This is a genomic window from Dyadobacter jiangsuensis (assembly GCF_003014695.1).
GTDB lineage: Bacteria > Bacteroidota > Bacteroidia > Cytophagales > Spirosomataceae > Dyadobacter > Dyadobacter jiangsuensis.
Genome location: NZ_PYAS01000005.1, coordinates 288358 through 403700, shown reverse-complemented (window position 1 = coordinate 403700; position 115343 = coordinate 288358). Strand labels below are relative to the sequence as shown.

At 50.1% G+C, this 115343-nt stretch carries 108 protein-coding genes (2 of these 108 only partly in view); 50 read left to right on the top strand and 58 right to left on the bottom strand.

Going from position 1 to position 115343, the window contains the following annotated elements; genetic code table 11:
* The 6 genes from leuC to CLV60_RS12890 all read left to right on the top strand — a co-directional run.
* Nucleotides 1-878: the 3' portion of a 3-isopropylmalate dehydratase large subunit gene (leuC, locus tag CLV60_RS12915; protein ID WP_106595780.1), read on the top strand. Its footprint begins 526 nt before the window's first position; 878 of the gene's 1404 nt are visible here — the last part of the coding sequence; its start codon lies off the left edge, out of view; it ends in the stop codon at nt 876-878.
* Between the two features lie 49 nt (nt 879-927).
* Nucleotides 928-1287: a four helix bundle protein gene (locus CLV60_RS12910; protein WP_106595779.1), complete on the top strand. Its 360-nt coding sequence runs from the start codon at nt 928-930 to the stop codon at nt 1285-1287.
* A 33-nt stretch (nt 1288-1320) separates the two neighbouring features.
* A complete protein-coding gene (leuD, locus tag CLV60_RS12905) occupies nt 1321-1917 on the top strand; it encodes a 3-isopropylmalate dehydratase small subunit (protein WP_106595778.1) in 597 nt (198 codons plus the stop codon).
* A 75-nt stretch (nt 1918-1992) separates the two neighbouring features.
* Nucleotides 1993-3555 carry a hydroxymethylglutaryl-CoA lyase-like TIM-barrel protein gene (locus CLV60_RS12900; protein ID WP_106595777.1) on the top strand — a complete coding sequence of 521 codons (1563 nt, stop codon included), beginning with the start codon at nt 1993-1995 and terminating at the stop codon, nt 3553-3555.
* A 26-nt stretch (nt 3556-3581) separates the two neighbouring features.
* Complete coding sequence (gene leuB / locus CLV60_RS12895) at nt 3582-4652, top strand: 3-isopropylmalate dehydrogenase (protein WP_106595776.1); 1071 nt, start codon at nt 3582-3584, stop codon at nt 4650-4652.
* A 262-nt stretch (nt 4653-4914) separates the two neighbouring features.
* Complete coding sequence (locus tag CLV60_RS12890; protein ID WP_106595775.1) at nt 4915-6069, top strand: 2-isopropylmalate synthase; 1155 nt, start codon at nt 4915-4917, stop codon at nt 6067-6069.
* 141 nt (nt 6070-6210) lie between these two features.
* Here CLV60_RS12890 and purU read toward each other — a convergent pair whose 3' ends face one another.
* Nucleotides 6211-7044 carry a formyltetrahydrofolate deformylase gene (purU, locus tag CLV60_RS12885; protein ID WP_106595774.1) on the bottom strand — a complete coding sequence of 278 codons (834 nt, stop codon included), beginning with the start codon at nt 7042-7044 and terminating at the stop codon, nt 6211-6213.
* Nucleotides 7045-7192: 148 nt separating this feature from the next.
* Here purU and msrC point away from each other — a divergent pair, with 148 nt between their 5' ends.
* Nucleotides 7193-7678, top strand: coding sequence for a free L-methionine (R)-S-oxide reductase MsrC (gene msrC, locus CLV60_RS12880; protein ID WP_106595773.1), 486 nt, complete (start codon nt 7193-7195; stop codon nt 7676-7678).
* 72 nt (nt 7679-7750) lie between these two features.
* On the opposite strand, the gene CLV60_RS12875 is transcribed toward msrC, so the two are convergent.
* Nucleotides 7751-8047, bottom strand: a complete 297-nt coding sequence (locus CLV60_RS12875; protein ID WP_090149248.1) for a muconolactone Delta-isomerase family protein — start codon at nt 8045-8047, stop codon at nt 7751-7753.
* Nucleotides 8048-8294: 247 nt separating this feature from the next.
* Between CLV60_RS12875 and CLV60_RS12870 the strand changes: the two genes are divergently transcribed.
* From CLV60_RS12870 to CLV60_RS12845, 6 genes are all read left to right on the top strand, one after another.
* Nucleotides 8295-8864, top strand: coding sequence for an RNA polymerase sigma factor (locus CLV60_RS12870; protein ID WP_090385172.1), 570 nt, complete (start codon nt 8295-8297; stop codon nt 8862-8864).
* Nucleotides 8833-10371, top strand: a complete 1539-nt coding sequence (locus tag CLV60_RS12865; RefSeq protein ID WP_229210950.1) for an outer membrane beta-barrel protein — start codon at nt 8833-8835, stop codon at nt 10369-10371. Before CLV60_RS12870 ends, CLV60_RS12865 begins: the two co-directional genes overlap by 32 nt.
* Before the next feature lie 98 nt (nt 10372-10469).
* Nucleotides 10470-11702: a serpin family protein gene (locus CLV60_RS12860; RefSeq protein ID WP_229210949.1), complete on the top strand. Its 1233-nt coding sequence runs from the start codon at nt 10470-10472 to the stop codon at nt 11700-11702.
* A gap of 192 nt (nt 11703-11894) precedes the next feature.
* Nucleotides 11895-13181 carry an LVIVD repeat-containing protein gene (locus CLV60_RS12855; RefSeq protein ID WP_170118769.1) on the top strand — a complete coding sequence of 429 codons (1287 nt, stop codon included), beginning with the start codon at nt 11895-11897 and terminating at the stop codon, nt 13179-13181.
* A gap of 1 nt (nt 13182) precedes the next feature.
* The gene (locus CLV60_RS12850; RefSeq protein WP_106595770.1) at nt 13183-13761 is read left to right on the top strand and encodes a hypothetical protein; all 579 of its coding nucleotides are present in this window, start codon (nt 13183-13185) and stop codon (nt 13759-13761) included.
* A gap of 12 nt (nt 13762-13773) precedes the next feature.
* Nucleotides 13774-14247 (top strand): META domain-containing protein, encoded by a 474-nt coding sequence (locus tag CLV60_RS12845; RefSeq protein WP_229210948.1) that lies wholly within the window; start codon nt 13774-13776, stop codon nt 14245-14247.
* 21 nt (nt 14248-14268) lie between these two features.
* Here the strand turns inward: CLV60_RS12845 and CLV60_RS12840 are convergent, their stop codons facing one another.
* Both CLV60_RS12840 and CLV60_RS12835 read right to left on the bottom strand, forming a co-directional pair.
* Nucleotides 14269-15390, bottom strand: a complete 1122-nt coding sequence (locus CLV60_RS12840; RefSeq protein ID WP_106595768.1) for a glycosyltransferase family protein — start codon at nt 15388-15390, stop codon at nt 14269-14271.
* A 2-nt stretch (nt 15391-15392) separates the two neighbouring features.
* A complete protein-coding gene (locus CLV60_RS12835) occupies nt 15393-16259 on the bottom strand; it encodes a UDP-2,3-diacylglucosamine diphosphatase (protein WP_106595767.1) in 867 nt (288 codons plus the stop codon).
* Between the two features lie 173 nt (nt 16260-16432).
* Between CLV60_RS12835 and CLV60_RS12830 the strand changes: the two genes are divergently transcribed.
* The 4 genes from CLV60_RS12830 (at nt 16433) to CLV60_RS12815 (ending at nt 21308) form a co-directional block, all read left to right on the top strand.
* Nucleotides 16433-17896 (top strand): energy transducer TonB, encoded by a 1464-nt coding sequence (locus CLV60_RS12830; protein WP_106595766.1) that lies wholly within the window; start codon nt 16433-16435, stop codon nt 17894-17896.
* A gap of 128 nt (nt 17897-18024) precedes the next feature.
* Entirely contained in the window at nt 18025-18888 is an 864-nt protein-coding gene (locus CLV60_RS12825; protein ID WP_106595765.1) for an SPFH domain-containing protein, read from the top strand.
* Between the two features lies 1 nt (nt 18889).
* Nucleotides 18890-19072, top strand: a complete 183-nt coding sequence (locus tag CLV60_RS12820) for a type II toxin-antitoxin system antitoxin (RefSeq protein ID WP_106595764.1) — start codon at nt 18890-18892, stop codon at nt 19070-19072.
* Between the two features lie 55 nt (nt 19073-19127).
* Nucleotides 19128-21308, top strand: coding sequence for a S9 family peptidase (locus CLV60_RS12815; RefSeq protein WP_106595763.1), 2181 nt, complete (start codon nt 19128-19130; stop codon nt 21306-21308).
* Nucleotides 21309-21378: 70 nt separating this feature from the next.
* Here the strand turns inward: CLV60_RS12815 and CLV60_RS12810 are convergent, their stop codons facing one another.
* From CLV60_RS12810 to CLV60_RS12800, 3 genes are all read right to left on the bottom strand, one after another.
* A complete protein-coding gene (locus tag CLV60_RS12810) occupies nt 21379-22899 on the bottom strand; it encodes a M28 family peptidase (protein ID WP_106595762.1) in 1521 nt (506 codons plus the stop codon).
* 89 nt (nt 22900-22988) lie between these two features.
* A complete protein-coding gene (gene hemB / locus CLV60_RS12805; protein ID WP_211302236.1) occupies nt 22989-23972 on the bottom strand; it encodes a porphobilinogen synthase in 984 nt (327 codons plus the stop codon).
* Nucleotides 23973-24133: 161 nt separating this feature from the next.
* Nucleotides 24134-24820: a response regulator transcription factor gene (locus CLV60_RS12800; RefSeq protein ID WP_106595761.1), complete on the bottom strand. Its 687-nt coding sequence runs from the start codon at nt 24818-24820 to the stop codon at nt 24134-24136.
* Nucleotides 24821-24994: 174 nt separating this feature from the next.
* Here CLV60_RS12800 and CLV60_RS12795 point away from each other — a divergent pair, with 174 nt between their 5' ends.
* From CLV60_RS12795 to CLV60_RS12785, 3 genes are all read left to right on the top strand, one after another.
* Nucleotides 24995-26014 carry an alpha/beta hydrolase gene (locus CLV60_RS12795; protein WP_106595760.1) on the top strand — a complete coding sequence of 340 codons (1020 nt, stop codon included), beginning with the start codon at nt 24995-24997 and terminating at the stop codon, nt 26012-26014.
* 111 nt (nt 26015-26125) lie between these two features.
* Complete coding sequence (locus CLV60_RS12790; protein WP_106595759.1) at nt 26126-26956, top strand: enoyl-ACP reductase FabI; 831 nt, start codon at nt 26126-26128, stop codon at nt 26954-26956.
* A gap of 144 nt (nt 26957-27100) precedes the next feature.
* On the top strand, nt 27101-27919 hold the full coding sequence (locus CLV60_RS12785; RefSeq protein ID WP_106595758.1) for a hypothetical protein: 819 nt from the start codon (nt 27101-27103) through the stop codon (nt 27917-27919).
* Nucleotides 27920-27927: 8 nt separating this feature from the next.
* Here CLV60_RS12785 and CLV60_RS12780 read toward each other — a convergent pair whose 3' ends face one another.
* Together CLV60_RS12780 and CLV60_RS12775 are read right to left on the bottom strand one after the other, a co-directional pair.
* Entirely contained in the window at nt 27928-28575 is a 648-nt protein-coding gene (locus CLV60_RS12780; protein WP_106595757.1) for a Uma2 family endonuclease, read from the bottom strand.
* 69 nt (nt 28576-28644) lie between these two features.
* Nucleotides 28645-30186, bottom strand: a complete 1542-nt coding sequence (locus tag CLV60_RS12775) for a YifB family Mg chelatase-like AAA ATPase (protein WP_106595756.1) — start codon at nt 30184-30186, stop codon at nt 28645-28647.
* Nucleotides 30187-30319: 133 nt separating this feature from the next.
* Here CLV60_RS12775 and CLV60_RS12770 point away from each other — a divergent pair, with 133 nt between their 5' ends.
* The 4 genes from CLV60_RS12770 to CLV60_RS34660 all read left to right on the top strand — a co-directional run bounded on the left by CLV60_RS12770 (nt 30320) and on the right by CLV60_RS34660 (nt 34440).
* Entirely contained in the window at nt 30320-31330 is a 1011-nt protein-coding gene (locus tag CLV60_RS12770; protein WP_106595755.1) for an N-acetylmuramoyl-L-alanine amidase family protein, read from the top strand.
* Nucleotides 31331-31452: 122 nt separating this feature from the next.
* Nucleotides 31453-31788: a PadR family transcriptional regulator gene (locus CLV60_RS12765; RefSeq protein WP_106595754.1), complete on the top strand. Its 336-nt coding sequence runs from the start codon at nt 31453-31455 to the stop codon at nt 31786-31788.
* On the top strand, nt 31785-33437 hold the full coding sequence (locus CLV60_RS34665) for an ABC transporter permease (protein ID WP_229210947.1): 1653 nt from the start codon (nt 31785-31787) through the stop codon (nt 33435-33437). Before CLV60_RS12765 ends, CLV60_RS34665 begins: the two co-directional genes overlap by 4 nt.
* A complete protein-coding gene (locus CLV60_RS34660; RefSeq protein ID WP_229210946.1) occupies nt 33391-34440 on the top strand; it encodes an ABC transporter permease in 1050 nt (349 codons plus the stop codon). The genes CLV60_RS34665 and CLV60_RS34660 overlap by 47 nt, the downstream gene beginning before the upstream one ends.
* Nucleotides 34441-34442: 2 nt before the next feature.
* Here CLV60_RS34660 and CLV60_RS12755 read toward each other — a convergent pair whose 3' ends face one another.
* Both CLV60_RS12755 and CLV60_RS12750 read right to left on the bottom strand, forming a co-directional pair.
* Nucleotides 34443-35291 (bottom strand): TIGR01459 family HAD-type hydrolase, encoded by an 849-nt coding sequence (locus CLV60_RS12755; protein WP_106595753.1) that lies wholly within the window; start codon nt 35289-35291, stop codon nt 34443-34445.
* A gap of 42 nt (nt 35292-35333) precedes the next feature.
* The gene (locus CLV60_RS12750; RefSeq protein ID WP_106595752.1) at nt 35334-36374 is read right to left on the bottom strand and encodes an aminoglycoside phosphotransferase/kinase family protein; all 1041 of its coding nucleotides are present in this window, start codon (nt 36372-36374) and stop codon (nt 35334-35336) included.
* Between the two features lie 127 nt (nt 36375-36501).
* Between CLV60_RS12750 and CLV60_RS12745 the strand changes: the two genes are divergently transcribed.
* Nucleotides 36502-37482: a 1-acyl-sn-glycerol-3-phosphate acyltransferase gene (locus CLV60_RS12745; protein WP_106595751.1), complete on the top strand. Its 981-nt coding sequence runs from the start codon at nt 36502-36504 to the stop codon at nt 37480-37482.
* A gap of 107 nt (nt 37483-37589) precedes the next feature.
* On the opposite strand, the gene CLV60_RS12740 is transcribed toward CLV60_RS12745, so the two are convergent.
* The gene (locus tag CLV60_RS12740) at nt 37590-38648 is read right to left on the bottom strand and encodes a VOC family protein (protein WP_106595750.1); all 1059 of its coding nucleotides are present in this window, start codon (nt 38646-38648) and stop codon (nt 37590-37592) included.
* Between the two features lie 280 nt (nt 38649-38928).
* Between CLV60_RS12740 and aroB the strand changes: the two genes are divergently transcribed.
* The gene (gene aroB / locus CLV60_RS12730; RefSeq protein WP_106595748.1) at nt 38929-39963 is read left to right on the top strand and encodes a 3-dehydroquinate synthase; all 1035 of its coding nucleotides are present in this window, start codon (nt 38929-38931) and stop codon (nt 39961-39963) included.
* Between the two features lie 91 nt (nt 39964-40054).
* Nucleotides 40055-40630: a DUF4136 domain-containing protein gene (locus tag CLV60_RS12725; RefSeq protein WP_106595747.1), complete on the top strand. Its 576-nt coding sequence runs from the start codon at nt 40055-40057 to the stop codon at nt 40628-40630.
* 127 nt (nt 40631-40757) lie between these two features.
* Here the strand turns inward: CLV60_RS12725 and CLV60_RS12720 are convergent, their stop codons facing one another.
* From CLV60_RS12720 to CLV60_RS12705, 4 genes are all read right to left on the bottom strand, one after another.
* Nucleotides 40758-41642, bottom strand: coding sequence for an NAD(P)-dependent oxidoreductase (locus CLV60_RS12720; RefSeq protein ID WP_106595746.1), 885 nt, complete (start codon nt 41640-41642; stop codon nt 40758-40760).
* Nucleotides 41643-41663: 21 nt separating this feature from the next.
* Nucleotides 41664-43277 carry an acyl-CoA carboxylase subunit beta gene (locus CLV60_RS12715; RefSeq protein WP_106595863.1) on the bottom strand — a complete coding sequence of 538 codons (1614 nt, stop codon included), beginning with the start codon at nt 43275-43277 and terminating at the stop codon, nt 41664-41666.
* Nucleotides 43278-43381: 104 nt separating this feature from the next.
* A complete protein-coding gene (locus CLV60_RS12710; RefSeq protein WP_106595745.1) occupies nt 43382-44347 on the bottom strand; it encodes an MlaD family protein in 966 nt (321 codons plus the stop codon).
* Between the two features lie 104 nt (nt 44348-44451).
* On the bottom strand, nt 44452-45249 hold the full coding sequence (locus tag CLV60_RS12705) for an N-acetylmuramoyl-L-alanine amidase family protein (protein ID WP_106595744.1): 798 nt from the start codon (nt 45247-45249) through the stop codon (nt 44452-44454).
* 243 nt (nt 45250-45492) lie between these two features.
* On the opposite strand from CLV60_RS12705, the gene CLV60_RS12700 reads away from it, so the two are divergent.
* Nucleotides 45493-48243, top strand: a complete 2751-nt coding sequence (locus CLV60_RS12700) for a putative LPS assembly protein LptD (RefSeq protein ID WP_229210945.1) — start codon at nt 45493-45495, stop codon at nt 48241-48243.
* A gap of 72 nt (nt 48244-48315) precedes the next feature.
* Here CLV60_RS12700 and CLV60_RS12695 read toward each other — a convergent pair whose 3' ends face one another.
* Nucleotides 48316-48711: a DUF1573 domain-containing protein gene (locus CLV60_RS12695; protein ID WP_106595742.1), complete on the bottom strand. Its 396-nt coding sequence runs from the start codon at nt 48709-48711 to the stop codon at nt 48316-48318.
* A 208-nt stretch (nt 48712-48919) separates the two neighbouring features.
* On the opposite strand from CLV60_RS12695, the gene CLV60_RS12690 reads away from it, so the two are divergent.
* From CLV60_RS12690 to CLV60_RS12675, 4 genes are read left to right on the top strand one after another with little or no spacing between them, the layout of a single operon-like run.
* Nucleotides 48920-51334 carry a thiamine pyrophosphate-dependent enzyme gene (locus CLV60_RS12690; protein WP_106595741.1) on the top strand — a complete coding sequence of 805 codons (2415 nt, stop codon included), beginning with the start codon at nt 48920-48922 and terminating at the stop codon, nt 51332-51334.
* A gap of 3 nt (nt 51335-51337) precedes the next feature.
* Nucleotides 51338-51916: a sugar transferase gene (locus tag CLV60_RS12685; protein WP_106595740.1), complete on the top strand. Its 579-nt coding sequence runs from the start codon at nt 51338-51340 to the stop codon at nt 51914-51916.
* A complete protein-coding gene (locus tag CLV60_RS12680; protein WP_106595739.1) occupies nt 51910-52500 on the top strand; it encodes an acetyltransferase in 591 nt (196 codons plus the stop codon). The genes CLV60_RS12685 and CLV60_RS12680 overlap by 7 nt, the downstream gene beginning before the upstream one ends.
* Nucleotides 52501-52512: 12 nt before the next feature.
* Nucleotides 52513-53631: a DegT/DnrJ/EryC1/StrS family aminotransferase gene (locus tag CLV60_RS12675; RefSeq protein WP_106595738.1), complete on the top strand. Its 1119-nt coding sequence runs from the start codon at nt 52513-52515 to the stop codon at nt 53629-53631.
* Here CLV60_RS12675 and CLV60_RS12670 read toward each other — a convergent pair.
* The 3 genes from CLV60_RS12670 to CLV60_RS12655 all read right to left on the bottom strand — a co-directional run bounded on the left by CLV60_RS12670 (nt 53628) and on the right by CLV60_RS12655 (nt 56200).
* Nucleotides 53628-54488: an FKBP-type peptidyl-prolyl cis-trans isomerase gene (locus CLV60_RS12670; protein WP_106595737.1), complete on the bottom strand. Its 861-nt coding sequence runs from the start codon at nt 54486-54488 to the stop codon at nt 53628-53630. The two genes, CLV60_RS12675 and CLV60_RS12670, sit on opposite strands and share 4 nt — an antisense overlap.
* 71 nt (nt 54489-54559) lie before the next feature.
* A complete protein-coding gene (gene nth / locus CLV60_RS12665; protein ID WP_106595736.1) occupies nt 54560-55222 on the bottom strand; it encodes an endonuclease III in 663 nt (220 codons plus the stop codon).
* A gap of 378 nt (nt 55223-55600) precedes the next feature.
* Nucleotides 55601-56200 (bottom strand): RNA polymerase sigma factor, encoded by a 600-nt coding sequence (locus tag CLV60_RS12655; RefSeq protein ID WP_015813074.1) that lies wholly within the window; start codon nt 56198-56200, stop codon nt 55601-55603.
* 383 nt (nt 56201-56583) lie between these two features.
* Here CLV60_RS12655 and CLV60_RS12650 point away from each other — a divergent pair, with 383 nt between their 5' ends.
* Nucleotides 56584-57279: a YjjG family noncanonical pyrimidine nucleotidase gene (locus tag CLV60_RS12650; RefSeq protein ID WP_106595735.1), complete on the top strand. Its 696-nt coding sequence runs from the start codon at nt 56584-56586 to the stop codon at nt 57277-57279.
* 12 nt (nt 57280-57291) lie between these two features.
* Here CLV60_RS12650 and CLV60_RS12645 read toward each other — a convergent pair whose 3' ends face one another.
* From CLV60_RS12645 to CLV60_RS12630, 4 genes are read right to left on the bottom strand one after another with little or no spacing between them, the layout of a single operon-like run.
* Complete coding sequence (locus CLV60_RS12645) at nt 57292-58185, bottom strand: trypsin-like peptidase domain-containing protein (protein ID WP_106595734.1); 894 nt, start codon at nt 58183-58185, stop codon at nt 57292-57294.
* A gap of 26 nt (nt 58186-58211) precedes the next feature.
* Nucleotides 58212-58754 (bottom strand): DUF2911 domain-containing protein, encoded by a 543-nt coding sequence (locus tag CLV60_RS12640; RefSeq protein ID WP_106595733.1) that lies wholly within the window; start codon nt 58752-58754, stop codon nt 58212-58214.
* A 3-nt stretch (nt 58755-58757) separates the two neighbouring features.
* Nucleotides 58758-59471, bottom strand: a complete 714-nt coding sequence (porG, locus tag CLV60_RS12635) for a type IX secretion system protein PorG (protein ID WP_229210944.1) — start codon at nt 59469-59471, stop codon at nt 58758-58760.
* A 13-nt stretch (nt 59472-59484) separates the two neighbouring features.
* A complete protein-coding gene (locus tag CLV60_RS12630; RefSeq protein ID WP_229210943.1) occupies nt 59485-60504 on the bottom strand; it encodes a hypothetical protein in 1020 nt (339 codons plus the stop codon).
* Nucleotides 60505-60618: 114 nt separating this feature from the next.
* Here CLV60_RS12630 and CLV60_RS12625 point away from each other — a divergent pair, with 114 nt between their 5' ends.
* The 3 genes from CLV60_RS12625 to CLV60_RS12615 are packed head-to-tail and all read left to right on the top strand — an operon-like array spanning nt 60619 to nt 63011.
* Entirely contained in the window at nt 60619-61245 is a 627-nt protein-coding gene (locus CLV60_RS12625; RefSeq protein ID WP_106595731.1) for an ABC transporter ATP-binding protein, read from the top strand.
* Nucleotides 61246-61255: 10 nt separating this feature from the next.
* Nucleotides 61256-62500, top strand: a complete 1245-nt coding sequence (locus CLV60_RS12620) for an ABC transporter permease (protein ID WP_106595730.1) — start codon at nt 61256-61258, stop codon at nt 62498-62500.
* Nucleotides 62501-62558: 58 nt separating this feature from the next.
* Entirely contained in the window at nt 62559-63011 is a 453-nt protein-coding gene (locus tag CLV60_RS12615) for a DUF3299 domain-containing protein (protein WP_106595729.1), read from the top strand.
* Here CLV60_RS12615 and CLV60_RS12610 read toward each other — a convergent pair whose 3' ends face one another.
* Together CLV60_RS12610 and CLV60_RS12605 are read right to left on the bottom strand one after the other, a co-directional pair.
* The gene (locus CLV60_RS12610; RefSeq protein WP_106595728.1) at nt 63012-64097 is read right to left on the bottom strand and encodes a complex I subunit 1/NuoH family protein; all 1086 of its coding nucleotides are present in this window, start codon (nt 64095-64097) and stop codon (nt 63012-63014) included.
* Between the two features lie 46 nt (nt 64098-64143).
* Nucleotides 64144-65154 (bottom strand): gliding motility protein GldB-related protein, encoded by a 1011-nt coding sequence (locus tag CLV60_RS12605; protein WP_106595727.1) that lies wholly within the window; start codon nt 65152-65154, stop codon nt 64144-64146.
* A gap of 16 nt (nt 65155-65170) precedes the next feature.
* On the opposite strand from CLV60_RS12605, the gene CLV60_RS12600 reads away from it, so the two are divergent.
* Nucleotides 65171-66040 (top strand): NAD(P)H-binding protein, encoded by an 870-nt coding sequence (locus tag CLV60_RS12600; RefSeq protein WP_106595726.1) that lies wholly within the window; start codon nt 65171-65173, stop codon nt 66038-66040.
* 150 nt (nt 66041-66190) lie between these two features.
* On the opposite strand, the gene CLV60_RS12595 is transcribed toward CLV60_RS12600, so the two are convergent.
* From CLV60_RS12595 to CLV60_RS12585, 3 genes are all read right to left on the bottom strand, one after another.
* The gene (locus CLV60_RS12595) at nt 66191-67342 is read right to left on the bottom strand and encodes a TlpA disulfide reductase family protein (protein ID WP_229210942.1); all 1152 of its coding nucleotides are present in this window, start codon (nt 67340-67342) and stop codon (nt 66191-66193) included.
* A gap of 32 nt (nt 67343-67374) precedes the next feature.
* The gene (gatB, locus tag CLV60_RS12590; protein WP_106595860.1) at nt 67375-68865 is read right to left on the bottom strand and encodes an Asp-tRNA(Asn)/Glu-tRNA(Gln) amidotransferase subunit GatB; all 1491 of its coding nucleotides are present in this window, start codon (nt 68863-68865) and stop codon (nt 67375-67377) included.
* Nucleotides 68866-68959: 94 nt separating this feature from the next.
* Nucleotides 68960-69508 (bottom strand): c-type cytochrome, encoded by a 549-nt coding sequence (locus CLV60_RS12585; RefSeq protein ID WP_106595725.1) that lies wholly within the window; start codon nt 69506-69508, stop codon nt 68960-68962.
* A gap of 274 nt (nt 69509-69782) precedes the next feature.
* Between CLV60_RS12585 and rpmG the strand changes: the two genes are divergently transcribed.
* The 6 genes from rpmG to CLV60_RS12555 all read left to right on the top strand — a co-directional run bounded on the left by rpmG (nt 69783) and on the right by CLV60_RS12555 (nt 74052).
* On the top strand, nt 69783-69965 hold the full coding sequence (rpmG, locus tag CLV60_RS12580; RefSeq protein ID WP_019944752.1) for a 50S ribosomal protein L33: 183 nt from the start codon (nt 69783-69785) through the stop codon (nt 69963-69965).
* 102 nt (nt 69966-70067) lie between these two features.
* A complete protein-coding gene (locus CLV60_RS12575; protein WP_015813059.1) occupies nt 70068-70220 on the top strand; it encodes a DUF4295 domain-containing protein in 153 nt (50 codons plus the stop codon).
* Nucleotides 70221-70384: 164 nt separating this feature from the next.
* Nucleotides 70385-71347, top strand: a complete 963-nt coding sequence (gene ftsY / locus CLV60_RS12570) for a signal recognition particle-docking protein FtsY (RefSeq protein ID WP_106595724.1) — start codon at nt 70385-70387, stop codon at nt 71345-71347.
* A 101-nt stretch (nt 71348-71448) separates the two neighbouring features.
* Complete coding sequence (locus CLV60_RS12565; protein WP_106595723.1) at nt 71449-72063, top strand: hypothetical protein; 615 nt, start codon at nt 71449-71451, stop codon at nt 72061-72063.
* Nucleotides 72064-72193: 130 nt separating this feature from the next.
* Nucleotides 72194-73504, top strand: coding sequence for a 30S ribosomal protein S12 methylthiotransferase RimO (rimO, locus tag CLV60_RS12560; protein ID WP_106595722.1), 1311 nt, complete (start codon nt 72194-72196; stop codon nt 73502-73504).
* 71 nt (nt 73505-73575) lie between these two features.
* Nucleotides 73576-74052, top strand: a complete 477-nt coding sequence (locus CLV60_RS12555) for a DUF4293 domain-containing protein (protein ID WP_106595721.1) — start codon at nt 73576-73578, stop codon at nt 74050-74052.
* 140 nt (nt 74053-74192) lie between these two features.
* Here CLV60_RS12555 and CLV60_RS12550 read toward each other — a convergent pair whose 3' ends face one another.
* The gene (locus tag CLV60_RS12550; protein WP_106595720.1) at nt 74193-75167 is read right to left on the bottom strand and encodes a KpsF/GutQ family sugar-phosphate isomerase; all 975 of its coding nucleotides are present in this window, start codon (nt 75165-75167) and stop codon (nt 74193-74195) included.
* 93 nt (nt 75168-75260) lie between these two features.
* Here CLV60_RS12550 and recQ point away from each other — a divergent pair, with 93 nt between their 5' ends.
* The 5 genes from recQ (at nt 75261) to lhgD (ending at nt 83002) form a co-directional block, all read left to right on the top strand.
* Nucleotides 75261-77474, top strand: coding sequence for a DNA helicase RecQ (gene recQ, locus CLV60_RS12545; RefSeq protein WP_106595719.1), 2214 nt, complete (start codon nt 75261-75263; stop codon nt 77472-77474).
* A gap of 54 nt (nt 77475-77528) precedes the next feature.
* Nucleotides 77529-78818, top strand: a complete 1290-nt coding sequence (purD, locus tag CLV60_RS12540) for a phosphoribosylamine--glycine ligase (protein ID WP_106595718.1) — start codon at nt 77529-77531, stop codon at nt 78816-78818.
* Between the two features lie 117 nt (nt 78819-78935).
* Complete coding sequence (locus CLV60_RS12535; RefSeq protein WP_106595717.1) at nt 78936-80516, top strand: PSP1 domain-containing protein; 1581 nt, start codon at nt 78936-78938, stop codon at nt 80514-80516.
* A gap of 69 nt (nt 80517-80585) precedes the next feature.
* Nucleotides 80586-81779: an anhydro-N-acetylmuramic acid kinase gene (locus tag CLV60_RS12530; RefSeq protein ID WP_106595716.1), complete on the top strand. Its 1194-nt coding sequence runs from the start codon at nt 80586-80588 to the stop codon at nt 81777-81779.
* 23 nt (nt 81780-81802) lie between these two features.
* Nucleotides 81803-83002: an L-2-hydroxyglutarate dehydrogenase gene (lhgD, locus tag CLV60_RS12525; RefSeq protein WP_106595715.1), complete on the top strand. Its 1200-nt coding sequence runs from the start codon at nt 81803-81805 to the stop codon at nt 83000-83002.
* A 108-nt stretch (nt 83003-83110) separates the two neighbouring features.
* On the opposite strand, the gene CLV60_RS12520 is transcribed toward lhgD, so the two are convergent.
* From CLV60_RS12520 to CLV60_RS12510, 3 genes are all read right to left on the bottom strand, one after another.
* Nucleotides 83111-84760, bottom strand: coding sequence for an amino acid permease (locus CLV60_RS12520; RefSeq protein WP_106595714.1), 1650 nt, complete (start codon nt 84758-84760; stop codon nt 83111-83113).
* A 126-nt stretch (nt 84761-84886) separates the two neighbouring features.
* A complete protein-coding gene (gene secDF / locus CLV60_RS12515) occupies nt 84887-87871 on the bottom strand; it encodes a protein translocase subunit SecDF (RefSeq protein WP_106595713.1) in 2985 nt (994 codons plus the stop codon).
* A 121-nt stretch (nt 87872-87992) separates the two neighbouring features.
* Complete coding sequence (locus CLV60_RS12510) at nt 87993-88385, bottom strand: hypothetical protein (protein WP_229210941.1); 393 nt, start codon at nt 88383-88385, stop codon at nt 87993-87995.
* 301 nt (nt 88386-88686) lie between these two features.
* Here CLV60_RS12510 and CLV60_RS12505 point away from each other — a divergent pair, with 301 nt between their 5' ends.
* Nucleotides 88687-89952, top strand: a complete 1266-nt coding sequence (locus CLV60_RS12505; protein WP_106595712.1) for a porin family protein — start codon at nt 88687-88689, stop codon at nt 89950-89952.
* On the opposite strand, the gene CLV60_RS12500 is transcribed toward CLV60_RS12505, so the two are convergent.
* From CLV60_RS12500 to CLV60_RS12490, 3 genes are all read right to left on the bottom strand, one after another.
* Complete coding sequence (locus tag CLV60_RS12500) at nt 89906-90874, bottom strand: hypothetical protein (RefSeq protein ID WP_229210940.1); 969 nt, start codon at nt 90872-90874, stop codon at nt 89906-89908. The genes CLV60_RS12505 and CLV60_RS12500 overlap by 47 nt on opposite strands.
* A gap of 149 nt (nt 90875-91023) precedes the next feature.
* A complete protein-coding gene (locus CLV60_RS12495; RefSeq protein ID WP_106595711.1) occupies nt 91024-92865 on the bottom strand; it encodes a type VI secretion system baseplate subunit TssF in 1842 nt (613 codons plus the stop codon).
* 1 nt (nt 92866) lies between these two features.
* Nucleotides 92867-93295, bottom strand: a complete 429-nt coding sequence (locus CLV60_RS12490) for a GPW/gp25 family protein (protein ID WP_106595710.1) — start codon at nt 93293-93295, stop codon at nt 92867-92869.
* A gap of 78 nt (nt 93296-93373) precedes the next feature.
* On the opposite strand from CLV60_RS12490, the gene CLV60_RS12485 reads away from it, so the two are divergent.
* Nucleotides 93374-94141 (top strand): TssN family type VI secretion system protein, encoded by a 768-nt coding sequence (locus tag CLV60_RS12485; RefSeq protein ID WP_106595709.1) that lies wholly within the window; start codon nt 93374-93376, stop codon nt 94139-94141.
* Nucleotides 94142-94232: 91 nt separating this feature from the next.
* Here CLV60_RS12485 and tssD (CLV60_RS12480) read toward each other — a convergent pair whose 3' ends face one another.
* From tssD (CLV60_RS12480) to CLV60_RS12370, 22 genes are all read right to left on the bottom strand, one after another.
* Complete coding sequence (gene tssD / locus CLV60_RS12480; protein WP_106595708.1) at nt 94233-94649, bottom strand: type VI secretion system tube protein TssD; 417 nt, start codon at nt 94647-94649, stop codon at nt 94233-94235.
* 47 nt (nt 94650-94696) lie between these two features.
* Nucleotides 94697-96535: a type VI secretion system Vgr family protein gene (locus tag CLV60_RS12475; protein WP_106595707.1), complete on the bottom strand. Its 1839-nt coding sequence runs from the start codon at nt 96533-96535 to the stop codon at nt 94697-94699.
* Nucleotides 96536-97036 (bottom strand): type VI secretion system tube protein TssD, encoded by a 501-nt coding sequence (tssD, locus tag CLV60_RS12470; protein WP_106595706.1) that lies wholly within the window; start codon nt 97034-97036, stop codon nt 96536-96538.
* A 2-nt stretch (nt 97037-97038) separates the two neighbouring features.
* The gene (tssD, locus tag CLV60_RS12465; RefSeq protein ID WP_106595705.1) at nt 97039-97446 is read right to left on the bottom strand and encodes a type VI secretion system tube protein TssD; all 408 of its coding nucleotides are present in this window, start codon (nt 97444-97446) and stop codon (nt 97039-97041) included.
* 16 nt (nt 97447-97462) lie between these two features.
* Nucleotides 97463-98830: a DUF5458 family protein gene (locus tag CLV60_RS12460; protein ID WP_106595704.1), complete on the bottom strand. Its 1368-nt coding sequence runs from the start codon at nt 98828-98830 to the stop codon at nt 97463-97465.
* A 154-nt stretch (nt 98831-98984) separates the two neighbouring features.
* Complete coding sequence (locus CLV60_RS12455; protein ID WP_106595703.1) at nt 98985-99434, bottom strand: hypothetical protein; 450 nt, start codon at nt 99432-99434, stop codon at nt 98985-98987.
* 33 nt (nt 99435-99467) lie between these two features.
* Nucleotides 99468-99767 carry a PAAR domain-containing contractile injection system baseplate protein gene (locus CLV60_RS12450; RefSeq protein ID WP_106595702.1) on the bottom strand — a complete coding sequence of 100 codons (300 nt, stop codon included), beginning with the start codon at nt 99765-99767 and terminating at the stop codon, nt 99468-99470.
* 103 nt (nt 99768-99870) lie between these two features.
* The gene (locus tag CLV60_RS12445) at nt 99871-100872 is read right to left on the bottom strand and encodes a hypothetical protein (protein WP_229210939.1); all 1002 of its coding nucleotides are present in this window, start codon (nt 100870-100872) and stop codon (nt 99871-99873) included.
* A gap of 16 nt (nt 100873-100888) precedes the next feature.
* Nucleotides 100889-102208 carry an OmpA family protein gene (locus CLV60_RS34655; RefSeq protein ID WP_229210938.1) on the bottom strand — a complete coding sequence of 440 codons (1320 nt, stop codon included), beginning with the start codon at nt 102206-102208 and terminating at the stop codon, nt 100889-100891.
* Nucleotides 102205-103326 (bottom strand): hypothetical protein, encoded by a 1122-nt coding sequence (locus CLV60_RS12430; protein WP_106595700.1) that lies wholly within the window; start codon nt 103324-103326, stop codon nt 102205-102207. Before CLV60_RS12430 ends, CLV60_RS34655 begins: the two co-directional genes overlap by 4 nt.
* Before the next feature lie 4 nt (nt 103327-103330).
* Complete coding sequence (locus tag CLV60_RS12425) at nt 103331-104161, bottom strand: fibronectin type III domain-containing protein (protein WP_106595699.1); 831 nt, start codon at nt 104159-104161, stop codon at nt 103331-103333.
* A 44-nt stretch (nt 104162-104205) separates the two neighbouring features.
* Complete coding sequence (locus CLV60_RS12420) at nt 104206-105354, bottom strand: hypothetical protein (RefSeq protein ID WP_106595698.1); 1149 nt, start codon at nt 105352-105354, stop codon at nt 104206-104208.
* 42 nt (nt 105355-105396) lie between these two features.
* Nucleotides 105397-106236 carry a hypothetical protein gene (locus CLV60_RS12415; protein WP_106595697.1) on the bottom strand — a complete coding sequence of 280 codons (840 nt, stop codon included), beginning with the start codon at nt 106234-106236 and terminating at the stop codon, nt 105397-105399.
* Between the two features lie 43 nt (nt 106237-106279).
* Complete coding sequence (locus CLV60_RS12410) at nt 106280-106747, bottom strand: hypothetical protein (protein ID WP_106595696.1); 468 nt, start codon at nt 106745-106747, stop codon at nt 106280-106282.
* A gap of 42 nt (nt 106748-106789) precedes the next feature.
* A complete protein-coding gene (locus CLV60_RS12405; RefSeq protein WP_106595695.1) occupies nt 106790-109258 on the bottom strand; it encodes an ATP-dependent Clp protease ATP-binding subunit in 2469 nt (822 codons plus the stop codon).
* 32 nt (nt 109259-109290) lie between these two features.
* Entirely contained in the window at nt 109291-110232 is a 942-nt protein-coding gene (locus tag CLV60_RS12400) for a hypothetical protein (protein ID WP_106595694.1), read from the bottom strand.
* A gap of 245 nt (nt 110233-110477) precedes the next feature.
* Nucleotides 110478-111641 carry a hypothetical protein gene (locus CLV60_RS12395; RefSeq protein WP_106595693.1) on the bottom strand — a complete coding sequence of 388 codons (1164 nt, stop codon included), beginning with the start codon at nt 111639-111641 and terminating at the stop codon, nt 110478-110480.
* A gap of 21 nt (nt 111642-111662) precedes the next feature.
* The gene (locus CLV60_RS12390; protein ID WP_262510557.1) at nt 111663-111887 is read right to left on the bottom strand and encodes a response regulator transcription factor; all 225 of its coding nucleotides are present in this window, start codon (nt 111885-111887) and stop codon (nt 111663-111665) included.
* 104 nt (nt 111888-111991) lie between these two features.
* The gene (locus CLV60_RS12385; protein ID WP_106595692.1) at nt 111992-112642 is read right to left on the bottom strand and encodes a response regulator transcription factor; all 651 of its coding nucleotides are present in this window, start codon (nt 112640-112642) and stop codon (nt 111992-111994) included.
* Between the two features lie 236 nt (nt 112643-112878).
* Entirely contained in the window at nt 112879-113997 is a 1119-nt protein-coding gene (locus tag CLV60_RS12380) for a DmpA family aminopeptidase (protein ID WP_106595691.1), read from the bottom strand.
* Nucleotides 113998-114087: 90 nt separating this feature from the next.
* The gene (locus CLV60_RS12375) at nt 114088-115011 is read right to left on the bottom strand and encodes a DUF4249 domain-containing protein (RefSeq protein WP_106595690.1); all 924 of its coding nucleotides are present in this window, start codon (nt 115009-115011) and stop codon (nt 114088-114090) included.
* A gap of 35 nt (nt 115012-115046) precedes the next feature.
* Nucleotides 115047-115343, bottom strand: partial view of a TonB-dependent receptor gene (locus CLV60_RS12370; RefSeq protein WP_106595858.1) — the 3' end only. 2067 nt of this gene lie beyond the right edge of the window; 297 of the gene's 2364 nt are visible here — the last part of the coding sequence; the start codon falls outside the window, past its right edge — the gene reads right to left on this strand; it ends in the stop codon at nt 115047-115049.

The following is a 115343-nucleotide window of genomic DNA, read 5'->3' as shown; positions in this document are numbered from 1 at the left end:
AGCTTGGTAAGGGGGTTACTCCGAAAGACGTGACGCTTTACATTATCTCGAAACTGACAACTGCCGGTGCAACGGGTTATTTCGTTGAATATGCGGGCGATGTGTTCGAAAATATGTCGATGGAAGGCCGTATGACCGTCTGCAACATGAGCATCGAAATGGGTGCCCGTGGCGGTATGATCGCTCCTGACGAAACGACTTTTGCCTACATCAACGGCCGCGAGCAAGCTCCGAAAGGTGAGAAGTGGGACAAAGCATTGGCCTACTGGAAAACGCTGAAAACAGACGAAGGTGCTGTTTTTGATAAAGAATATAACTTCGACGCGGCCGACATCGAACCGATGATCACTTACGGTACCAACCCGGGAATGGGCCAAGGCATCACCCGCGCGATCCCTACTTCGGATCAGGTGGAAGGTGGCAAGGCTACTTACGATAAGTCGCTGAACTACATGGGCTTCCATGAGAACGAGAATATGCTGGGCAAGAAAATCGACTACGTTTTCATCGGTAGCTGTACCAATGGTCGTATCGAGGACTTCCGTGCATTCGCGTCGATCGTGAAGGGCCGTAAGAAGGCTGATAATGTGACTGCGTGGATCGTTCCAGGCTCGCATATTGTAGAGGCGCAAATCAAAGAAGAAGGTATTCTGGATATTCTGACCGAAGCTGGTTTCGAGCTCCGTCAACCAGGCTGCTCGGCTTGCCTCGCGATGAACGACGACAAGATCCCAGCCGGCAAATATGCGGTAAGTACCTCTAACCGTAACTTCGAGGGTCGTCAGGGGCCTGGTGCTCGTACCTTGCTCGCGAGCCCGCTCGTGGCCGCAGCAGCAGCAGTTACCGGCGTAGTTACCGATCCAAGAACGCTTCTTTGAGGCTTTAGGCGATAGGCCTTAAGCAATAAGCAGGTTACATTAGCACACTATGAGAGATTTCAGGAAGTATGAAGTATGGCGGATTAGCCATGAATTTGTTCTTGATGTTTATACCAAAACGCGAAGATTCCCGCCAAATGAAACATATGGCGTCACTTCGCAGATCAGGCGAGCTTCTGTCTCGATTCCAACAAATTTGGCGGAAGGCTGCGGCAGGACAACAGATTCAGAATTTGCGAGATTCATACATATCTCACTGGGCTCGGCCCATGAAGTTGAGTATCTCTTACAGCTCTCAAAAGATTTGCAATATCTTTCGGATACAGATTATATTCCATTAAATGAAAGAGTTAATCTCATAAAGAGAATGCTGTACCATTTAGAAAAAAGCATTACAAAAAAAGCCTAAGGCTTAGAGCCTAGGGCATAAAGCATTTAAAAAATGGCTTACGATAAATTCACCATACTGAAAAGCTCGGCAGTTCCTTTGCCGATCGAAAACGTCGATACCGACCAGATCATCCCCGCCCGCTTCCTGAAAGCAACCAAACGCGAGGGATTTGGCGACAACCTTTTCCGCGACTGGCGCTTCAATGGCGACGATACGCCGAAGCAGGACTTCGTATTGAACAACCCAATTTACTCGGGCAAAATCCTCGTAGGAGGCCACAACTTCGGTAGCGGTTCGAGCCGCGAGCACGCAGCGTGGGCGATCTACGATTACGGTTTCCGTTGCGTGGTTTCCAGCTTCTTTGCGGATATTTTCAAAGGTAACTCATTGAATATCGGTATTTTGCCGGTGCAAGTGAGCCCCGAGTTTCTGAACAAAATCTTCGAAGCGATTGAGGCTGATCCTAATGCAGAACTGGAAGTGAACCTGCCAGAGCAGAAAATCACGATCGTTGCGACCGGCGAAAGCGAGTCTTTCGACATTAATGGTTATAAAAAACATAACCTTACAAACGGCTTCGATGATATCGATTATCTGCAAGCTATGAAGGGGGAGATCAAGGAATTTGAAGCAGAGAGAATATTTTAATGGGCTGTCGGCGATCGGCAGTCGGCTGTCGATTTTCCTGACCGCCGACTGCTGACCGTCGACGGCTGACTACCTATGAACAGCCGCTACATAGAAATTATGGATACGACACTCCGCGATGGTGAACAAACCAGCGGGGTGTCGTTTTCCGCATCCGAAAAACTGACTATCGCCCAGATCCTGTTGCAGGAAGTGAAGGTCGACCGCATTGAAGTAGCCTCGGCACGTGTGTCGGAGGGTGAATTTCAGGCGGTTAAGAAAATCACAGACTGGGCTGGTAAGAATGGTTTTCTGGATAAAATAGAAGTACTCACGTTCGTCGATGGCGATGCTTCCATTAACTGGATGGTGCAGGCCGGCGCGAAAGTGATGAACCTCCTCACCAAAGGGTCGCTCAACCATTTGACCCACCAGCTCAAAAAATCGCCGGAAGCGCATTTCGAGGACATTCGTAATGTGATCGAGCTGGCGGAAGCGAAAGGCATTCAATGCAATGTGTACCTGGAAGATTGGAGCAATGGCATGCGTAATTCGAAAGAATATGTATTCCAATCGCTTGATTTTCTGACTACATTGCCTGTAAAGCGCATTTTGCTTCCTGATACGCTCGGCATTCTGACGCCTTCAGAGTCGTACACATTCGTGAAGGAAATTGTGGACCGCTATCCGAACCACCATTTCGAGTTTCACGCGCATAACGATTACGATCTGAGCGTGGCTAACGTGATGGAAGCGCTTCGTGCGGGCGCGCACGGGCTACACTTGACCGTGAACGGCATGGGCGAGCGTACAGGTAATGCACCGCTCGCGAGCACGATCGCGGTGATCAACGACCTTATGCCGGAATGCACGACAGCGGTGAACGAGAAGTCGCTATACTCGATCAGCAAGCTGGTGGAGACGTTCTCGGGTATCCGCATTCCGGCCAACAAGCCGATTGTGGGAGAGAGTGTTTTTACGCAAACTGCGGGCATTCATGCGGATGGTGATAAAAAGAACAACCTCTATTTCAGCAAGCTGATGCCGGAGCGTTTCGGTCGTCAGCGTTTGTATGCATTGGGTAAAACTTCCGGGAAGGCCAACATCGAGAACAACCTGCGAGACCTGGGCATTTCGCTTTCGGATGCGGACCTCAAAAAGGTAACGCAACGGATTATCGAGCTTGGCGATCGTAAAGAAGTGGTAACCCCGGAGGATTTGCCTTACATCATCTCCGACATTCTCGATAGCGATGCGATTGAGGAAAAGGTGGTCATCACCAATTACGTGCTCACGCATTCCAAAAACCTGAAACCTTCTGCCACATTGCAGATATCTTTTGGCGAAGAGGTTTTTGAAGAAAATGCACAAGGCGACGGTCAGTACGACGCATTTATGAATGCACTGAAGAGGATTTACGCGAAGAAGGGAATCGACTTGCCAATGCTGAGCGATTATACCGTGCGGATTCCGCCGGGTGGAAAGACAGACGCATTGTGCGAAACGATCATTACCTGGGAAATTAACGGCAAAGAGGTCAAAACGCGTGGCCTGGATTCGGACCAGACGTTTGCGGCGATCAAGGCTACCCAGAAAATGCTGAACTTGATCGGTATTCCCGAAAACAAGATCACCCCCGAACCAATCATTACTCTATAATTTATTGATTATCAATTAAAATCTTAATGAAAAAGCATATCCTTATCGTTCCGGGCGACGGAATCGGACAAGAAGTTACAGAGGTAGGAAAGGCAGTGTTGGTAAAAATCGCCGAGAAATTCGGTCATGAATTCTCTTACGACGAGGCATTAATGGGCCACGTAGCGATCGAGGCGACAGGTAACCCGCTTCCTGACGAGACCCTCGAAAAAATGCGTAACTCCGACGCGATCCTTTTCGGTGCCGTTGGCCATCCGAAATATGACAACGACCCTACTGCCAAAGTTCGCCCTGAGCAAGGCTTGCTGAAAATGCGTAAAGAACTTGGTTTGTACGCTAACCTTCGTCCGATCAAGTTGTTCGATGAGCTGCTGGGCGCATCTTCTATCCGTCCTGAAATCCTGAAAGGTTCGGATATCCTTTTCTTCCGCGAGTTGACAGGCGACATTTATTTCGGCGAAAAGGGCCGTAAAAACGATAACAATACCGCTTACGACATCGCTGAATACAGCCGTTACGAAGTGGAGCGCATTGCTCGCAAGGCATTCGAAGCTGCTCGCACGCGTGGAAAACGTCTTTGCTCAGTGGATAAAGCGAACGTACTTGAAACCAGCCGTCTGTGGCGTGAAGTGGTTCAGGCTTTGGCTCCTGAATATCCGGACATTACCGTTGAGCACCAGTTTGTGGATGCGGCTGCGATGATGCTGATCAAAGATCCAAAGCGTTTCGACGTTGTTGTGACCGCGAACTTGTTCGGAGATATTCTCACTGACGAGGCTAGCCAGATCGCCGGATCCATGGGAATGCTCGCTTCGGCGTCTGTGGGCGACAGCACCGGTGTTTACGAACCGATCCACGGCTCGGCGCACGACATTACCGGTAAAGGTGTTGCAAACCCCTTGGCATCAGTGCTTTCTGCCGCTTTGCTCCTCGATATTTCATTTGGTTTGAAAGAGGAATCGGAAGCGATTATTTCGGCGGTTGACAAGTTGTTGAAAGATGGTTTCAGAACTCGCGACATTGCCGATGCAACCACTCCGGCGGATAAGATTCTGAATACACAACAAGCTGGCGAAGAGCTTTTGAAAAGAATCTAAAAAATTTTAAAGTTTTGCCAAACAATATTTGTTGCATTCAAAACTTGTGCTTTCTTTGCAGAAGAAAATCGCGGTGAGCGAAATTTCGCAACATGAATATGAGCCAGCAAGATAACCTCATTCTCAATCTCCAACAGCTACCGTGAGGCGGGAAAGGTTATGTTTTGATAAGTTACAGACCCTTTCCCGTGACAAGGAAAGGGTTTTATATTGCCTGAAATATTGTTAAATTCGTGTCCCATAAAAAAATTAATACCCACCAATGAGTAATCGAGTTCAGATCTTCGACACTACTTTACGAGACGGCGAGCAAGTGCCGGGCAGCCAATTGACCACAGAGGAAAAGATTGTTGTTGCCACACAACTCGAAAAGCTGGGGGTAGATATCATCGAAGCCGGCTTCCCGGTTTCAAGTCCCGGAGACTTTCGTTCTGTGGTAGAAATCTCCAAGGCTGTACGTGAGCCCATCATTTGTGCGCTTTCACGTGCGGTACAAGGCGATATCGATGCAGCCGCAGATGCGTTGCAGTATGCGAAGCGGGCACGGATCCATACAGGTATCGGTTCTTCGGACATTCATATCCAGCATAAGTTCAACACTACCCGCGAGAAAATCATCGAAAGAGCGATCGCGGCTACGAAATATGCTAAAACCAAAGTGGAGGATGTGGAGTTCTACTGCGAAGACGCAGGCCGTGCAGACCTCGTTTTCCTTTCACAACTGGTAGAGGCGGTGATTGGCGCAGGTGCGACAGTGGTTAATATCCCTGACACAACCGGCTACTGCCTGCCCGACGAGTACGGAAACAAAATCAAATACATATTCGAGCACGTTTCGAATATTCATAAAGCCACTATTTCGATCCACTGCCACAATGACCTCGGCTTGGCTACCGCGAACTCCATCGCGGGTATCAACCAGGGCGCTCGTCAGGTAGAGGTGACGATCAATGGTATTGGCGAACGCGCCGGTAACACTTCGCTGGAAGAAGTGGTAATGGCATTGAAAGTGCATCAGGAGTTGGGTCTTGAAACGGGCATTAACACGCAGCACATTTACCCGACGAGCCAGTTGGTGTCGAAAATGATGCGTATGCCGGTGCAGGCGAACAAGGCGATCGTGGGCCGTAATGCATTTGCGCATTCATCGGGTATCCACCAGGACGGCTTCCTGAAAAACAATTTGAACTACGAAATTATGAACCCGCAGGACGTGGGTGTTGATAAGTCTGACATCGTACTGACTGCCCGCAGCGGACGCCACGCATTGAAGCACCGCCTGGAGCTGCTAGGGTTCTCCTTCGAGAAAGCTGCGCTGGATGAGCTGTACACACGGTTCCTCGAAGTAGCGGATATCAAGAAAGAAGTAAACGACGGAGATCTGGTTGAACTGGTGCGTACAGCAGAAGCGGTTTAATTAGAATATCCTTAGAATTAGTTAACAGCTTGAATCTGAATTTGATGTTTTAAAGAATTTTTTGTAAGATTACATATTCAATAACATCCATCAGATTGCAAAAAGCCCTCGGTGATTCTGACTAAGGGCTTTTTCTTTGTTTTATAGGATAATGGTGCGGTTGTGGTGGATGAAAACGCGGTCGTTGAACACGAGCTTCAAAGCCTTTGAAAGCACCGCTTTTTCCGTATCTTTTCCCAAAGTAGCCATATCCGAAGCGGTCAGTTTGTGATCCACTTCTTTTACGTCCTGTGCGATAATCGGACCTTCGTCAAGGTCGTTATTCACGAAATGCGCGGTTGCTCCAATGATTTTCACACCACGTTCGTATGCTTGCCGGTAAGGATTTGCCCCGATGAATGCGGGCAAAAACGAATGATGAATATTGACGATCCGGTTTGGAAAGCGCTCAACAAATTGCGGCGTGATAATGCGCATATATTTGGCCAGTACTACGTAATCGGGACGGTAAATATCCAATGTCCTCAATATCGCCTCTTCATGCTCCTCACGGCTCTTATTTTCATGCGAAATAAAATGAAAAGGTATCCCGAATTTGCTCACAAGCGGCTGTAACGTATTATAATTGCTTATCACCGCCAGAATGGTTGCATCCAGCTCATTGAATGCATAGCGGATCAGTAGTTCTCCCAGGCAGTGGTGCTCCTTGGTGACCATCAGCACAATATCCTTATTTTTTTTAGGGTTAATGCGCAGGTTCAGCCCGGCCGGTAATTCGGACTGAAGTGCTTTTAATAGTTCGGGAATATCGGTATCTCCTTCGAATTCGGTACGCATAAAGAAATAGCGCGAAGGGCTTACGTACTCGTCATTACTGATGATGTTCTGATTGTGGGCAAAAAGAATGCGGGTAACATGGTAGATCAGCCCCTTGTGATCGGGGCCATCCATTAATAAGATATGTCTTTGACTCATGAGAGGGCTTGCTGATAGCACTTAATCGAACTTCAAATATACAACACAAGACGTGCTATTAACGGCTCAATCAGAGCGCATTTTCATATTATTTGTAACTATTCAAAAGGCATCTGTGTTAACCAGAAATCGAATAGTATTTAAGATTATGGCAGAAACATTATTTATACCAACTGATACAAATAGAGCGGAGGTTTATGAAGCTCTTTTTCCGCAAATCGAAGCACTGATTGCCGATGAAAGTGACCTTACGGCTAACCTGGCCAATATAACTGCGGTTTTAAAGGAAGCGCTCGGTTTTTTTTGGGTGGGATTTTATGTCGTTAAGGAAGGGCAGCTTGTATTGGGGCCGTTTCAAGGACCGATTGCCTGTACGCGTATTCCGTTTCACAAGGGCGTATGCGGTGCTAGCTATACACGTGCGGAAACCATTTTAGTGCCGGATGTAGAGCTGTTTCCCGGACATATCGCGTGCAGCTCCGCGTCGCGTTCGGAGATAGTAGTGCCGGTTTTTCACCGAAATGGAATCGTTGCAATGGTGCTGGATGTGGATAGTGACCAGCTCAACGATTTTAGCGAAACGGATCGAGCAGCCTTGGAAAAAATTGCTTCCCTGATTACCGGAAAGCTCTGACTATAAGCCAAAAAAGCCTCGCCGGATATCCCGACGAGGCTTTTACAGGCAACAAAATACCTTCAAATGGTGTCAGTTCAATGAGAACATGGGCAAGCGAAGTGCTACCACATTATTGAACATAAGCTTGGTTATTTTGGGATCCATATAATCGATCAGCGGAAATTCCGAGACGAGCGACATAACTTCAAATTCAGTTTCTGCGCGAACCACACACCAGAGTCTGGAATAATCATCAGACAAAGCATAAGACATCAGCCTTCCTTGCTCCATCAGTTCATTAATCTTTTTTCTCTGAGCAGGTATTTTCGCTGTGAAATCTTCCGACATGACAGCCGGTAGCTGGATTTCAACCATATATTGGCTCATGGGGCGATAGATTTTAGGTTGTACTTATTAAATGATATGCGCCTCTGAATAGTTCCTTGGCGTAAAGTACCCAACGTTTGGCAATAGTTTTTCCAAGTGTTCCAACCATTTTGATAATGAGGGTGTCAGACAATTTACGACGGACGCGAGAGCGCGGGTCGGATCATAACGCAACAGTAATCGGCTATCTTATGGATAGAGGTGCTGAATTTAATTACAAACCGAACGAAGCACCCCTAACCTTCGGATGACGTTTAACGAACAGGAACTGGTGAAAGGCTGCAAGCAGCGCAACCGTATCGCCCAGAAACAGCTATATGATGTTTTTGGGGGTAAGTTGTTTGCTATTTGCCTGCGCTACACGAAAAACCGCGCTGATGCGGAGGATGTGTTGCAGGATGCATTCATCAAAATTTACGAAAACATAGATTCTTTCAGGGCCGACAGTCCGCTGGAATATTGGCTCAGATCGGTAGTGGTAAACACGGCACTGAACCATTTGCGGCAGCAGAAATACCTGAAAGAACTGGATGATATAGATGTACATCACAATGGCTTGTCGGACAGGGAATTCACGCTGGGGAATTTCCAGATGCAGCAACTCATGGAGATGATCCGCGAATTGCCGCCCGGTTGCCAGACGATCTTCAATTTGTACGCGATTGAAGGTTACCAGCACAATGAGATCGCCCAGATGTTGGGTATCTCCGAAGGAACGTCCAAGTCGCAATACTCGCGTGCCAGGACATTACTTCAACAGAAGTTGAACAAAGAAAAAAGATTTGATGATGGATCCGTCCAACATAAACAATTTTGAGGACCAGTGGAGAAAGGCCTTGAAGGAGGCTTCCGAAGCTCCCCCGCCGTCTGTGTGGGAGGGTATCGAGGCGCGCCTGAACAAGGAGCAGGAGAAGATTGTTCCGATGTGGTGGCAGTCACCCAAAGTATGGTACGCTGCCGCGTCGATCGTTGCATTGCTGGTGGTAGGCGGCGGACTTTGGTTGTCAGGACTTAATACCGATGATAAACCACAAGTGGCTGTGAGTACGAAACCGGCCGGAGTGCCAGAGAGTAGCGAAGCAACTGAAAAGGCCCCTTCTGCAAGCGAAAATTTGAATGCGGAGAAACTGGCCTCTGCAAGCGAACCACAAGTTGCATCGGTAAAGCCTGGTGCCCAGCAGCCTTTTGAATCGAAGGTCGGGATTGCGGCAACAGATCATGCGAGTACCGCTGCAAAAAGGGGAAATGCATTTGCCAAAGCAAAAAATGCCACGATTGAGCAGCAGGGTCTAGCAGTTGCTGCCCGTGTTCAGAAACCGGTTGCAGGCAATGGCTCAGTGAATGAGGTAATCAACACGCTCTCTACGCCTGTTGAGAACGTGCAGCCCGTGGAAATTGCGGTGACGAAAGTGGGCGGAAACAGCTATGCGGCTGAATTTGCGGATCAAAGCCAGGCGATTTCTGCACAATTGCTGGCGTCTTTGCCATACAGCGACCTGGATGTTTACGTACAAAAACGGCACGTTTTCTTCCGTCCTCAGATCGAGATCGAAGAGCCTGTAAAAGCGAAAAAGCCGAAAGAATATTATGCGGGCCTGGGTGTTATGCCGGCATCGTTTAACCCGGATGTGCAGTTGAAAGAGGCGCCTATGGCGTTTTCAGCGCAGTCGGTGAGCCAGAGGCGGGCAACTACCGGATCCAGCCAAGCACGGGCATCTTATGCAGTGCAGACTCAGGGAGGCGTAAGAATATCGAAACACTGGTCTGTGGAGACAGGCATCAGCTACCTCCGCGGCAATTCGGCCTATGAAGGAGGCGGCTATGTGTTGAATGCGTACAACAACCTGTCTTCGAATGTGTTGGAAAATGCACTGGCCGGGTTGACATCCGCGGCCAATAGCCCCGCTGCCGATAAAGCTGCCGGCTTTAATAATGGAGCACTATATATCGATGTCGCCAAAAAAGTAAGTAACAACTATCAATATCTCCAATTACCGGTTCAGGCGGGCTTTACATTAAATCCGGACAAGAAATTCAGCTATTCGGTACTCGGAGGGATGATGGCGAATTTCTTTTTAGTGAATGAATTGGAATCGGCTTCAGGGGAGATTATTAAGACAACTGCCAGCGACGACATTTACCGTGGCACGAACTGGGCTGCGACAACGGGGCTGAGATTGAATTACAAGCTTTCTTCGAATTGGGCTGCCAACCTGACGGGCTCTTATCAAAAGGCCGTTACATCTGGTTTTAAATCTAATCAGAGCCTCGATTCGCATCCTTATTTGTACGGCGTATCGTGGTCCGTTCGCTATTCTTTTTGATATAATTCAAAAAAGATTCCAACCATTACCAGTTGGTTTGAATCTATCGATTTGTGGGTTGATTGTGGAGAAGAAAAATGCTCTTGCATCTATTAGCCATGAAAATTTCAAAGAAGTCGATCACCGTTCCGATGCTGGCAGCAGCGATGCTGTTTGGCTGCACAAACGACAACGTTGCGCCGGGGAATGATGTAAATCCGGTAGAGATACCGGCCTCGGTTTCGAACGGGACTACTTCTTTTGCATTCGATTTCATTCATGCCTTACAGAAGTCGCAAGGAGCAGAGGAGAATTTCTTTGTATCACCACTCAGCCTGCACATGGCTTTGGGAATGCTTTTGAACGGGGCGGAAAATGAAACTGCGGACGAGATTCAAAAAGCATTGAAAATGGATGCCGTTGCATTGGCAGATTTGAATGCGGCATATAACACATTGATCAACGATTTGCCGGTTGCCGATTCAAAAGTGAGTTTAGGATTGGCGAATTCGGTTTGGTATAGAAATGATTTTTCAGTTGAAAATGATTTTCAATCTGTTTTGAAAAACGCATTTGAGTCGGAAGTAACAGGACTGCCATTTGACGATGCCGCGAAAGACCGGATCAATAAGTGGGCAAGCGATAAGACAAACGGAAAGATACCGATGGTCCTGGATAAGATCCAGCCGCAGCACGTCATGTTTTTGTTGAATGCATTGTATTTCACAGGAGACTGGCGAACGAAGTTTGATGCTGCCAGGACGCAGGATACGCCATTCACGCTTGAAAACGGGCAGAGCAAAAATGTAAAAATGATGTTTGCTGAATCCGATTTCGAAGTGGGTTCCGAAAGCAATTACGACGCAGTACGCCTTCCCTATGCCAATGGGCAGTTTAACATGACGCTGCTCATTCCAAAAGGCCTGAATTCAGTGGATGCGGTATTGAATGACATCACGGGAGAAGGATGGGCGAAGCTGAATAGCGGGATGACACAAGTAGGTATTACCGTGGGATTACCAAGGTTTACTTTCAAATATTCGGCTCAATTGAAGGGTACATTGCAAGGAATGGGCATCAAGCGAGCATTTGTGGAAGGAAATGCGCAATTCGGCAAAATCAATAGATTGGCGAATTTATATGTTGATTTTATTAAGCAGGACGCATACCTGGGGATCGATGAGAAGGGAACTGAAGCAGCGGCGGTGACCACGATCGGTGTCGGAACTACATCCGCCGGACCGGTGAAGCCTAGGCTTATTTGTGACCGGCCGTTTGGCTTAATCATAAGCGAAAATACTTCCAATACCATTCTTTTTATGGGTAGGATTAAAAATCCGGAATCGAAATAAGTATGCGGCAAAGCATCTAAAAATATTAAAGATAAAAAATACCGGTTCGCCGGTATTTTCGGGGTGCGTTATCGTCCGAAGGCCTTGCTTTCGGACGATTTTGTTTTGTGTTCCAACCAATTACGGAAAAAGGTTGTCCTGCATTTACCCAAGTTGAAATATTATTTTTACTAGCCTCTAAAACCTAACCGTATGAAACCTAAACTTTTACTGTTATGTGTCATAGCATGGCTTTGCTGGTCGTGTAATGACCAATGTAAGGAAACTCGCGTCGTGCGCCGTTTCACGAACGTTACGTATTCCCTGATGGAGCTCAGGACGCAGGTTAAGGCTGAATCACCTCGTGCTTTGGAGCAACCAGGGAAGATGTATGTGAAGGGAAAATATTTATATGTTAATGAAATAAAAAAGGGGATTCATATTATCGACAATGGTAATCCTGCCAGTCCACAATTTGTAACATTCATCAATGTCCCGGGTAATGGCGACATTGCGGTACGTGATAACATTCTTTATGCGGATAGCTACTCGGACCTCGTTTCGATCGACATTATCGACCCTACCGCGCCCAAAGAAGTAGGCCGGGTGAAAAATGTTTTTAAGACAGGAACATTCGATGGCGGCGGCTGGGGGCTTAATGAAAGCATAGGCGCTATTTCCGACCAGAATGTAGAATGGGTAGAGGAAACCGTGACTGTGAATTGCGAAGACAATATCTCGCCCACGTCGTGGTGGGATGGTTGGTTTTTTGCCGACAGGGCGTCTTTCAGCAGTGCATCGTCGGCTTCGCCGCAATCTTCGGGCAGTACCAGCGGGCAGGGCGGCTCCATGGCCCGTTTCGCGCTCGATCGTAACTTTCTCTACGCCGTCGGCCAGAGCCAAATGCATTTGTTCAAGATCGACAAACCCTCCCAACCAGTTGATTTTAAGACAATAGATCTCGGTTGGGGTATAGAAACTATTTTCCCTTACGATAATAAGCTATTTATCGGCTCGTCGACGGGCATGTTTATCTATGATAATATCGATCCTGCGGAGCCTAAGCGGCTTTCGATGTTCCAGCACGGTCGCGCGTGTGACCCCGTGGTGGTGCACGAGGGCGTCGCTTATGTGACGTTACGTACGGGCACCGCGTGCGGGGGAGGCCAGAACCAACTCGACCTCGTGGATGTGAGCAATCCTGCCGCGCCGCAACTCATCAAAAGCTACCAAATGGAAAATCCGCACGGCCTGAGTGTTAATTTTCCGACGCTCTTCCTCTGCGAGGGCGAGCACGGTCTTAAAGTATTTGATGTGAGCGAGCGCTTCTCAGTGGATAAAAACCAACTGGCGCATTTCAAGAATATGCACGCATATGACGTGATTTCGCTCGGAAAAACTTTGCTGCTGATCGGGGAGGACGGTTTTTACCAATATGATGCTTCCAATCCGAAAGATTTGAAGTTGCTGGGCAAAATTCCGGTCGGAAAAGCGATTTGATATGAAAAAGATCGTGTACTTATGGTTGCTGCTGGCTGCTACCGCCGCGAATGCGCAAACGAGTAAAGGCCTCAGATTCGTGAATCATACCGAATTCGGCGGATTGTTTGGCAGGGTTAGGTATAACAACCCCTATACCGGAAACCAGGAGCAGGTTGATAGCAAGACGAGCCTCACTATTCAGACATTCAATGGACTGCAGTTCAGCCGCCGGCTGTCCGCCGGTGTAACCCTTGGAATGGACTGGTACAAAGCTGCATTGTTGAACCCGATAGCGGGAGGCGTGCGGTATGATTTGGCCGGAAGGAAAAATGTGCAGCTTTTTGGCACGCTCGACGCCGGTTATGCGTTCGCCTGGTTTCACGACGATTCCGAAGGCTTTGACACAAAAGGTGGTCTGATGGTCAATCCAGGCCTGGGTATCAAGGTAGGAAAGCAGGGAGCTGCCGCATTTACGCTGGCGCTGACCTACAAGCGGCAGGAAGCGCGCGTCACCAAAGTACCGTTGTGGGATCAGAAAGAGCGTTTCGAAGACCGGGTTTACAACAGGCTCGCGTTGCGGTTAGGGATTAGTTTTTAAAATTTATAAGCCATGAAAAGGATTGCGTATTTGTTCATCTGTCTTACTTTTCTTGCATTAACTGCATTTGAGTGCGGAAATGGAAAGGATTGCTGTGCTATGCCGCCATGCTCCGAAATCGCTTCGCTGTCCGGTACCTGGCGCCTGGATTATTTTCAGAATACTGTTACAAATGCCACGGATAAAGATCCCGGAATTAGTGGTAAAAGCGTGGTTTTTACCTTTTCGGACGATCAGAAAAGCGGTACGATTGCGGGTCATACTTTTGTGAATACGGTTTCCGGCGCCTATACGCTCGGTCCGAATTGTACCTTCAAAATTACCAGCTTTGGCGGAAGTAAGGTAGGGGAGCCGGAGTGGAGCCGCAAAGCCTGGCTGCCGTCAGATTCGACGGGCAGTAAAGGGAGCTACCACGTTCAATCGGATAAACTGATCCTCAAATTTGATCAGAACCCCGAGCAGCTTGTGTTCAAAAAAGATAAATAGGTGTAGTTCAGGCGGAGGATGTCAAATCTCCGATTGCATTTTCCGCCTGATATGAATTGACTTCTCAAATTCCGCGATTTCCCGCACAAACATCTGCTGCCCGCGGTTGTACCAATCCCTGAATTTCTCCGATTGATCGACGTGCTTCGGCAGGTAATCAAAAATCACCGACAGGTCAAACGATCTGGACATTACCCCTGCGCCGGATATCACTCCGTCGATCGCATTACATTCCTGCTCGAAATGGTTAGGTACAGGCACCATCATTACAGGTTTCCCCAGGTACATCGCCTCACAAACCGATTCGAAACCGGCTGTCGTCACTAATGCACGACAAGTAGCCAGCATCCGAAGGTATTTTTCACTGTTGATCTGATGAAAAGTGAGCGTACTATCAAAGACAAACTCTTCCGACGCATCCGCATTGTCCCAGAAGCAATGTAAGTGCACATCCGGATGTTTTCGGTGCCATTCGATCACCTGGGAACTCAGGCTGTGATGGGTCATGTAAACGAGTATGAAAGAGCCCTTTTGCGGAGCGAGCCGGATCACTTCCTTGCGCAGCAACGGTGGTACCACTGTAATTTTCAACTCAGGTGCCGAGGGCATTTCCCGAAACGACAATGCAAGCCGGTTCGCAGAAAGCCAGGAGGTCGATTTTGAATTGAGATTAATCAGAAACTGGTTGATCCGGCTGTTTTCAGGAAAGATAAATTTCGGGTGGAGCAAAAGATATTGGTGCGCGATGCACACCATCGGTATGCCCGAGCGATAAATCAGATTGTAAAGCCCGCCGTAAGTATCGTAAAAACTCACAATCAGGTCGGGGTTGATCTGCTTCACTGTTTCGTGAATCCGATGCAGGCTTTTGAGGTATTTAGGTAAATGTGCAAGGTGTGTAGCTATTGTCTTACCCACATTCATTCCGCCGCCGTGCGCTTTGTAAATGATATTGGGTGCGGCAAATTGATGCACGGGAGCGAAGATCTGCTCCTGGAAAAACGACGGAATGTTCCGGCCCGGAGATGTCCCCACCATCGCGCCCACCACCTTATGTCCTGCGCTACGCAGGATCTGGCCGAGCGAAATGGCTTGCGTCAAATGGCCCCGGCCCTCTCCCTGAACCAGAAAAAGGATTCTCATGATTATAGATAGCGCTGATTCCGCCCCGTCAGAAAACTGGTGAACGCCACCTGCTTTTCGAGGCCGGGGAAGTTCTCAACGACTTTTTTGGTACTCGTTTTTTTTACAGGCTTTTCGATGATCTGCTGCTGGTCGTAGTATAGCAGGCTCCAGTTGCCCTCAAAATCCTCTACCAGCGCACTCAACGTCTCGACCCAGTCACCGGAGTTCATGTATTTGATCCCATCAATTTCACGAATGGCCGGGTGGTGAATGTGCCCGCAGATCACGCCGTCGCAGCTGCGCGAGCGGGCGAGTTCGGTCAACTTCTCTTCAAAGTCGGTCATGTAGTTCACGGCCATTTTCACCGACTGCTTTACACGTTGCGATAAAGAGTAATAGGAGAGGCCGCGCCATGCGCGATATTTATTATAAAATTTATTGACCCAGAGCAGGAACGTATATCCGATATCGCCCAGATAAGCCAGCCATTTCAAATGGGTAGTGATGGAGTCGAAAACGTCGCCGTGAGTAACGTAAAACCGCTGTGTTCCGGAAGTCAGAATATAATCTTTGCGGATCTGGAAATGCTTGCCGAGGCGCAGGGGGATGATCTGGTCGAGGAAATCGTCGTGGTTTCCGCGGATGTAGATCACTTTCGTTTTGTTCTCCTCTATCATTTTCAGCACGCGTTTGAAAAACAGCGTATGCTTGCGTTTCCACACGCCATACTTTTTCAGTTGCCACGCGTCGATAATGTCGCCATTCAGGATAAGCTTCTTGCAGGTATAGCTTTTCAGAAAATTGGTGACCTCTTCTGCCTTCGATCCTCCTGCTCCGAGGTGAACGTCAGAAATGATGATAGTCCGAAAGTGAGTTGTATCTCCCATGATACAAATTTTCTCATTTTATATTAACTGGATATTATTCGCAGGTTATCAGTAGGTTAAGTTTGTGTTGGAAACTACTTCTACAAACCGCTTTTGAAATATTTAAAGAGTAACTATGAGTATCTTTAAAATAAAAGAATGATTTTTACCGGTGACATAGCTCATCAACCCTAATGAAAAAACTACTCACTCTATTGTTGTTTTCAACTGTGCAGGCATTCGCTCAGCAGGCCTATTTGCCGCATGAAGTGGAGAAACAAGCCGAGCCGGCAGGTGGTCTTACGGTACTCAACCAGTTTATCAGTTCCAATCTTCAAATCCCGCTTCAAAGCTCGATCAAGGGCGTTAATGGAAGGGTTTATCTCAAAGGTGTCGTGCAGCCCGATGGTAGTATGAGCCAAATTGAGGTCACACGGGGGATCGACACCCTGTGCAATGCGGCGGCGGTACAAGTACTGGCCATGTACAAAGCCTGGAAACCGGCTATGCTTGGCGGGCAAAGGGTCCGGCAAACGGTCTTTTTCCCGGTGACATTCAAGGCAGAGGCTAAACCGACTTACCATGAGGCCAGGCATGCTTTCATCGATTATTTCAATGAGGCATTCGTTGCGATCGATTCCACTCGTGCCAAATACCGGAGGACATTGCCGGTTGATGAGCGGGGTTTCGTATCGGGAGATGTGGCTTATGAAGAATCAAGAGGCAAAAAATGGAAGCGGCTTGGCGAGGCCAAATTTGCAAAGACGCCGATCCGCTACAAGTCGCGTTTTGTAAACCCGGATGCGGACTCGATTGCTGCATTCAGGATTTCCGCACGCGATTACAATGAGGCCAGCCATGCCACGGAAGTCATATTTAATACCGAAGGCCGTATGCTATCCTACGTCGAGTACGGTATTGACGGAAAGGCATCTCTGATCAAAGATTATGACCTGGATGGAATGGTAAGGCGCCAGCAGTTGATATCAGATTCGCTGATCACCGATGTTTACTGGGACCCCAATGGACAAATCAGGGCTCACAGGGATTTCCCGGTCAATAAAATGGGTGTCAAGGAGGAGCCTATGCTAATGAACGCCTGGGGGCCGGATGGAGCGCAATACGTGAAAAACGGCGACGGCTATTGGAGGGCTGTCGGAGAAACGCCCAATGGCAGGTCGCTTTTCGAGCAAGGAAAGGTTGTGAATGGGGTGAAAGATGGGAATTGGATCGGGAAATTGGCGGATAGCACCCGGTATTACGAGGAAGTTTACGACCTGGGACAATTCAAAAGCGGTATTTCCTGGGCGAATGGGGAAGAGAAAGAATATACCAATACCATGATTAGTCCCGAGTTCAAAGGAGGAATCAAAGAGTTCTATAAATTTCTGGGAATGAATATCAAATACCCTATTAATGCGGCGCGCAGCGGCGTTTCAGGACGGGTAATGCTTTCGTTTGTAGTATGTGAGGATGGTTCGATGTGTGAGTATAAAGTGGAAAACCGCGTTGGTTACGGGCTGGACGAGGAAGCGCTTCGCGTGGTGAAGCTGATGAATGGCAAATGGAATCCGGGGGAAATGCGAGGGCAAAAGGTTCGGGTTAAATATAATGTACCCATCAATTTTCAGCTGGCAGGCGCGGTCTATCGCCGATAGCAGCCGCCACCCATCCTTTCCCGGAGCCGGTCACAGGCTCCGGGAATTTTTTTGTCCCAAATGCAATAGGAAGTTGCGCATAGTTTGATAATATTGTGATATCAATTTAATATCAAACTATGCCAACTATGATCGAAAAAGAATTACGCTCCATCTCTGGCTATCTGCTGTTTGTGATAGGCCTTGCACTGCTTTTTGGTGGCTTTGTGTATGCGATCGCAACCGGTAGCCCGGTTACGGGAATTATTATCGGCGTCACCGGATTTATCATCCTGATCGGCCTTACGGTCATTAACCCAAACGAGGCGGTTGTGACTACGTTTTTCGGGGATTACATGGGTACGATGAAACAAAATGGTCTGCGCTGGGTGAACCCGTTATTTCGCAGGAAAAAAATCAGCCTCCGTGCCCGCAACCTGAATGGCCAGAAACTGAAAGTGAATGATAAACTCGGTAACCCCATCGAAATTGCGGCGGTGGTTGTGTGGCGTGTGGGCGATACGGCGAAGGCGTCATTTGAGGTGGATGATTATGTAAAATATGTGGAAATCCAGTCTGAGGCGGCCGTGCGGCATTTGGCGGGCATTTATGCTTACGACTCGATGGAAGATGAGGAAGCCAGCACCCAGGAGGTGACGTTGCGCGACGGTAGTGGAAAGATTAATGAAATGCTCGAAGCCGAGCTTACCGAGCGCCTGAGCCGGGCCGGTATAGACGTCCTCGAAGCGCGGATCAGTCACCTTGCCTATGCACCCGAGATCGCAGGCGCGATGCTGCAACGCCAGCAGGCATCAGCTGTGGTAGCAGCGCGTCGTCAGATCGTCAATGGAGCCGTGGGAATGGTGGATATGGCATTGGCCATGCTTTCGGATAAGCAGATCGTGGAGCTCGATGAAGAGCGCAAAGCCGCTATGGTGAGCAATTTGTTGGTAGTTTTGTGCGGTGAGAAAGCGGCGACACCCATTCTGAACGCCGGCACTTTGTATCCATGATATGGCGGAGAAAAAAGCATTTGTTTTGCGGATCAATCCTGATATGCTTAGGGAACTCGAAACCTGGGCACAGCAGGATTTTCGCAGTTTGAACGGGCAGATCGAGTTTTTGCTGAGTGAGGCATTGAAAAAACAAAGGCGCTCAAAATCAAAGGGAAGCGATGGGGACGGTGCAAAAGATTAATTAAAATGTTAAAATTGCACTTATATAGTTGTCGTACTAATTTTTTAAAGCTCACATGAAGCAAATATTCAGGACACTTTCATTAACAATCCTTTCCTTTCAGCTTTTTGCGCAGATTCCCGACACATTTCAATGGCTGCCCGACGGCAGCGGTTACCGCGATGCCAGCGATAGCCAGATCGTGGAAGCAACTTTGCCCGGCAATCAGGAAAAAGTAATCGTATCATCCGACCAACTTACGCCGCAAGGTGGAGCGCCGTTGAACATCCGGAGCTATTCAATCAGTAAAGCGGGGGATAAGGTTTTGGTTTATACGAACACCAAACGCGTATGGCGCTACGATACAAGGGGCGATTACTGGGTGTACGATATGACCGCCAAAACTTTGAAGCAGCTCGGAAAAGGCTTGCCGGAGTCGTCACTGATGTTCGCGAAATTTTCCCCCGACGGCAAGAAAGTCGCGTATGTGAGCAAGCATAATGTGTACGTGGAAGACCTCGCGACCAGCGCAGTGAAGCAGGTTACCGAGGACGGTACCGATCGCGTGATCAACGGTACCTTTGATTGGGTGTACGAAGAAGAATTCGATTGCCGCGACGGTTTCCGTTGGAGCGACGACAGCAAATCCATTGCTTACTGGCAGCTCGACGCGCGCAAGATCCGCAACTTTCTGATGATCAACACGACGGACTCCATTTATTCATTTAATGTACCCGTTGAATATCCCAAGGTAGGCGAAACGCCTTCACCGTACAAGATAGGTGTGGTGGATGTAGCTTCGGCGGAGACGAAATGGATGAATATCCCCGGAGATCCGCAGAATACCTATGTTCCGCGGATGGAATGGTCGGGTATGCCGAATGAGCTCGTGATCCAGCAATTGAACCGTAAGCAGAATGAGAGCACATTGTTCTATATCAATACCACGGACGGCAGCGCGAAACCATTTTACAGCGAAAAGGACCAGGCTTGGATCGATATCAAAAGCCGCTGGGAGAATGACCCGATGGGCTGGGACTGGATCAACGGCGGTAAGGAGTTTTTGTGGGTAAGTGAGAAAGACGGCTGGCGTCATACCTATCGCGTAAGCCGCGATGGAAAGAAGGAAACGCTCATTACAGCGGGTAACTTCGACATGATCAACCCCGTTCGCATCGACGAGAAGAACAATGCCTATTACTTCATGGCTTCGCCCGATAATGCGACACAGAGCTATCTGTATAAGACTTCGCTCGATGGCAAAGGCACACCGGTGCGTATTACTCCTGCCGATCAGGCGGGCACGCACGCTTACGACATTTCGCCGCTGGGCAAATTCGGTCGTCACCAGTTTTCGAATGCGAAAACATCACCTCTGGTAGAATGGATCTCGTTTCCTAAGCACGTTTCGATCGACCCTAATAACTCGATCGCACAATCCAAAGACAAGATCAATTCCTCGAAGATAAATATCGAATTCTTCAAGGTGAAGACCGACGAGGGGGTGGAAATAGATGCTTGGATGGTGAAACCGACCAATTTCGACGCGAACAAAAAATATCCGATCGTATTCACGGTGTACGGTGAAGCAGCTGGGAGTACAGTAAAAGACGTTTGGGGAACCGGCAGGAACCGTTTGTATGCAGGCAACATGGCCGACGACGGATATATTTACGCTTCCATCGACAACCGTGGTACCCCGTCGCCCAAGGGAGCGAAATGGCGCAAGGCGATCTACCGCAACATCGGCCGCATCAATATCAAAGACATGGACGGCGCTGCCACGGCGATGTTCAAACAATTTGCATTCATCGATACCAGCCGCGTGGCGGTACACGGTTGGAGCGGCGGCGGTTCTTCTACTTTGAACCTGTTATTCCAATATCCGCAACATTTCAAAACCGGTATCGCGGTAGCGGCTGTGGCCAACCAGCTCACCTACGACAACATTTACCAGGAGCGCTATATGGGCATTCCGCAGGAGAATCGGGAGGATTTTGTGAAAGGCTCTCCGATTACCTATGCCAAGAACCTTCGTGGAAACCTGTTGTACATCCACGGAACCGGCGATGATAATGTACATTACCAGAATGCCGAAATGCTCGTTAATGAGCTGATCAAGGCTAATAAAGTGTTCCAGTTTATGCCTTATCCGAACCGCTCGCATAGCATTTCCGAGGGCGAGGGAACGTCAGTGCATTTGAGGTCGCTGTTCACAGATTATCTGAGAAAGAACTGCCCTCCAGGAGCGAAATAGTATCGTATTTTACAAAAGGAAAGGCCTCCGGAGCATTGCTCCGGAGGCCTTTCCTTTTGTAATGAAAACCTTATTTTCCGTATAGCTTCTTAGCCGCCGGCTCATATTTATCACCAGCGCTCCATTGCGGTGCCGTTTTGCGGTCGGCAATAAGGCGGGTCGCATACGTATATGCCTGACTGAATTTCAGCAGATAGTTGAAATCCACGGTTTCGGGATGGTCGGTTACCTGGTGGTAGTTTTTCATAATATCCCCGTTGAATTCCTTGAAACCGGGCGTGAAAGTCGGGGCGGGAACGCCTTCTTTGGCAAAGCTCACATTATCGGAACGGTCGAAAAGGCCTTGCTCCGGCGATGGATCGGCATAAACACCCAGTCCTAATGCCTTGCAAGCAGTTTCGATCTCCGCACGAGCGCCGGTGCGGTCGAGGCCCATTACCGAAACGATCGTGGTATCATTATACCCCGCACCATCCGAGTTCATGTTGAAAATGCATTTGTTCAAAGGCATAATCGGATGTGAGGCGTAGTACTTGCTGCCCAGCAAGCCAACTTCTTCTCCCGTCAATGCGACAATCACAATCGAGCGTTTGGGCGGGTTTTTAGCCAATGCTTCGGCCGCAGTAAGCAATGCAGTTACGCCAAACGCATTATCGCGCGCACCGTTGAAGATGCTGTCCTCGGGCGTGTACGCCTGCCCGCCTTGCTTGCCTACGCCCACGTGGTCGTAATGCGCGGAAAGCAGAATGTACTCTTCTTTCAATTTTGGATCGCTGCCAGGAATGTAGCCAGCCACATTGTAGCTGTAAATAGGCTTCGCGATTCTTCCGGAAGTTTTGAAAGTAACCTCTTTTGCAGCCCGCAACGCACGGGCGAATTTGGCCTCCTTGCCGTTCACCCAGGCGTGCGGAATGGATTTCGCGGTAGTACCTTCGGCCAGCGAGATTTTTTCTCCTGCGAAGAACTTGCTTACCGTGTTCCAGGGGATAGGCGCATTGAAAAGCTCAATGACGGCAATAGCCCCTTTGTCCTGGGCGATCTTACGCTTTTCGGTAGATGTAGCAATGATTTCGGAGGGCGTCTGGGTTTCGGGCGTGCCGCTTTCTACCAACACAATTTTGCCTGTTACGTCCAACCCTTTGTAATCGTCCCAGCTCTTGGCGGTATTTTCCAAACCAAAACTCGCGTAAACGATCGGGGCTTTGAGGTCTACCGCATCGCCGGCCATCAATAGCCAGTCGGTGCCGCTTTTCATGATTTCGGCGTCTGCCGCGATCTCCCCGGGGCCGTTAGCGCCCATTTTTTCGAATGGTACCCGCTGAAAATAGCTCGAAGTACCCGTTTCCGTATTGCCTGGCACGGGTACTACGCCCAATTTGCGGAATTGCTCGGCAATGTAACGGGCCGCTACGAAGTTACCCTGCTCGCCCGTACGCCTGCCCATAAGCTCGTCACCTGCGAGGAAACGGATATGTGCTTCGGTCTCGGATTTTTTGATTTGGAATTCAGGTAATGAAGAAGTCTTTTTCTGCGCATCGGCCGGAATCGCGAGGGCCAGTCCGAGCGGTAGCAGGAGGAAAGGTAGTTTCATGACTGTTTTGTGATGATTTTAAAAAGAAAATGTGAAGATGTAAGATAATCAGACATCTCCACATTGTATGTGGCGGAAATCGGAATTCGCTACCGTTTGTTCAATATCGCGGCTGCTTCTTTCGCGAAATAGGTCAGGATGCATTTCGCTCCCGCGCGGCGGATGCTGGTGAGTACTTCCATCATCGCACGCTCGCCATCGAGCCAGCCGTTTTGTGCGGCGGCTTTCACCATCGCATACTCACCCGAAACGTTGTAAGCGGCGATCGGAATGTCGAAATTTTCGTCGAGCAGGCGGATAATATCAAGATACGACAATGCAGGCTTCACCATCAGCATATCAGCGCCTTCTTCAAAGTCCAGTTGTGCTTCGAGTAATGCCTCACGCTTGTTGGCGGGGTTCATCTGGTAAGTCTTTTTATCCCCAAACTTAGGTGCGGATTCCAATGCATCACGGAATGGGCCGTAAAAGGCGCTGGCATATTTGGCGGAATACGACATAATGCTCACATCCGTAAATCCGTGCGCGTCGAGGTGGCGGCGGATGTAGCCCACGCGGCCATCCATCATATCACTGGGACCAAGAATATCGGCACCCGCTTTGGCCTGTGCCAGCGACATATTGGCGAGGACTTCGAGCGTGGCGTCGTTCAGTATTTTACCGTTTTCAACGAGCCCGTCGTGGCCGTCAGAGCTGTACGGGTCCATGGCCACGTCGGTCATGATCACCAGCTCGGGAAACTGCTCCTTCACAGCGGTAATCGCTTTCAGGTAGAAAGTATCCTCGTGATAGCTCTCCGACGCAAAACGGTCTTTTTTGCTTTCCGGATAGTTGGGGAAAAGGTCGATCGCCCTGATACCCAGGTCGGTCACTTCTTTGAGTTCTTCGAGCAGGTTGTCCAGTGAATAGCGGTAAATGCCGGGCATCGACTTCACTTCGGACTTTTGCCGTGTTCCTTCTACGACAAACATGGGGAAAATGAAATCGGATACCTGCAAATTGGTTTCCTGAACGAGGTCACGCACACCTGCGGATTTTCTATTGCGTCGGGGACGACGGTCTAATTGAATCATGATAGGCATTCGGCGATCGGCGCTGGGCCGTCGGCTTTTTATGGAAGCTTATGGAAATACTTTAAGAAAACCACACAAAGAAACACAGAGTTTCCCAAATCACCCCTTTTTCCATCCTCCATCCTCCATCCTCCCCTTTCTCCATCCTCCCTTTCTTCCATTTACCCTACCATCAACTTAAAACCCTCTCCATGCAAATTCATGATCTGGATCGAAGGATCTTCGCGGAGGTATTTGCGGAGCTTGGTGATGTAAACGTCCATGCTGCGGGCATTGAAATAGGAATCGTCGCCCCAGATGGTTTTCAATGCAAAACTGCGGCTGATAGGCTGATTGAGATTCTGGCAAAACAGCCGCAGCAACTCCGATTCCTTGCTCGTAAGGCGTGCGGAAGAGTCGCCGATGGCTAGCTGCTGATGATTATAATCAAAAGTATACTGCCCAATCTTGAATGCTTTGACCTCCTCCGGCTGATCGGTCTGCCGGGTGTAGCGCCTGAGAATAGCCTGAATCCGCATGAGCAGTTCTTCACGATCGAAGGGCTTGGTCACGTAATCATCCGCCCCGACCCGGAATCCCTGCATCGTATCCTCCTTCATCGACTTCGCCGTTAGAAAAATAATAGGCACATCACGCCCACTCATACGTACCTCTTTTGCCAGTGAAAAGCCGTCCTTTTTGGGCATCATCACATCGAAAATGCACAGATCGTATTCTTTATCCACAAAATGCTGCCAGCCCTTTTGCCCATCAGTAGCAAGGTCGGTAGGAAAGCCTTTATCGGTCAGATATTCCTGAAGAAGCATTCCGAGGTTGGCGTCGTCTTCAACGAGTAAGAGATTGGGCATTTGGAAAAGCGGTAAATCGTTTAGGTTTGCAAGATACAACATCCCTGCGCGGGGTGGGTTGGCCTAAGAATAACAGAATTCAGGAAAAATTGCTGAATGGTTACATCCTGCGTAAATTAACCCGATAAAACTAGCGATCTTTCGTATCTGTGAAACCTTCTTAATTCATAAAAAATGTTAAAGTTCATCCTATGGGTCGCCGCGATCCTCGTGATCCTCGGTGTAGTGTACATTTCCGGACCAAAAGTGCCGGAAGCACGTCTTACGCCTGTTTTGCCTACTGTTACCAGCGATCTAACCAAGCTGGAAGAGGAGATAAACCGTACCGAAAAGGCTACACCGCTTTTGAAGCCCGACAATGAGGCGCGGATCGTGTGGGCGAACGATAGTTTGAAGCAGAAGACCACATACAGTATCGTATACATTCACGGGTTTGGTGCAAGCTGGGCCGAGGGAGACCCCATTCACAGGGACCTGGCGAAGAAATACGGGGCCAATCTCTATCTCTCGCGTATGCACGATGCCGGTATCGCCGATACCAATGCATTCGACGACCTCACGCCAGCCAATTTCCTCGCCGGAGCGAAACGTGCGCTGGCAATCGGGAAGGTACTGGGAGATACGGTGATTGTGATCGGGACTTCGGCCGGCGGCCTGCTTTCCGTTTACCTGGCGGCCACTCACCCGGAAATCAAGGGATTGGTACTTTATTCGCCTTGTATGGCTATTGCAAACCCCGCAATGAAGCTCGTGACTGGCCCCTGGGGCCAGCAAATCCTGCATAAGGTAATGGGTACCCACAACATGGGTAAGGATTCCATCCCGGCGCAGGCGCAGTTCTGGTTGCAGGGCTACCATACCAACGGGCTCACGACGTTGCAGCAGATGATCGACGCCATTGCCCGGCCGGAGGTATTCGCGGAAGTGAAAATGCCGGTTTTTGTAGGGTATTATTATAAAGATGAGGAGCACCAGGATAAAGTGGTGTCGGTGAAGGCGATCCGTAAAATGTTTGAAGGCCTGGGTACGCCGGCGGACCTCAAAGAGGAAAGGGCATTTCCGGATGCCGGCGACCATGTGATCGGGTCGCGGCTTCGGTCGAAAGACGTAAAGAGCGTGTACGAGGCCACAGACCGGTTTTTTCAGGAAAAGCTGCATTTGAAACCAGTAGAAAAGTCTGTCACTCAGCCTTGAACCGGTACGGGAAAGGCTGAGTGACGGCGGATATTGTGGTTAAACCCGCTAAAAATGCTTTACTTTGCCGGCTTGAACAGACATCCTAATTAATCAACAATAAAAGGAAACATGGCTTACGGTTTATTAAAAGGAAAAAGAGGAATTATATCGGGTGCATTGGACGAAAACTCCATTGCCTGGAAAGTAGCGCTGAAAGCAAAGGAAGAAGGTGCCACGTTCGTACTCACCAACGCGCCTATCGCCATGCGGATGGGGGCGATCAACGATCTGGCGAAGCAATGCGACGCCGAGATTATCCCTGCTGACGCTACATCTCTGGAAGATATCGAGAATCTTTTTACCAAATCGACCGAGATCCTCGGCGGCAAGATCGACTTCGTATTGCACTCGATCGGAATGTCGCTGAACGTGCGCAAAGGCAAAGAGTACGGTGACCTGAACTACGACTGGTTCCAGAAAGGCATCGATATCTCAGCGATTTCGCTGCACAAATTTTTGCAGGTAGCCGAGAAACTTGACGCAATCAATGACTGGGGATCGGTTGTGGCATTATCCTACATTGCGGCGCAAAGAACCTACTCTTTTTACAGCGACATGGCCGAAGCGAAAGCAATGCTCGAAAGCATTGCACGCAGCTATGGCTACCGTTACGGAAAAGCCAAAAATGTGCGTGTGAACACGATCTCACAGTCGCCTACCAAAACCAAGGCCGGCTCGGGTATTGAAGGATTCGACGCATTCTATGATTTTGCAGAAAAAATGAGCCCGCTGGGCAATGCTTCGGCAGATGATTGCGCGAACTATGCCATCACGCTGTTCTCGGATCTGACCCGTTTTGTGACGATGCAGAACCTGTACCACGACGGTGGATATTCTTCAACCGGTATTTCCGAGGAGCTGGTAACGATGATCCAGGAGCACGCGCAGAAACAGCAGTAATATCGAAGATCATATTCAGGGAAACCCTTCAAGGCACGTGTTTTGAAGGGTTTTCTTTTTGTATTAAAATAAATGCGTATACACACCGTTTCGCGTTGTGTAATGTTTGAAGAACCAATTAGTTTAGCCAAATAAAATCCATTTATGAATCATCAGACTCATCACCCCTTTTTCAGCAAACCCCTGGCATTGGCAAGCCGCCTGCTGCTCGCAACCATGTTCCTGACATTGTTTTCCTGCGGCGGCGAAAAAGAAGCTACTCAACAACAAGCCGCACCAGATGCGCCGGTTTATACGCTGGTGTTTCTGGATAAAACGCAAAGCGTACACGTTGATAAACGTTACGTGAACGACAAATACCGCCAGGCTCTGACCGACATTATCGAGCAGAATATGAAGAACAAGGGCGATAAACTGGAGGTGTATTTCATTCACGAAAACACATCCAAGGCCCGTGCATTGTCTCTGACCGTCCGCAGCGAACGCGACAACCTCGAAGGCGCGAATGCGACCGATCGCGAAGGCATTGAAACCGCATTTCAGCTGACATTGCAAAAGGAAAAGAGTATTTACCTGCGTCAGTTGCTGGCGAAGCTCAATCAGCAAAATACAGGGGCATCCAATCTGTCGACTGACATTTGGGCGAGCTTACCTGTAATCGCCAAAGCGGGCGAAAGTGGCTCGGAAGTGAAAGTGTATTATTTCAGTGATATGGTAGAAAGCGTCAAAGGTGCCGACCGCCGTGATTTTCATACCAATCCACCTAAAAGCGATGCCGAAGCAGAAGCGGATGCAAAAGAAGATACCAAGAAGCTGGAACGTTACGCGATTGGTTCGCCGCAGGTGACGATCGTATCGCCTTTCGAACCGACTGCTTCAAGCAAAGAGAATAACCCACACGTGACGCGTTACTGGCAAACGCTCTTCCAGGAGCTGGGCGGGGTGAGTGTAGAGGAACTTTGAGTAGGATACTATAAATTTTGAATGGCTTTCAGATTCTCATCATCGTCGAAAATGGCGCGGATGGGAATTTGGAAGCCTTCTACGGCGAAGCTTTTGACGTCATTACTTGGCGCTTTGAGAATCAACTTGTAGGCTTCGTCAATGAGGTGATATTGTTCCAGTGTCTCGTTCTCTGGATCAATGATCCAGTACTCCTCAACTCCGTGTGCCTGGTAATCATCAAATTTTACGCCGCGGTCGCGGGCTTCCGTGGATGTGGAGAGCACTTCCACAACCAGATCGGGAGTGGGAAAAAGAGATTGATCGGCCGTGAACGTAATGGCTTTTTCTTTGCCAAAAAAGCAAATATCGGGCTCATAATCGTTTCTGGTAAGGGTGATCATAATCTTTTCTATTCCAACAAAACCCAGATTATGTTTGCAGACATAAATGTTCAAAAGCTGGGCCAGCCGTAGCGAGGCTTTATTATGCTTCATCTTTATCGGAGAGTGGACGACAATCGTGCCATTGATAAACTCGGTCTTCTCCTGCTCGGTAATGTCATTGTAAAATTTCAATCGACGCTTCCGCTCTTCATCGAGCGCTTTTTGCACCGCATCCAGCACCAGATATGCATCCGGCACATTCATGATTTCCGAAACGATGCGGTTACTCATCTCTTTTGTCAATTGTAGTGTTTCCAAATTTAACAAAGTTTAGGGTGAAAAGATAGACTATGGGCATTGTCATCCAGCCCAGTTCTCCCGATCCAGGCTCCGGTATTGAATCGCTTCCGCCAAATGCTCGACTTTGATATCATCACTATCCGCAAGGTCGGCGATGGTGCGTGATACTTTGAGAATGCGGTCGTAGGCGCGGGCGGACAGGCCGAGGCGTTCCATGGCTTTGCGGAGAAGCATTTTGCCGGCGTCGTTGATAATGCAGATTTGCTTTACCATTTCGGGCGTCATCATCGCATTGGAGTAAATTTCCTTATAGTTTTGGAATCGCTCGGTCTGGCGTTGACGGGCACTTATCACGCGTTCGCGGATTTGCTCGCTGCTTTCGGATTTGCGGGTGGAGGAGATTTGTTCGAAGGAGACGGGGGTCACTTCTACATGGAGATCAATGCGGTCGAGGAGCGGCCCGCTGATTTTGTTGAGGTATTTCTGTACGACGCCCGGGCCGCAGACGCAATCTTTTTCAGGGTGGTTGTAGTAGCCGCAGGGGCAGGGGTTCATGCTGGCTATGAGCATGAAGTTGGAAGGATATTCGACAGCCATTTTAGCCCTCGAAATACTCACTTTTCTTTCTTCCAAAGGCTGTCTCATGACTTCCAGCACCGAGCGTTTAAATTCCGGCAGCTCATCCAGAAATAGCACGCCGTTATGCGCCAAAGATATTTCACCGGGTTGCGGGTAACTTCCACCGCCTACTAACGCGACGTCGCTGATCGAATGGTGCGGCGAGCGAAACGGGCGCCGCGAAACTAATGTAGCTTGCTTACCCAGCCTTCCTGCCACCGAGTGTATTTTAGTGGTTTCCAGCGCCTCAGGCAGGCTTAGCGGTGGCAATATGCTCGGAATGCGCTTGGCAAGCATGGTTTTGCCGGCTCCGGGTGGACCGATCATAATGGCGTTATGCCCCCCGGCAGCAGTGATTTCCAATGCGCGTTTGATGTTTTCCTGCCCTTGAACATGCTCGAAATCCGCTTCGTAGTCGTTCTGAGAGGTGAAGAAGAGGTCGCGGGTATCGACGAGGAGCGGTTCGATATCTTTCGTTCCCTTGAAAAAACCGATAGCGTCGGCTAAGGTTTCGACGGCGATCACGTCGAGGTTGTTTACGATAGCAGCTTCGGACGCGTTTTCAGCCGGTAATACAATGCCTTTGAAGCCTTGTTTGCGGGCTTGGATGGCAATGGGGAGCACGCCTTTGATAGGCCGGAGAATACCGTCTAGCGAGAGTTCGCCCAGGATAATGTAGTCTCCCGGATCGCGGACACAAACGAGTTGGTCGGAGCATTGTAATGTGCAAATGGCAATAGGCAGGTCGTAGGCGGAGCCTTCTTTGCGGATATCGGCGGGCGCCAGGTTTACAACCAGTTTTTGCCGGGGCATTTTGTAGCCGAAATGTTTCAGAGAGGCTTCAACCCGCTGCTGGCTTTCTTTCACAGCGCTATCAGCCAGGCCGACCATGTAAAATCCCAGCCCCTGGCCGACGTTTACTTCAATGGTGATGATTGTGGCATCGACGCCGAAAACGGCGCTTCCGTATGTTTTGGCAAGCATAAGTGTGTGCTTTGAGTAAGTAGAAAAATTTTTGGTAAAAATAGCAGGAAAAGAGTTAAAGCAGGGAAACCGTCGGGAAGGCTTGCGCAACCGCCTGATCATTCCTAATTTATGATTCCATTATCCTGAGCCCATGAATCGCATCCTTCTGACCCTGTTATTTTTCGTAGGTATCATATCGTTTACCGTAGCGCAATCAAAACGAAAGCCGCTGAAAGGAAAAATTATCTGTATCGACCCTGGTCACGGCGGTACGGCGGCTACTGACAGTTATCGTGTAGGCCCGGGCGGTGAGCGGGAGGAGTGGGTGAACCTGCGCGTAGCATTGCTGTTGCAAAAAATGCTCGAAAAGAAAGGAGCTAAGGTGGTTATGACGCGTATCGAGGACGTGGAAGTGCCATTGATCGACCGATCAAAGCTTGCCAAAGAGCGCAAAGCCGATCTTTTCGTCTCGATCCATCACAATGCAACCGCCGATTCCTCGGTTAACTTTCCGATCATTTATTTTCACGGGAATATGTCGGAGAATGTAGCCAGTGTGGATTTTGGCAAAGCATTAGCTGAACGATTATTGAAATATTTACACAAACCCAACACGCCGGTATCCCTTGTTTCGGACTTCACCATATTTGCGGATGCCGGAGCTTCCGTCCTCAGAAACACCTACGGAATACCGGCACTGCTCGCCGAGGCCTCGTTTTTCACCAATCCTTCCGAAGAGCAGCGCCTCAAACAACCTGAATATAACGGGAAAGAAGCATTAGCCTATACCGAGGCCATTATCGCGTTTTTTGCGAAGCCCGTCGCGCCCATTGCCGCAAAAAACTCGAAGGTACCTGTGATACCCGCATTCAAAGTTTTCCAGGAAGCGGAGCGCATGACGCCCATCGCGAAACGCTGGCGTCAGGATTTCGATGAAGGCAAGGTGTTTATGAACAAAAGGGATACGGCATTGCTAATGGAGTCATATGAGCTTTTTACCCGCTCAGCCCGCTCGTTCCCCGATTCCTATGTAGCCGGCCAGTGTCATCAGATCCGCGCTGTATTGCTCCGTAAATTGGGGAAAGCAGTCGAAGCAGGGCAGGAGGACCAGCGTTTCCGCGAATATTATGTACCCATTTCAGCTACAACTGCTGTCCGTTAACGAATTACGGCCGTCCGATTGCGGACAAAAAACCATTTTGCTTTATATGTAATTAATTGATATATAAGTACCTTTCAAATTGGCATGATTATTTTATCTACAAAAGTGAAATATATAGAATAATGAAGCGGACTTACCTTGGAGAATTTGAAGAGCTGGTGCTGCTGACCGTGGCGATTTTAAAAGAGAAAGCCTACGGAGTAGCCATCGCCGATGAGTTGCAGGACCAGACGGGCCGCTCGGCGAATATCAGCGCTGTGCATGCTGCATTGCATCGCTTGGAAGAAAAAGGAATGCTCGCGTCCCACCTGGGAGAAGCCACGGCCGAGCGTGGCGGCAGACGGAAGCGGCTGTTTGTCGTGACGGCATTGGGCGGTGCGACATTATCGGAGATCAAGGAAATGCGAAACCGCCTTTGGAATGCGATTGGACCAGATACATTGATAGCCACAATATGAGCCCTCCTAATCCTCCCCGCTGGGCAGACGCCCTGCTCAGGTTGTTGTGCACGCCCCACTTGCTGGAAGAAGTACAGGGCGATCTCTACGAGCGTTTTCAAGCCGATTACCTGGCTTTTGGCCAAAAGGAAGCGAGCAGGCGCTATTCTTTGAATGTAATAGGCTTCGTCCGTCTGCGGTTCGGGTTCGGGCAGGCAGGCTGGTCGAAAGCATTAAGGACCCGGACTCATTCGAACAATCAGACCCCATACCCGGCTATGTTCAACAATTACTTCAAAATCGCGCTGCGAAACCTTTGGCGCAATCGTACGACCAGCGTTGTCAGCATCCTGGGCCTGTCGGTAGGGCTTGCGAGCGGGCTGGTGATTTTCCTGCTTGTGGGTTACCTGTTTAGTTTTAACCGCTATCACGCCAAGTCGGAACGCATTTACTGGGTCGTTACCGATATTCTGAACGATAAACCACAGCCAACGGATGTGACGCCGAGGCCGGTCGGGCAGGTGCTACGCGATGAATATCCGTTTGTTGAAAATGCCGTGCGGCTGAACAATGTGTTCGGGGCATTAGTCGGCGTCCCGGACGGGAAGGGCGGCATGTCAAAGAAATTTGAAGAATCCCGGAATATCTGTTTTACAGAGCCGGAGTATTTCAATGTCTTCGATTCGGAATGGGCGGCAGGTGACCAGCGGGCGGCATTGAGTGCTCCCAATACCGTCGTGCTATCGAAGGAATATGCAACCAGGTATTTCGGCACAGACCAGGCCATAGGCAAAACATTACGGCTGGATAACAAAACAGACCTTACGGTAACCGGTATTATCGAAAACCCGCCTTCCAATACACAACTGCGGTACGATGTGCTCATTTCTTACTCCACGTTGCCGGGCTTGTGGAACGATCCTGGCATGATGCAAACCTGGGGCGAGCCAATTACCATGTGTTGGGTGGCACTGAAAGAGGGCGTGGATGTTGCCCGGCTGGACCAAACGCTGGCAGAAATCACACGGAAGCATTACAATGCAAAAGGCGCGGGAATGTACAAAATGCGGACGATCCCGCTGCATGAAATGTTCCATATGCCCGGTTACGGCCCTGCTCCACGCCCTATTTTGTATGCATTGATTGTCGTCGGCGTGTTTCTGGTGATTGCGGCCTGTGTGAATTTTATCAATCTGTCCACAGCACAGGCGGTCAGACGATCTAAGGAAGTGGGGGTGCGTAAAACGATGGGTAGTTCGCGTGCGCAACTGATCGGGCAGTTTATGCTGGAAACAGCGATGTTGTGCGGGGCGGCATTTATCATGGCATTACTGCTTACCCAATTGAACTTGCCGATGCTGAATGGTGCATTGTGGATGCTGCGCGCAGACATTTCCGTGCTGGATTTATTGAATACCCATGCAGTGTGGTGGTTTGGAAGCCTGGTAATGCTGGTGATCCTGCTGGCAGGACTTTATCCATCGGCGGTGCTCGCCCGCTTCAATCCGGTAGCCGCATTGAAAGGCAAGCCCGGTACCGGGCGTAATGGAAGGTTTTCGGTGAGGAAAAGCCTGGTGGTCGTGCAATTTTTTATCACGCAGTTTCATCATTGGCGTCATCGTGATGTCGGCGCAGGTGAAGCATTTGAAAACGGCCGATCCCGGATTTGACCGGGAGGCCATTCTGATGGTGAGCATTCCGGGCGGTAATGCAGCGAGGGCCGACGCCTGGATTGATCAGCTTGGCACAATGCCCGGCGTGCAGGCTGTGGCGCTGGGTGGCGAACCGCCTATGTCCCAAATGGACACCGATGAGTCATTTACATTCGATCACCGTACTGAAAAGGAGAAATTCCAGGTACGTGTGCGGATCGGGGATGCCCATTATGTGCCTGTTTTTGGATTAAGAATGCTGGCCGGGAGAAACCTGGAATCCCGGGACACTTCACGGAGGGAAGCGTTGGTAAACCAGGCAATGCTGAAACAGCTGGGCATCGGCAATCCGGCCGACATTTTGAACAAGGATATCAGGCTCTGGGACCGGGAACGTACGATTGTCGGGGTTATCAGGGACTTTAACCTTGACCCGTTGAGCAATTCCGCGCAGCCCGCCGCCGTGGTCAACGAGCCTAATGCTTATGCCATGACGGCCATTAAGCTTCAAACCGGCACGATGAATGCTACTTTACCGCGCATTGAAAAGGCCTGGAATGCATTGTTTCCGGAGCGAGTTTACCACGCCGGTTTTCTGGAAGACAAGATCAATGACTTCTATTCCACCGAACAAATACTGTTAGGTCTTATCCGCGTATTTTCCAGCATTGCGATCCTGATCGGCTGCCTCGGGCTGTACGGCCTGGTCACTTTCATGGCCGAATCCCGCTCGAAGGAGATCGGAGTGCGAAAAGTGCTCGGCGCGACACACAACCAGGTACTCTGGATATTCGGAAGCGATTTCGGGCGATTACTGGTCACGGGTTTTATACCTGCGGCGGCATTAGGCTGGTTCCTGATGTCCAATTGGCTTCAAAGATATGCCTACCGCATCGATATCGGCTGGTGGATATTCGCATTGGCCATTGGCATAACAGCCGTGATCACGATCCTGACCATCTCCATTCAATCCATGAGGGCGGCACGAACTAATCCGGTCGTAAGTTTGCGGAGCGAATAAGGCTATTCAACCACCGCCGACACGCAAATGTAAGTCGGGATAATACCGGTCGCGCGGATACGTACTTCTGCGTCTTCCGCTTGCGTGTTACCTGTGAGCACGAGGGCGGTGTCGAGGCCGAATTTGTTTCCACCGAGAATGTCGGTGTTCAATGTGTCACCTACCATCAAAATGTCTGCTTTACTCACATTAGGGTAGTTTTTAATGTGCTGATAGGCAAAGATGAACATCTGCGGGTCGGGTTTACCGAAGCGGATAAACTCCCGTCCGATGGTATTTTCGATCATCTTCGCCAACGCGCCGATGGCGAACGAAACGCGGCTTTTGGAAGCGGGGTAAGTCTTGTCGGTATTGGCCACGATCACCGGAATGTTTCGCTTGCGCAGCAGATTGAGTGTTTTGGTCAGATCAGTATTCCAGTCGAAACCTTCATCATCCAGGAAAACCAATGCATTGATATCCGATACGTTGTTCAGGTCCAGCTCCCGAATGGAGAGCGTCTTTAAATCCGAAGTCTCGATGTAATGGGCGGAATTCTCGGTGCCGAGATAGGCAACAGTTCCTTTTCTCACTTTCAAATCCAGGTACTCGCGGGCGAGCATACCCGACGAAATAATGCGGTCGGGCGTAACATCGTTGATGCCCAGGTTCACATAGCTTTGCGCCAGCTGCTCGGGGCTGCGTGAGGCATCGTTGGTAACCACGTAAAAGTCCTTTCCGCGTTCGCGCAGGTAGGCAAACGTGTTTTCAATGCCGGGGATCAACCCGTTGTACGTTTTGAGCACGCCGAATGCGTCGAAGAAAATAACGTCGTATTTCGAGATAACGGATTTAAAATTATCGAGTACCATACAGTTGGTGTCTTGGGAGTGAATGGGTGTGAAAGGAGGTTGCTAGATTTTCAGGGCGCGGAGGATCTTGTCGGGGTCAAAACCGTCGATTGACGGGAAATACAGCTCATAAGCCTCGCGCTGCAACTTGGTGCAATACGAGCGGTGGAAAAAGTATTTGCCATATTTGATCACATAATTCAATATAAAAAAGCGATATGCTTCCTTCATGAAGCGGACTTCATTCTCGGTGAGCGGATAAACCTTGTGGTATTCCTGCAAAAACATCAGGAACCGCTCTTCCATCAGCGGCCCGATGAGGTAACTGAATACCGTGCGGTCGCCGACATTGGAACATACCCTGCTGAAAAAGTAAAAATCCATTACCCGCGACGACACGCGGAACCAGTCGTAGTCCCAGCGTGAAAATAGTTTCATATCGTCGGTAACCGAGAAATTCCCGATGTTCCAGTCCACGAAAACAGGCATGAGGTCGAACGAGCTGACATTCAGGCGCTGGATATTTTTCATGAAAATATCGCATTGCTTTTTGAGAATATGGATGTACCCGCGATGTTCGTACTGGCCGGTATCGGTTTCCAGGATTTCCAGCAAATGATGAATGTCGGTACGGAGGTTTTTGGACGATTTTGGAATCGACCGGCTCGCCCGGAAACAGGCCTGGTGGAATTTGGCGGCTTCGGTACCCAGCTTTCGGATGTGCTCTTCTTCCAGGCGCCGCGGCATCCGGTTCATGGCGCGGATAGGGTTGTAAAACACCACCCAGGTATCCACAAAATCTTCCTGGTAACGATAGGTATAAACCTGGTTATTCTTGACCAGCGACTTCGCAAGGACATTCTCGAAAGGATAAAGCAGGTTATTGGAAAGGGCCTGGATAATCCGGTGGTCCTCCTTGAAATGTTCGTATTTCCCAAAATAGGAAAGCTTCGCAACCACCTTGTCGTCATTGTCGAGCGTGACGCGGAAAACGTGATTAGTCGAAACTTTGGCACTGATATCTTCTACAAATTTGACCCCGATCGAACTATCAAACCCTGCCCAGGCTTTCCGGATAATTTCGGGATAATCTTTTAAACGCATTCCAATCTCGCATTAGGCTTTACAGATGGCACCAAAGGTAGCAAACTCGCCGGAGCAGAATACCCTGGCCGTTAGGATTGAATAAAAAAATAATCCCATAATTTTGCAAAAACTTACTTTTTGAACTTTGTTTTACTATTTCTCGCGTTTTCTGGTCCGTCTGGCATTGCCTATTTATCTGAGAAAGCTTTGCGTAGTCAATTTCGATAAATTACCCAAAGGGGCGCCGCTGCTGCTGGCCTCCAACCATCCCGATTCTTTTTTCGATGCCGTAGTCATCGGTTCTGTTTTGGAACAACCCATTCATACGCTCACTCGCGGCGACGTGTTCCGTAAAAAAGCGGCCGCATTCTGGCTCCGGCAGATCAACCTGATCCCGGTTTTTCGTGGTTCGGAAGGTCGGCAATATGTTAAAAATCATGATGTTACTGCACAGGAAAGCCATGATGCGCTGAAAAAGGGCGATGCGGTAGTCGTGTTTTCCGAAGGTATTTGTGTAAATGAATGGCGCCTTCGGCCCCTCGGCAAAGGTACTGCGCGGATGGCCTATAAAATCTGGTATGGCGACGACGCGCTGCAAAGTATGAAAGTCATTCCGACCGGCCTCAACTACGAAAACTTCCGTGGCCCCGGTAAACGCGTTTCCTTGAATTTCGGGGAAGCCATTGCTGCGGACGACATCCAGACCAGTCCGCAGGAATATGAAAAATGGCTCCGGGAATTCAACGAAATCCTCGATCAGAAGATGAACGCCGAAATCCTCACTGTTCCCGCCGACTTACCGAAAGCCGAGCAGCAACGCCAGCTCAATGCGTTCTTTGATCAGTGCGCAACACCGAAAGCGAAAAGTAACCCATTACCAGGCGCCATTGGGTGGATCGGACGTACGGTTCATTTGCCATTATATTCTTTCTTCGAGGGCAAAGCAGCTAAGCTTACCGCGCGGTCGGTTTTTTATGATTCTGTGCTGTTTGGTATGCTGCTGTATTTGTATCCTGTGATTGTCGCGCTGCTTTCCATTATCGTCGCTGTATTTGTGGGCTGGCAAGTTGGATTGGGTGTGTTTGTTGGTTTGCCGTTACTGGCCTGGATAGGCAGCAAATGGTGAGGCCTTTGGCTTGACCAAAAAGAGATTAACCATGCAAATTTGCAAGTCAAGTGCAAATTTGCATGGTTAATCTCAAATAATTGTATTTAAGAAAGGTGCAATTTGTATTATTTATCTTTCACCTTCCCTAACCCCATCGCCTTCAACATCCAGTTCGGCAGGGGTTTTCTTAATCCTCGTTTTTGCAAATCCAAAAACCAGCCCAGCTTTTTCAGAATAGGAACCTTGTGCGTTTCTACGAGTTCGATCAACGTTCCATCAGGATCTTCCAGGTAGGCGAAGCGCCCCGCCGCATTTTCCATACCGAATGAGCTCTCGCTGTCGATGGTGAATGGGTAACCTTGCGCTTGCAGTTTGGTTTTCAGTGCGTCCATATCCAGTGTGTCGAAACACAGGTGAATGTATCCGCAATCGCCCCAGTAGCGGTTTTCGAATATCTTTTTAGGGGTGCGGTCGAGCGCTTGCACGAGCTCGATCTGCACGTCGCCCAGCAGGCGGCTGAATGCACCATCAGGCGTAAAGCTTTTGCGAAGGAGCATTCGGCGGAAACGCTGGCCGGGAATGGAGGTCGGCAGGTCTTCGAAAACGCCTGTTTTGTCGTAAACGATGTTCAGCGGTTGCAGCAGGTTCTGATAAAAGACAGCGGCCTTATCTATGTCCGATACGCCGATTACGACGCCAGCTACGCCACCTACGTTTTTGCCCTTAGTCTGAAACCAGGTAGCATCGCTGGTGATCTGAAATACATTACCATATGGGTCGGTTCCCCAGAAGCCTTCGCCTTCGGGCAACTTGGCAAGCGGGCCGGTCGCTTCTTTGGAATGGCTCTTCACCCAGTCATGTGCCTTTTTAACGTCCGGAGCTTTGAAACGGATGGCATTAATGCCGAGGTCGCCGATCTCCACCTTGAAATTCGCAGGTTGCGAAACGCGGCTGGTGAACGACCAGATTTCCAATCCGCCGCCTCCGGCCATATTGAGAACCAGGGCCGCCTGCCGCGATTGTACTTTGCCGCCGGTGTAGGGCGTCATGAGCGGCGCATCCGCTTTTTCATCGAATATGGGAACGTCGAAACCCAGCACTTGCCGGTACCATTTCCAGGTTTCAGGCACGTTCTGGCAACCAATTCCTACCTGTTGAATTCCAGAGATCAGCGGAGCACTCATTTGTTGCAGTTATTATGAAGATAAAGGTGGATAATCTTAACCAAACGGCAATTTTACGAAATAAAAAGCAAACGAGCCGTGGCACAGGCATTTGAACTGGGAATGCGACCTGTGGAAAAATTTCTCGGGATACAAAATCTAAATGATTATTTGATAAGCATAATAATTGCTATCTTTAAAATGGTTTTCCAAAATTTTATTTTAAAATACTGGAAATCAACGCATCCATTTGGTTGCACTCATCGTATCTGTGATGAGCCCGTCTCAATGATAGTCTAGAATGAACCAGTCAGTAGTAATTGCACCGATAGGCGAGAGTCTACCGGATTTTTTGAGTTCCAAGCAGTATTCAAAAATTATAGTAATAGCCGATAACAACACCAAACGGCACTGTTATCCGATTTTGAAGGCGTTTTTGCCCAAGCATAGTATTGTAACCGTTCCCAGCGGCGAGGCGCATAAGACATTGGCGACTTGCGAGAAAATCTGGGAGGCCATGACGAAAGACGAACTCGACCGGCATGCATTGGTGATCAATGTGGGCGGAGGGGTGATCGGCGACATGGGTGGTTTCTGCGCCGCGGTGTATAAGCGTGGAATAGATTTTATCCAGGTTCCGACGACCTTGCTTTCGCAGGTGGACGCTAGTGTGGGAGGGAAATTGGGGATTGATTTTCAGGGGTTTAAAAACCATCTGGGCGTATTCAATATCCCGAAAAGCGTGCTCATCGATCCGGTGTTTTTGAAGACTTTGCCGGAGCGGGAGATACGTTCGGGATTTGCAGAGATTGTCAAGCATTGCCTGATCGCCGACGGTGCGAAATGGGAAGAAATCCGGGCTAAGGATTTTGAAGAGCAGAAATGGCCGGACCTGATTGCGCATTCGGTGAAGATTAAGCAGCAGGTAGTGGATCAGGACCCGACGGAAAAAGGCTTGCGGAAGATATTGAATTTCGGGCATACGCTCGGCCACGCGGTGGAGACGTGCTTTTTGAATAAACCTGCTAATCAGCGGCTTTTCCACGGGGAAGCGATTGCGGTGGGGATGATTATGGAAGCCTACCTGTCGTTCGAGCGGAAAATGATCGATCAGCAGACGCTGACAGATATTGAGGAGTTCTTGTTCGCGACGTACGGCAAGGTGAAGATCAAACCGGAGGATATCGAGGAGATTATCGCGCTGACGCGGCAAGACAAGAAGAATAAAGGAAAAGAAATCAGGTTTTCATTGCTGAGTGGGGCCGGGCAATGTGCCTTTGACATCGTAGTAACGGCAGCTGAAATGCGCAGATCAATAGCTTATTATTTGGGATAGATTTACAGTGCGGCATAAGCTATTGGTGGTGTAAGAGGAGTATTCAAAATACATTCTTGATATATCTTAATTCACAACCTGACAAATTTAAATGCTTATGCTGAGGTCTATTTCTATTTATGCTGCTTTACTGCTCGTAGTCGTGATTGCAGGGTGTTCCAGTGGCCGGAAAGTGTTTGTGGAGCATGATTACAGCTACGAAACCAATTTTAAAGATTACTCTTCTTATACGTTTCTGGAATGTGAGAGGGATACCAATAATCTTTGCACCGAAATTTATGAGGCGATCCGTCGCCAGATGCAGGTAAGGGGCTATAAGCTCACTGCCGAAAAGCCTACGCTGCTGGTGAATTATGGTATTTTCTACGATAACCTGCGTTACCAGGGCTATATGCAGCCGGTGATCAAGAACTGGGTAGATACGGAGAATGAGGGATTCCGCTATGAACCGATCAAATATGCGCTCGACAAGGGCACATTGATTGTCTCACTAATCGACGCGGAAAGTGACCAGGTGGTTTGGAGAGGCTATGCTTCGGGGATATTCAAAGGAACGGAAGGTTCCAATAACCATTACCGAAGCGTTGTAAGGCGCATTTTTGACCAATATCCGCTGTTTGCGAAAGGGTATGACCCGCGGCGTTACAGCGAGCAGGTCGGGCGATAACGATATAGCATGGCCGATCAGAGATCGGCGACATAGGTAGTGCCAACCCGGAGGTTGGCACGCGCCGTCAATATTTAGCCGATTCCGTGTGCTCTGTCAGGGACACGCTGAATCGGCTTTTTTGTGGCTACTTCGTCAGGCCGGCATCGTCGGACGCTCCCAGCGCCAATGCACCCCAGTCGAGGTTTTCGCGACCTTTGGCCAGGCCGGAAATGAAGCGGTTCTTGATAATATCCGCAAAAGGCATCGGCGCATTTACGTCCGAGGCGGTTTGAAGTGTTAGGTTAATGTCTTTCAAACCGAGCGGATAGCGGAATGCGACGGGCTCATAGGCATGCTGTGCCACTATTTTACCGTAATTCTGGAAAATAGGGGCTGCAAACAAGGTTGAGGTGAGCATTTCGTAAATGCTTTGTCTTGAAATACCATTCTTTTCGGCCATCGTGAATGCTTCGCCCATCATTTCGAGGCTGCACGCGATCATGAAGTTTCCTGCCAGCTTGATCACATTCGCGGCCCCCGGATCATCTCCAAAATCAAATACGCCTTTTACGAAACTTTGAACGATAGGCTTAATGCGCTCTTTCGCGGCTGCATTGCCCGAAAGACAAATGTTACCCACTTTTGCGCGTACGGCCTCCGGGCGGGCGAATATGGGCGCGCCCACGTAATGTGCGCTATACCACTCGTGTATCTGCGCGAGCTGGCGCGAGGTCTCAGGCGAAATGGTGCTCATGGAAATATGCACACCGTCTTTTCCGAGCTTTTCGACGAGTTCCATCGAAAACAGTTCTTCCACTGCCGCATCGTCGGCGAGGACTGAAAATACGAGCCCACCGGGAGTAATGGCGTCGATGGGGTTTTCCACCACGGTGGCACCGAGTTTGATCAATGGCTCCGCCTTGGAGGCAGTTCTGTTCCAAACGACCAATTCATAACCCGCTTCGAGCAGGCTTTCAGCGATAGGAGTACCAAGGTTCCCGAGTCCGAGAAACGCTATTTTTTCAGACATAATAACAGGTTTAGATTACAATTAAACTTGAATGACACCCACATTGAATGGTTTTTCAATGGGTGCCTGGTCGGCGGCTTTAATGCCTTCCGAGATAATGCGCCGCGTTTCCACAGGATCGATAATGCCATCGACCCAAAGCCGCGCGGCGGCATAGTAAGGAGATAATTCCTGGTTGTAGCGATCAGTAATCTGGTTCAGTAATTCCTTTTCCGCCTCGGGCGTAATCGTCTCGCCTTTTGCTTTCAGGGTAGCTGTTTGTACTTGCAGCAAGGTACGGGCAGCCGTAGCGCCGCTCATCACCGCCATTTGGGCCGTCGGCCAGGCAAATATCAGTCGCGGGTCGTAGGCCTTACCGCACATGGCGTAGTTACCCGCTCCATAGGAGTTCCCGATAATGAATGTAAACTTCGGTACCACTGAGTTGGCCACTGCATTCACCATTTTAGCGCCGTCTTTGATAATGCCTCCCTGCTCCGCACGACTGCCGACCATAAAGCCGGTCACATCATGGAAGAAAACAAGCGGAATCTTTTTCTGGTTGCAATTCATGATAAAACGGGCGGCCTTGTCGGCTGCTTCGGCATAAATGACTCCGCCCATTTGCATTTCGCCTTTGCCGGAGCGTACCATTTTACGTTGGTTGGCGACGATGCCAACCGCCCAGCCGTCCACACGCGCATAAGCGCATATGAGGGTTTTGCCATAATCGGGTTTGTACTCGTCGAGTTCCGAGTTATCCACCATGCACTCCAGAATAGGCAGCACGTCGTAGGGTTTCAGTCGGTCGGTAGGAAGCAGGTTGTAAATCTCTTCCGGCCGGCGGACAGGTATTTGCGGGCTTTTGCGGTCAAAACCGGCGGATAATGGTTTCCCTATTTTATCAATATGTCTTTTGATGGCATCCAGGCAGGATTTATCGTCGGGAAACTTGTTGTCGGTAACGCCGGAGATTTCGCAATGCATAGCTGCCCCGCCGAGCGACTCCGCATCGATATCTTCGCCGATCGACGATTTGACCAGATAAGGCCCGGCCAAAAACACCGAACCGGTACCTTCCACAATGAAAGCCTCGTCGGACATGATCGGCAAATAGGCTCCGCCTGCTACACAAGCGCCCATAATGGCCGAGATCTGCACGATACCTATGGCCGACATTTGTGCATTATTCCTGAAAATGCGGCCGAAATGCTCCTTATCGGCAAATACTTCCGCCTGCATCGGCAGGAACACACCCGCACTATCCACAAGGTAAATGACCGGAAGGCGGTTCTCCATTGCGATTTCCTGTGCGCGCAAGTTCTTTTTGGCCGCAATCGGGAACCACGCACCGGCTTTCACCGTGGCGTCGTTGGCGACGATCATGCATTGTTTTCCTGAAACATATCCAATACCTGTCACCACGCCGCCCGACGGGCAGCCGCCTTCTTCTTCATACATGCCATCGCCGACAAATGCGCCGATTTCGAGGAAATGCGAGCCCGGATCGGTCAGGTAGTCGATCCTTTCACGTGCGGTGAGTTTGCCCTTCTGATGCTGCGCTTCGATTTTTTTTGCGCCGCCGCCGAGCTTTACCTGCTCGTATTTCTGGTTCAGGATTTCGATGAGGTGTGGTAGGCTTTCCTGGCTGGTCATGATGATGAAGAATGGTGTGAGTAATGGAAATGGGCTTATTTCAAATGTAAAAAGTCGTTCACCGGTAAGCAAACGACTTTCATATTTATTTAAAATGTCAGGCCCTATTTAATGGTAGTAGCCGTATCAAGCGGCGACTCAGCGGGTCCCTTATCTTTTTTACCGAAAACCGATACATTGATATACCGCTTTGGATGCTCGCGGAAGTTAGTGAGCAGCTTGTTCATGCTGATCATCGTACGGTTGAGGTTATTGTACAAGGTCTCGTCCTTCACAAGTTTGCCGGCAGTTCCTTTGCCCGATTCGACGCTTGCCAGCAGGGTATGCAGTTCTTCGATCGTCTTCCGCGCGCTCGTCACGGTTTCGCCCAGGCGCAATGCATTCAGCGAATCGGCCAGTGTGCCGGTTTTGGCAAGTAATGGCTTCAATTCCTTTTCAGTCTCGACGAGCGAAGTCGTGAGTTTGTTGAGGTTGGACGTCATCGCCAGCAGATTCGCACGGTTTTCCGCCAAAAGACCCTGCAAGCTCGTACCTGTCTGGTTATAATTTTTCAAAACCTGGTTGAGGATCAAACCCGTTTCCTGGAAGCCACCTACGACGAGATCGAGGTTTTTAATGAGGGAGTCGGCGTGGGAGACGAGCGGCAATGCTTTTTCCTGCAAAACGGCGGATATACCCGATTCCTTTTTGGCTACAAGCGTGTCGCCGTCTTTCATCGGAGCGCCGGCACCCATTGCGAGGTGGATTACCTTGCCTCCGAGCAGGCCGCCATCCGCGAGTACCGCGCCGGTTCCCTGGGGTACTATAATGCCTTTTTGCACGTCGATCGTCACGAGTAGCTGGTTCCCGCGGTTTTGGAGCAGTTTGATCTCCTGCACGCGGCCCACGTTCAAGCCGTTCAGCAAAACAGGGTTGGAGGCGGTCAGTCCGTCGATATTGTCGTAAACGATGTGGTATTTATAAGTTCTGGAAAAAACGTCGGAGCCTTTGAGGATGTGGAAGCCGAAATACAGCATGATGATGGCGAAAAGTGCCATGGCTCCGACTTTTGCTTCTCTTGATATTTTCATGGACTATTGGTTTGTCCTGCTTGCAGCAGCGGCAGGTTAAGCGGTATTAACACCAAAGTATCAAAAATTGTTTTGACAAATCAAAGCAATATGTGACCGTTGAGCTACCGGTCCATATCTTTTTTGTACGCCATAAATGCCGAATGAATGCATTTGGCCACTTCTTCCTGTCCGGCTTCGGAGCTCAGGTATTCCTCTTCGTCGGGGGATGAAAGGAAGCCGGTTTCAATCAGCACGCTGGGCATTGCACAGCGCCACAGCACGAGGAATCCCGCCTGTTTTACACCGCGGCTGTCGCGCTCGGAGATCGATTGAAATTTCTTTTCGATCAAATCTGCCAGTTTCAAGCTGCTGGAAATGAATGCGCTTTGGTAATTCGCGAGCATGATGTGCGCGAGCGGCGAGTCGGGGTCGAAGCCTTTGTATTTCTGCTTGTAATTCGTTTCCTGCAAGATTACCGAGTTTTCGCGCTTCGCTACTTCCAGGTTACCCTCGGTTTTGTGCAAACCCATGACGAACGTTTCGGTACCTCTCACGGACCTGGAACGGGGTGTGGCATTGCAATGGATGGAAATGAAAAGGTCGGCATTGTTGCGGTTGGCGAATGCAGAACGCTCGCCGAGTTCGATGAATACGTCGGTAGAGCGTGTGAAGAGTACTTTTACATCCGGCGTTTCTTCTTTGATCTTCTTGCCAAGTTCCAGTGCCACGGCCAGTGCCACATCTTTTTCCTTGGTATATTTGCCCCTGGTGCCGGGGTCTTTGCCGCCGTGTCCGGCGTCGATTACGACTGTATTAACTTTGCTTCCCGACTTCGCAGTAACCGGTTCTTGCTGAAAAACAAAGGCGACACTAGCCAGCAAAAAACTTGCTACAATTACTAATTTAAGAAGTTTTAACATTATTTTTTAGTTGGGGCCTTACGCGAAAGGGGTTTCTCTGCTAATTTTGAAATTCGTTATGCAAAAATACGCTAATTGTTAGAACTGAAAAGAAAGGCGATTATTATATCGTCGGTAGTTGCGGCGTTTCTCCTGTTCAGCACTGTGGCATGTGTGCAGCAACGCTCCAAGGGTTCCGGGAAAAATCAGGGTAAGCTTAAAAGTTCGGCTTCTGCAAAGCAATCAGCGGATTCCCTTCTTACAGTGCAAAAACAAGCAGGTGCGGATACTTCCCGTGCCGGTCAACCCGGTGCGTCCATTCCAAGAGGGGGCGTCGGGGGCGATAGTACCTTGACAGGCAAAGGCTTAACGGCTGATTCGACTGCCGCCGACACACTCAAAAATCCCGACGATCTCGAAAATACCGTAGAATACACCGCGGAAGATTCCACGATAATGGACGCCGTTTTAAAGCAGGTCCACTTGTATGGAAATGCGGAAGTGAACTACGGAACCATTAATCTCAAAGCCAATTATATCCGTCTCAACTGGATTACCAACGAAGTTTACGCGATCGGGACTTATGACTCAACGGCAAAAAAAATGGCCGGCGAGCCGATTTTTCAGGATGGGCCGGAGACGTATAATACCAAGGAGATACGCTATAATTTTAAATCCAAAAAGGCCCTGATCCAGGGGATCGTTACCCAGGAGGGCGATGGAAACATCCGGGGAGACAAGGTCAAGAAGGATACGGAAGGCAATTTCTATATCAGGCACTCCATTTACACGACCTGTAATCTTACCCACCCGCATTACTTCATTAATGCGCCGAAAATCAAAATGGTGAACAAGAAGCAGGTGATTTCGGGGCCTTTTAACCTGGTCATCAGCGATGTGCCATTGCCGATAGGCTTGCCATTCGGCTTTTTCCCGTTCCCGAAAAAGAAGGAGAACGGAACGAGTGGCGTCATTATCCCGACGTATGGAGAGGAACCGAACGGACGCGGTTTTTACCTGCGCGACGGCGGTTACTACTTTGCGATCAGCGAGTATGTCAATGCGATTGTCACCGGCCAGATTTACTCCAACAGCAGCTGGGGGCTGGGGCTCACATCGAGCTATATCAAACGCTACCAGTATTCGGGTAACCTCTCGCTACGTTTCAACCGAAACAAATCCAGTGATGAGGTCCAAAGGTCTTTCGGCCTCGGAGTTACCAACGATTTCAGCATCGTATGGTCGCATGCGCCAAAGGCAAGGGGTAACTCGACGTTTTCAGCGAATGTGAACGTGAGTAGCAATACCTATAACCAGCAACAGGAATTCAATGTAAACAAATATACGTCCAACGTCGCCAGTTCTTCCGTACAATACAACCGCACCTTCGGGCAGTACATGCGTGCGGCGGGATCGTTGCGCGTGAACCAGAACTTCGGACAGATAAATCCTACCACCCAGAAGCGTGAAAACGGCAAGACCAACGTTTCTACCGATTTTAGTTTTGGGGTAAATCAGATTGCCCCGTTCGCATTGAAAGGCGGCCGCGGCCGCTGGTACGAAAGCTTCCGTCTGGGGCTGGACTTCAACGGTAATTATGCGCTTGCCAATGCACTGACGGCCATTGACACGTCTTACAGCAGCCTTGGTTTCGTGATCACGGACGCGAAAATCGATACGACCCGTCTCAAAAAGACCAAGATTGTAGCTTTCAACCTGGATAACCTGCCGGACATGCTTAAAGATGCGCAGTTCACAGGCCGGTATAGTCTTCCGATCTCGTTACCCAACTTCAAAGTCCTGCGTTTTGTGAATATCACACCCAGCATGTCGCTTTCGGGTGAGGTATTTACCAAGCAATACCGTTACACCAAAACGGGTCGCGATTCGATCCGGATTGATACGCTTAAAAAGGTCGGTACGGAGTATTCCTACAATTTCGGTGCGGGGATGAACACGCGTTTCTATGGGACCTTCTTCTTTGGAGGGAAAAGGTTGGAGGCCATCCGGCACACGGTAATTCCTTCCGTGTCTTTTACCTACACGCCTGATTTTTCCGGAGATGCATTCGGTTTTTATCAAAATATCCAGCTTGAAGACAAGAAAGGCAATGTGCGTGATCTTTCGTTGTCGAAATTCCGCGGGGTAGGATCGGGCGTGAGTAATGGACGGGCGTCGAGTGTCATTTCATTTAGTTTGAACAACTCATTTGAAATGAAGCTCAAAAGCAAGAGCGATACTGCGGCACAACAGTTCGAGAAAGTCTCGCTGCTCGATAACCTGAGTCTCGGCGGTAGCTATAACCTGCTCGCCGACTCGTTGAATTTATCGAATATTACCATCAATGCGAATGCGCGGATCGGGCGGAACCTGAACCTGAACTTCAATATGAATCTCGACCCGTATACCTACGTGGCGAACCCTAACATTATCGGGAATCAGGTGGGGACGAAGGTCAATAAATATGCGATTACATCAGGGCAGGGCCTTGCCAACTTGCAAAGCCTCGGGTTCACATTGGGAACCAGTTTTTCACCCAAAAGCAGCTCTTCCAACACAAACAACAAGAACCCGCAGACTACCAATCCCAACGATCCCAATGCCAAAGCCAAGGAAGAAGCGAGGGAATTTATTGCGCAAAACCCCGAATTGTACGTAGACTTCAATATCCCCTGGAATGTCTCGCTGAACTATAACTTCGGACTTACAAAGCCGGGCTTGTCAAAAGCGCAGATTATCCAGGCCATCCAGGCTACGGGTGATCTGAGCTTGTCCAAAAACCTGAAAGTAACCCTTAGCACCGGTTTCGACTTCGTGGCGTTCCAGCCGACAATCACGCAGCTGGGCCTTACGCGCGATCTGCATTGCTGGGATATGAGCTTCAACTGGACACCATTCGCCGGAAGCGCGGCCCGTGCGAGTAACTACTCCTTCACATTGAAAGTGAAGTCGGCCATCCTGCAAGACCTGAAAGTGACCCGTCGCCGGTCATTCTACGATAGGGCTGCTTATTAATCAATTGTTTTGTATTAAAAACAAAAATGGCCGTCCCACTGGAACGGCCACTGCAATGCTTGCGGATAATGCTTATTTGGAAGCTGGCTTCGCAGCTTTTGGAACCACTTCTCCGTTCAGGTAAAGGGTAATGGAACCACCTTCAGTGTTGCTGAAAACAGTTACAGGTTTGTTGAAAGGACCTGCTGCCTGCGCGTTGAAAGTAGCTTTTACCGAACCGGTTTTACCTGGAAGTACAGGGTCCTTAGACCATACAGGTGTAGTACATCCGCATGAAACGGTTACGTTAGAAAGGATCACTGGATCTGAACCTGTGTTGGTGAATACAAACTCGTGCGTAACAGGAGTGCCTTGTGGTACTTTACCGAATTTGTGCGTTTCTTCTTTAAATTTCAGAACACCTTTCTGTGCAAAACTTACGGTGGTCAGCCCGAGGATTAAAACCAGCGCTGAAAAGAATACTTTCATAGTTGTAACTATACTTTAAGTGGTGAAAAACTTACTGTTAAACAAGATTAACGCTTAAAAAGCTAAATATAATAATCATTAACCAATATTAACAATGCCCCAAAAGTTAGGCGTTCCGATGCCGCGGTTATTATTTTCCTGCCTAATTTTGGCTTGCATTCAAAAAAACGTAATTTAACTTACGGATTAAAACCCGTGATTTTTGCTTATGCTTCAAAATGATAGTTTGACCGGTTCCAGTGTTTTGAGTAAGGAAGAGATTATCGACGATTACCGCTTGGCATGCGAGAGTCGTCAGGTAAGTTTGCTGGGGAGGAAGGATACCATGGGCGGCCGTTCTAAATTCGGGATTTTTGGAGATGGAAAGGAAGTAGCACAAATTGCACTTTCCAAAGTTTTTCAACCGGGTGATTTTCGCTCGGGTTATTATCGGGATCAGACCATCGAAGCGGCTGTCGGGAATCTTACCTGGCAGCAATTTTTTGCCCAAATGTATGCTCATGCGGATCTCGAACACGAGCCAAACACGGGCGGGCGCTCGATGAACGGTCACTTCTCGACACGCTGGGTAGATGAGAATGGCGACTGGCTTGATCAGACTAAATTGCATAATTCCGTTTGTGATATTTCTTCCACCGCCGGGCAGATCCCTCGCTCGGTAGGCCTTGGATATGCTTCCAAATTATACCGCGAGAATGCCGAACTGCACGATATGACCACGTTTTCCCGTGATGGAAATGAGGTCGTATTCGCGACGATCGGGGATGCTTCTACGTCCCAGGGGATGTTCTGGGAGGCGATGAATGCGGCGGGCGTGTTGCAAATACCGCTGATCGTTTCGGTTTGGGACGACGGCTACGGAATTTCGGTTCCCGTTGAGTATCAGACTACAAAAGGCAGCATTTCGAAAGCATTGGCAGGACTGCAACGCAACGAAGATGGCGACGGTATCGAAATCCTGACCGTGAATGGCTGGGACTATCCTGCACTGGTGGAAACCTATCAAAAAGCTGGCAGGATCAGTCGCGAGAAACATGTGCCGGTGCTGGTACATGTGACAGAACTGACGCAGCCCCAGGGGCATTCTACTTCCGGCTCGCACGAGCGCTATAAATCGAAACAACGGTTGGCTTGGGAGCGGGAGCATGATTGTAATGTGCGTTTCCGGGATTGGATACTGAAAAATGGCTACGCCACCGACGAGGAGCTGGAACAGATCGAAGCGGAGGCAAAAGCAAAGGCGCTCAGCGAACGCAATGAAGCCTGGCAAGCCTACCGGAAAGAGCTGGATAAAGAATATACCGAGACGATCCGGCTTTTGCAGGACGTAGCCCAGGCAAGTGGCTCCGCCGCGGAAATAAATAATGCGATTCTGGAATTGCAAAAGACTTACCTGCCCGTTCGCCGCGATATGATCGCGACGGTGCGTAAGGTGCTGAGGATTGCCGGTAGAGAAGAAAATGCAGAGAAATTGACTTTGCAGACATTTTTGAGGGATAATTTGAATGCAAATAAGGAGCGTTTCAATACCCATTTATACAGCGAAACACGCTACTCTCCAATGCTCGTTGAGCCGGTAAGCCCCGTATATTCGGAGGATAGCCCCGTTGTCGACGGGCGCGAGGTGATACGAACCTATTTCGATGTGCTTTTCGGAAAGGACCCGCGCGTGGTGGCATTGGGCGAAGACATCGGTTTTATCGGGGACGTGAACCAGGGCTTTGCCGGCTTACAGGAAAAATACGGGGAAATCCGCATTACCGACACGGGTATCCGTGAAACGACGATCATCGGCCAGGGAATAGGCATGGCCATGCGCGGCTTGCGGCCGATTGTTGAAATTCAGTATTTCGATTATATCTACTATGCCCTGGCGACGCTCACAGACGACCTGGCATCGCTTCGATACAGAACAGCCGGGGGGCAGCGAGCCCCGCTGATTATCCGCACCAGGGGGCATCGCCTTGAAGGAATATGGCATTCCGGTTCTCCTATGGGCACAATGCTCAGCAGCTTGCGTGGCTTGCACGTGATCGTTCCGCGGAATTTCACGCAGGCAGCAGGTTTTTATAACACATTGATGAAAGGCGACGATCCTGCATTGATTGTAGAACCGCTGAATTCGTACCGTCAGAAAGAAGTGATGCCCGATAATGTGGGCGATTATTACATTCCGCTAGGCCAGCCTGAAATTTTAAGAGAAGGAAATGACCTCACTATTGTTACCTATGGCTCAATGTGTCGTATAGTAATGGAGGCCGCTTCTCAATTGCAGAGTTCAGGAATTGAAGTTGAAGTCATCGACGTACAGACTTTGTTGCCGTTCGATGTCGACAACCGGATAGTGGAGTCCATTAAAAAGACGAATCGGGTGATTTTCGCTGACGAAGATTTGCCCGGAAGTGCGTCGGGTTTTATGATGCAGCAGGTTTTGGAAAAGCAGCAGGCTTACCGCTGGCTCGATTCGGCACCGGCGACCATCGCAGCGAAAGACCATCGCCCACCTTACGGTTCGGACGGAGATTATTTCTCAAAACCCAATATGGACGACATTTTTGAAACTGTTTACGAAATCATGCGCGAAGCGGCCCCAGATAAATATCCGGAGCTGTTTAACGTATGATCTATGTATCGTTCAAAAGGAAAGAGAATCTTAGACATTTTACTGGCGGCAATGGGGTTGATTACCTCGTTGCCGTTTTTTGTTGTGCTGCTGCCTGTTTTATGGGTGCATTTTAAAGGCAATCCATTCTTTATGCAAATCAGGCCTGGGCTGAATGAGGAGTTATTCACAATTCTGAAATTCAGGACCATGCATGGCGACGGGCGTCCTGTTACCAGACTCGGTAGTTTACTCCGCAAATCGTCGATCGACGAACTGCCGCAGTTCTTGAACGTGCTATCGGGCGATATGAGTATTGTCGGCCCAAGACCCCTGCTGCCGGAATACTTGCCGCTTTATAATGCTGAACAGCGTTTACGCCATGCGGTGAAACCGGGAATGACCGGCCTCGCTCAAATTAATGGACGAAACAAGTTGAGTTGGGGCGAAAAGTTTGAATTGGATCTGGTTTATGTGGATAACCTTTCTCCGGCGCTCGATGTCAGGATCATCTTCGAAACGGCTTTCGGGGTGTTGTTTATGCATCAAGCCACGGATGCTGTTATCGATGCTTCACCTTTCAAAGGCAATGCGACATGCTGATCTACGGAGCAGGCGGGCATGCTAAGGTAGTGGCAAGCATACTTTCGGCATGTGGGGAGCAGCTTGCAGGTCTGTTCGACGATCATTGGCAAAATGTGAAATGGTCTGGTCAGTGTGTTCCCGCTGTTTATGACACCCTGGTCATGCAGAATGAAAAGTTGATAATAGCCATTGGCGACAACTTCATGCGCCGGAAGATAGCGGGGAAAGTTGCACATGCTTTTGGTATTGCTATCCACCCCACGGCAACGATCGATGATCACGTAAGCTTGGGTCACGGCGTAGTAGTGGTGCATCAGGCGGTCATGCAAGTCGATTGTCAGATCGGGAATCACGTTATCATTAACACTGCGGCGATCGTCGATCATGAATGCATTATCGATGACTTTGCGCACATAGGCCCGGGCGCTACGCTATGCGGGGGCGTGCGTGTAGGTGAATGCACGCTTGTAGGCGCGGGAAGCGTGGTACTGCCGGGTGTGAAACTCGGTCGAGAATGTATCATCGGCGCGGGCTCCGTGGTGGTACGAGATGTTCCCGATTATGCCAAAGTGATGGGTAACCCTGCGAGAATCATTCAATAAAACAAACACACTATGCGATACAAAATTTACCTGTCGCCTCCGCATATGAGCGGGCGGGAGATGAAGTACATTCAGGAAGCGTTTGATAGCAACTGGATTGCGCATATCGGACCGAATATCGACGCGTTCGAAGCAGAGCTATGCCAATATACCGGCAGCAAATATGCATTGGCCGTATCGTCGGGTACAGCTGCCATACACCTTGCATTGCTTGCTATGGGCATTGGCAAGGGCGATATTGTGCTCTGTCAGTCATTGACTTTCGTGGCCACTGCAAATCCGATCATGTACGTAGGCGCGACACCCGTTTTTATCGATAGCGAGGCTACTACCTGGAATATGTGCCCTAATGCGTTGGAAGATGCAATACTGCATTATCTGCAAATGGGTCAAAAGCCAAAAGCAGTGATTGTAATGCATTTATACGGCATGCCTGCCATGCTCGACGAGATTTTGTATTTGTGCAGGAAATATGGGATCCCTTTGATAGAGGACGCTGCGGAGGCTTTGGGTTCTGAGTATAAAGGCAGGAAAGTAGGTACGTTTGGTGATATCGGAATTTTCTCTTTTAATGGAAATAAAATCATTACGACATCCGGAGGCGGGGCATTGCTGTCGGATAATGCGGGGCTTGTAGAAAAAGCACGTTTTCTGGCCACGCAGGCGCGTGAGCCTGTCGCGCATTACGAGCATAGCGCGGTGGGGTACAACTATCGGATGAGCAATGTTTGTGCGGGAATAGGGCGGGGGCAGTTGGAGGTAGTCGGTGAGAGAGTCTGGATGCGCCGGGGCAACTTTCAGTTTTATCAAATTTCCCTGCACAAAAACCCTGGTATCGATTTTCAGGATGGAGCCATCGATATGTTTTCGAATCGTTGGCTAACTGCGCTGACAATCGCAGGTGAATGCCCCTCGCTTGTTCATAATGCACTTTTGGCAAATGGTATCGAATCGCGGCCCGTGTGGAAGCCGATGCATTGCCAGCAAATATACAAAACGCTACCCCGGTTTGGAGGTAGCGTTTCAGAAAGGTTGTTTCATCAAGGACTTTGCTTGCCTTCAGGGTCAAATCTTAGTGACGATGACAGAAAGCTTATAGCCTCGATCGTAGACGATTGCTTCAAAACTTAGTTTTGAATCTCAATTTCAAATTGAAGCGGAGAATAGGGAAGGATCGAGCTGCTTCCGTTTTTGCCATACGCAAGTGCAGAAGGAAATACGATAATTGCTTTTTCACCCTTTCTCATTTTTCTGATAGCCCGGTCGAAGCCAGGGATGGTGTTGGGGCTGCCGGTAATGAAGCTGGCTGTACGTTCGTCGAATTTAGTGTCGTCGAGGAGCCTTCCCACATATTTCACGTTCACGGATTTGCCCACGCCGATCGTATCGCCTGTTACAGTGTTGGCTCTAACGATTACCAGGTTATCTGTGCTTCTTTCCGACACGGTGTAACCTTTTTTGGCAATGAAATCATCGATTTGCTGAGGCTCCGTACGTGTTTTGATAAATTCTACTTCCAGTCGAATAGGAGAATAGGCTGGGATATTAACACGGTCAACAGCACCCGAAGCCAAGTAGTAAGGCAAAAAGAAGGTAGTTTTTTCGCCGACCCTCATTTTGAAAATACCGATTTCAATACCGCCCCAGTATACATTTCCGCCGGCGGGGAAAGAGAATTCCGTTTTGTTATCCTCAACAGAAGAAATAACCTTCGTTCCGTTCAGCAAATAACCCGTGTATTTGATGGTTGCCGCATCGCCGGGCTGCGCTTTCAGACCAGCCGGATTAGACTTTCTGACAATATAATAGAGGCCGGTAGAATCCCTCACTGCCTTTGAACCCAAGCTGTCCGCCTGCAACGCGGCTTGGATAGCTGCTTCATTTTCGGCGATTTTCTCTTCGTCCCTGCTCGATACATCTTTCATACAAGATGAGACCCCGATCGCCATCGTCAGTAGTACACACCACACCAGATTAATACGCTTCATTTCTTTTCTAAGTAATTAATGGGATTGTTTTAGTTTCAGGGTAGACTCGGAGGAGTTAAAATTGGTTGTAATTACGAGTGAAAAACGTCGATTTTTACATTTTTTTCAAAGTATTTGCAAAATGGTGATAGCGGACACTGGAAGCACTGCGGGTTGCGCGCGGTACACACGTAGCGCCCGTGCAAGATGAGCCAGTGATGCGCCTTGTGGATCAAATGCTTCGGAATATGGGCTACCAATTCCTTTTCCACAGCCAATGGCGTTTTTGCGGTCATCGGTACAAGCCCAAGTCTTCTAGACACCCTGAAAACATGCGTATCAACCGCCATTGCCGGCATGCTGAAAATCACCGAGGCGATGACATTGGCTGTTTTACGCCCTACACCGGGCAACTTTTGCAATTCTTCCACGGTGGAAGGTACCTCCGAGTGAAACTGCTCGACCAGCATCCTTCCCAATCCTACGAGGTGCTTGGCTTTGTTATTAGGGTAGGATATGGATCTGATATAGGTAAATACTTCCTCCGAATTGGAGGCGGCGAGCGACTCTGGATCCGGAAAGCGCTCGAAAAGTTTTGGCGTGACCATATTCACACGCTTGTCGGTACATTGCGCGGATAGTACCACTGCCACTAACAGCTCGTACGGGTTGGAATAATGCAATTCGGTTTCGGGCTCCGGGAAATTCTGGGTGAAATAGTCCAGGAAGTGTTTATAGCGTTCTTTTTTTAGCATAATACGATCATGGTCCTATGAAGGAAGAGGTTCCGACATAGAAATCTACTGGGAACAGTAGCCTGCTGGCGGGTTTCCGTTCCGAATCTTAAAAATAATGACAATTTCCAGCTACCGCACCGATAGCTGGAAACAAAAAAATCTGCCGACTCGTCCTAGTAAAGGAGTGCAGCAGACCTTTTAGAAGAGAATTGTCGCGAGTATCTGAAAACTTCTGAAATCACGTTCTCGGAAGGAGTCCGAGTGATCTTGTTCATCTGATTCTGGATTTCCAGGGAATCGAGATAAAAGTTCATCAAGTTGTCGTCAAGAGCGAGCGCCTCAACAATCTGTTCATTTTCATTCTCAGTTGTTTCGGCATATAGATACCTTACAACATCATCGTAAGTAAAGGTTTTTGTCATACTGTGGGGCACGTTGGTTAAATTGCTTACGCAGGTTTATCAACGCGTAACGCATTCTACCCAATGCCGTATTAATACTCACACCCGTGGCGTCCGCAATTTCCTGAAAGCTCATGTCCTCATAGTGGCGCATGATCAGAACTTGCTTCTGCACGTCGGGCAACCGCTGGATCATCTCCCGCAGCTGCTCATGTGTTTCCTGACGAATCTGGATCGACTCAACGGAATCTTCCGAAAAATCCAGCGTGTTGAAAACACTGCTCCCATCTTCGAACACTACATTGGGGTAGCGTTTATCGCGTCTGAAATAATCAATGGCGAGGTTGTGTGCGATTCGTATAATCCACGGTAGGAACTTACCTTCGTCGTTATATCTCCCACCTTTTATTGTGTCAACAGCTTTTATAAATGTATCCTGTAATAAATCTTCGGCTACATATTGATCCTTGACAATCAGATAAATAGTGGTGTATATTCTCGACTTATGGCGCTGAACAAGCTTTTCGAAAGCCTTCTCATTGCCCCGGATATACAATGTTACCAACTCACTGTCGCTAACTTGGACTTTCTCCATTTTACTATTCGATTTAGTTAACGTAGAGCAGTTGATCGATATTGTTTCTCCTTTCTGGTTTGGTGAAAAATTAGATGTGACTTTTCGGCATTTCGAATTATACGAATCAAAGAAATGGATTTGAAAAATAATTTGCAAATGTTTGAGTTTCTTTTTGCAGAAAAATTATTTCCCGTTAACAGATGTTAACAAGTTGTGCATGTTTTAGATGCATTGCATTCGTTGTTACCAGGTCGTAGACATATTAGAATAAATAATAGTACTTAATAAATAATCTACGAAGCGCGTGTCGAGTTAGATCGATTTTCGTATATCGGGCCCTACTTTTTTCGGCCGGACATCGTAATTTCACTTTTCTTATAAAAATTGAATTTTTGCCAGATATGAAATACAAGCATATCTTCTTCGATTTGGATCACACACTTTGGGATTTTGAAAGAAATTCGTCCGAATCCCTGGAAGAGATTTTTCACCATCACCAGCTTACCCGCTACGGAATCCCGTCTCTGGAAGCATTTGTGTGCTCTTTCCTTAAAATTAATACTGCATTATGGGATGCGTTCGATCGGGGACAGCTGCACCATAGCTATATACGTGAGAACCGTTTCAGAATGGTTTTTGAGGAACTCGGCGCGGAATGCCCGCCCGAGCATACGGAAATCGGGGAGCTGTACCTTACTTCGCTGCCTACCAAAAAGCATTTGCTGGAAGGCGCGCTCGATTTGCTGAACTATGTGTCCACCGCGGGCTATGGAATGCACATTATTACAAACGGGTTCAACGAAATCCAGGCAAGGAAAATCGCGAGCTCGGAGATCGGCCATTTCTTCGATCATGTGGTGACGTTCGAAACCGCCAGTGCCAAAAAGCCGGACCGCCGTATTTTCGAGTTTGCATTGGAACTGGCGCAAACCACAGCGGAAGAAAGCCTGATGGTAGGCGACAACTGGATCGCGGATATTCTCGGCGCAAAACAGGTCGGTATGGATACGGTGTATCTCAATCCGGCGGGTTTGAAGTTCGATGAATCGCCTACCTATAATATCAAAAGGCTGGAAGAACTTATGCAGGTCTTGTAACAACGCCGGCCGTCAGGCTGGATCAGCTTCGTAATAGCGGATGTGTTTTTCTTTTAAAAACTGTTTGATCACATCCACATGCACGCATTGCCCGACGTTCAGGAACGGGTAATTGGAGACCCGTTTGCGGTGCCCGTCGATAGTTACCTCGCGGTTCACCTGGTCGAAGCCGAGATGCAGGTGGCGTGTGGAACTCTGCATTCCATAAATGATGCCGTTCTGGTCAAACAGCGGTCCGCCACTTTGGCCGCGTAATCCTGGCGTGCTCATTTCGATGCCGACAACCTCGCTGTTGTCACCGATATGGCGGGTGATAATGCCGTCGATCGGAAAGCTGGGCGTCTTAATCTTCCCTTCGGTTGTCCATTCGATGTCTCCCGTATGCTTATTGTACCGGTAGTTGGTGAACTCCGGGAACGGATAACCCAGCCGGCACAAATAGCGGCCCTGCTTCACCATCCTGGAATCTTTCAGGAACCGGGCGTGAGACTGGTATTGCTTCGATTCGTAGTTCCGGAATTGGATAATGGCCAGATCCTGCGTCGGATGCAGGTGGATCGTAAGCCCTTTGTAGGCCGATACGCAATGGATGAAATTGAAAAGTATGCGAATCGGGCTGTCAGACGCGATCTTGTATTTTGTTTCCAGCAAATTACGCTGTGTGGCAAGGCCAGGGTCTTTCTCGAATTTGCGAAGTTCGCCCTTGAATTTCAGGTAGTTTTCGTAAATACTATTCGCATGAAGGATTTGCCGGGCTACGTGCCTGCACGTTACCGCAAAGCCATCTTCATTTACAAAAAACAATGTAGCAGTACCTGGAACGATGTCGCTCCCTGCGTAATAACGGATGATAAAGTGAACCGGACGGGTAAACTGATCTATTTTTTCAATAGCATCAACAAACATACAAAACTGGCCGAAGCCGCATCGAACTAAGGGTGGGTAAAGGGAACGAGTGCCTCCGTTTGATCCCAGCTCAGGACCATATTGACACCATTGGGGATTTCTTCAAAATAGATCTGGAATACTTCCTGAACTGACGGGCGGATCCGAATCGGAACTTCTACATTCATGACATTCTTGCCGTCATTGTAATCTGTACCCCATTGTCCGGTTTCGGAGTTCAGGATGATTTTCCAGGTACTCTGTCCCGGCACTGAAAAAAGCGAATAGGTGCCGGCTCTAACCGGCTTTCCGCCCATTATTATATCTTTTTCAAATTCTACAAGTGTCGCTTCGTTGGCTCCGGTACGCCATACCTTGCCGTAGGGCAGCAATGCCTTGTCCTGTTCCCTGCCGAAAATCATCCGACCTTTTTTGCTGGGCTGTCCGTAAGAGATTTTAATCTTAACTCCATTCAGACTGGTTTCCGCGACTGCCTCGGGACTGAATGATTTGGTATATTTCCTGACTCCCCAAAAGCCTGCGAATGCAACGATGATCAAGGCAAAGACAATCAGTAGAATTCTTTTCATAAATCAAGGACAGAAGATTTTATAGAAGGTATAGCTGACCGAAAGGCGCACGTAAAAGTAGGTATCTTTTACGGAAGGATCGCCCTGCTGGAATTTATCGGTCGAGGTAGGATCGCCGCCGAGGTTGTCGAGGTAATCTGTGAAAGTTTTCCGTGTACCATATTCCAATCCTATGTTCCATGGGCGGCGAATCTGGTATTTGATACCCACACCATAAGGCAGTACAAGCCCCGATGTTTTGTAGGAGGCAGTTTGGATATTCGGATTAAACTTATTGAAACCAAGCCCTCCGAACACATAAGGGCTCCAATTGACAGCGAACCGGCGGTCCTGGAAATTGAGGAAGTTATATTCAGCTACGGCGCTGCCTTCAAATATCGTAGTTCGGAACGACATATTCCTGACCTGCTGGAACGGGTCGTCGCTTTTACTGTCATCGGCACCGATGAGTCCTCCCGCAACCTCGGCGCGAAGCGAAAGGGCCTGGTTGGGATTGAAGCGGAAGAACAGGCTTCCGGCAGGTTTGAAAAAACGGAGCCGAAAAGTAGGCGAGATGTCTCCCCGATAATTAAAGCCTCCAATGCCTGCCCCGAACTCGATCCGCTGTGCACGTACCTGTGCGATGGTCAGAAAAAAACAAATACCTGCCAGCATCACAACCGGCAAGTATTTCCGCAGCAGCGGCCGTTCATTCAAAAGTCTGAAAATGTATTTCAACGGGGTAAGTCTATTATCTCAGTGGAGGACATTTAACCTGCGAAGGCAACATATAATGGACGGTGATCATACCAAACAGGTAAGCATCTTTTTGGGTTGGACTATTACCGCGTTCTGTACCGGGTGCCCCAAATCCGGTAGTAGGTAGTTTTGCAAATGGATCTTCGCCAGCCGCTAAGGCACCCGGATAGTTGGCATCCATGAATTTCCTCACATCGTTGGTTCTGTCTGTCCCCTTACGCGCGGCAAATTTCTCGGTAGTACGGTTGGCCACTAATGCCGCTGTTGGATTATCCGCAAAAAGCGCTGGGTCGGCGTAGGCACCATGTGCGTCGTCCAGGTAATCTGTGAATGTCTTGCGGTAACCCAGCTCAGCTGAAATGTCGAATTTGGAATTGATTTTATAGCGGACGCCGATACCCAGAGGAATCGCAAACTGAACTAATGAATAAGGCTTGGCATATCCTTCATTGCCCTGGCCTTCCGTTCCAAGCGGCTGCAATTTTACCCAGTCGCCGTTCAGCGAATCAAGTGCTTTTGGGTTATGAGCCGTCAGTGCGACACCGGCGAAGAGGTACCAGCCCAGTTGCGGGCGGCGATCATAGCTGCGGTTGTCGGGCGTGAGCTTATAAATACCCTGAATCGAAAACTCTTTCAGGTCGTTGCGGAAATGAAGGTTCCGCGCATAGTAAATACTGGTGACGTGTTTCGAATCGCGGTTCATGATGTAGTCGTCACCGGCGATTCTCGCGTAAATGAAGCTAGCGCGTGCAGCAAGGCGTGGTGTAAAGTGGCGTGTGTAGTTTCCGCCGACGCTCCAGCGGATCATTTTGAAGGTAGAAGCCAGCGGGCGACGGTATGGCGCAAGATCACCATAATAGCTCGACGTACCAATACCAAAACCTGCCGTAGAATAAGGAACGAAGAAACCTCTGTTCTGTGCTTTTACGTCTTTGGCAGACAGTAGCAGCCCCAGGATCAAGGTTAAAGCCAACGCTCCGGATACTCTTCTCAAGTCGAAATTTCTACGCATTTTCAGATCGATTTTTTTGCAAAAATAGAATAGTTGTTGGTTTTCTTCAGGATGCAACACCATTTCAACGACAAATCTTCCTTATCATTGTGTACTCAAAAAGCGCCACAGAAAATGATTTCGAGTAACCAGCTACGGTTTTCTTATTCCGCTCAGAAAAAATTCAGCTTCCCCGATATTCATTGCAACGACAAAGAAACACTCCTGATCCTTGGTCAGTCGGGTAAGGGAAAAACTACGCTGCTGCATTTGCTGGCGCTGCTGCTCACGCCGGAATCGGGCGAGGTAGTGATCGCGGGTAAATCTGTGAAAAATCTGACGCCTCAGGAAATTACTGTCACACGTGCCAAAAACATCGGCATTATCTATCAGCGGCCCCATTTCGTGAGTTCACTTTCGGTATTGGATAACATTTTGCTGTCCAACTACCTGGCCAACCAGAAGGAAGATCACCAAAAAGCGCGGCAATTGGCCGAGCAGCTGGGTTTTGCGGATCATTTGTCCAAAAAAACAAACCAGCTCAGCCAGGGCGAGCAGCAGCGTGTAAGCATTGCGCGGTCGCTGATGAATAACCCCAATATCATACTTGCCGATGAACCTACATCCAACCTCGACGATGATAATTGCCAGCGCGTGATCCAGCTTTTGAAAAAGCAGTCGGCGCAAATAGGTGCAAGCCTGGTGGTGGTTACCCACGACCAGCGCCTCAAAGACGAGTTTTCTAACCAGGTTTTTTTGTAAAACAATTCCCATGAACCTATTCAAGATCAGCATTGCCAATCTCAGGGAAAAGAAGCTCAACAGCTTTTTGAGTGCATTGTTGCTGACGCTCGGTATCGGCATGATCTCCCTGCTTTTGCTGCTGAACAAACAGCTCGACGAACAGTTCAAACGTAACTTAAAAGGCATCGATATGGTGGTAGGAGCCAAAGGCAGCCCGTTGCAGGTGATCCTTTCGAGCATTTACCAGATCGACGCGCCCACCGGGAATATCCCGCTCGCGGAGGTGAATGCGCTCCGGAAAAATCCGTTTGTGAAAACAGTTATTCCATTGTCAATGGGTGACAATTACCAGGGTTTTCGCATTCTGGGCACTACGCCGAAATACACCGAGCACTTCAAGGCAAAACTCGCCGAGGGGCATTTATATAATGCATCCATGGAAGTGACGATCGGCAGCAAGGTCGCGCGGGATTCAAAATTGAAAATAGGAGACCAGTTTTCGGGCTCGCATGGTCTGGATTCGGAGGGCGAGAAGCATGAGGATAAGAAATATAAGGTCGTTGGCATATTTCAGCCTAGCGGTACGGTGGTAGACCAACTGATTATCACCCGTCTTTCGAGTGTTTGGGATATCCATGAGCATTCCGAAGGGGCAGAAGCTCCGGAGGTCGCGGAAGTAGAGCACGCCGACGGGCAAATACACACAGATCCCGAACCAGACGAAGAAGGCAAGAACGTAACCAGCGCATTGATCCAGTTCCGTAACCCGATGGGGCTGATGACCATCCCGCGGCAGATCAATGACAATACTTCCATGCAAGCCGCATTGCCCAGCATCGAGATCAACCGGTTGTTCTCCCTCCTCGGTGTAGGAATCGAAACATTACGGACGCTGGCGCTGATCATTATTTCCATTGCGGGGGTCAGCGTTTTTATCTCCTTGTATAACTCATTGAAAGACAGAAAATACGAAATGGCCCTAATGCTTTCCATGGGCGCCACGCGCACGAGGCTTTTTTTGATGCTGTTGATCGAAGGCCTGTCGCTGGCTGTAATCGGTTTTTTTGTCGGTATCATTGCCAGCCGCATCGGTTTGTGGGTGTTTTCCAAATCAGCTGAGCAGGATTTCCATTACTCGCTCGGCAAATTTGCGCTGCTGCCGGAAGAAATTTACCTATTTTTCGGCGCGCTGGCGATTGGTGTCGTGGCGGCTGCACTGCCGTCGCTCGGTATTTACCGGTTGAATATCTCGCGGACATTGGCGGAGGAATGATAATGTGTGTAAATTTGTAAACCGGTACAAATCATTGTAATACAAAATTGGAATACTGATGAAATCTGTCAAAATCAGCATATTGTTCTTCTGCATCGTTTCATTGTTCGCTTTCAAACCGGCGGTTGAACCGGTGAAACTGACCTGGGAAACCCTGCGGGACGTTACTTTTAAAAAGAAATGGTATGCCGAAGAATCGATCTACATGCTGCACCCGACGTTCGGGCCGAGCGTGCAGAAGCTGAAAAACCAGCAGGTTTCGATTACGGGTTACATTCTGCCGGTGGATCTGGAAGCCAATTTGTATGTATTATCCGCATTTCCGTTCAGCGCGTGCTTTTTCTGCGGAGGAGCGGGACCGGAAACGGTTATGACCCTGAATTTCAAGAAGAAGGACGGGAAGAAATTTAAAACCGACGAGCGCCTTACTTTCACCGGTACATTGAAACTCAATGCCGATGATATTTACCAGATGAACTACATTCTGGACGGCGCGGAGATCGTCAAATGATCAGACGCCGATCAGGCGCCAAACTCCTGATATAAAGAATAATACGAGTCCTACGGGCGTGAGCACCTTCCAGCCGAGGTACATGAGCTGGTCTACGCGCAGACGTGGGAGCGTCCAGCGTGCCCACATCTGAATCAGAATACCGAACAATGCTTTCGATAGCAACCAGAAAATACCGGTAACATAGCCAAAGAAGGTTCCCGGAGCCCCACTGGTCCAGTCGGCCAGCTTCAAAGGCCCGATATTAGGCAGCGGCGTGTTCCAGCTTCCCAGGAAAAGAATAGCCCCCAGCAACGACACCAGCAGCATCATGCCGTATTCCGATAGCATGAACAGCGCCCAGCGCATTCCGGAATATTCGGTGTGAAAACCTGCCACGAGCTCCGATTCACCTTCTGGAAGGTCGAAGGGTGCACGATTACATTCGGCCAGTGAGGCGATGAAGAAAACAACGTATGCAATGAGCAGAAACGGATTGCGCACGATATTCCAGGTTAGGAACCCGCCCACACCGCTCACATCGATTCCCAGTTCGCGCATGCCAAACAGGTATATGGTTTCGGGAGTATAAATGCCTTGCTGGTAACTGATAACCTGTAAATCGAGCGTCTGAGTGAGCATAATCACACAGAGTATCGAAAGGCCCAATGGTATTTCGTAGGAGACGATCTGAGCCACTGCACGCATGGCGCCGTATAATGCAAACTTGTTGTTGGAGCCCCAGCCCGCCATCAGCAGCCCGATTACGTCTACGGAAACGATCGTCAGCAGGAAGAATACCCCCACTGCGGCACCCGATCCCGCGAGCTCCGGTGCGAGCGGAACCACCGCAAATCCTGCAAAAACAGAGATGAATATGACAAATGGCGCAATGAGAAACAGCTTCCGGTCGGCGGCTTTGGGTACAATATCCTCTTTTTGAAGCAGTTTGAGCAAATCGGCGAAAAGCTGCAATAACCCCCATTTCCCAACTTCCATAGGCCCGAGGCGGTCCTGAATAAAGGCCGAAACCTTCCGTTCCAGATACACACCGATCACGACAAAGCCGGGGACGAGCAGGAGGAAAATGATGAGCGTAAAAGGCATTAAATGCTATCTGAACAATGGTTTGACGCAAAAGTAAGTAAAAAACTTACTCATCTTCGTCTGTCTGCCCCTTATATCCCGATTCCTGCAAAATTCGGCCGGCATTATCCATCGCCATGAGATCGGTGAGCTTTGTGTCCGGATTTTCGGACAAAAACCGGCTCACAATCCGCCAACCGACCCACCGGCCGATCGCGCCTGGTACCTTGTTGCCAATTTCGGTAGTGAATGGGCGGTCGTCGATGAACTTGCGCTTTTTCAGGTCGCTTTTTTCGTAGAGCAGTTTGCTGGAAATGAAATAAGCCCAAATGTCGGTTTGGCTATTGTAGGTTTTTCTCAAATCCTCCTCCGAATAGCCGATGATGAGGCTGTCGGGTGTTTGCGGCATAATCTGCTTCACAAACTCATAGCCTTTGCCATAACCTATCATGTCGGATAGCAGCGTCTGGTCGCCGACATTCATGAAATTGAATTGATTGGATTCAAAGAAAACGATCGACGGCACAATGTACTCGCGCTGGTAACGGCGGAGCTGGTACTCATATACGTTAGGCCGGTAGCGCGCAGCCGGGCCGCCGAAATAATCGAGGCCGATCACGATCAGCGAATCGGAAATATAAAGGTCGTTGCCGGTGAACCCGGTGACGATAAAATCGACTTCGGGAATCCTGAATTGGGGATAATGGTATTTAATTTGCTTGAATGCATCGGTGAGCGGATTGAGGATACGGATTTGGCGGTCGCCGATGATCGAATCGAGCTGTGCACGGAATGCCTGTAAATCCGGATTTTGCGATATTGTAAACAAATGCGCCGCCAGTTTCGCAGGCTCGACGGGCGCATCCGTGAAATAGGCTTTGGCAAGATAAGGGTGGCTGTCGAGGAACTTTTGTACATCTTCTACTGATTTGCAGGAGAACAGCTCCTCGTCGAGGTTTTTGGAAGCCAGTTCAACCCGGATATTGCTGGTGTCCGCCTCTTTGCGCTGATCGGTTTTACACGAAAATTGGAGGAAAGCTACAAACAGAATGCACAATAAGGACCTGAAATAAACCATTTGGCGGAGAGAATATATGTCGGAACAAGTTTCAAAAGTAGAAAAAAAACGCATAAGCATCCTGGGCTGCGGCTGGCTGGGGTTTCCATTAGCTAAACGGTTACTCGGCAGCGGTATTACATCGCAGGTGAAAGGCAGTACCACTTCGAAGGACAAGCTGGATCAATTTGCCGCCGCCGGTATCGACGGTTACCTGCTGCCATTAAGCCCGGAAGACGGCCTGGACGCAAGCATTTCAGAGCCGTTTTTCGATTCGGACGTCATCGTGATTTCCATCCCGCCGCGCATGTCGCAAAATGTGGCCGGTAACTATTCTGCCCAAATGCGGATGGTCGCCGAAGCGATTCGCCAATCTCCGGCGAAGGAAATCGTTTTGGTAAGCTCAACCGGGGTGTACCGCGACCTGAGCCAGACGGCCGTAGAACCGGATGTACAACTGCCCGAGCATTCGGCCCAGCCCGAAATGGTAGCCGCGGAGAATGCAATCGCCGCATTAAGGCCCGAAAGAACGGTGACGATCCTAAGAATGAGCGGTCTGCTCGGCTACAACCGCATCCCGGGGAAATATGTACAAGGCCAAAAAGATATGACTACCGGCGATATTCCCGTGAACTACATTCACAGAGACGATGCGGCGGGCATTATCAAAGCCATTATCCAGCAGGGTATTCAAAACGAGACATTCAATATCACCGCACCGTTTCACCCTACACGCAGCGAGGTGTATGTCGATTCCTGTGCGCAATTCGGATGGGAAGCGCCGACATTCAAAATACCGGAGCAGCACCCGCCCTTTAAACTAATTTCAGGGGACAAATTTTCGAAAACCTATCATTACGAGTTCAAATACCCCGATCCGCTGCTGTTTCATTATGAGAGTTTATGAGTCGAAAGTTTATGAGTCCGAAGTTGAAAGTTCATAAGTTTAGAATTAAATCCATTTAACTCATGAACTCTTAACTCATGAACTCCAACAACGCAAAAAATCCGCAGGATCAACTCTGCGGATTTTATTATTTATAAACCAAAAAGTGTATTACTGGGCTCCTAGCAGTTCGGTCAGCTTGGTTTCAAGCGCCGCGCCGCGGAGGTTTTTTGCAATGATCTTGCCTTCTTTATCGAGCAGGAATGTGGCCGGGATCGCATTCACACCGTAAGTCTGTGCCACTCCGGAATTCCATTTCTTCAACTCCGAACCGTGCAGCCAGGTCAGTTTATCGCGTTCGATAGCCGTTTTCCAGGCTTTTTCGTTATCATCCAACGATACCCCGAAGATATCGAAGCCTTTGTCTTTGAACTTCCCGTACATACGCACGACATTCGGGTTTTCCATCCGGCAGGGTCCGCACCACGATGCCCAGAAGTCGATCAGTACATATTTCCCGCGCAATGACGACAATGCGATTTGCTTGCCTTCCGGGCTGTTGAGTGTGAAATCGGGAGCGACTTCGCCGACAGCCAGGCCCGCCATTCTTTTGACAGAGCCGATAAAACCTTTCGCCAGCGTAGGCACGGGTTCTACTTTGGAATAATCATCGGCCAGCTTTTTCAGCACGTCGAGGTCGTTTTCAGGCGTGAGGAAGTTGTTGGCAGCAAAAAGCGCGATCAGCGATGTCCCCATTTCCGGAATCATCTGGCGTAATGTAGTTACCCTTTCCTTTTCAGCCGCCTGGTAAGCCTGCTGTATTTCCTGGATTTTTTTAGTGTCTTTTTTCTCTTCCGCTGCCGCATATGCCTCGTTCCAGCCGCTTACTTTCGCCGAGAATGCCTGCATCAGCTGGTCGACTTTGGCATAGTACTCCATGTTTTTGGAGCCGGTAATGGATACCTTTCCGCCGTTGCCTTTATCGTCTCGCTGGGTACCATCGGCAATGATATTGAAGGTCTCTCCGCCTTCCACGAGCAAAGGGAATTTCTGCCGGTCGGCGATGTTGACGGTAAAAAAGCTGCCGCGGTCTTTATCTACACCTTTTAGTGTGAAGCTGCCGTCGGTGCTTAATAATGCGGAATCGAGTTTAACAGAAGATCCGGCTGCTGTGGATTGTGACAGAATGACTTTTTCGCCTTTAGAACCACTTTTGACCTTCCCATTGATGGTAAAGCCTTTCGGTTCGATCTGCGCCAGGGCCTGGAAACTCAGCAATGCGCCTCCCAAAACCCATGCACTCTGTTTGATAAATGCCTTCATGATCTTCTGTAACTGATTGTCAAATGTGTGATCTATAACTTTTGCGCCAGCAGCTGGTTCACAAGCTTGGGATCGGCAGCTCCGTTCGATTTCTTCATTACTTCGCCGACGAACAATCCCATCAATCCTTTTTTACCTTTTCTATAAGCGGCAACCTTGTCGGGCATTGCGCCGATTACCTCATCTACCAACGTTTCAAGCTCGTTTGTATTGCTGTTTTGCAGCCAGTTATTTGAAGATGCGATCTCCGACGGCTGGCGGCCAGGCTCTTCCAGCATGACAGGGAAAACCTTCTGCGCAGCCACGGAATGGCTCACTGCACCCGATTCGTTCAGCTCGATCAAAGCTGCCAGGTTTCCGGCGCTGATCGGGAAATGCGCGATGTCGCCGTGGTGATCGTTCAGGTACGATTTCACAGGGCCCATCAGCCAGTTCGATACTGTTTTGAAATGCGTTGTTTGAGCGCAAACGGCTTCGAAATACTCGGCCAGTTCGCGGGTATCGGTGAGTACCGCCGAGTCGTAAGCCGGAATACCATATTGATTCACAAATTTCTCGCGCAGCTCGTGCGGTAATGCTGGCATACTTGCCTTGATGCTTTCCAGCCATTCGTCCGAAACCACAACCGGGCTCAGGTCGGGATCGGGGAAGTAACGGTAATCGTTCATCGTCTCTTTTACGCGCATTCCGTAAGTCTGCCCGCTCTCCACGTCGAACATCCGCGTTTCCTGCTGGATCGTCTCGCCGTTTTCGAGCATGGCTGCCTGGCGGCGCTCTTCGTAGGCGATCGCACGCATCATGTTGCGGATCGAGTTCATGTTTTTGATCTCGACTTTGGTACCGTATTGCTCCGCGCCCTTCTTGCGCAACGACACGTTCACGTCCGCGCGCAGGGAACCTTCCTCCATATTACCATCGCTGATGCCCAGGTAGCGTACCAGGCGACGGATCTCAGTCACAAATGCACCTGTTTCCTCTGCCGAACGCAAATCCGGTTCCGAAACCATTTCCACCAGGGGCGTTCCGGCACGGTTGTAATCGAGCATTGTTTCGGTATGGCTACCGTCGTGTACCGACTTCCCTGCATCTTCCTCCAAGTGGATATGGTGAAAACGGATTGTTTTCTCAGTGAATTTACCGTCGTGTTTGAACGAAATATGCACGCCACCCTGCTCGCAGATCGGTTTTTTGTCCTGCGAGATCTGGTAACCTTTCGGAAGGTCGGGATAAAAGTAGTTTTTGCGGTCGAAAATCGTCCTTTTGCTGATCGAACACCCGCAGGCGATGCCGAGGCGGATGGCGTATTCGACTGCTTTTTTATTGACTTTGGGCAGAGTACCGGGCAATGCGATCGTCAGCGGACCGATATTGGTGTTAGGTTCTGTGCCGAAAATGTTGAAATCGCGGGTAAACAGCTTGGATTCCGTCAGAAGCTGGCAATGTACTTCGAGCCCGATTACGGTTTCATAAGCGGCCAGAAGTTCATCGGTAACGTCAGCGGGGTGAATTGCAGTTTGACTCATATTATATGCTAATGCTTTCGCAAAGATACAAATACGGGCCGTCCATAGCATGAACGACCCGTATTTTATGGTATATAGCCGGTTTTGCCAGGGATCAGAGTGAGTTGATCCAGTTGGCGATTACGATAATGTCAGCTTTTGGAACGTGTGCAAGGGGCGCCATTGGAGGGTAGCCAGGCCAGTGTTCCGGTTTTGGGTTGTGAACCAGCTCCACGATCTGGTCCGGGGTATATTTTTTCTTCGCAACTTCTGAATACGCAGGGCCGATTACCTTGTCATAAGCCTGGTGGCAAGCAAAGCAGGCGTGTTTGTTCAGCAATGCAGAAACGTCTGCGGGAACGGGTTTGCGCTTAGGCGCCGCCGCCGGAGCGTCTGCTGCGGGAGCAGCTGCTGCTGATGTATCGCCGGTTGCAGCTGGGGTTGCTGCCGGTGCTGCTGCTTTCTCTGCTGCCGCGGCGCTAGCCTGCTCTGCTGCGGCTTTTCTATCGCTCTGAAGTTTCACGAGGGCCGCTTCCTCACGCGATTTGCTTCCTGAGCCATACCATTGATCATATTTGTCACGGTCTTCCTTGGAAGAACAACCGATGAAGAAAGAAACTGCCAGGGCCATCAGGGCCAAAGAAGCGCTTTTTTTGAGTGTCATTTTGTTAAGTTTTAAGAATTTTCGCCAGATTGAGGTTGCGATACCAAATCGACCACGAAGAAAGCAAGTTTGCGTTAGATTTCCTTCATGCTCCGAATAGAAATTCGGACAATTCTTGAAATCACCGAATTGTATTCGCTTGTCCGACAACCGCTTATCCACAGGTGGCTTTTAGTAAAATCAGGAAAATTTCTTGTTTATTTGTCTGTAATTGTTGCGATTAATGCAAAATGTCTTTACTTTTGCACTCCTATTTGTAAAACGATGTAAAGCAATGGCTAAGAAAGGTAATAGAGTACAGGTCATTTTGGAATGCACTGAACAAAAAGAAAGCGGTGTTCCAGGCATGTCACGTTACGTGACCACAAAAAATCGGAAGAATACGCCAGGCCGTATGGAATTGAAGAAATTCAACTCTTTCCTGAGACGTTACACAGTCCACAAAGAAATTAAGTAAGTTCGTTTGTTACCCGTTAACTGTCACGTGAAGCTGATCAATAACTGGGTAAGCGCGCAACAGTTAATTACTAACATTATAACTTCTAACTGATATACAGACATGGCAAAGAAAGTAGTTGCTACCCTGAAAAAAGAAGGCGGTAAAGCATTCGCGAAAGTGATCAAAGCCGTAAAATCTCCTAAAACAGGAGCTTATACCTTCAAAGAAGAAATCGTTCCCCTGGATGGTGTGCAGGGTGCATTGAAAAACTAATCTTCGGCGGCCCGGTTCGCTCGGACTGTCTTCGACTGCGCTCAGACTGACATCAGGCGCAATATTTTTGTCACCCTGAGCGAAGTCGAAGGGTATTGAATTGTAAAAAGTCCCTTTCCGGGACTTTTTTGTTTTATTTTTGAGCCATAAATGTAATCAGCACTATGGGTTTATTTGGCTTTTTTTCAAAGGAGAAAAAAGAAACATTAGATAAGGGCCTCGAAAAAACCAAGGACAGCTTCTTTGGTAAGCTCTCGCGTGCGATCGTGGGTAAAACCACCATCGACGAGGACGTTCTCGATGAACTGGAAGATATACTGGTGAGCTCCGACGTAGGCGTTGAGACGACCGTGAAGGTCATCAAACGCATCGAAGAGCGCGTAGCCAGGGATAAATATGCATCCACGGCGGAACTCGACAGCATCCTGCGCGACGAAATCGCTGCATTGCTGACCGAGAACAAATCGGTGGACAACCAGGACAGCTTCGAGACCGAGCATTTGCCGAAACCGTACGTGATTATGGTAGTAGGAGTGAATGGGGTAGGTAAAACGACGACGATCGGCAAGCTCGCTCACCAGTTTCACCAACGCGGTCACAAAGTGGTGCTCGGCGCGGCGGATACCTTCCGTGCCGCGGCCGTAGACCAGCTGAAACTCTGGGGCCAGCGCGTGAATGTGCCGGTAATCGACCACGGGATGAATACTGACCCGTCGGCCGTAGCATTCGACGCCTTGAAAAAAGGTACCGAAACCGGCGCGGACGTGATCATTATCGACACCGCCGGCCGTTTGCACACGAAAGTGAACCTGATGAACGAGCTTTCGAAGATCAAGCGCGTCATGCAGAAGATCATTCCCGACGCACCGCACGAGGTATTACTCGTCCTCGACGGCAGTACCGGCCAAAACGCTGTGATTCAGGCACGCGAGTTCACCAAAGTAACCGACATTACCGCATTGGCTATCACCAAACTCGACGGTACCGCGAAAGGCGGCGTCGTGATAGGTATTTCGGACGAGTTCAAAATCCCTGTTAAATACATTGGTGTAGGAGAGAAAATGGACGATTTGCAGGTTTTCGACCGCGCGGAGTTTGTGGATTCGCTGTTTAAGAAAATAGGATAACAGCCGCTGATCGGGGTAAGTAACCGTTTGCCTATTGCTGTTTTAGATAAAGTTTGAAAAAGGTATCTTGATGATATTCTCGTCTCAGGATACCTTTTTTCATGGAAACGCTGATTGTATTTCTGATAGTTTTTGTGCCTTTCGGCTGGTTTATGTGGACGACGCTCCGGTTTACCAGGGATACGATTGGGGAGAATTCGCCGGTTAAGGTCAACAGGATCTACTACATCACAGAATGGCAGTATTTTGTCAATTTCAATAACCTGCTGCTGTATTTTATGATGGGAATAGGGGTGATTCTGATGAGACTTTCCTTCACGATGTACATTTCATACACAGAATCCAATCCATTGCTGGCGCGTTTTGTCGTGTTTTTTCTCGCTGTTGAGATTCTTGTGTTATCAATTTACCTGATCGCCATTGACATAAACCACTGGAAATACATCCAGGGAGTTGTGATTGAAACCGTACCCGAAGAACATGCGCTGGAGTTGACTTTTACGGACGTAGCCTATCGGGTTCGCCCGGGCGACATTGTGAGAGCCGCAATCATTTCAAACGGCAATCGCAATCACATCGGGTATGCTATCTATTATTTTTCAAACGGCGACTACTTCATTATTCCGGACGGAATGCCGGGTAGTTGGGTGATTCGTGAGTATTTCAAAGATATTCCGCTCAAACACATCCGACAGCGTTTTCCTTTCATCCGATAGTACTTCCTATTCATTTTTTCACGAACTTTGCACCCCATTTCGCCGTTCATTATCAGTCACTTTGACGCAGATAGGCGATTAATCAATTCAAAGCATACAGCTTATGGCTTAAAGCCTAAGGCCAATATCAATGAAAACCAAAGGAATAGTTAAGAATAAAGTCAATATCGTGACGCTGGGTTGCTCCAAAAACCTGGTCGACTCGGAAGTGCTGTACACGCAGCTCAAAGGCAACGGGTTCGCGGTGGACCATGAGTCGAAAAAGGACGATTCTCAGATTGTCGTGATCAATACCTGCGGGTTTATCGACAATGCGAAGGAGGAGTCGATCAACACGATTTTACGCTATGCCGATGCGAAAGCGGCCGGAATGGTGGATAAAGTGTACGTAACAGGCTGCCTATCGCACCGGTACAAGGACGAACTGGCGGTTGAAATTCCCACAGTAGATGCCTGGTTCGGAACCAATGAGCTGCCCCGTCTGCTCAAAACCCTTAAAGCGGATTACAAACACGAGCTCGTAGGTGAGCGCCTGCTTACTACGCCCGCGCATTATGCGTATCTGAAAATCGCCGAAGGTTGCGACCGCCCATGCTCGTTCTGCGCGATCCCGCTCATGCGCGGAGGCCACGTTTCGAGGCCAATCGACGAGTTGGTAAAAGAAGCTAAATCATTGGCCAAACGCGGTACTAAAGAGCTCATTCTCATTGCTCAGGACCTGACTTACTACGGCCTGGATATTTACAAAAAGCGAAACCTTTCGGACCTGCTTCGTAACCTTTCCGATGTGGAAGGTATCGATTGGATCCGCCTGCAATATGCCTATCCGGCTGGTTTCCCGATGGACGTGCTGGATGTGATGAACGAGCGCAGTAACATCGCCAAATACCTCGATATGCCGCTCCAATCGGGCTCTACCGAAATGCTGAAACTCATGCGCCGCGGCATTACCCGTGAAAAAACCGAAGCGCTGATCCACTCGATCCGCGACAAGGTGGCCGATATCGCATTGCGTACGACGCTGATCGTCGGCCACCCCGGGGAAACGGAAGAACTCTTCGATGAAACTTACGAATTCGTTGAAAAAATGCGTTTCGACCGTCTGGGTGCATTCCAGTACTCGCACGAAGACAATACGCATTCGTTCACGATGGAGGACGATATCGATCCGGAAGTGAAGCAGGAGCGCGCTGACGCCATCATGGAGTTGCAGCAGGGCATTTCCGCAGAGCTCAACCAGGAGAAAATCGGTAAGACATTCAAAGTGCTCTTCGACCGGAAGGAAGGCGGTTATTTCATCGGGCGCACCGAATACGATTCACCGGAGGTTGATAATGAAGTACTTGTTCCGGCGAGCCAATATGTCCGCCTGGGCGATTTTGCTAATGTAAAAGTCACTTCCGCAGAGGAATTCGACCTTTACGGCGAAGTGATTTCCTGATGCGGTTTCCGGCAAATGGCGTCTTTGCCTAAATTTGCCATTCAATTTGAAAAGAACAACTCTTAAAAAGCATGTTACAACGTATTCAAACTATCTTCCTGGCAATGGTCGTCATCGGAATGGGTATTTTCCTGGCATTCCCGATATGGTCTAAAGTGGCATTGACGGGAGGACAAAGTGCCGATCTGACAGCCCTGAGGCTGCACCATCAGATCAACGAAGTGCAATCCAATGTTCAGCCGGTGTATTACCTCGTGGCTTTGGCCATCCTTACAGCCGGTGTGGCTGCCTATGCGATTTTGCAGTTCAAAAACCGCATTCTTCAATCGGCATTGTGTGCGGTTAACTCCATATTGATGACCGTGACAATGGGTCTGGTGATCTATTTCACTTTTTATAAAACAGCGAAACTATTCGACCCGGAACTGACCGGAAAATATGATATCGGTTTTTACGGATTGGTCGGTGCGATGCTCGCCAACGTGTTCGCCAACCGCTTCATCCGCAAGGACGAGCGCGAGGTACAGCAGTCGAAACGCTTCAGATAACATCGTATGTCACGCTGAGCGGAGTCGAAGCGCGTAACAGTACCGCGCTTCGACTCCGCTCAGCGTGACAACTCCATACAATTGGCGCAAACTTCCAAGTTTGTGCTTTTTTATTGGCAGACCTCTCGGTCTGCTCTGCGCTAAACAAGCCCTTCGCGCAGCAAATCGTGCAAATGCACAAACCCCAGCGCCTTTCCGTCTTCCACCACAACCACCTGCGTAATGCTCTTTGATTGCATGACTTCCAATGCATTCACGGCATATTCATCGGGTGAAACCGTAATCGGTGTTTGGGTCATAATGTCTTTCGCATGCAGATCCAGTAAACCCGCTGCGCCATAGGTTTTCAGCATTCTGCGTAAATCCCCGTCGGTAATAATACCGGCCATCAAGCCATTTTCGCTCACTACTGCGGTGGCGCCGAGCCGTTTTGAAGTCATTTCAAGAATTACCTCCTGCAATGTGGCTTGCTCACTGACTGTCGGCAATGCATTATGCGGGTAAATGTCACAGACTTTCAGGTAAAGGCGCTTACCCAATGAGCCTCCGGGGTGGTACCGGGCAAAATCGTCGTGTGTGAAGCCGCGCGCTTCGAGCAGGCATATTGCCAGGGCGTCGCCGAGGGCCATGGTTACCGAGGTGCTCGTCGTAGGTGCGAGGTTGAGCGGGTCCGCCTCCGCGGGAGCGTGTGCGTGGAGCGTGAGAATGCAGTTTTTTGCCAGGTAGGAATCCCTGTTGCTCACCATGGCGATCATTTGCACACCTGTTCGTTTGAGCAACGGAACAAGCACTTTGATCTCCGGCGTATCGCCGCTTTTGGAGATCACAATCACCACGTCGTTGTCCTGGATCATGCCCAGATCGCCATGAATGGCGTCGGCGGCGTGCATAAAAAGTGCGGGCGTCCCGGTCGAGTTCAGCGTGGCTACAATCTTCTGTCCTACAATGGCGCTTTTGCCTACGCCAGAGACCACAACGCGCCCTCCGGAATGCAAAATGGCATATACGCATTTTTCAAATTCATCATCAATCAATTCAATCAGATTACGTACAGCTTCTGCCTCCTGACGTAATACTTCTTTTGCGGTTGACTGAATATTTTTTATTAATTTCAAATCTGAAACACAGTTTAGAGAGACAAAAACGTCATTATTTATTTCAAAGCGCAAAGATAGGGAAGTTTGGAATAACCATTTTGTGAACAGAGTATGGTACAGCAGGTTGATAAAGTCGTAACCGACACATTAAAAGGGAAGCTTAAAGAAATATTTGGATACAGTCAATTCCGCGGAGATCAGGAAGTTATCATACAAAATATACTTTTAGGTAAAAATACATTCGTCATTATGCCCACGGGCGCAGGTAAGTCACTCTGCTACCAGCTTCCTGCCCTTGTCAGCGACGGACTGACGATCGTGATTTCCCCATTGATCGCCCTGATGAAAAACCAGGTCGATCAGCTTACTGCGTTCGGTATCAATGCTCAATTCCTGAATTCCACGCTTACCAAAGCCGAAATGACGCGTGTCAAAACCGATGCGCTCGACGGAAGCCTCAAACTGCTCTATATTGCCCCTGAATCGCTCACAAAAGAAGATAACCTCGATTTCCTCAAAAAAGTAAAGATCTCGTTCGTAGCCATCGACGAGGCGCATTGTATTTCGGAATGGGGCCACGATTTCCGCCCGGAATACCGCCGCATTTACGGAATTATCGAGAACATCGGCAAGCTGCCCATTATCGCGCTCACAGCCACGGCTACGCCGAAAGTGCAGCAGGATATCCGTAAAAACCTGCAAATGGAGGAGGCCGAAACGTTTAAATCTTCTTTTAACCGTAAAAACCTTTACTACGAAATCCGCCCGAAAAAGGATATTAAAAAGCAGCTTATCCGCTATATCCGCAACAACAAAGGAAAGTCAGGCATTGTGTATTGCCTGAGTCGGAAAACGGTGGAAGAGGTAGCGGAGCTTTTGAATGTCAACGACGTACGTGCATTACCGTACCATGCGGGCCTCGACGCCAATACGCGTATGGCGAACCAGGACGCGTTCCTGAACGAGGAATGCGACGTGATCGTGGCGACGATCGCATTCGGGATGGGTATCGACAAGCCGGATGTGCGTTTTGTGATCCACTACGACGTGCCCAAGTCGCTCGAAGGCTATTACCAGGAAACAGGCCGCGCAGGTCGTGACGGACTGGAAGGTAACTGTCTGATGTTTTACAGCTACGACGACATTCAGAAGCTTGAAAAGTTCAACAAGGACAAAACCGTTACCGAACGCGATAATGCACGCCATTTGCTGAACGAAATGGTGGCCTACTCAACGCTGGGCGTGTGCCGTCGCCGGCAACTGCTGAGCTATTTCGGGGAATACCTCGAGAAAGACTGCGGGTACTGCGACAATTGTAACAAGCATACCGAGCGGATCAAAGTGCAGGATGACGTGATCCTGATCCTCAAATCGGTAGCACTTACAGAACAGCGTTTCGACGCCGACCACATTGCCGATTTGCTGACCGCCACCGACAACCAGTATGTGAAAAGCTACGAGCACGACCAGCTGGAAGTTTTTGGCAAAGGATTGGAACTGAATGAATCACGCGACTACTGGGTATCGGCCATCCGCCAGCTCGTGATCCTGAACTACCTCGAGAAGGATATCGAGAACTACGGGGTGATCAGGCTGGGTGAAAAAGGTGCCAAATACCTGAACGATCCTTATCCGATCACACTTCAGAAAGATCACAACTTCGATGAGGAGGAAGTGAAGACAGAGGACGACGATAAGGACGCCGTGAATGGCAACGGAAGCGCACATGCGTACGACGAGGCATTGCTCGGAATGCTCAAAGCATTGCGCAAGAAGGTGGCGAAGGAGAAAAATCTGCCGCCGTACGTGATCTTCCAGGACCCGTCGATGGAAGAGATGGCCACTACTTATCCTACTACCCAACAGGAAATGGCGCAGATCAACGGCGTTGGAATGGGTAAGGTGCAGAAGTTCGGCCGACCGTTTATCGAACTCATTTCCCGTTATGTAGAGGAAAACGAGATTGAAACGGCGAAGGACGTGGTGATTAAATCCACGGTTAACAAATCCAAAATCAAGATTTTCATCATCCAGCAGGTCGACAGGAAGGTAAGCCTCGACGAGATCGCCGAAGTGAAGGACCTGGCGCTGGCCGATGTGATCGAGGAAGTAGAGCATATTTGCTACTCCGGTACGAAACTCAACCTGGATTATTACATCAACCAGGTGATCGACCGTGAGCGGCAGCAGGATATTTACGATTATTTTATGACCGCCGAAACCGACAATATCGCCACTGCGCTAAACGAATTCGAGGGCGAGGAGGTCAGCGAAGAAGAATTGCGGCTGATGCGGATCAAGTTTTTGTCGGAACTAGCCAACTAGCACCCCGGAGTACTTGCCGGACAATCAGTATATTTTGAATTTTTAAAACCAGTTATGAACATACTCATCTTGGGATCGGGCGGAAGAGAACACGCTTTTGCCTGGAAAATAGCCCAAAGCCCTCTTTGCGATACCTTATTTATGGCTCCCGGAAACGCCGGAACAGCGGGCATAGCAACGAACCTATCCATTTCTTACAACGATTTTGACGCCATTGCCAACGCGGTAATTGAAAATAACATCGAACTCGTGATCGTAGGCCCCGAAGAACCGCTGGTAAATGGGGTTGTAGATTATTTCAATGCACGCGAAGACCTTTCGAAGGTGCGGATCATCGGCCCCGACAAAGCCGGTGCGCAGCTCGAAGGAAGCAAGGACTTCTCGAAGCAGTTTATGGATAAATACGGCATTCCAACAGCCGCTTCGCGCACATTTACTGCCGAAGACCTCGAGGTGGGTTTGGAATACCTCGAAAACCATTCGCTGCCGATCGTATTGAAAGCTGACGGCCTCGCGGCAGGCAAAGGCGTGATCATCGCCGAGAAGCATTCCGACGCTACACAGGCATTCCGCGAAATGCTGCTGGACGGCAAATTCGGTAAGGCTGGTAATAAAGTTGTGATTGAGCAATTCCTGAAAGGGATAGAATTGTCGGTTTTTGTGCTTACTGATGGTGAGCATTACAAAATTCTCCCCGAAGCGAAGGATTACAAGCGGATCGGCGAGAACGATACAGGCCTGAACACGGGTGGAATGGGCGCGGTGTCGCCCGTCGTGTTTGCGGATGCAAACTTTATCAGAAAGGTAGAGGAGAAGGTGGTGAAACCTACATTATTCGGCCTTCAAAGCGAAGGAATCAAATACGTGGGCTTTATCTTCATCGGCCTGATGAACATCAAAGGCGAGCCTTATGTGATTGAATACAACGTCCGGATGGGCGATCCCGAAACCGAAGTAGTAGTCCCGCGTATCCAGTCGGATTTTGCGATGCTCATGGCATCGACGGCCAAAGGTACCCTGCAAGATTTTGATTTGCAGATCTCACCGCAAGTGGCCGTAACGACTGTGGTAGTGTCGGGCGGTTATCCCGAAGATTACGAAAAAGGAAAAGTGATTTCGGGAACAGACAAAGTGGAAGATGTGCATGTATTCCATGCAGGAACCACTTTTAATGCAAACGCCGAAGTCGTGACGAACGGAGGACGGGTAATGGCCCTCACAGGCCTGGCCAATTCCCTCGAAAACGCAGTGCACAAGTCACAGCGGGCTGCACAGGCAGTGCAATACGAAGGAAAGTATTTCCGGCACGATATTGGCGTGGATTTAATTCGTTATAACGATTGATGAAGCGGAGTAATTATGGGATGTGGATCATGTTCATCCGGGGGCTGCGGTACTAACGGTACGGCCGTCGCGGGGTGTGGAAGTAAAGGAAGCTGCGGAACAGGCGGATGCAATAAAATGAATGTGTTCGATTGGCTCAGTCACATGGACGTGCCGACCGGACAGCGTTTTGATGTAATCGAAGTCAAGTTCAAAGGAGGCAGAAAGGAATATTTCCGGAATATAAATCAGCTGGAATTCATCACAGGCGACTATGTGGTGTGTGAAATGGCTTCCGGCCAGCATATTGGAACGGTATCGTTGCAGGGAGAGCTCGTGCGCCTTCAAATGAAGCGCAAGAATGTCCAGATCAACGACGACCTGCACGTGATCTACCGCATTGCGACGGAGAAAGATCTCGACAAGTTCACGCAGGCGATGGCGCGCGAAATGCCCACGCTCTACCGTACGCGCGAGATTATCCGGGAAATGAAGCTCAATATGAAGCTTTCGGACGTGGAATACCAGTCGGATAATACCAAGACGACTTTCTACTATTCGTCGGAAGAGCGGGTGGATTTCCGGGAGCTGATCAAAATGCTGGCTTCGGAGTTCAAGGTACGGATCGAAATGCGGCAGATCAGCCTCAGACAGGAAGCAAGTCGCCTCGGCGGACTGGGCTCCTGCGGGCGCGAACTTTGCTGCTCGACCTGGCTGACCGATTTCAAGAATATTTCAACCGCTGCGGCGCGTTATCAGAACCTTTCATTGAACCCGGCGAAACTGTCGGGCCAATGCGGAAGACTGAAATGCTGCCTGAACTACGAACTCGAAACGTACATCGATGCACTGCGGGATATTCCGACGGTGGACGCGCCACTGAAAACCAAGAAGGGCGTTGCGACCTTGCAGAAGACGGATATCTTCAAGAAAATCATGTGGTTCGGGTTTGATAAGGACACGAACTGGTATCCTGTGCCTATCGACAAGGTTTTGGAAATCATTGAGTTGAATAAAAAGGAGATTATCCCTGAATCGCTCGAAATTCTGACGCCGGAGCCTGAAAAAGGTGTCGACAAGGTACCGGGCAAACTTAACAGCGACCTCGAAAACCTCGACAAGAAATACAGCGACGAGCAGAAGAAAAAGAAAAAGAAGAAGAACCGCTCGGGCAAAAACCGTGGAAACGGCCCTGAAAACAGTGCTGGTGAAGGTGGAGGAAACGAAGCTGTAAATGCCAGCGCGGAAAATGCGGGTAATGCGCCTCAGAACAAAGGGAATAACCAAAACCAGCGAAATCGGGGCAATAACCAGGGGAACGAGGGACGTAACCGCGGTAACAACCACGGCGAAGGACCGAGGAACCGTGGCAATAACCAGGGCGAAGAGGCCGGAAACCGTGGGAATAACCTTGGAGAGGAACGTCAGAACAAAGGCAATACGCAGGGTGAAGAACCTCGTAACAGAGGTAATAACCCGAACGAAGGCCAGCGTAACCGGGGCAATAACCAGGGTGGCGAGCCAAGAAATAAGGGTAACAATAACCCAGGCGGTGAACCCCGGAACAAAGGCAATAATCCCGAGGGAAACAAAAATAACAACGAAGGAAACCGGAACAGTCGAAACCGCAACAGAGGACCGAAGCCGAATGGTGCTCAGCCTTCCGGAGGAGGGCCAAAACCCGATGGAACACCGTCGGGAGGTGAAAATAACGGGTAATACAGTTTCCAACGAATCCGAACGGGCCAGCTCACTCAAAGGCTGGCCCGTTTTTTAGCACTACCATCTGTGAAAGAACACGTTGAAAAGCTTTACGCGACGAGCCGCAAGCCGTCGCGCAGGATCATCGGGCTGATGTCGGGTACTTCGCTCGACGGGCTGGATGTAGCACTTTGCCGTGCGGAAGGCAGCGGGCCGGAAACGCATTTGAAAGTGGAGCATTTCAAAACGGTGCCTTATGAGGAGGATTTCAGGAGCGCCGTGCGTGAGATTTTTGCCAAAAGGCAGATCGATTTTCAGCAACTGGTTTTGCTTAACCCTTTCATCGGCCTGGAACACGGGCGGATGATCCTCGAATGCCTGGCCGAATGGCGGATTGATGCCTCGGAGGTGGATTTGATCGCCAGCCACGGACAAACCGTATTCCACGCTCCGCAAAAGCAGCACGGGATAGCGGGTTTTCCCAATGCCACATTGCAAATCGGCGACGGCGACCATATTGCTGTCAAAACCGGGATCATAACCCTGAGTGATTTCAGGCAAAAACACATTGCAGCAGGAGGTGAGGGCGCTCCGCTGGCTGTTTACGGCGATTACTTTCTGTTTTCTCAAAAAGAAGAGAACCGGATATTGCTGAACATGGGCGGCATTGCCAATTTCACATTCCTGCCTGGTAACCTCGATGCCTCGTTGGTTTTTACAACAGATACAGGCCCTGGAAATACATTAATTGACGCATTCACGCGCCTGCATTTCGGGAAGGCTTTTGATGAAAACGGCAGCATTGCTGCAAGCGGGACCATCGATGAAGCATTGTTGAAAGCGCTCAAAGAATCGTCATTTTTTGAACAACCATTTCCAAAAACCACGGGTCCGGAAGTGTTCAGCGTCGATTATGTGAAGAACGCATTGCAGCTTTCGGGCCGGAATGTGATAGAACCGAACGACCTGATTGCCACCTTGACGCGGTTCAGCGCGGAGACAATCTCGGAGGCGATTCGCAACGCCATGCCTTCCGGCGAAGTATTTGAAGTGTATGCGAGCGGCGGCGGCGCTCATAATCCCGTGCTGATGGGCGCGATAGGCAGGTTACTGAGCCAAAATATTCGTCTGATCGATGAGCTCGGTGTAGCCGGCGATGCGAAAGAAGCGGTACTGTTCGCAGTACTGGCTAACGAGGCGGTATCAGGCGAGGCCGTGTATTTCGGCGAAAAGCAAGGCGTGCCGGGCGTTTCGATGGGGAAAGTCTCCTTCCCCGGTTAAGTAAGGAAATAGTATTTGAATATATGTACGACATTACCATCATAGGCGGCGGCATTGTAGGCCTCGCAACAGCCCTCCGGATCAAGGAGCAGAAACCTGCATTGAAAGTGCTTCTGCTTGAAAAAGAAAATGAAGTAGCCAAGCATCAGACTGGCCATAACAGCGGCGTGATCCACTCGGGATTGTACTACAAACCGGGCAGCCTGAAAGCGACTAACTGCATCCGCGGTTACCAGATGCTCATTGATTTCTGCGAGAGGGAAGGTGTGGCTTATGATTTGTGTGGTAAAATAGTGGTAGCCACTTCCGAAGAGCAGCGTCCATTGCTGCGGAACCTCTTCGAACGCGGAAATCAGAATGGATTGACCCAAAACCGTATGATTTCGGAAGGGGAAATGAAGGAAATAGAGCCGCATGTGAAGGGGCTGGAAGGCATTTGGGTGCCCTACACCGGTATTATCGATTATAAAACGGTTTGCGAGAAATACGCCGACAACTTCCGGAAACTGGACGGTGAAGTACGTTTCGGCGAAAAGGTAACCGACGTAAAAAACCGCAACACGCACTCGGAAGTGGTAACGGCTACGGGAAAGATATTTGAAACAAAATTGGTGGTGAATTGCGCAGGGTTGTATTCTGATAAAGTAGCGCAGCTTACCCAGCCTGAGAATATCAATGTGCGCATTATCCCTTTTCGCGGAGAGTATTACAAGATCCGTCCCGAGAAGCATTACCTGGTTAAAAACCTCATTTACCCTGTCCCAGACCCTAATTTCCCGTTCCTGGGCGTGCATTTTACGCGCATGATCGAAGGAGGTATCGAGGCGGGGCCCAACGCGGTATTTGCATTCAAACGCGAAGGGTACAAGAAGCTGGATATTAACGTGCCCGAAATGCTTGAATCACTCGCGTGGCCAGGTTTCCAGAAAGTGGCGATGAAATACTGGCGTACAGGGCTGGGCGAGTATTACCGCTCTTTTTCAAAAGCCGCATTCACCAAAGCATTGCAAGGCCTCATTCCCGAAATCCAGAGCGACGACCTCATTCCCGGAGGCTCAGGCGTACGCGCACAGGCGTGCGACTACGACGGCGGCTTGCTGGACGATTTCTCGATCATTGAAAATAAGACGGCTATCAATGTCTGCAATGCGCCTTCACCTGCCGCGACATCGTCATTGTCCATTGGGCAAACGGTTTCGGAAAAAGTGTTGTCGAGATTTTAATATTAATTGTCTATAAATGATAACAGGCCATCCCGCAACGGAATGGCCTGTTATTGTTTTGATAGATTTTCCTTTGTCCCTCCTCCTTCCTCCCTTTTCCCCTTCTAATTAAGCCTTCCTGGTCTGTGTCATACCGAAAGTCACAATGTGAATGGCGGCAAAGACGAGCGAGAAGTAGTAAATGCCTGTGTCGGTACCGTCGGTTTGCACGTGGTGGAAGTAGGCTATTGCGGCCAGTAACACGGCCAGCACGATTCCAACGATTCCAACGGTTTTGCCACCAGCGACGATGGAAGCCGGCAGTTTGTTCGACAGGAAGCTGTTTTTGATTCCATAGTACAAATACACATCGAAACCGATGATCATCCACACGAACAGACGGATCCACGTATCGAGTGGCAGGAACGCCATCATGAAGAAGCAAGTGAAAATACCGAGGATCGGAACCAACGGAACGAGTGGTGTTTTGAATGCACGCGGCGCGTCCGGCATTTGCTTGCGCATTACGATGATGCCGATACAAACGAGGATAAATGCAAACAGCGTACCGATACTCGTCATTTCACCCACGACGCGCGCAGGTACGAATGCTGCAAAGAGGCTCACGAACACGAGGAACATGGTGTTGTTCTTTACCGGAGTTTGGAATTTCGGGTGTACGGCCGAGAATACGCGTGGCAGCAATCCGTCTTTACTCATGCTGAAAAATACACGGCTTTGGCCCAAAAGCATTACCAGGATCACGGAAGCGTAACCTGCAAGGATCGCCACGATGATCGCGCGGTTCAACCACGGGTAATCAGGGTGGATAGCGCCGCTGGCATCAGGCGTACCCATCGATTCAATCGCTACTGCAACCGGTGCGATACCGTCCTGGCCTTTGAATGTGGTGTAGTTGGTTACACCGGTCATTACGTGCGCAAAAAGGATATATAGAATGGTACAAATCACCAATGAGCCGAGGATACCGATCGGCATGTCTTTCTTAGGGTTTTTGGCCTCTTGTGCCGCAGTACTCACAGCGTCGAAACCGATGTAGGCAAAAAACACGATCGCCGCGGCCCGTATGATCCCGCTGAAACCGTATTCCCCGAAGTTGCCCGTGTTATCCGGGATATAAGGTACGTAGTTAGATTCGTTGATGTATTTCCAGCCCAGTACGATGAAGATGATCACAACGGCTACTTTCAAGCCTACGATGATACCGTTCACCAATGCACTTTCCTGGGTTCCTTTCATGAGCAGCAAGCTCATCAGGATTACAATGAAAATAGCGGGGAGGTTGATCACACCGCCGTCCCACGGGCCTACCGTGAGGGCCGCGGGTAAATGGACGTCAAACCCCTCGCAGAACTTGACTAAATACCGGCTCCAGCTGATACTTACCGTGGCGGCACCTACCGCATATTCCAATACAAGGTCCCAGCCGATGATCCATGCGATGAACTCGCCCATGGTGGCGTAGGAATAGGTGTACGCACTACCCGCAACCGGGATCATGGAAGCGAATTCGGCATAACAAAGACCGGCGAATGCACAGCCCAAAGCCGCTACGATAAAGGAGATGGTGATAGCAGGACCGGCCTGGTTGGCAGCCGCCCCACCCGTGATGGAAAAAAGACCCGCGCCGATGATCGCACCGATTCCCAGTGCCACCAGGCTTCCGGGGCCCAGCGTGCGTTTCAGCTGGTTACCTTCTCCGGTAGATTCGTGTAATAGTTTTTCAAGAGGTTTTTTAATCCAGAGTTGACTTGCCATATATTATTAGGTTCGTTGTTGTAGAAATGATGGTCTGATAAAGCTAAAAGAAAATTTGCTAACTACGTATAGACACCAAAGAAAAAGAGGGTAAGTGCAATACTTACCCTCTTTTATTCTTTTATTTTAAGCCTTTGCTTTTTTGGTTGCCGCCGCCGTAGCGTCTGCCGCTACTGCCGGAGCCGGCTCATTCTTCTTTGAACGTTGCAGCAGGTCAACCACGATCGGCGCCGCTACGAAGAGTGAAGAGTAAGTACCCACGATTACCCCGAGCAACATACAGAAGGTAAATCCGCGGATAACCGCTCCACCAAAAATCATCAGAACGATCAACACGAGGATTACCGAGATACCGGTTACAGCCGTACGGCTCAAAGTACTGTTCAACGCATTGTTGATAACGGTCGACAGGTTTTGCCCGCGTGATTTTTCGTCGGCAAGGTAGTCACGGATACGGTCATAGATTACGACGGTGTCGTTCATCGAGTAACCGATCATTGTCAGGATCGCACCGATGAATGCCTGGTCGATATCAAGTGACCACGGCAACCAGCCGTTGAACAACGAGAAGATCGCGAGGATAATCACCACGTCGTGCGCGAGTGACATGACCGCACCATATGAGAATGCTACGCGTTTGAAACGGATCAGGATGTACACAAAGTTGGCCGCCAACGCAAGCAATACCGCGTAAACCGCGCTCCACAAAGTGTCTTTCGCCATGGTAGGACCAACCTTGTTCGAGCTGACGATCTTGGCAGGGTTGTTGGCGATTTTCTTGGTCGCTTCCAGGATTTTCGCCTCCGCTTTCTGGTCAGCTTCCGGTGTTACGTCTTCGATGAGGTAAGGAGTAGTGATTTTCACCTGATCCTGGCCTCCGAAAGTTTTCACTTCGGTAGTTGAGCCGAGTACTTCATCCATATTGGTACGAAGCGCATCCGCATCCACATTGTTTTCAAAACGAATCACATAAGAGCGGCCACCTTTGAAGTCGATACCCAATCCGAAACCTTTGAAAATGAATGAACCTACACCAATCGCGATAATGATAGCGGAAATGATGTAGAAACGACGACGTTGCGAAACGAAGTCGAAGTGGTTATCCTGGAACCAGTTTTTAGTCAGGGTATTCGTAAATGCGAAAGTTTTGCCGTTTTTAAGTTTTTGTTCAAGCAGCAAGCGGGTAATGAAGATCGCGCTGAAAAGAGAAGTCAAAAGACCCAAAACAAGGGTTGTTGCGAAGCCTAATACCAGACCTGTACCGAATGTGTAAAGGATGATACCGGTCAAAAGGGTGGTAACGTTGGAGTCGATAATGGCGGTCAATGAATGCTTGAAACCGTCACGGATCGATTGCGCAAATGGTCTTCCTTCCGCCAGCTCGGCCTTGATACTTTCGTAAATAAGTACGTTCGCATCCACCGCCATACCGATCGAGAGCACGATACCTGCGATACCCGAGAGCGTCAGTACAGCTCCGAGAGAAGCCATTACACCCAACAGGAAGAACAAGTTGATCAAAAGTGCAATGTCAGCAATCCAGCCAGCCTGGTTGTAGTAAGCCACCATGAATACGAGTACGATCAAAAGACCTACGGCCGAAGACCACAAACCGTCGTTGATTGCCTCAGCACCAAGAGAAGAACCTACAACCGCTTCTTCCACGATGTGTGTAGGAGCAGGCAGTTTACCTGCTTTCAATACGTTTGCCATATCCTTGGTCTCTTCCACAGTGAAGCTACCGGTGATGGATGAGTTACCGTTAGGAATCTCGCCTTGTACGGTCGGAGCGGTGTAAACCAGTCCGTCGATGATGATCGCTACCGGGCGGCCTACGCTGCGGGCAGTCAATGAGCGCCATTTGCGGGCACCTTCACCGTTCATCTGCATGGTTACTTCCGGACGGCCGCGGTCGTCGTAATCGTGGTTTGCATTCACGATCACGTCACCTTCCATAGCTGCTTCGCCATTGGTTTTCTTGATGAAATACAAAGGAAGAATCAGTTGGTTACCACCTGCTTCGGTTCCTTTGCGGTCCCACATAAACACGAGGTCCGAAGGGAAAAGCGAGCGTACTTCGGGGCGGCGCAGGATTTCGCTGGCACGTGCCGTGTCTTTCAGGTATACGCCAAGGCCTTGTGGCATTGGTACGAACAGGCTGGTCAACGCAGCGCTTTGAGCCGCCAATGCAGCAGAGTCGGTAGCAGTAGAATCCGCCTTTTTCTCCAACTGGGCAGCGAGGCCGCCTGCTGTTGATTTTTTAGTAGTGTCGGTAGCAGCAGTTGCAGCAGCGGCGGGCGCGGCAGTTTTCTTAGCCGCTTTTTCGATTTCAGCTTGCTGGGTCAGGTAGCGGCCCAGGCCTTCGAGGCCGGCTCCGAGTTCCTGCGTCAGATATACTTCTGCAAATTCCAGTTTCGCAGCACCGGAAAGGAGGCGACGAACACGCTCGGGGTTATCCACACCTGGGAGCTCCACCAAAACGCGGTTCTGGCCCGGCAGACGCTGGATGTTCGGGTTAGTTACCCCGAATTTATCGATACGCGCCTGGGTGATCTGGAATGCACGGTCGATAGAACCGTCGATTTCCGTTTTCAGCATTTTAATCACGTCCGAATCCGACGAGTTGCTGTTAATCTTGCCGCGGTTGGCGCTGGTAGCGAATACCGAAGCGAGGCTGGTGTTTGGAGCAGCTTCTTTATAAGCGCTTACAAAACGGTTGATAAATGTGCTGTTGTTGGCCGATTTATCTTCACCTGCTTTTTTCAATGCATTCTGGAATGCCGCACTGCGGGCATTACCGCCAGCCATTCCTTTGAGGATGTCGGCAGGAGCTACTTCCAATACCACGTGCATACCACCTTGCAAGTCGAGGCCGAGGTTCAGTTCGCGCTCTGTAACTTCCTGCAAAGTGTGGCCGAGGTATACCTCTTCACGCCACAGCGAGTCGATGTAATGCTGTTTTTTGGTCACGTCAACCTCTCCCTTCGCGTCGGTCGCATAGGCAATCGCCTTACTTTTGAAATTACGCGACACAAAAGTGAAGGACAGGTTATAGACGCTAATAAGGGCGATGACGATCGTCAACGCGATTATCCCGTTCTTGTTGGTCATTTTGAAATGAAAAATTTAATTGAAATCCTTGAAATACAACTGAAAACAGCCCGACTGGGAATGTAAATGGCGCAGGCTTCTGAGAAAATGCGGACATGCGGGCCTGTTGGGCCCGCTCACATTACGGAGCGTTGGTGACGATAAACCGGCCGAAAACCCGCTGGAAATGAGAAACCAGGTACACCGGCTCACTGAATGCGGTCCGAACTACCCGTTTTTTGGCAACAAAATGCCAGACAGGTTGGGGTAAAAAATATAGGTATTGGTAAAAATCGAAGGAAATGGCGGGTGTAATGACAGCATTCAGGCTAAGCGCGCTTACTTCGGGCTGTTCCGACTGGCCTGATTGCGCACTGGCCTTCTTAGCCAGGTCCTTGGCGAGCGCCTCGGTTTTGACCCCCTGGAAAGCGCCTCGATCCGTATGATCCGACCATGACCGCGCTCCCGCCACCGTCAATAACATGACGGCAAGCATTAAGCTGATGGCCTGGTTAATCACTCGTACAGTCTTCACTTTCAGATTCGGGATTTCAATGAAACCGCAAATTTGATTCGAAAAAACCAGAATCGCAAGATAAATTTCCCGCGACCCTATATTACTATTCTGTTAATAACTTGTGTTTTCTGTGTTTTTTAACCGGAAAGAGCATTTTAAGTGATGATGTGTATAAACAAATGAAAATCAGAAGGATAAAATGAGTTTGTGGTGATATGGTTACTTAGCTTGCGTTGCGATCGTCTCGGAACACGGTCGCGCGGCATTGCGGCCTCACTTTTTATGTCTTTCTTTGGCGTTCTACTACTCCCTATCATTTATGTACAGTAAGTTTACCGTTTTTACCTTTCTGCTTTTATCTTTTCATTTCTCCAAAGCTCAGAAGTCATTTGAACCAGGTTATCTGGTAACATCTCCCAGCGATACAACCAGAGGATATATCGATTACAAGAGCTGGTCACGCAATCCGGAAACCATCCATTTCAAGGCATCATCTGACGAGAAAGTCGAAACTTACGGGCTAAGCGATATAGAGGGCTTTGGTGTGCACGGAGAAAACTATGTTAAAGCGCACGTAGAGGTAAACATCAGCGCGACTGAAATTGACAAACTATCTTCCTCGCCGGTACCGGAAGTTATAAAAACAGTTGCCTTTTTACTGGTGGTGAACAATAGCCCGAAAGCCCTCTTTTACTTAAAGGATAAGGATGGTAAAGTTCACCTCTATATCAGGGATAAGGACGGGCCTTACCAGCTGCTGATCAACCACCGCTATCTTGCTAACAATGGGCAGGCGGTCAACGTCACCTACTACCGCGAGCAGTTGAAGAATTTCTTTGCTGATTGCCCTGGCCTTATTGCCGACCAGAGGATGTTACCCTATTCTCAGCAATCGATAGGCAAAGTATTCGACCGGTTTTACGAAAAATGTTCTTCCCAAAAAGCGCCTGTTACTTCGTATAAGCCTACCGGCTCATCAATCCAGGTAGGTGTAGTCGCAGGCATGTCCAGTTCGAAGTTAAGTTTTGAAGGATCTGTGGAGCCGGAGCTGGTGAATGGAGATTTTCCCTTATCCAATAAGGTTTCAGGCGGGGTATTCCTGAATTTCGTATTCCCGCGGTTGAAGCAACGGGCTTCGTTGTATAATGAGCTTGCATTTACCTCATACAAATCGAGCATTACGAGTCAGACTACTTATTCAGATAATAGTTATAGCAAGGTTGGGACAACATTCGGTTTTGGGTATATCAAGCTCATTAATATGATCAGATACCAAATTCCGGTGGGCGATGTTAAGTTGTTTCTCAATGGAGGGATAACAAATGGCCGGGCCATTTCAGTGACTAACGAAAGAACGACTGAGGACAGGTTTCAGACCTCGGCCCCCACCATGACCAGAAAAGTGGCGATGGACGGTGCCCGAAAATATGAATTCGGATTGATCTTTGGTTTGGGAGTTACTTATAAGAAGTTCGGCTTTGAACTCCGTCATGAAGCCTCAGACGGCATGTCCCTTTATGACAAGTTGAAATCCAACGTCAAGCGTAATTATTTCCTGCTATCCTATCGTCTGTTGGAAAAATAGGTACTATGCCTAATGTCGGCTCGCCCTCGGTTGGCAACGTCGCATAACCCAACGGAACCGACAACCCATCATGAGAGGCGAGTGTAAATGCAGATGCCCCCGCAGGTAGTGTTAGCGATACGGCAAAATCGTATTCCACGGGGATAAACCAGCCGAGGAGCCAGTTTACCAAGGTGTCGAAGTTCTTGTTGTGAAGGTATTGGTCCAGCGCGGCAGGGTCAGGGACTTCTATACCGACGCTGATCTGCGGCAGATAAGTATCCAGCTCGCCGCCCAGTGCCGTATCGGCACCAAGCAGCGTGTCGCCCATGCTCGCTTCGGATTCAAAGGAATATTTCAAGCCGAAAATGGTCTGTATTTCCACTGGTAACCGCAATGCAACCGTCATGATTTCCGCGGCTTTGTCGAGGTTGCCGCGATTTTCGGAGACGAGCGGCAGGAGTGGAAGTAACTGGACAAACACGCATTCGTCCAAAGAAGGCGGTGCCTGCCAGAATGTTTTCAGCTCTTCCAGCAGCCCTGACTCCGGGCCAAGTTCCCAGGCGCGTTGTTCCAGGCAGGCCAGGCTTACCCGGTTTAGGAAGAATTCCTGCTCTAACGGCAGGAAAAACAGCCGGGATTGCTGTTCCTTTTCCCTTTGCAGGCGAATTTCATCGACCTTCTTTTTAGTTGAATTCAAATTGGCCGACGACGGCAAATGGAAAAGCTGCTCGGGCAGATGGTCGTAAATGCCGCTTCGGTTCGAATCGATCACCTGGCCTTTGAAATTGCCTATTTCCAGCTCACGCGTGTTTTCGATATCGCGGTGGCTGCGCCGTTTGAAATCCCCCAGCGGGCGAAAAAGGATTTGCCGGACGGGAATGTCGTTTTCGAGCCAGGAACTGGCGATGAATTCGGCTTTAAGGTCGGGGCGGGGTTCCATGTTTGGTGCGGAAGTCGTTGTCAGGGATAGTTAAGTATGGTCAGGTGTTGTCAGGTGTTGTCAGGTGTTGTCAGGTGTAGTCAGGTGTTGTCAGGGATGTCAATTATAGTCAGGGATAGTCAGGTATAGCCGGGGATAGTCAAGTGTGGTCAGGGGTTGCCGGATAGTGTGATTACCTGGATCGGGTACATGCCGGTGGAAAGGCGGCTTACTTTCAGCTGCAGTAATTCGCATTCGCGTGCCCAATCGTCGCTCCCGCGGGCGGATGAGGCGGGCGTGAGGCCGATCTGCAGACAGCGCACGAAGCCCTGACCGGGCATTTTGCCGGGCATGAAATGGGGCTTCACTTGCACTTTCCGTAGCCGGTCGCCCAGCTCGGCGGTGCAGAATGCGCGCATATCCTCCAAGGTGACGAGCCTGTTTCTGGTGACGATGTTTTTTCGGAGCTGGTTCACATAATCACCTTCATCCGGCCTGGATTTTCCCCCGGAGGAGCGTGTGAGCATGGTAATGTCTGTGCCGCTCACACCCGAAGCCGCGTACGATTGCAACCGTGTACCCGCCGGAATACCATTGGCTTGCTCGGCCAGCGTGCTCCAATAGGAAATGAATAACACATCCGGATTTTTATCGCCACGAATGACCAGAAATGGCTGAGCGGTAGTTTCACTGGCTTTTTTGGCTCCCAACTTCTGCTCGATCCGCGCCATGTTCTGCGCGATTTCACGAAGGATGGAGGCCAGAAAATCCTCGCCGATCGCATTGAATGCAGTCACTTCATCGCGCAGCAGTTCGAGGAGCTGGTATAACACTGCCCTTGCATCGCGCTTATCGAAACGGCCGATGCCTTGCCTGCGCAGTGTGTAGATACGCGCTGCACCCCCTGGCGAGACGCCCAATTGTGATGCACCGCCATTAGACGGTGTTTCTTCGTCGGTATAGAGGCTTTTTTCGGAGGCCGTATAAGCCTGATTCTTTTGGTTAACCACACTTTGAATACCCATAAAAGCGTCGCCGCTGGGTAGTGCAATGCCATTCAGGCCGGTTTGCAGGCGGTAGGTGATTTTGTTGAGCTGCTTGTTCTGCACGGGAAATGCGTTCAGCGAAACATTCATTTGTTCAAATCCTGCCGCCGGAAATATGGCCGGCCAGGTGATTCGGATCCATGTTAAGGGCCTTTTCAGTGTTTGCAAGGTCCGGGTATCGAACATGCCTTCAAATGCGTCGGGATAGGGCTCGGTTTTCAGTTTACCCTTCTCCCAGGAATCGCTGCTGTGGATGCGGACGAAGCTGTTGTGATAGATCAGAATGGAATCGTCTACGGCATTGTCCTGTAAACCATGCAGGATGGGAAGCATCTTAGTGTTCCATTGCCAGTTCGTCGCTTGAAGGAACTCGCGGTATTGATATTCTGCGGGGTCGCCAGCCCAATCGAAATAGAACCGGAAGCCCTCCCAGGAAGTAATGCCCGGCTCTATTTCCAGCCCGATCCAAATACTCTGTTCGCCGCCCGGCTGGGGTAATGTTTTGGCAGTCAATGTTTTTGCGCCTTTTTCTATGACGAATAGCCCTTGTGGTGTCGCAAATTGCACGATGCTCGCATTCACGAGCGGGTAGCGATCGGCCGGAGCAAAATGGACTTCGGTGGATTCGCCCTTGCGTACATTGGTACGCTTGCCCGTGAGCTGATTTTCCGGTTCGATCCAGCCGGTGGGTTCCTGCGGGCGCGCCTGCACGATGGCCGTGGCGGGTTGGGGTGCATTATGGGTTTCGGGAGAAAGGATTTCGGCTAGGCGCGTCATCAGCCGGAGCTCCGTATGCTCGATTTCCTGTCCTACCTTTTCAAATTCCACCGCACATGCCTCCACCAGCAGCCGCACGAGCGGATCAAAATGGTCGGCCTGGGCGTCGTCGATGCCCCAGAGCTCGGCACAGCGCCTGATCAGCCGGCGGGAGATGTTCTCCTTGGTATAACTTATCGTTTCGGGCATATTATTCGATGGATAAAGGGGATATGAAAATGCGCTCGAAGAATACGAATGGTTCGTTGGTTCGCCGTATGGTAGCCTTGATTTCAATGCCCACGCGTTTGCGGATATAGTTGTTGGTTTTGCTTAAAACCTCAAATTCTTCCATTTCGACCCTGATTTTCACATTGGTAAGCCTGGTCTCGTAGGTGCTCACTGCTTCTTCGAGCGATTCGCGGATGAGGTCTTTCCATTTGATCTGGGACAAAACAGAGAAGTCATGTTCCCAAAGCGCACAGCCGTAACGGCTGTCGAAACGGTTTTCGTCGAAGTGGGTTACCATTAGCAGATATAAATGCTGGTGGATGGCCTCACGGTCAGGGCATTTCGGATGCGGCAGGCCGGCCACGATGCGGTCGAGCGCGAGCGGCAAAGAATAGTTTTGATCTTCCATCCGGCGTTTAATAAATTGTGGTTGTATTAATGAAAGTCTGGCTTATTTTTGTTTGTTCACCAACTTCCCACGCCTCCGATGAACCTTCCGTTTGTTAAAACTGTCACGCAACGTCTCCAACTATTGTATGCAGTCGTTCTGATAGCCGTGCTGACATTGGTAGGAGCACTGGGCTTTTGGGTGGTCGACTACCGCGACGCCTATCCGATGGCAGTAGGCTGCTTTCTCGTGTTCGGGATTCTGCACATTTACCTCCTTTCACAATGGTTTGGGAGTCTCTTTGAAAGCCGTTCGGCTCGTGCAATCGGTTTTACATTGCTGATCACATTGGTTACCGCATTAGCCATCATTTTTGTTTACCATAAAATAGCCCAGGAGCTTTTCAAAGGCATTGGTATGGCTACCGCGCTGGTGGGCTTTGTTTTCCCGGTTTTTGTAGCCAGGGTTTACCAGAGCTACCTCGAAATACCGGCCAGAGAATACAAAAAATGGTATTATCCCGTGGGCCAGCCATTGCCGGATATGGACCTCCTCGATCTTTCCCGGGTGCTGGTGATCCAGTTTGAGTTTACCAAAAAGGCCGATGAAGCCGCATTTACGAACTTTCGTGCCAAGGCGCCGCATTCGATGCTCTTTGGCGAGCTGTTTTTTATCTTCTTGAACGACTACAACGACCGCAATCCCGGCAGCCCGGTGGAATACCTCGCGCCCGATGGTACCCCTTACGGTTGGCTTTTCTACAAAAAACAGCCCTGGTACAAGCGCCGCGTTTACATGGATCCGGACCTTACATTTCAGGCCAACCACATTGTCGATAATGAAACGATCGTGGCGGTGCGTGGATAGGGCATTGTCATGTTGAACGGTACAGTCAGCCTGAGCGTAGTCGAAGGCTGGTACCGTACCGCACTTCGACTTCGCTCAGCGTGACAGTCGCTTACCAGCGGTTGGTGTGCGGGGTACCGAACAGCTTGATTTCGCGTGCCGACAGCGTTATGCTGGTAGTCATCGGCATCGAGCCGGTTTCTACGAAGCTCTCCGCATATTGCACGCAGTACACATCGGTGAGTTCGAGCTCCTTTTGGGTCTGCTCTTCGTCCACATTCTTGAAAGTGATCTTGGCGGACGACTTTTTTCCGTCCGGGTCTACCATCCACTCCCAGAGGCTCTTACTGTCGTCGGCGCTGGAAGAGTCAACTTGTATAAAGACATTTCCGCCATACACTTTGGAAGAAACACGTCCTTTATCGTCGGTGGATTGAGACAGGGAATAGCTGCATGAGATCACGGCGATGCCGTCGCCCGACGGGCCGCCATCCCAGGTGAAATAAGCGTCAAAACTTGAAGCTGGCATAGTTGTAAGTGTTTAAAAGTGAATGAATTGATTATGGATATATTGACTTAGTTGAGCATGATCGGATTGCCTTGTACGACCGTGGCGGCACTGGATTTCAGTTCGGCCATAGCGTCCGCTTCGAGGCTGAGCTGTGCTCCTTTGACTTTCGCCGTTGCGGTACCTTCGGCTTCGAACTCGGTGCCGGCCTTGATTTTGGTGTCGGTACCGCTTTCTATTTTGATGTTCCGGTCGGCCTTTATCGCGATTTCGCCGGCATGCAAATCGAATTTTCCGCCCGCGCTGACGGTAATGTCCGTGGTGGCCTCGATCTTGATTTCCTTCGACTTGACTTCGACTAACCCGTTTTCGACGTGGAGCCGGATCTGGCCGTCGTCTTTGAATGCGAATTCCAGAAATGTATCCGTCTTGTTTCGGTTGCTGATCTGGATTTTGGCATCACCTTCCTTATCGATGAATATCATCATGTTGCCCGAGCGGGTGGCGATTACCTTCACATCGTTGTTTTCGGGCGAATAGTCAATGTCCTCCTCCGGTTTCGGGTACAAGCAGGTCATTACGAAGGGGTTTTCGGCAAGATTACCCTCATATCCCACCATGACCATCGCCCCGACCTCGGGAACGAAGTTGATACCGCGGCCCTCGGAATTGTGGAGGGTACCCACCCGCATCCAGTACGATTCCTGGTCCTGCTGGCGGCCTTGTCCCCAGAAAAACTTCACGCGCACGCGTCCGAGGCTTTCGCTATCGTTGTTCTCAATCACTTCCGCCTGCTCGGTTTCGCCCAGAGGGTTGCGCACGTACGGGTTGTTGGGCGGATGCTGTGCCGATTCGGGCACCGCATTGAATGTGTTTTGATAGCTACCGGCCGTATTGACCTCGTGACGGATATGTACCACGCGGTATTTGCCGAAATTTTCTTCATACGCCTCACCGCGCTCGTTGAGCCGCTGCCCTTTGACGGCCAGCACGGTACCCACGCTCATGGTAGGTGTTTCCCCCGAACCTTTGAAATCGACCATCGAAGTAACTCTGGCCGAGCGCTCCATTTGGGTCAGCTCGTCGATTTCACCCTGGTTTCCGATGATTTCAGGCGCCGGGAGCAGGGATGATTGGGCAAAAAGGCTGTCGGATTGTTCCAATGCGAATTCGCTCAGCGCCGTGAGGCCATCCACGTTTTGCGATGACGATTGCCCCGTGAATGTTTCGGGGACTGTGTAATTATATCCTTCAAAGGAAAATACAGTCGGTTGCAGCCGGATCGCCACGTCGAAATTCTGTAACCCATCGACCAGGAAATCGACTTCTTCAGAGTCGTTGTTACCCAGCACGAGTTCGCGGCCATTGTAATAAAACCACTCGCAGCAACGGTCGGCCACGCGGCAGAGGAACTTGTAATTGCTTTCATTGTATTGTGTAAAAGGGACCCGCCGGCCGCCATTTTCGGGATTAAGCTGCTTCCGGAGCAGATTTTGCGGGTAGGGTTGCAGTACATTGTTGAAAAGATCCTGAACGGAGGACCGCAGAAAAGAACGCCGCTGTACGGAGTCTTCCAGGACGATCGTCGGGCTGTAACCTTTCAGTACAAATGCGCTGCTCATATCGCTCAGGCTGCGGAGGCGGATCTCGGTCACAATGCCTTGAAATACGAAGTCGAAGGAGTCGGAACCGAGGCGCGGGCTGAACGAGAAGGTGATTTTCTTGCCCATGACCGCGCGGTGCGAGCGGTTGAAAAAATGCTCTCCCTCATCTTCCAGCTGATCGAAGGGAACCAGCAGCTCAAACCAGTGGTGTGCGAACAAATCCTGCTCGATCACCAGCCCGAGGTGCCGGGTAATCTCGACGCCACCTTCGATTTCAATGCTCGTGTTAACCTGTCGTGCCATTTAACTACTTATTTCAACCTGACCGATTTTGACTTTCTGCGGTAGGATTACCAGTTCATAAACCAATGCGAGACTGCTGTCGCGCAGGAAATAATCCTTGCCCCGGTGCTGCGGCAAATAGCCTTTGGTATCCGGCACGTGCGCCAGCTTGTTTCCGCGGATCGTCGACTGCTTCGCCCGGAACGACTCCCGGAAACCGACGCAATAGGCTTCTTCAAACTCCATTTTGCGCAGAATCTGTGAATCGTTGTCGTATTTGAACTCCACCTGCCCGCTGAGCTGCCGGTCGTTTTTGAATGCCCAGTCGTAGAGTAATGCGAAATCGTCGTTCTTCGTAGGCGAGATCGTCATCCGTATCAGCCGCACCTTGGGCGAGTCCGTCGGGCTCCCGCGCTCGTCGGCATTGCGGTTGCACCCGTAGGCGATCTTCTTGACCGTAAACTCCTTCCCATCCAGGGTAAGGTGCGCCTCTACTCCGATACTGGCATCCTGCTCGGCCATGGCTAAAAGTTTTCGAGTTTCGCTTCGTTGATTTCCACGTTACCGGCCGTCACCGTAATGCAGGTGATGAAATTCTGCAACCGGTTGGAAAGCGCTTTGTCGAGGTCATCGGTGCCGTCGTCAAACATTTCTACAAACTCAATGCAAACGGCCTCTTTGAAATTCAGCGTTTTGAATGAGCCGTTTTCGCCGAACTGCTCCACCGTGAGGTCATATTTCTGCGAGGGCTTATTGGCCCATTCCAGCAGAAAATCGTCGAGGACCATTTCCAGCTCCATATACAAATGCGCCCACTGGATCGGCGAGGTAATAGACATCGCGTCGTCCACCGTCTGGTGCAACTCAAATTGCATGAACATGACGCTGTATTCATGTTCCCCGTCGATTTTTAGCGTGCTGCTGTATGGCATCGGTCATTCGACATTATTACTGCTGCGCATACTCCGCCGCCCAGGCAGCAGCGTCCAGGTCATCTCCTTTTTGCCCGGTCAGGGCTATCATGAAGTTTTTCGCAGGAAAATAGGGCACCATATGAATGTCGAGGTAAACCTTGTCCTTTTGGTCCTTATCCTGCTCGAAACGCATCACGCTGAACTTCTCGATGAGTTTGCCGGGGCCGGTGACGCTGTCGAGGAACTTGATGATCTGCTTTTTCAGGTCGTTTTTCGTGTTGTAATCGAAGTTTTCGAACGCCCGGCGGTTCAGGAAGTCGATCAGCACTTTGGTGATGTAGTCGAAAACGCGGACTACCGAATAGGTCTGCAAACCGACGTTGTCGCCGTTGAACAGCGTTTTGGCCGAGAATGCCATCACTTTGCTGTATTCGTTCACCATCGGGATCAGCCCCATTTTTTCCAGATCGGCGATTTCCGACTTTTTAAGCGGGAACCGTACGCCGTCCACTTCGCTGAGCGTACCATGTTTTTTACCCGCAGCCACCTGCGACATCAGGGTTTTATACACATTACCGGCCAATGCGGTCGATGGCGGGATGTAGAGGTCGTCCTCTTCGCCCAGGTCGTCATGCTTCGCACGGCCTACCAGCCAGTTGCAGGTCATCATCACGTTCGACAAATGCGCCGCGCCGCCAGTCAGGTTGGCCGACTCGAACAGCTCCATCACATCCTCGGGGGCATCCAGGTGCATGAAGTCGGTCAGGAGCATTACCTTGTTCTTATGCGCCATTTTCGCCCATTTATCCACTACTTTGCCCGAACCCAGGTAACCCGGTACATTCAGGATCGAGTAGTTTTCGCGTAAATCGAGGCGGTCGTATTTCGACGCGAGTTCCTCGCCCACGGCATCGATGAATGTGGTCACATCGAGATCCTGCAACTGATCGGCAGCTGCATTCATGAATGTCACGTTTTTGACCTTATCCTGTTCCGTGTTCTTGAAGAACATCGCCACCGATCGGTACGATTGTTCCAGCGGGCGAATCTGCTCCACAGCCTTGCCGAGGTTTTCTTTCAATAGTTCAAATGCGGAATCCGCCTGTTTCTGACCGGTTTCGATCATATCCGGCACGCTTTCCGCGCTGCTCAGCAGCTCCGACCACAATTCCAGGCGTTTTTTCAGTTGCTGGCGCTCCTTCTTCTTGTCGGCTTCGGTGAGGAATATCTTTTTCCGGGCCTTTTTCTCGGGGTTAATATTCGCGGCGCCTTCGATGATCGTTTCCACGAGGTCGAAGCTGCCATATTTGGCGAGAAGCGGCAGGCCGGTTTCCAGCGGAACGGCTACGCGTTCACGGAGTGCCGGCGCGGCTTCTTGGGTTGTTTTTGTATCGTCTGCCATGTTAATGATTGAATGATTGAATGACTGAATGAATTCTGATTGAATGGGCGCTTTTGATTCTTGAATTACCAGTGTACTCCAACCGGAGGTATTCGGTCATTCAATCATCGCTCCGGCGACCCGGTCGCTCATTCAATCATTAATTTGCGCCCCGTTACCCGGCTTCTTCCAACTCGTTAATCAGCGTCTGGAACACTCCGAGCAATGCGGCCTTCGCTTCGGGTTTTTCCAATGCGGCTTTCAGGATTTTGTTCACTTTGAGGTGCCTTACCACCTGCTGGTAGGCTTCGTTGCGTGCATCGAGGTCTTGCAGGAATGCGCTTTGGGCGATAATCCCTTTTTTGCCAAAATCCCCGAGATTCCTGAACCGCAGGTTTTCGTTGATAAAACTGCCGTCAGAAGTAATAAACTCTACTTCTGCTTCGGGCTGATAATGCGCGAAAACTTCTTCGGTGGTTTTGAGATCGTAAACCATTTCCGGCCGCGGCGTCGGTTCGCCGGTCAGTTGTGTGGCGAAAAGAGTGCGGTTTTGAGGAATATCAGCAATTCCCTCACTGGACTGGTCAATCTTGCGTTCATTACCGCCTATTCCGTAGTTGAACATAGCTGTATAGGATTAAAGTAAATACTGTTGTTGCTAACCGATTAAAACTGTGGGACAACCTGCTACGATGCTTCCGCCGTGTGCGGTGGTGTCGCCCATCCGTGCTGCCGGTTTTCCGCCGATCAAGACGGACGTGGAACCCATCACGATCGAGTCGGGTGGGCCCGTACACAGGCACATATCGCCTGCACAAGCGGCCGGCTGCCCGCCTATGAGCACAGTGGGGGTGCCTGGGGGCAGCACAGGTCCGCCTACATGGGGCACCGGAGGCGTTCCGGGAGTAACCATCGGGCATACGTGCATATCGCCGATTCTTGCTGCGGGTTGTGACATAGTTTTAAGGCTTTAGGCTGTTGGCTTTAAGCTTTCGGCGGTCAGCCGTCGGCCGTCGGCGGTCAGTCTGTTGAATGTTACAAATCTGCCAAACGCACTCACATCACTGTGAAAGCTGCTTTGCCCGCTTGAAATCGAAGAGCGAAGTGAGCGATACACCGAGGCCGACAGCCGCTGCGCCTACCGAGACGTAGATGCCGGGCTTAGCGTAGCTGGTGAGCCCTTCCGGGTTGTCGATCAGTTTCTTATACTCCTTATAGTCTTTATTCAGCATACTATAAGTCACCGCGCCGAATGCAAGCGCTGCTACGCCTGCCCCTAGCTTGATCGCGCCCCATTTCCGGGCATTGGCGGCTGCTTCTGCATTGGGTTTGTTGAGTTCTTTGAAAACACGCTCGCCCTCTTTGGCATCCTCAGGCTTTGCAACCGGCGGCTTGTCGGATGCCCGGCTGACAACCGGCTCTTTTTTGCGTTGCAATGAGTCGTAGGTAGCCGAAGGTTTAGGTGTTACCGGCACCGATTTGGCGCTTTCGGCAGAATTGAATGCGATGCGCGTCAGGAACACGATCCAGTCGTTGCCCGACTTGTCGGCCCGGAGTTCGGCTACCCTTGCAATAGGCGTGTAAGGTGTATTGTCCTTGTTGCTTTTACCTTTGAACTGCTGGGTGTAAAACACCTTCACAAACGGGTATTTATCAACCTTGACGTCGGAAACGACCAGGCTGGTGAATTCGATGGTATTGGTTTCCGACTTGGTATAAAACAGGTCAAAATTGCTGAGATACTTCTCGATCGGCGTGTCGAGGCCCGGTGCACCGGATTTGTGCTTCGGATCCACATCATCTTCCACAATCACACCGTCGTTGATGAAAATCTGGTCGTTGCTGGGCATGTAGCTGTTCATCATCAGGTAACGGCGCTCGTAGTTGCTGAGGTCCTCATTGGCAATCGCGTTGAGGAGGTCATTGAGACCTTTCACCCTCTCGCGTGCCAGTACGCGTATCTCGTCCGCGTCCCTGCGTGTGAGCGCCTGCGCATCCGCCTGCAAGGCCGCACCTGCGATGCCCAGTGTCAGGAAGGCCACCCGCCATTTAATACTATTCATTCCCGTTTTCATATTTTTAGTTGCTTTTTGGATCTAAATCAATGATCTGCACCTCCACACGACGGTTCATGCGCCGGTTTTCCTCGCTGTCGTTGGGCCGGGCCGGAAACTTGCTGCCCACGCCCACGGCTGCAATCACCCCCTCGGGCACGCCTTTGCCAATGAGGTATCGCGAGATGACCCGCACGCGGTATTCCGAGAGCGTGATATTCAGGCCCGGGTTGCCTACATTGTCGGTATGGCCGGTAATGCGAAGGCCTTTGTTCTTGTTTTCAAGAATGTAAATGGCTACCGAATCGAGGTAGGTCCGCGATTGCAGGGGCAGCTTGTAATCACTTCTTGGAAAATAGAGCGTCTTGTCCGAAGCGGTAATGCTCCTGGCAGCCGGTGTTTCGACCCGGGTAATCACTGCCGCCGGGCGCTCCGTTGCCCGCTCGGCCATACGCAAAGTCTTCAAAGTAATGCCCTCCTTCACCGACGCCATGGCCGTAACCAGTTCGGGCTGGCTGGATGCGGGTGCAATGCCGAATTTATAGTTCCGGCCCGGTACGAGGTCGGCGAAGTAATGGCTGTCGTTTACACGGTTCAGCGCGATGTCGGGCTGGCCGTCGCTCCATAACCGGCATAGCATTCCCTGCTGGGCTTGCAAGATATTGACGGACAGGATCGTACGCTGGCGGTTCAGTTTGATGATGTAGGTCCGGGGCTCCTGGTCGGTTTTGTCGAGGATCAGGTTGCCGTTGTAAGCCTGGTAACCACCCGATTTGACTTCAATCGCCACAATATCTTTCTCCGTAAATACGATTTCTGCCCTGGGGCGATCGGTCGTGAGTGAAAAGCAGTCCTTTTTTTGTTTTTGGGTATAATACAGACAAATTTCCGCAGCCAGCCGCTGGTCCGACAATGCGTCGCGCACCTCGATCCGCCTTACAATGGAAACCGCTTTCAGTGAGTCTTTCAACTCAAAATGCTTTTGCTCCGATTGAGCATAGGGCTCGTCGCTGGTTTGTTTGCCGAGGGGCATCATGGCTAATGTGATGAAAAACGTGCCTTCGGTTTTGCCGTCGATGTTCACCGGGATATGCTGCGTCTGGAACTGCGGACATTCGATCGTGAGTTCAATGATATGGCAAGGCATTTCCACATTGAATACACCCAGGCTGTCGGACTTGCCGAGCCGCTGCTTGCCTTGCTCGGTTTTGGCGGACAAGGTGGCCACAAGCGGCGTTCCGCCCGAAATATCGGTGATTTTGCCGGCCAGGTAACCGCATTGCGCATACAGCGACGCGGTAGCGGCCTGAAACAAAAGCAGGGTGATGTATAGCCTGGTTTTCATTGTCCCTCGTTGGTTTCGACCCCTATATTTCCCAATAAAACTTCCCAGTTCACCGTATCCTTTCCATCGATGGTTTTCTGATACGATTCGAGTTTGACCCGGATATTCTTGCGGGTAATATCTCCGTAAGCGACTTTTCCATTGGCTGAATAGCCCTCAAAAACCTGCTGCCCGGCGATCGTGCCGTAATAGTTGCCATCAGCCTCCTGTTTCAGTTCACTCACATATTTGACCTCATTCCAGGTAATATTGATTTTGGCATAAGGCAGGAGTTTCAGGCGGTTGAGGTATTCTTTCACTGGATATTTCTTCACCCCTTTCGCCGAACTCACCGCCACGGTGGCCTGCGGCTCGAACAGGCTTAATGCTTGCTGTACCGCCTTGTTCTTGTCTTCCGATTTCATGCTTTTATCGCCGATAATGCGGAGGTAGGAGGTGAATTCATCTACCCGGCGAATGCCTTTTGCACTGTATTCCTTGTATTCGGCGTCGGTTAGTACCGGTTTTACCTGTTCTTTGGGCGGTGGCGGCACATCTTTTTTGGCAATAGGCTGATTTTGGGCAGGGTCTGGCTCTTTTCTGACGATCTCCCTCTCCTTTTTCTCGATTTCCTTGTGAGCCAATGCCAGCAATGGTGCCACGTCGACTACATCCCGCAGGATCTCATGCCGACCGTCGCGGTAAATCACTGTCGCGACTTCTTCCTTGTTGATCGACGCCGCATTGCCTTCCATCGTGAGGTAGTTGATCACGTCGTCGCTTTCGTAGGAAATGTTGCCGGTAATGACTGTCAGCGGGACGCTTTTAATGATAAGATCCTGGCTCACATTCCGCGGGGGAGCCTTGTAAAATGCTTCGATTTGCGTTTGGGCCTTGTTTGGGCTTTCGTTCAGCTCAGAAATCACCATAAACTGCCCGGCCGACCCGAATATGACCAGAAAGCGCTTCCGATGGTAAACCCGCGGGATGCCGTCCGACGCAATCCATTCCAGTTTGCTGTCCATGGCGCGGCTCAATTTGGCTTGTACGGGATTGCCATTATCGAGCCAGATCCGGTCCTGGGCCAGCGCCTGGACGGCGAGGAGCGTCATCAGAAATGTAAAGAGTTTCTTCATCATGCCATTAGTTTTCATAAGTGATGAGGCTCATCGTAATGTCGTTGGCTGTCACGTCTTCGATCCGCCATTTCCCGAACCGGCCTTCCCCGGTTTTGAATGCGATCACGGTATTGTCCGTCACTGTGCTGAACACGTAGGTAATGCTCATACTACTGTAGTTCGTGAGCCGCACAAGGTCCAGATAGGTGAGTTTGTCGTAGTCGGCAAGTTCCAGATTCGCGAATTGCAATTTATTCGCGGAATTGAGTTCGAGCACAGTTCCCCTGCCCGTGATGGCAAAGAAATCAATGGTAACATCGGTCTTCGGGTCGTTTGCATTAAGTATGACAGCTCCGGTGTCGAAATCATACCAAAGCGCTTTACTTCTGGCGACTTTCACAGAAGTGCGGTTCACTACCACGGGCGGTAAGAGGGTGGTTTTAATGTCCAGTATTTCTCCGTAAGCCATTCCGCCGCCCTCATTCCGGGCGTAGAGCGCGATGTAATAGCGCGTGTCGGACATTAACCCTGTAATTTTCTGGTTCTGGATCAAAACCGGGGTTTGTCCGGGCGTTTCCCCGAGTTTGATCACCTTATCTTTCTGTATATCGAGCGCAGGTGTAGTGCCGTACACCAAACCATACTCCTTGATGACGCCGCTCTTTTTCTCCTGACGGTCGTTCTTGCTGTCGGGATTGCTGATTGTTCCGCTGACTGTGATCTCGGTGCGTTTGATATCTACCACTTCCAGCTTTGATAACACAGGCGGGAGCGGATCGACCGGCGCAAAGAGGTTGCACGACTGAAACAACACAGTCGATACGGAAGCCAACAATATGAACAGGCACTTTTTCATGCGTTTTTCCCTGAATAATTTACCTTACGGTTACGTGTATACGCTTACGGTTTGTCGTAGGTTAGAATAGTCACTTCCATATCGCCGCCGCTTGCGGAGCCGGGCCGGCGGTCCTCGCCGTGTGCATCGACGCGCAGCTTGCCGTACCTGCCCTGGTTGGTCATAAATGCGATTACGGTGCCGTTCTGCAACTGGTTTGCCATTACATCGGTATAACTGCCGTTGATGAAGCCGGTGCTAAGATTCGCCCTGGTGAGGTCGCTGTATTTTACCTGATCGAAATTCACAGCACCCAGTACCGCAAACTTCGCTCCGTTCCTCGGGTAAATCCCCGGCTTGTCGTTATAGGGGTACCAGTTCAGATCTTCGGAGCCGACCTGCGACACCAGCGCTCCCTGATCCAGGTCATAAGGATTGGAGTAGTACATGGTGAATGATTTCTTGGGTGTAAAAACAGCAGGTTCGCCTAATGAGAAGCCGGTTGTCGCGTCACTGTAAATGATGCCGCCCAACGTGATCGCAAATGCCCGGGCATAATAGGTGGTTCCTGCGGCTAACCCGCCCACATTCACGGTGAAGCTGCCTTTGGCCGCCTTGCCGTTGGCTGTCGCCCGGTTGTCCTTGGTGGTAGGCTCATTGTTCGTGGACGAATAGCAGACCCCGAAGGAAGAGATTTCGGCATTTCCCAGAGACAATATATTGACGACCACATCGGCCGAAACCTTGGAAGTGGTGGTTATCTTACCCAATGAAAGCTCTGCAAAAACATAATCGTCGGTTTTGAATGTCGCCACAGGCCCGTACCCAACGCCGCCGCCCTGGTTTCGGGCATAGGTGCGCACATAATAGGTGGTGAGCACGGAGAGCCGATTGATTTCCCTGACAAATTCGAATGGGGTGGGAGGATTGTCTTCTCCTACCTTGATCACCGTTCCGGCCTCGAGGGTAGGCTGGTTCTGGGTACCCCAAACAAAGCCATATTCGAGGATTTTCCCGCTTTTCTTTTCCTGTCGGTCGTTTTTAGGATCGAGGTTATCGATTTTTCCCCTCACAGTTGCCCCCGACGTCCACACCTGCTCCACGCTCACCTCAGAGGCCGCGGGCGCAAGCGGGTCTACCGGCGCGAACATATTGCATGCTTCTGTGAGGAAGGCAATTCCTGTAATAATCAGTAAGCTGGTTAACTTTTGCATGGCTTTAATCGCTGTGTTCAGCGGATTTGTTCATTCATATTTTCAGGAAGCTGCCGGTGCTGCCGGGCGCCAGTCGTTGTCCCAGTATTCGATCAGTTGCGGGCTTGCGACCCTTCCGCGGAAGGAAACGGTGGTATCGTAATGCGTTTGCGGGATCAGGTGGTTGCGCAGGCGCGTGATCCATGGCTGCGCGTGACGCGGTGTGAGCAATCCGCCCATACCCATCTGGTTTTCGCGTTCAGACAATGTCACACCATAATTGGCGTCGCTGTTACCCACGCCTTTGACGTGGTTTAGCCCAAGCGTATGGCCGAATTCGTGGTTGATGGTCGTTTGCAGGAACGAAATATTATGCGTTTCTGAGCCTATGCGGGTGCGACGGTCGTTCCAATGCGGTTCCAGATCGTTGTGGGTGAATACGCCCGTACGGTTGAATTCTTCCACGTAGGATCTGAAAGTACTTTCGCGAGGATGGATAATCCGGTAAGTCTGGTGGGCCTGCGAGGAACTGTCTACGAGCTGGATCGATAATCCGCATTGAATGGTGGCGGAATTGCGCGGAGATGTGGTGCGGGGGACATGCCAATCCTTATTCGGATCGAGTATGAACTTATCGCTCCAATGCCTTTGTACTACCGTCACAAAACGATTCTTGTAGTCTTCCCATTCGTGATCGTCCCAACGGTCGAGATGGAAATGCCCGTAAGTATCGTGTAGCCTGCCGTTGCCGGTAGCATAAGTTTCGCCCATAAAAAAGCGGGTGGTAGGCTCTATACGCACCAGACGCACTTTGAATTGCAGGATCATCCCGAACGTCGTATCGTCAATCGGAATAAGGCACGAATCCCACCGCCTCGCATTTCTGAATAGATGAATGTGCATAATGTTTCAGGTTTTCGGATAAATAACTTTTCAGTGCGAAGGATCAGGTGGTTGGCCTTGCCTGCGGGCGGTAGAACCACATTTGCCCGGAGACGGTCACGCTTCCGCCGCTCATAGCGCCGGTACGGAGGTACAGGCGGTTTTGCTGGACGTTTTTGCTGTTGTTGACATTGCATTCGTATACTTCTACGACGCCGGAAGTGTCGACCGACATGACGATCGCCGTATGGTGCGGACGGGATTCCGTCCGCCAGGCGCCATCCGAGCTATCAAACCGGAACGTGTAGTTGCGGAACTGGATAATATCGCCCGCTTCGAGGTTGGCCGATGTGATAGCGGTACCCCACACATAGTTGTCGTTCGGGCCTACGTTGCCCATAATTTCGGTGGAAGTTCTGGCGCCGGCACTTTGCAGTGCGCGTTCGGCCAGAGTCCAGCATTCTCCGTTCCCTACCTGGCCGGCCAGGTTAGTTTGCGCGAATTGCGCGACGGCATTTCCAAGTACACTCATTGTTCGATTCAGGAAGGTGTGGATAGTTTATCAAAATGGGTGCTATTCTAATATGCTTTCGGCCTGGTGGACATTCCAGATGACTTCTCCATTATCGTCGGTAGTGAGGTCGATCACCGAACCTTTACCGGCCTGCCCGGAAATGATCATCCGGCTTACGGGCCGCCTCAGCAGGTTTCGGATGACCCCTTTCAGTGGCCTCACGCCATATCTCGGTGTAAAACCTTGCATCGCGATGTTTTTCCGTGCATCGGGGCTCAGATTGAGGCTGATGCCCTGTTTGTCGAGCAAGTCGGTAAGGCTGCGCAAATGGATATCGAATATTTTGACCACATTATCCTCCGAAATCGGCGCAAACGGGACGATTTCGGTTAGCCGGGCCAGAAACTCGGGACGGAAATACTTGGCCATGATCTCCATCAGGTCCGACGACTGCGGAATGCCGCCTTTGGCAAACTCCTGGATAATATGCTCCTGCCCGATGTTGGAGGTAAAGAGGATCACGGCATTGGAAAAATCTCCTTGTTTACCCAGCCTGTCGTGCAGTTTGCCCTCGTCTAGAATTTGGAGGAAAAGGTCGAAAACAGAGGGGTGCGCCTTTTCAATTTCATCAAACAACACCACTGAATAGGGTTTCTGACGAATTTTATTCACCAATAACCCGCCTTCCTCGTAACCCACGTACCCCGGAGGCGCGCCGTAAAGCAATGCTGCCGAATGCTCTTCCTTGAATTCCGACATATCGAACCGGATCAGGAACGACTCATCGTTGAACAGGAAATCGGCGAGCGCCTTCGCGATTTCGGTTTTTCCTGTTCCGGTTGGTCCCAGCAGGAAGAACGAACCGATGGGCTGCCCGGCCTTGATCAGGCCCGAGCGCGATTCCAGAATGGCTTCGCTCAATGCCTTCACGGCCTGATCCTGACCTACCACTCTTTTCTTCAATACTTCGTCAATTCCCAGTAGCTTGTCTCGCTCGGAGCTTTGGAGTTTGCCTAGTGGAATGCCGGTTTTGTGGGAAATAATGGCGGCTACATCGTTTTTGCCGATCGAATCGGAGCGGCGTGTAGCCAGGTCGCGCAATGCTGAAAGTTTAGTACTTAGTTGGTTATGAATGCCTTCCGGCGTTTCGAGATCGGCGTCGTCATTAGCATCGAGCTGGCCGGTGAGCAATGGACTTAGCCTGTTGGGAAGCTGCCGGGCAAACCATTTGAGTTCGTGCAGCCTCTCCGCTTCATCCACGGCCATTAGTGTGTCGAGATCGGTTTGTAAGGTAGTTAATTCATTTTCAGACACTTCGTCCATTAACCGCATTGCGGCCATGGTGCGGTCGATCAAGTCGAGCGCTACATCTGGCAGGCGGCGGTCTTTGACATACCTTTTGGCCAGTTTCACAGCCTCGGCGGCGGTGCCTTCGGAAACTTTCAGGCGATGATGCACTTCGTAAACCGGCAGCATATGCTCGATCATGCGGATGGCCGTGGCTTCGTCCGGCTCCTCCACATGCAGTATTTCGAACCGGCGGGAGAACGCTTCGTCTTTTTCGATGTATTTCCGGTATTCCTCCGGCGTAGTTGCTCCGATTAATGTAAGCTCGCCGCGTGCCAGTTCGGGTTTGAGCAACTGGGCAACCCCTGCGCCGATCGAACCTTTCGGGTCGAGCAGCATATGGATTTCGTCGATGAACAGAATGGCTTTATCAAATCCCTTCAATTCATTTAAAATACCTTTCAACCGCTCTTCGATTTCGCCTTTATAGGATGCCCCGGCTACCAGTGTACCGGTGTCGAGTTCCAGCAAACGGGCGTTTTGCAGCAGTTGGGGGACTTTTTTCTCGGCAATGAGTTTGGAAAAGCCTTCCACAAGCGCCGATTTGCCTACACCCGGTTCGCCGGTCAGTATCACATTGGGTTTGCTTCTGCGCCCTAGTATTTCAGCCATCTGGCGGATTTCCCGGTCGCGGCCGATAATGTCGTCGGTTTTGCCTTCGGCTGCCCGCTGTGTTTTATCGGAAGTGTATTTTTCGAGATAACCGCTCCCTTTTGCCGTAGATGCCGATGGTTTTGGACTTTGATTTTCCCCATTGGCAGAAACTGGGGGGGCATTATGGAGTGCTAATACTTCTTTCTGAGTAATAGAAAGGGATTTCAACTGATCGGAGGAAAATCCCACTCCGGGTTTGAGCAAAGCGGCTAATGTACAAAGCGGATCGGTGTCGATATTGAGCTGTAATGCAATGAGTTCGGCGAGTTCCATCGCGGCGGCGGCCTGGTTGTCGGGCTGTGGCAGCTCGGGAACCCGCACTGATTTGGCGCTTTCTTCCAGCCGGACTTCGGCCCAGTCACGCAGGTATGCAAGGTCTTTGCCGGCCATTACGAGTTCGGAAGCCAGGCCCACATCATTATGCAGCAGGCCCATGAGCAAATGCGCGGGACCAAACCGCTCCTGCCGGTATTCGCGCGCCAGCGACTGTGCGATCGTGATCGCGTATCTGAGAGCTTCGGTTTGCATGGATCAATAGGATAGATTTGGAACGCTGTTTCTCAGGGCTGATTTTTTTGTAATGCCAATAGCCGCTCTGTCGCTTTGGCTTTCATGTCTTTATTGGCAGTCGAAACCTGTAACCCGTCGAATATCTGTTTCGCCTGGTCGTAATATACTTTCCGGTCGTTTTTTCGCAGGTTTCCCTGTGTGAGCAATTGATAGTAACCTTCGGCTTCCGAATATCGCAGCCATTCCCGGTACGTGACGGCAGTGCCATTTTTGGCGGCGAGACATTCGTCGAGCTGCCGTTGAATGGCTGCTATATCCCCACCACCTGATTTGGAACTCCTGCAATTGTCGAGGTCGCGTTGAAGCGCAGCCAGCTTGGCTTGCAGTTCCTTATCAGGGCCGCCTCCGCCACCTCCTCCACCCCCGCCGCCGCCTGCTGCGGCAGTCAGCAGCTGGCGTTCCATACCTTTGATTTCCAGGTCTTTCATGTTGATCTGGTTGCGGAGGTCATTCACCATTTGCATATCAATGCCCTTACTGTCCAGCGTGCGTCTCAGCTCGCCGATCGTCTGGCGGTAGGTAACCAGCGCTTCCGTCAGCTTTGCAATGCCGGTCGAGAGACGTTTGTTCTGCTCGTGCGCAGCGGCTACTGCCAGGTTGTTGAAATGGCTCATAATGCTGTTGACGCGGCTTTCAATGTCTACCAACTGCGTCCTAGCCGTGGCTTTGGCCATTTCGTCGGTGGCGCTGCTGTAAACGCCGTCGAGCTGGATGAGCCTGCGCGATATCTGGCTGAGCGTGTCGGTATCGACCAGCATCGGGTCCTGCTCTTCGACGATCTCACGGTAGCGGCGGGTTTCCGAAGCGGTTACCGAGTCGGGCACCCGCATGAGCAGGTACACGGCCGCAAGCGGGAACGTGAGGGATAGTACATACATGCCTACGAACCTGCCGATCGCTGTTTTTCGCTGAATTTTGTTGAGAGGCTCCATTTCGACATCAATGTTGCTGCCAGTTGATCTAATTTCTTATCTATTTCTTTATCTATTCTTTATCTATTGACCCCCGGGTTAAAACCCGGGGCAAGAGGATTTTTTTGTTTTGCCATCCATTTCTGTCGGTTTCAACCAACGGGCAGTCGGCCAAATCCGTGGCAATGGTTTTTTGTTTTGCTATCCATTTCCGTCGGTTTCAACCGACGGGCAACCGGTCAAATCGCGGGGCAATGGGATTTGGGCTAAAGAGGGCTCCACCGCGACTTTGTCTTCTCCGGCTGCACAGGTGGCTCGTGTACGGGGCTTTCGATGATGAATACTTGCTGGCCTTTGCGTTTGCCGATAAATTCGAGTTGGCTCAGTTTCAGGAACAGGGCCGTCCACATGCTGTAAAAACTGTCGATAATGCGCATACCCGGTAGTATGTCATTTTGGTTGAATGGCGCTTGTATCACGGCTAAAAGTTGCTTTTCAATGCTTCCCGGCGAGTCGTCGGCCCATTCGCCGAGGTAGCCCAGGAGTTCTTCCTTTTCCCTGTCGGTAAGACATTCCATCGCTACACGGATGGCCTGCGCTGTCTGGATCATCGACGTCATCATTTGTATCGGCGGCTCGAACGGTACTAGCCTCTGGAAGCTGATATTCACCAAGGTCATAGTACTTACCAGCCCTTCTACCATCATTTGGACACTATCCGAGAGCGTACTTTTCTGACTTTTCGTTTTGATCTTCTGCAAGATCCGGAACGAATACATCTCAATATCGTTCAGGTAACCTGTCCACCGGGTGTGCCATTCGCGCAGGTTTTTATGGCTGCGTACTGCCCGGCTGGCTGGAACGAAATCATGCAAAACACGCAGTTCGGAATTGCTGTATGCCAGCTTGCCGATGATCAGTCCCGGGCCTCCCCATTGCTCGATATTGATGAGCTCCGAAGGTACCAGGCTCACGCGGGACAGCGCGAGTGTGTAAGGGTGCCGCACGGGAATTTCGGACTCCGAAGGTGTTCCGGCAGGCTGCCTTTCGAACATGCCCACGCTGAGCACGATATATATTTCCACATTCTGCGTCATCGGAAGCCGGTATTGTTCCAGGATTCCGGCCAGCGACGTATCGAGTTTCAGTTCGTCTGTTTCTTCGATGTCGAGGAGGCTGCCGTCGGGTGTTATCGCCTGGCAGCGGTTCACTTTTACCCTGATCTGATTCCCTGCATCGCCCAATACCTGTATTTCCAGCGGGTCGCTGCCGTCTTTCGGAAGCAGCAGGCCAAAGTTCAGCGGGGTGAGCAATGCGGCCCCGGCGCGTCGAACCTGATCGGTGTGGTAATGATCTGTTTCGATAAAATGCTGCCGCGAGATTTTCATCCCGTCGACCCAGTTGACGGCCATGCGACGGATATCTGCCATACCAATTTGTAATTACGAGTACTACATTTTCATGGCTGCTTTCACCAGCCCTATCACCGAACGTACACCGAATTTTCTGAACAGACTTCGCCGGTAAGCCTCCACCGTGGAAATGCTCACTTGCAGCCTTTCGGCGATCTCCTTGGAGCTCATTTCGTCCATGATCAGATCCAGGATTTCCTTTTCGCGCTTTGTCAGTTCCATAATTAAAACACTTAGACAAAGTTGTTGCGGCGCAAGCGCTATTTCAATCGGCAGATACCCTGAATTTTCGGGATTTTTACCCTGATTTTACTAATGGTTTTGACTATTGTTTTTAAGGGTTTCCCACGATGAAAATCGGTGAAAAACTACACTACGCCCATGCGGACGGCTATTTTGGTAAGGCCTACCGAGTTTCTGACACCCAGCTTCTGAAAGAGGTTACGGCGGTGGGTTTCGACGGTTTTATCACTGATGCATAGCTCGCTGGCAATCTTGTTGGTAGAGTATTCGCTCGCCACGAGCCGGAGGATTTCGACTTCTCTTTTGCTTAAAAAATCACGGGTGGAAGGCGCCGGGTCCTGGATGTATTTATCCATGGAAGTCTCGGCGAGTTTGAGCATTACTTCTTGTCCGTAATACACTTTTCCTTCCGAAACGGCCCGTATGGCGCGTTCCCATTCATCGAGTTCGGCTTCGAAAACAATGTAGCCGCTTACGCCCGACCGTACCACCTCACGGACCGATTCGGCCGATGGGCTGGGGGCGAGCAGGAGGAATTTCAGTTTGGGGTAGAGTTTTCTGATTTTTAAAATCTGGTCTGCCGTCTTTTCGGCGTGATGAGCGAATACAACTACGATATCAATTTCTTTCAGGTAGGGTAACTGGGTGATTTGTTCAAGATTATTACACTTACCAACCAGCTCGATGTAAGACCTCCTCCTCAGCCATTCTGCAACCGCCTCGCACTCTAAGGGGTGTGCATGGACGAGGCATGCGTGTGTAATAGAATGTTCCATACTTTTCGGGGTTGAGTACTAGAATTTACACATCAAAATTAATTCTAAGCGACAGGTCCGGTCAATACGGGAAAGTACAGGAAAAGCCAGGTAAGATTACCCGGTTTCGTAAAGGGTTGAAAATTAAGCTTTTTCAGCGAAAATCCTAACTAATTGTTTGCATTGGCTAAAATATAAGGGATTCCCTTAGGGGTATTCACTGACTGTTTACTATATACGTCGAATTATTTCTCAGGCTATTCCTTGATCCGTCCGTATTTACGCATGATTTCCAGTACTTTTTCCTTCGGGAGCTCTTCCACCTTGTGCCCCTGAGTCCCTTCCGACGTCCGCGCCATGAAAAGCGAGTTGATAATGGCTTCCTCAGTGGCCTCCATGGCGGCCATAAAGAGCGGTGAAACGTAATCGTTGTGCAGGAATGCCGAGCTGAAAACCGCTTCGGACGTTTCGTGCAGTACTTTGTTAGCTGTCGAGAAGGCGATCACATAGTCGCCGCTGCCGTTCGCGGCGATGCCGCCCGTTTGGGCCATACCGAGCATGACGCGTTTGGCGAGTCGTTTCAGGTTGCGGGCGTCCAGTGGCGCGTCCGTGGCGAGTACCATCATACAGGAGCCGTCCGACGATTTGTCGAGCGACTCTTTGAACGCATATTTGCCTAGTTCCTGGCCCACCGGCACCCCATTTACTTTCAATACACCCCCAAAATTGGTTTGAACCAGCACACCCACCGTGTAGTTGCCCAGCTTCTCGGGCAGTTTCCGTGACGCCGTACCAATGCCGCCTTTCCAGCCAAAGCAAACCGTTCCCGTTCCCGCACCGACGTTACCTTCTGCGACGGGGCCACTTTCGGCCTGGGCCAGTGCATTCAGGACATGGTCTTTCCGTACGTGGCGGCCGCGGATGTCGTTCAGAAAGCCGTCATTGGTTTCTCCGATAACCGGGTTCACCGACCTTACATTTTCGTTGCCTTTCTGGCCCAATGTCCAGTCAATCACCGCGTCGGCGGCCGTGGGTACGCTCAATGTATTGGTTAAAACAATGGGCGATTCGATAGTGCCTAGCTCGTCGACCTGCGAATAGCCTGTCATTTTGCCGAAACCATTACCAATGTACATCGCGGCCTGGACCTTTTGCTGGAACATGTTACCGTCGTGCGGAAGAATGGCCGTCACGCCTGTGCGGATGTCTGCACCTTCAGTGAGCGTCACCTGGCCTACCTTCACGCCCGTTACATCGGTGATCGCATTCAATGCGCCTGTGGGCAGCACGCCTATTTTGATACCCAGCTCGCGGGGGCGTTTCTGGGCGGCAAGCGTGAGCGGGAGCATGAGCAGGAGTGAGAGGAGGCGCTTCATAGGTTAGTTTGATTCAGGATGAAATATAATAAAAAATCCACTGGGAACCGGGGTTCTCCAGTGGATACATCTGCTGTTGAAGTGTAATTTTTAATCGTTGTCGGGACGTGCTTTTTCGGGGTCTATCACCGTTTCCATGCGGCTTACGGCCGATGTGCTGAAAAATCCGAGCGCCTTGGGGCCCTTAGGATCGGCATTGATGATATTAGACCGGACATTGGCGATCGGGGTGGCGAACAACCCGCCGTTCGTACCTTGCTCATTCACCTGTTTGAGAAACTCGAATGCCTCGTAGGTAATGCTATGCAGCTCGACACCTATCTGCGCTCCTGCCGAATACAATGAGTCGGTGGTGATCGATTCGCGCAATGGAAGGATGAATATCAGCCCGTCGGATGGCGCGCCGGCACCGAATGCAGCGTCGTAGGCAATCGAGATATTGGCAGCTTTGTCTACCACCGCTTTGCCGCGGATTACCGGTTTGATCCAATACGTATCGCCTACGCCTTCGAGGTCACGGGCGTAGAATGAGGCTACGAAACCTTCACGAGGCCCCTTATCGGGCTCGAAAGGCCATTTTTCGTGACGATATACCACCGAATCCACGGTTGGTACGCGTTTCAATTCGGATTGGGCGGTGAAGGTGTCGGTGCCGTTCACGACTTTGAGCGAGTAGGTGCGGCCTACGTGCCCGAGCGTGTCGGCGGTGGTTTTACCCCAGGTATACTTGCCATCGCCGTCGGTGTCCTCGAATTTGTAAACCTTGCCTTTGTCGTCGGTAATCGTTACTTGTGCGCCCAGCACGGGTTTGGGGGCATTGTTGTCGAAATAGGCTTGCGACCACGACAATTTGATGGCCTGCTCACCGGGTTGGTTGGTAAGCCAGGCGTCTACCACGAGCTGGGAAGGGCCGTTCGCTGTATCGAGGTCGATCACATCCTCGCAGCTTGTGAGGGATATCAATGCAAGCGCGAACAATGCAGGGTATTTGATATATTTTAATGTTTTCATCATTACAGTTTTTCTGGCGTGATTTCAGTTTGCTGGTGTCAGAATTTGAAGTTGTAGGTGACAGAAGGAATGAAATTTCCGATGACCGAGTAGCGGACGGCCTCCGTTTTGAGCGGGTTATCCTCGTTGACCCTCGTGTAGACCGAGAACGGGTTACGGCGGTTGTACACATTATACACTGAGAATACCCATTCGCCTTCGCCGACTTTGAAAAGCTTCTTCTTCGCTTTCAATGTCGCAGCCAAATCCAGGCGGTGGTAAGCCGGAATGCGACTGTTGTTGCGCAGGCCACCATAATTGTTGCCAATTTCAAAACCTCCGGTACTGTAACGGTT

What these genes read in the sequence shown, in the direction of transcription:
- CLV60_RS12910 (WP_106595779.1), top strand. Translation starts at nt 928, where the DNA reads ATGAGAGATTTCAGGAAGTATGAAGTATGGCGGATTAGCCATGAATTT.
- leuD (WP_106595778.1), top strand. Translation starts at nt 1,321, where the DNA reads ATGGCTTACGATAAATTCACCATACTGAAAAGCTCGGCAGTTCCTTTG.
- CLV60_RS12900 (WP_106595777.1), top strand. Translation starts at nt 1,993, where the DNA reads ATGAACAGCCGCTACATAGAAATTATGGATACGACACTCCGCGATGGT.
- leuB (WP_106595776.1), top strand. Translation starts at nt 3,582, where the DNA reads ATGAAAAAGCATATCCTTATCGTTCCGGGCGACGGAATCGGACAAGAA.
- CLV60_RS12890 (WP_106595775.1), top strand. Translation starts at nt 4,915, where the DNA reads ATGAGTAATCGAGTTCAGATCTTCGACACTACTTTACGAGACGGCGAG.
- purU (WP_106595774.1), bottom strand. Translation starts at nt 7,044, where the DNA reads ATGAGTCAAAGACATATCTTATTAATGGATGGCCCCGATCACAAGGGG.
- msrC (WP_106595773.1), top strand. Translation starts at nt 7,193, where the DNA reads ATGGCAGAAACATTATTTATACCAACTGATACAAATAGAGCGGAGGTT.
- CLV60_RS12875 (WP_090149248.1), bottom strand. Translation starts at nt 8,047, where the DNA reads ATGAGCCAATATATGGTTGAAATCCAGCTACCGGCTGTCATGTCGGAA.
- CLV60_RS12870 (WP_090385172.1), top strand. Translation starts at nt 8,295, where the DNA reads ATGACGTTTAACGAACAGGAACTGGTGAAAGGCTGCAAGCAGCGCAAC.
- CLV60_RS12865 (WP_229210950.1), top strand. Translation starts at nt 8,833, where the DNA reads ATGATGGATCCGTCCAACATAAACAATTTTGAGGACCAGTGGAGAAAG.
- CLV60_RS12860 (WP_229210949.1), top strand. Translation starts at nt 10,470, where the DNA reads ATGAAAATTTCAAAGAAGTCGATCACCGTTCCGATGCTGGCAGCAGCG.
- CLV60_RS12855 (WP_170118769.1), top strand. Translation starts at nt 11,895, where the DNA reads ATGAAACCTAAACTTTTACTGTTATGTGTCATAGCATGGCTTTGCTGG.
- CLV60_RS12850 (WP_106595770.1), top strand. Translation starts at nt 13,183, where the DNA reads ATGAAAAAGATCGTGTACTTATGGTTGCTGCTGGCTGCTACCGCCGCG.
- CLV60_RS12845 (WP_229210948.1), top strand. Translation starts at nt 13,774, where the DNA reads ATGAAAAGGATTGCGTATTTGTTCATCTGTCTTACTTTTCTTGCATTA.
- CLV60_RS12840 (WP_106595768.1), bottom strand. Translation starts at nt 15,390, where the DNA reads ATGAGAATCCTTTTTCTGGTTCAGGGAGAGGGCCGGGGCCATTTGACG.
- CLV60_RS12835 (WP_106595767.1), bottom strand. Translation starts at nt 16,259, where the DNA reads ATGGGAGATACAACTCACTTTCGGACTATCATCATTTCTGACGTTCAC.
- CLV60_RS12830 (WP_106595766.1), top strand. Translation starts at nt 16,433, where the DNA reads ATGAAAAAACTACTCACTCTATTGTTGTTTTCAACTGTGCAGGCATTC.
- CLV60_RS12825 (WP_106595765.1), top strand. Translation starts at nt 18,025, where the DNA reads ATGATCGAAAAAGAATTACGCTCCATCTCTGGCTATCTGCTGTTTGTG.
- CLV60_RS12820 (WP_106595764.1), top strand. Translation starts at nt 18,890, where the DNA reads ATGGCGGAGAAAAAAGCATTTGTTTTGCGGATCAATCCTGATATGCTT.
- CLV60_RS12815 (WP_106595763.1), top strand. Translation starts at nt 19,128, where the DNA reads ATGAAGCAAATATTCAGGACACTTTCATTAACAATCCTTTCCTTTCAG.
- CLV60_RS12810 (WP_106595762.1), bottom strand. Translation starts at nt 22,899, where the DNA reads ATGAAACTACCTTTCCTCCTGCTACCGCTCGGACTGGCCCTCGCGATT.
- hemB (WP_211302236.1), bottom strand. Translation starts at nt 23,972, where the DNA reads ATGATTCAATTAGACCGTCGTCCCCGACGCAATAGAAAATCCGCAGGT.
- CLV60_RS12800 (WP_106595761.1), bottom strand. Translation starts at nt 24,820, where the DNA reads ATGCCCAATCTCTTACTCGTTGAAGACGACGCCAACCTCGGAATGCTT.
- CLV60_RS12795 (WP_106595760.1), top strand. Translation starts at nt 24,995, where the DNA reads ATGTTAAAGTTCATCCTATGGGTCGCCGCGATCCTCGTGATCCTCGGT.
- CLV60_RS12790 (WP_106595759.1), top strand. Translation starts at nt 26,126, where the DNA reads ATGGCTTACGGTTTATTAAAAGGAAAAAGAGGAATTATATCGGGTGCA.
- CLV60_RS12785 (WP_106595758.1), top strand. Translation starts at nt 27,101, where the DNA reads ATGAATCATCAGACTCATCACCCCTTTTTCAGCAAACCCCTGGCATTG.
- CLV60_RS12780 (WP_106595757.1), bottom strand. Translation starts at nt 28,575, where the DNA reads ATGAGTAACCGCATCGTTTCGGAAATCATGAATGTGCCGGATGCATAT.
- CLV60_RS12775 (WP_106595756.1), bottom strand. Translation starts at nt 30,186, where the DNA reads ATGCTTGCCAAAACATACGGAAGCGCCGTTTTCGGCGTCGATGCCACA.
- CLV60_RS12770 (WP_106595755.1), top strand. Translation starts at nt 30,320, where the DNA reads ATGAATCGCATCCTTCTGACCCTGTTATTTTTCGTAGGTATCATATCG.
- CLV60_RS12765 (WP_106595754.1), top strand. Translation starts at nt 31,453, where the DNA reads ATGAAGCGGACTTACCTTGGAGAATTTGAAGAGCTGGTGCTGCTGACC.
- CLV60_RS34665 (WP_229210947.1), top strand. Translation starts at nt 31,785, where the DNA reads ATGAGCCCTCCTAATCCTCCCCGCTGGGCAGACGCCCTGCTCAGGTTG.
- CLV60_RS34660 (WP_229210946.1), top strand. Translation starts at nt 33,391, where the DNA reads ATGTCGGCGCAGGTGAAGCATTTGAAAACGGCCGATCCCGGATTTGAC.
- CLV60_RS12755 (WP_106595753.1), bottom strand. Translation starts at nt 35,291, where the DNA reads ATGGTACTCGATAATTTTAAATCCGTTATCTCGAAATACGACGTTATT.
- CLV60_RS12750 (WP_106595752.1), bottom strand. Translation starts at nt 36,374, where the DNA reads ATGCGTTTAAAAGATTATCCCGAAATTATCCGGAAAGCCTGGGCAGGG.
- CLV60_RS12740 (WP_106595750.1), bottom strand. Translation starts at nt 38,648, where the DNA reads ATGAGTGCTCCGCTGATCTCTGGAATTCAACAGGTAGGAATTGGTTGC.
- aroB (WP_106595748.1), top strand. Translation starts at nt 38,929, where the DNA reads ATGAACCAGTCAGTAGTAATTGCACCGATAGGCGAGAGTCTACCGGAT.
- CLV60_RS12725 (WP_106595747.1), top strand. Translation starts at nt 40,055, where the DNA reads ATGCTTATGCTGAGGTCTATTTCTATTTATGCTGCTTTACTGCTCGTA.
- CLV60_RS12720 (WP_106595746.1), bottom strand. Translation starts at nt 41,642, where the DNA reads ATGTCTGAAAAAATAGCGTTTCTCGGACTCGGGAACCTTGGTACTCCT.
- CLV60_RS12715 (WP_106595863.1), bottom strand. Translation starts at nt 43,277, where the DNA reads ATGACCAGCCAGGAAAGCCTACCACACCTCATCGAAATCCTGAACCAG.
- CLV60_RS12710 (WP_106595745.1), bottom strand. Translation starts at nt 44,347, where the DNA reads ATGAAAATATCAAGAGAAGCAAAAGTCGGAGCCATGGCACTTTTCGCC.
- CLV60_RS12705 (WP_106595744.1), bottom strand. Translation starts at nt 45,249, where the DNA reads ATGTTAAAACTTCTTAAATTAGTAATTGTAGCAAGTTTTTTGCTGGCT.
- CLV60_RS12695 (WP_106595742.1), bottom strand. Translation starts at nt 48,711, where the DNA reads ATGAAAGTATTCTTTTCAGCGCTGGTTTTAATCCTCGGGCTGACCACC.
- CLV60_RS12690 (WP_106595741.1), top strand. Translation starts at nt 48,920, where the DNA reads ATGCTTCAAAATGATAGTTTGACCGGTTCCAGTGTTTTGAGTAAGGAA.
- CLV60_RS12685 (WP_106595740.1), top strand. Translation starts at nt 51,338, where the DNA reads ATGTATCGTTCAAAAGGAAAGAGAATCTTAGACATTTTACTGGCGGCA.
- CLV60_RS12680 (WP_106595739.1), top strand. Translation starts at nt 51,910, where the DNA reads ATGCTGATCTACGGAGCAGGCGGGCATGCTAAGGTAGTGGCAAGCATA.
- CLV60_RS12675 (WP_106595738.1), top strand. Translation starts at nt 52,513, where the DNA reads ATGCGATACAAAATTTACCTGTCGCCTCCGCATATGAGCGGGCGGGAG.
- CLV60_RS12670 (WP_106595737.1), bottom strand. Translation starts at nt 54,488, where the DNA reads ATGAAGCGTATTAATCTGGTGTGGTGTGTACTACTGACGATGGCGATC.
- nth (WP_106595736.1), bottom strand. Translation starts at nt 55,222, where the DNA reads ATGCTAAAAAAAGAACGCTATAAACACTTCCTGGACTATTTCACCCAG.
- CLV60_RS12655 (WP_015813074.1), bottom strand. Translation starts at nt 56,200, where the DNA reads ATGGAGAAAGTCCAAGTTAGCGACAGTGAGTTGGTAACATTGTATATC.
- CLV60_RS12650 (WP_106595735.1), top strand. Translation starts at nt 56,584, where the DNA reads ATGAAATACAAGCATATCTTCTTCGATTTGGATCACACACTTTGGGAT.
- CLV60_RS12645 (WP_106595734.1), bottom strand. Translation starts at nt 58,185, where the DNA reads ATGTTTGTTGATGCTATTGAAAAAATAGATCAGTTTACCCGTCCGGTT.
- CLV60_RS12640 (WP_106595733.1), bottom strand. Translation starts at nt 58,754, where the DNA reads ATGAAAAGAATTCTACTGATTGTCTTTGCCTTGATCATCGTTGCATTC.
- CLV60_RS12630 (WP_229210943.1), bottom strand. Translation starts at nt 60,504, where the DNA reads ATGCGTAGAAATTTCGACTTGAGAAGAGTATCCGGAGCGTTGGCTTTA.
- CLV60_RS12625 (WP_106595731.1), top strand. Translation starts at nt 60,619, where the DNA reads ATGATTTCGAGTAACCAGCTACGGTTTTCTTATTCCGCTCAGAAAAAA.
- CLV60_RS12620 (WP_106595730.1), top strand. Translation starts at nt 61,256, where the DNA reads ATGAACCTATTCAAGATCAGCATTGCCAATCTCAGGGAAAAGAAGCTC.
- CLV60_RS12615 (WP_106595729.1), top strand. Translation starts at nt 62,559, where the DNA reads ATGAAATCTGTCAAAATCAGCATATTGTTCTTCTGCATCGTTTCATTG.
- CLV60_RS12610 (WP_106595728.1), bottom strand. Translation starts at nt 64,097, where the DNA reads ATGCCTTTTACGCTCATCATTTTCCTCCTGCTCGTCCCCGGCTTTGTC.
- CLV60_RS12605 (WP_106595727.1), bottom strand. Translation starts at nt 65,154, where the DNA reads ATGGTTTATTTCAGGTCCTTATTGTGCATTCTGTTTGTAGCTTTCCTC.
- CLV60_RS12600 (WP_106595726.1), top strand. Translation starts at nt 65,171, where the DNA reads ATGTCGGAACAAGTTTCAAAAGTAGAAAAAAAACGCATAAGCATCCTG.
- CLV60_RS12595 (WP_229210942.1), bottom strand. Translation starts at nt 67,342, where the DNA reads ATGAAGGCATTTATCAAACAGAGTGCATGGGTTTTGGGAGGCGCATTG.
- gatB (WP_106595860.1), bottom strand. Translation starts at nt 68,865, where the DNA reads ATGAGTCAAACTGCAATTCACCCCGCTGACGTTACCGATGAACTTCTG.
- CLV60_RS12585 (WP_106595725.1), bottom strand. Translation starts at nt 69,508, where the DNA reads ATGACACTCAAAAAAAGCGCTTCTTTGGCCCTGATGGCCCTGGCAGTT.
- rpmG (WP_019944752.1), top strand. Translation starts at nt 69,783, where the DNA reads ATGGCTAAGAAAGGTAATAGAGTACAGGTCATTTTGGAATGCACTGAA.
- CLV60_RS12575 (WP_015813059.1), top strand. Translation starts at nt 70,068, where the DNA reads ATGGCAAAGAAAGTAGTTGCTACCCTGAAAAAAGAAGGCGGTAAAGCA.
- ftsY (WP_106595724.1), top strand. Translation starts at nt 70,385, where the DNA reads ATGGGTTTATTTGGCTTTTTTTCAAAGGAGAAAAAAGAAACATTAGAT.
- CLV60_RS12565 (WP_106595723.1), top strand. Translation starts at nt 71,449, where the DNA reads ATGGAAACGCTGATTGTATTTCTGATAGTTTTTGTGCCTTTCGGCTGG.
- rimO (WP_106595722.1), top strand. Translation starts at nt 72,194, where the DNA reads ATGAAAACCAAAGGAATAGTTAAGAATAAAGTCAATATCGTGACGCTG.
- CLV60_RS12555 (WP_106595721.1), top strand. Translation starts at nt 73,576, where the DNA reads ATGTTACAACGTATTCAAACTATCTTCCTGGCAATGGTCGTCATCGGA.
- recQ (WP_106595719.1), top strand. Translation starts at nt 75,261, where the DNA reads ATGGTACAGCAGGTTGATAAAGTCGTAACCGACACATTAAAAGGGAAG.
- purD (WP_106595718.1), top strand. Translation starts at nt 77,529, where the DNA reads ATGAACATACTCATCTTGGGATCGGGCGGAAGAGAACACGCTTTTGCC.
- CLV60_RS12535 (WP_106595717.1), top strand. Translation starts at nt 78,936, where the DNA reads ATGAATGTGTTCGATTGGCTCAGTCACATGGACGTGCCGACCGGACAG.
- lhgD (WP_106595715.1), top strand. Translation starts at nt 81,803, where the DNA reads ATGTACGACATTACCATCATAGGCGGCGGCATTGTAGGCCTCGCAACA.
- CLV60_RS12520 (WP_106595714.1), bottom strand. Translation starts at nt 84,760, where the DNA reads ATGGCAAGTCAACTCTGGATTAAAAAACCTCTTGAAAAACTATTACAC.
- secDF (WP_106595713.1), bottom strand. Translation starts at nt 87,871, where the DNA reads ATGACCAACAAGAACGGGATAATCGCGTTGACGATCGTCATCGCCCTT.
- CLV60_RS12505 (WP_106595712.1), top strand. Translation starts at nt 88,687, where the DNA reads ATGTACAGTAAGTTTACCGTTTTTACCTTTCTGCTTTTATCTTTTCAT.
- CLV60_RS12500 (WP_229210940.1), bottom strand. Translation starts at nt 90,874, where the DNA reads ATGGAACCCCGCCCCGACCTTAAAGCCGAATTCATCGCCAGTTCCTGG.
- CLV60_RS12495 (WP_106595711.1), bottom strand. Translation starts at nt 92,865, where the DNA reads ATGCCCGAAACGATAAGTTATACCAAGGAGAACATCTCCCGCCGGCTG.
- CLV60_RS12490 (WP_106595710.1), bottom strand. Translation starts at nt 93,295, where the DNA reads ATGGAAGATCAAAACTATTCTTTGCCGCTCGCGCTCGACCGCATCGTG.
- CLV60_RS12485 (WP_106595709.1), top strand. Translation starts at nt 93,374, where the DNA reads ATGAACCTTCCGTTTGTTAAAACTGTCACGCAACGTCTCCAACTATTG.
- tssD (WP_106595708.1), bottom strand. Translation starts at nt 94,649, where the DNA reads ATGCCAGCTTCAAGTTTTGACGCTTATTTCACCTGGGATGGCGGCCCG.
- CLV60_RS12475 (WP_106595707.1), bottom strand. Translation starts at nt 96,535, where the DNA reads ATGGCACGACAGGTTAACACGAGCATTGAAATCGAAGGTGGCGTCGAG.
- tssD (WP_106595706.1), bottom strand. Translation starts at nt 97,036, where the DNA reads ATGGCCGAGCAGGATGCCAGTATCGGAGTAGAGGCGCACCTTACCCTG.
- tssD (WP_106595705.1), bottom strand. Translation starts at nt 97,446, where the DNA reads ATGCCATACAGCAGCACGCTAAAAATCGACGGGGAACATGAATACAGC.
- CLV60_RS12460 (WP_106595704.1), bottom strand. Translation starts at nt 98,830, where the DNA reads ATGGCAGACGATACAAAAACAACCCAAGAAGCCGCGCCGGCACTCCGT.
- CLV60_RS12455 (WP_106595703.1), bottom strand. Translation starts at nt 99,434, where the DNA reads ATGTTCAACTACGGAATAGGCGGTAATGAACGCAAGATTGACCAGTCC.
- CLV60_RS12450 (WP_106595702.1), bottom strand. Translation starts at nt 99,767, where the DNA reads ATGTCACAACCCGCAGCAAGAATCGGCGATATGCACGTATGCCCGATG.
- CLV60_RS12445 (WP_229210939.1), bottom strand. Translation starts at nt 100,872, where the DNA reads ATGAATAGTATTAAATGGCGGGTGGCCTTCCTGACACTGGGCATCGCA.
- CLV60_RS34655 (WP_229210938.1), bottom strand. Translation starts at nt 102,208, where the DNA reads ATGAAAACCAGGCTATACATCACCCTGCTTTTGTTTCAGGCCGCTACC.
- CLV60_RS12430 (WP_106595700.1), bottom strand. Translation starts at nt 103,326, where the DNA reads ATGATGAAGAAACTCTTTACATTTCTGATGACGCTCCTCGCCGTCCAG.
- CLV60_RS12425 (WP_106595699.1), bottom strand. Translation starts at nt 104,161, where the DNA reads ATGAAAAAGTGCCTGTTCATATTGTTGGCTTCCGTATCGACTGTGTTG.
- CLV60_RS12420 (WP_106595698.1), bottom strand. Translation starts at nt 105,354, where the DNA reads ATGCAAAAGTTAACCAGCTTACTGATTATTACAGGAATTGCCTTCCTC.
- CLV60_RS12415 (WP_106595697.1), bottom strand. Translation starts at nt 106,236, where the DNA reads ATGCACATTCATCTATTCAGAAATGCGAGGCGGTGGGATTCGTGCCTT.
- CLV60_RS12410 (WP_106595696.1), bottom strand. Translation starts at nt 106,747, where the DNA reads ATGAGTGTACTTGGAAATGCCGTCGCGCAATTCGCGCAAACTAACCTG.
- CLV60_RS12405 (WP_106595695.1), bottom strand. Translation starts at nt 109,258, where the DNA reads ATGCAAACCGAAGCTCTCAGATACGCGATCACGATCGCACAGTCGCTG.
- CLV60_RS12400 (WP_106595694.1), bottom strand. Translation starts at nt 110,232, where the DNA reads ATGGAGCCTCTCAACAAAATTCAGCGAAAAACAGCGATCGGCAGGTTC.
- CLV60_RS12395 (WP_106595693.1), bottom strand. Translation starts at nt 111,641, where the DNA reads ATGGCAGATATCCGTCGCATGGCCGTCAACTGGGTCGACGGGATGAAA.
- CLV60_RS12385 (WP_106595692.1), bottom strand. Translation starts at nt 112,642, where the DNA reads ATGGAACATTCTATTACACACGCATGCCTCGTCCATGCACACCCCTTA.
- CLV60_RS12380 (WP_106595691.1), bottom strand. Translation starts at nt 113,997, where the DNA reads ATGAAGCGCCTCCTCTCACTCCTGCTCATGCTCCCGCTCACGCTTGCC.
- CLV60_RS12375 (WP_106595690.1), bottom strand. Translation starts at nt 115,011, where the DNA reads ATGATGAAAACATTAAAATATATCAAATACCCTGCATTGTTCGCGCTT.